107 protein-coding genes, 1 tRNA gene and 1 rRNA gene (1 of these 109 running past the window's edge) are annotated in these 115,343 nt (G+C 54.6%); 72 read left to right on the top strand and 37 right to left on the bottom strand.

Features of this window, described 5'->3' with window-relative positions; all coding sequences use genetic code 11:
• Positions 1–107 (top strand): 5S ribosomal RNA (rrf, locus tag F7R27_RS00005); the annotation flags it as partial.
• 153 nt (positions 108–260) lie between these two features.
• The gene (locus F7R27_RS00010) at positions 261–917 is read left to right on the top strand and encodes a tRNA-uridine aminocarboxypropyltransferase (protein WP_151702175.1); all 657 of its coding nucleotides are present in this window, start codon (positions 261–263) and stop codon (positions 915–917) included.
• A gap of 85 nt (positions 918–1,002) precedes the next feature.
• Here the strand turns inward: F7R27_RS00010 and secB are convergent, their stop codons facing one another.
• Genes secB through F7R27_RS00025 form a run of 3 tightly spaced genes read right to left on the bottom strand, consistent with a single transcriptional unit; the run spans position 1,003 to position 2,173 of the window.
• A complete protein-coding gene (gene secB, locus F7R27_RS00015; protein ID WP_151702176.1) occupies positions 1,003–1,470 on the bottom strand; it encodes a protein-export chaperone SecB in 468 nt (155 codons plus the stop codon).
• A gap of 22 nt (positions 1,471–1,492) precedes the next feature.
• Positions 1,493–1,753 (bottom strand): glutaredoxin 3, encoded by a 261-nt coding sequence (gene grxC, locus F7R27_RS00020; protein WP_151702177.1) that lies wholly within the window; start codon positions 1,751–1,753, stop codon positions 1,493–1,495.
• Positions 1,754–1,756: 3 nt separating this feature from the next.
• Positions 1,757–2,173, bottom strand: coding sequence for a rhodanese-like domain-containing protein (locus F7R27_RS00025; RefSeq protein WP_151702178.1), 417 nt, complete (start codon positions 2,171–2,173; stop codon positions 1,757–1,759).
• A gap of 159 nt (positions 2,174–2,332) precedes the next feature.
• On the opposite strand from F7R27_RS00025, the gene gpmI reads away from it, so the two are divergent.
• Genes gpmI through F7R27_RS00045 form a run of 4 tightly spaced genes read left to right on the top strand, consistent with a single transcriptional unit; the run spans position 2,333 to position 7,199 of the window.
• The gene (gene gpmI / locus F7R27_RS00030) at positions 2,333–3,883 is read left to right on the top strand and encodes a 2,3-bisphosphoglycerate-independent phosphoglycerate mutase (RefSeq protein ID WP_151702179.1); all 1,551 of its coding nucleotides are present in this window, start codon (positions 2,333–2,335) and stop codon (positions 3,881–3,883) included.
• 15 nt (positions 3,884–3,898) lie between these two features.
• Complete coding sequence (locus F7R27_RS00035; protein WP_151702180.1) at positions 3,899–5,032, top strand: murein hydrolase activator EnvC family protein; 1,134 nt, start codon at positions 3,899–3,901, stop codon at positions 5,030–5,032.
• A gap of 20 nt (positions 5,033–5,052) precedes the next feature.
• Positions 5,053–6,348 carry a S41 family peptidase gene (locus tag F7R27_RS00040; RefSeq protein ID WP_151702181.1) on the top strand — a complete coding sequence of 432 codons (1,296 nt, stop codon included), beginning with the start codon at positions 5,053–5,055 and terminating at the stop codon, positions 6,346–6,348.
• A gap of 2 nt (positions 6,349–6,350) precedes the next feature.
• Positions 6,351–7,199 carry a divergent polysaccharide deacetylase family protein gene (locus F7R27_RS00045; RefSeq protein ID WP_151702182.1) on the top strand — a complete coding sequence of 283 codons (849 nt, stop codon included), beginning with the start codon at positions 6,351–6,353 and terminating at the stop codon, positions 7,197–7,199.
• A 10-nt stretch (positions 7,200–7,209) separates the two neighbouring features.
• On the opposite strand, the gene slmA is transcribed toward F7R27_RS00045, so the two are convergent.
• From slmA to coaBC, 5 genes are read right to left on the bottom strand one after another with little or no spacing between them, the layout of a single operon-like run.
• Positions 7,210–7,821 (bottom strand): nucleoid occlusion factor SlmA, encoded by a 612-nt coding sequence (gene slmA / locus F7R27_RS00050; RefSeq protein WP_151702183.1) that lies wholly within the window; start codon positions 7,819–7,821, stop codon positions 7,210–7,212.
• A gap of 38 nt (positions 7,822–7,859) precedes the next feature.
• Positions 7,860–8,768, bottom strand: coding sequence for an acetylglutamate kinase (gene argB / locus F7R27_RS00055; protein ID WP_151702184.1), 909 nt, complete (start codon positions 8,766–8,768; stop codon positions 7,860–7,862).
• Between the two features lie 25 nt (positions 8,769–8,793).
• A complete protein-coding gene (locus F7R27_RS00060) occupies positions 8,794–10,188 on the bottom strand; it encodes a phosphomannomutase/phosphoglucomutase (RefSeq protein ID WP_151702185.1) in 1,395 nt (464 codons plus the stop codon).
• Positions 10,189–10,222: 34 nt separating this feature from the next.
• Positions 10,223–10,681 carry a dUTP diphosphatase gene (gene dut, locus F7R27_RS00065; protein WP_151702186.1) on the bottom strand — a complete coding sequence of 153 codons (459 nt, stop codon included), beginning with the start codon at positions 10,679–10,681 and terminating at the stop codon, positions 10,223–10,225.
• Between the two features lie 2 nt (positions 10,682–10,683).
• Entirely contained in the window at positions 10,684–11,898 is a 1,215-nt protein-coding gene (gene coaBC, locus F7R27_RS00070) for a bifunctional phosphopantothenoylcysteine decarboxylase/phosphopantothenate--cysteine ligase CoaBC (RefSeq protein WP_151702187.1), read from the bottom strand.
• Between the two features lie 97 nt (positions 11,899–11,995).
• Here coaBC and radC point away from each other — a divergent pair, with 97 nt between their 5' ends.
• From radC to ppk1, 9 genes are all read left to right on the top strand, one after another.
• A complete protein-coding gene (radC, locus tag F7R27_RS00075) occupies positions 11,996–12,670 on the top strand; it encodes a RadC family protein (protein ID WP_151702188.1) in 675 nt (224 codons plus the stop codon).
• A gap of 191 nt (positions 12,671–12,861) precedes the next feature.
• Positions 12,862–13,098 carry a 50S ribosomal protein L28 gene (gene rpmB / locus F7R27_RS00080; protein ID WP_151702189.1) on the top strand — a complete coding sequence of 79 codons (237 nt, stop codon included), beginning with the start codon at positions 12,862–12,864 and terminating at the stop codon, positions 13,096–13,098.
• Positions 13,099–13,109: 11 nt separating this feature from the next.
• The gene (rpmG, locus tag F7R27_RS00085; RefSeq protein ID WP_151702190.1) at positions 13,110–13,280 is read left to right on the top strand and encodes a 50S ribosomal protein L33; all 171 of its coding nucleotides are present in this window, start codon (positions 13,110–13,112) and stop codon (positions 13,278–13,280) included.
• Between the two features lie 228 nt (positions 13,281–13,508).
• Positions 13,509–14,381: a DMT family transporter gene (locus F7R27_RS00090; protein WP_151702191.1), complete on the top strand. Its 873-nt coding sequence runs from the start codon at positions 13,509–13,511 to the stop codon at positions 14,379–14,381.
• Between the two features lie 21 nt (positions 14,382–14,402).
• On the top strand, positions 14,403–15,215 hold the full coding sequence (gene mutM / locus F7R27_RS00095) for a bifunctional DNA-formamidopyrimidine glycosylase/DNA-(apurinic or apyrimidinic site) lyase (RefSeq protein ID WP_151702192.1): 813 nt from the start codon (positions 14,403–14,405) through the stop codon (positions 15,213–15,215).
• Between the two features lie 28 nt (positions 15,216–15,243).
• Positions 15,244–16,164 (top strand): alpha/beta hydrolase, encoded by a 921-nt coding sequence (locus F7R27_RS00100; protein ID WP_151702193.1) that lies wholly within the window; start codon positions 15,244–15,246, stop codon positions 16,162–16,164.
• A gap of 139 nt (positions 16,165–16,303) precedes the next feature.
• The gene (locus F7R27_RS00105; RefSeq protein ID WP_151702194.1) at positions 16,304–17,326 is read left to right on the top strand and encodes an MJ1255/VC2487 family glycosyltransferase; all 1,023 of its coding nucleotides are present in this window, start codon (positions 16,304–16,306) and stop codon (positions 17,324–17,326) included.
• 520 nt (positions 17,327–17,846) lie between these two features.
• Positions 17,847–18,857, top strand: a complete 1,011-nt coding sequence (hemB, locus tag F7R27_RS00110; RefSeq protein WP_206060327.1) for a porphobilinogen synthase — start codon at positions 17,847–17,849, stop codon at positions 18,855–18,857.
• A 28-nt stretch (positions 18,858–18,885) separates the two neighbouring features.
• Entirely contained in the window at positions 18,886–21,069 is a 2,184-nt protein-coding gene (ppk1, locus tag F7R27_RS00115) for a polyphosphate kinase 1 (RefSeq protein ID WP_151702195.1), read from the top strand.
• Between the two features lie 13 nt (positions 21,070–21,082).
• Here ppk1 and F7R27_RS00120 read toward each other — a convergent pair whose 3' ends face one another.
• Positions 21,083–21,925, bottom strand: coding sequence for an SDR family oxidoreductase (locus tag F7R27_RS00120; RefSeq protein WP_151702196.1), 843 nt, complete (start codon positions 21,923–21,925; stop codon positions 21,083–21,085).
• A gap of 47 nt (positions 21,926–21,972) precedes the next feature.
• Here F7R27_RS00120 and F7R27_RS00125 point away from each other — a divergent pair, with 47 nt between their 5' ends.
• The 3 genes from F7R27_RS00125 to F7R27_RS00135 are packed head-to-tail and all read left to right on the top strand — an operon-like array spanning position 21,973 to position 25,530.
• Positions 21,973–22,884, top strand: a complete 912-nt coding sequence (locus F7R27_RS00125; protein ID WP_151702197.1) for a hydrogen peroxide-inducible genes activator — start codon at positions 21,973–21,975, stop codon at positions 22,882–22,884.
• The gene (gene recG / locus F7R27_RS00130; RefSeq protein ID WP_151702198.1) at positions 22,884–24,962 is read left to right on the top strand and encodes an ATP-dependent DNA helicase RecG; all 2,079 of its coding nucleotides are present in this window, start codon (positions 22,884–22,886) and stop codon (positions 24,960–24,962) included. The genes F7R27_RS00125 and recG overlap by 1 nt, the downstream gene beginning before the upstream one ends.
• A 58-nt stretch (positions 24,963–25,020) precedes the next feature.
• Positions 25,021–25,530, top strand: coding sequence for a DUF501 domain-containing protein (locus F7R27_RS00135; RefSeq protein WP_151702199.1), 510 nt, complete (start codon positions 25,021–25,023; stop codon positions 25,528–25,530).
• 122 nt (positions 25,531–25,652) lie between these two features.
• Here F7R27_RS00135 and F7R27_RS00140 read toward each other — a convergent pair whose 3' ends face one another.
• Positions 25,653–25,904, bottom strand: coding sequence for a YfhL family 4Fe-4S dicluster ferredoxin (locus F7R27_RS00140; RefSeq protein WP_151702200.1), 252 nt, complete (start codon positions 25,902–25,904; stop codon positions 25,653–25,655).
• A 27-nt stretch (positions 25,905–25,931) separates the two neighbouring features.
• A complete protein-coding gene (coaD, locus tag F7R27_RS00145) occupies positions 25,932–26,417 on the bottom strand; it encodes a pantetheine-phosphate adenylyltransferase (RefSeq protein ID WP_151702201.1) in 486 nt (161 codons plus the stop codon).
• A gap of 318 nt (positions 26,418–26,735) precedes the next feature.
• On the opposite strand from coaD, the gene F7R27_RS00150 reads away from it, so the two are divergent.
• A complete protein-coding gene (locus F7R27_RS00150; RefSeq protein ID WP_151702202.1) occupies positions 26,736–27,362 on the top strand; it encodes a TetR family transcriptional regulator in 627 nt (208 codons plus the stop codon).
• Between the two features lie 4 nt (positions 27,363–27,366).
• On the opposite strand, the gene rsmD is transcribed toward F7R27_RS00150, so the two are convergent.
• Positions 27,367–28,005 (bottom strand): 16S rRNA (guanine(966)-N(2))-methyltransferase RsmD, encoded by a 639-nt coding sequence (gene rsmD, locus F7R27_RS00155; protein ID WP_151702203.1) that lies wholly within the window; start codon positions 28,003–28,005, stop codon positions 27,367–27,369.
• Positions 28,006–28,017: 12 nt separating this feature from the next.
• A complete protein-coding gene (locus F7R27_RS00160; protein WP_151702204.1) occupies positions 28,018–29,229 on the bottom strand; it encodes a hypothetical protein in 1,212 nt (403 codons plus the stop codon).
• A gap of 122 nt (positions 29,230–29,351) precedes the next feature.
• Between F7R27_RS00160 and ftsY the strand changes: the two genes are divergently transcribed.
• Genes ftsY through ftsX form a run of 3 tightly spaced genes read left to right on the top strand, consistent with a single transcriptional unit; the run spans position 29,352 to position 32,569 of the window.
• Positions 29,352–30,887: a signal recognition particle-docking protein FtsY gene (ftsY, locus tag F7R27_RS00165; protein ID WP_240776149.1), complete on the top strand. Its 1,536-nt coding sequence runs from the start codon at positions 29,352–29,354 to the stop codon at positions 30,885–30,887.
• Between the two features lie 34 nt (positions 30,888–30,921).
• Positions 30,922–31,587, top strand: a complete 666-nt coding sequence (gene ftsE / locus F7R27_RS00170; protein ID WP_151702205.1) for a cell division ATP-binding protein FtsE — start codon at positions 30,922–30,924, stop codon at positions 31,585–31,587.
• Complete coding sequence (ftsX, locus tag F7R27_RS00175; RefSeq protein WP_151702206.1) at positions 31,580–32,569, top strand: permease-like cell division protein FtsX; 990 nt, start codon at positions 31,580–31,582, stop codon at positions 32,567–32,569. Before ftsE ends, ftsX begins: the two co-directional genes overlap by 8 nt.
• A gap of 16 nt (positions 32,570–32,585) precedes the next feature.
• On the opposite strand, the gene F7R27_RS00180 is transcribed toward ftsX, so the two are convergent.
• On the bottom strand, positions 32,586–33,197 hold the full coding sequence (locus F7R27_RS00180) for a methyltransferase family protein (RefSeq protein ID WP_151702207.1): 612 nt from the start codon (positions 33,195–33,197) through the stop codon (positions 32,586–32,588).
• Positions 33,198–33,372: 175 nt separating this feature from the next.
• Between F7R27_RS00180 and F7R27_RS00185 the strand changes: the two genes are divergently transcribed.
• The 6 genes from F7R27_RS00185 to trmB all read left to right on the top strand — a co-directional run bounded on the left by F7R27_RS00185 (position 33,373) and on the right by trmB (position 37,957).
• Complete coding sequence (locus tag F7R27_RS00185; protein ID WP_151702208.1) at positions 33,373–34,551, top strand: hypothetical protein; 1,179 nt, start codon at positions 33,373–33,375, stop codon at positions 34,549–34,551.
• 240 nt (positions 34,552–34,791) lie between these two features.
• Entirely contained in the window at positions 34,792–35,652 is an 861-nt protein-coding gene (gene rpoH / locus F7R27_RS00190; protein WP_151702209.1) for an RNA polymerase sigma factor RpoH, read from the top strand.
• Between the two features lie 92 nt (positions 35,653–35,744).
• Positions 35,745–36,167: a DUF423 domain-containing protein gene (locus tag F7R27_RS00195; RefSeq protein ID WP_151702210.1), complete on the top strand. Its 423-nt coding sequence runs from the start codon at positions 35,745–35,747 to the stop codon at positions 36,165–36,167.
• 2 nt (positions 36,168–36,169) lie between these two features.
• Complete coding sequence (gene thiS / locus F7R27_RS00200; RefSeq protein WP_151702211.1) at positions 36,170–36,370, top strand: sulfur carrier protein ThiS; 201 nt, start codon at positions 36,170–36,172, stop codon at positions 36,368–36,370.
• A 68-nt stretch (positions 36,371–36,438) separates the two neighbouring features.
• Positions 36,439–37,242, top strand: a complete 804-nt coding sequence (locus tag F7R27_RS00205) for a thiazole synthase (protein ID WP_151702212.1) — start codon at positions 36,439–36,441, stop codon at positions 37,240–37,242.
• Positions 37,243–37,258: 16 nt separating this feature from the next.
• Positions 37,259–37,957, top strand: coding sequence for a tRNA (guanosine(46)-N7)-methyltransferase TrmB (gene trmB / locus F7R27_RS00210; protein ID WP_151702213.1), 699 nt, complete (start codon positions 37,259–37,261; stop codon positions 37,955–37,957).
• A gap of 85 nt (positions 37,958–38,042) precedes the next feature.
• On the opposite strand, the gene F7R27_RS00215 is transcribed toward trmB, so the two are convergent.
• Positions 38,043–38,396 (bottom strand): hypothetical protein, encoded by a 354-nt coding sequence (locus F7R27_RS00215; RefSeq protein WP_151702214.1) that lies wholly within the window; start codon positions 38,394–38,396, stop codon positions 38,043–38,045.
• 142 nt (positions 38,397–38,538) lie between these two features.
• Between F7R27_RS00215 and F7R27_RS00220 the strand changes: the two genes are divergently transcribed.
• Together F7R27_RS00220 and F7R27_RS00225 are read left to right on the top strand one after the other, a co-directional pair.
• Positions 38,539–39,243 carry a response regulator transcription factor gene (locus F7R27_RS00220; protein ID WP_151702215.1) on the top strand — a complete coding sequence of 235 codons (705 nt, stop codon included), beginning with the start codon at positions 38,539–38,541 and terminating at the stop codon, positions 39,241–39,243.
• The gene (locus F7R27_RS00225; protein ID WP_151702216.1) at positions 39,240–40,529 is read left to right on the top strand and encodes a sensor histidine kinase; all 1,290 of its coding nucleotides are present in this window, start codon (positions 39,240–39,242) and stop codon (positions 40,527–40,529) included. The genes F7R27_RS00220 and F7R27_RS00225 overlap by 4 nt, the downstream gene beginning before the upstream one ends.
• 121 nt (positions 40,530–40,650) lie before the next feature.
• Here F7R27_RS00225 and glnK (F7R27_RS00230) read toward each other — a convergent pair whose 3' ends face one another.
• The 3 genes from glnK (F7R27_RS00230) to glnK (F7R27_RS00240) form a co-directional block, all read right to left on the bottom strand.
• Positions 40,651–40,989 (bottom strand): P-II family nitrogen regulator, encoded by a 339-nt coding sequence (gene glnK / locus F7R27_RS00230; RefSeq protein WP_151702217.1) that lies wholly within the window; start codon positions 40,987–40,989, stop codon positions 40,651–40,653.
• A gap of 169 nt (positions 40,990–41,158) precedes the next feature.
• A complete protein-coding gene (locus F7R27_RS00235; RefSeq protein WP_151702218.1) occupies positions 41,159–42,433 on the bottom strand; it encodes an ammonium transporter in 1,275 nt (424 codons plus the stop codon).
• Between the two features lie 41 nt (positions 42,434–42,474).
• Positions 42,475–42,813, bottom strand: a complete 339-nt coding sequence (gene glnK, locus F7R27_RS00240; protein ID WP_151702219.1) for a P-II family nitrogen regulator — start codon at positions 42,811–42,813, stop codon at positions 42,475–42,477.
• Between the two features lie 640 nt (positions 42,814–43,453).
• Here glnK (F7R27_RS00240) and F7R27_RS00245 point away from each other — a divergent pair.
• From F7R27_RS00245 to F7R27_RS00255, 3 genes are all read left to right on the top strand, one after another.
• The gene (locus tag F7R27_RS00245) at positions 43,454–43,714 is read left to right on the top strand and encodes a hypothetical protein (protein WP_151702220.1); all 261 of its coding nucleotides are present in this window, start codon (positions 43,454–43,456) and stop codon (positions 43,712–43,714) included.
• Positions 43,715–43,835: 121 nt separating this feature from the next.
• Positions 43,836–44,147 (top strand): accessory factor UbiK family protein, encoded by a 312-nt coding sequence (locus F7R27_RS00250; protein ID WP_151702221.1) that lies wholly within the window; start codon positions 43,836–43,838, stop codon positions 44,145–44,147.
• Between the two features lie 61 nt (positions 44,148–44,208).
• Complete coding sequence (locus F7R27_RS00255) at positions 44,209–45,714, top strand: YifB family Mg chelatase-like AAA ATPase (protein ID WP_151702222.1); 1,506 nt, start codon at positions 44,209–44,211, stop codon at positions 45,712–45,714.
• 81 nt (positions 45,715–45,795) lie between these two features.
• On the opposite strand, the gene F7R27_RS00260 is transcribed toward F7R27_RS00255, so the two are convergent.
• The gene (locus F7R27_RS00260) at positions 45,796–47,523 is read right to left on the bottom strand and encodes a putative bifunctional diguanylate cyclase/phosphodiesterase (protein ID WP_151702223.1); all 1,728 of its coding nucleotides are present in this window, start codon (positions 47,521–47,523) and stop codon (positions 45,796–45,798) included.
• A 248-nt stretch (positions 47,524–47,771) separates the two neighbouring features.
• Between F7R27_RS00260 and rep the strand changes: the two genes are divergently transcribed.
• On the top strand, positions 47,772–49,787 hold the full coding sequence (gene rep, locus F7R27_RS00265; protein ID WP_151702224.1) for a DNA helicase Rep: 2,016 nt from the start codon (positions 47,772–47,774) through the stop codon (positions 49,785–49,787).
• An 81-nt stretch (positions 49,788–49,868) separates the two neighbouring features.
• Here rep and F7R27_RS00270 read toward each other — a convergent pair whose 3' ends face one another.
• Positions 49,869–50,306, bottom strand: a complete 438-nt coding sequence (locus F7R27_RS00270) for a c-type cytochrome (protein ID WP_151702225.1) — start codon at positions 50,304–50,306, stop codon at positions 49,869–49,871.
• A 223-nt stretch (positions 50,307–50,529) separates the two neighbouring features.
• Between F7R27_RS00270 and F7R27_RS00275 the strand changes: the two genes are divergently transcribed.
• Positions 50,530–50,606 (top strand) — tRNA-Arg (locus F7R27_RS00275).
• Between the two features lie 291 nt (positions 50,607–50,897).
• Here the strand turns inward: F7R27_RS00275 and F7R27_RS00280 are convergent.
• Together F7R27_RS00280 and F7R27_RS00285 are read right to left on the bottom strand one after the other, a co-directional pair.
• On the bottom strand, positions 50,898–52,097 hold the full coding sequence (locus tag F7R27_RS00280) for a DUF4236 domain-containing protein (protein WP_151702226.1): 1,200 nt from the start codon (positions 52,095–52,097) through the stop codon (positions 50,898–50,900).
• Between the two features lie 15 nt (positions 52,098–52,112).
• Positions 52,113–52,892 carry an ion transporter gene (locus F7R27_RS00285; protein WP_151702227.1) on the bottom strand — a complete coding sequence of 260 codons (780 nt, stop codon included), beginning with the start codon at positions 52,890–52,892 and terminating at the stop codon, positions 52,113–52,115.
• Between the two features lie 255 nt (positions 52,893–53,147).
• On the opposite strand from F7R27_RS00285, the gene F7R27_RS18885 reads away from it, so the two are divergent.
• Together F7R27_RS18885 and F7R27_RS00290 are read left to right on the top strand one after the other, a co-directional pair.
• On the top strand, positions 53,148–53,276 hold the full coding sequence (locus F7R27_RS18885; protein WP_276612550.1) for a hypothetical protein: 129 nt from the start codon (positions 53,148–53,150) through the stop codon (positions 53,274–53,276).
• A gap of 459 nt (positions 53,277–53,735) precedes the next feature.
• Positions 53,736–55,343: a sensor histidine kinase gene (locus F7R27_RS00290; protein ID WP_151702228.1), complete on the top strand. Its 1,608-nt coding sequence runs from the start codon at positions 53,736–53,738 to the stop codon at positions 55,341–55,343.
• A gap of 157 nt (positions 55,344–55,500) precedes the next feature.
• Here F7R27_RS00290 and F7R27_RS00295 read toward each other — a convergent pair whose 3' ends face one another.
• Positions 55,501–56,475: a GlxA family transcriptional regulator gene (locus tag F7R27_RS00295; protein WP_240776150.1), complete on the bottom strand. Its 975-nt coding sequence runs from the start codon at positions 56,473–56,475 to the stop codon at positions 55,501–55,503.
• 103 nt (positions 56,476–56,578) lie between these two features.
• Here F7R27_RS00295 and F7R27_RS00300 point away from each other — a divergent pair, with 103 nt between their 5' ends.
• Entirely contained in the window at positions 56,579–57,190 is a 612-nt protein-coding gene (locus F7R27_RS00300) for a LysE family translocator (RefSeq protein ID WP_151702230.1), read from the top strand.
• Positions 57,191–57,338: 148 nt separating this feature from the next.
• A complete protein-coding gene (locus F7R27_RS00305; RefSeq protein ID WP_168927387.1) occupies positions 57,339–58,559 on the top strand; it encodes an MFS transporter in 1,221 nt (406 codons plus the stop codon).
• A gap of 5 nt (positions 58,560–58,564) precedes the next feature.
• Here F7R27_RS00305 and F7R27_RS00310 read toward each other — a convergent pair whose 3' ends face one another.
• Positions 58,565–61,153, bottom strand: a complete 2,589-nt coding sequence (locus F7R27_RS00310; protein ID WP_240776151.1) for an EAL domain-containing protein — start codon at positions 61,151–61,153, stop codon at positions 58,565–58,567.
• A 236-nt stretch (positions 61,154–61,389) separates the two neighbouring features.
• Here F7R27_RS00310 and F7R27_RS00315 point away from each other — a divergent pair, with 236 nt between their 5' ends.
• Positions 61,390–63,015 carry a methyl-accepting chemotaxis protein gene (locus F7R27_RS00315; RefSeq protein ID WP_168927388.1) on the top strand — a complete coding sequence of 542 codons (1,626 nt, stop codon included), beginning with the start codon at positions 61,390–61,392 and terminating at the stop codon, positions 63,013–63,015.
• Here F7R27_RS00315 and F7R27_RS00320 read toward each other — a convergent pair whose 3' ends face one another.
• Positions 63,016–63,333: a hypothetical protein gene (locus F7R27_RS00320; protein ID WP_151702233.1), complete on the bottom strand. Its 318-nt coding sequence runs from the start codon at positions 63,331–63,333 to the stop codon at positions 63,016–63,018.
• Positions 63,334–63,390: 57 nt separating this feature from the next.
• Positions 63,391–64,353 (bottom strand): NADPH:quinone reductase, encoded by a 963-nt coding sequence (locus F7R27_RS00325; protein ID WP_151702234.1) that lies wholly within the window; start codon positions 64,351–64,353, stop codon positions 63,391–63,393.
• A gap of 254 nt (positions 64,354–64,607) precedes the next feature.
• On the opposite strand from F7R27_RS00325, the gene F7R27_RS00330 reads away from it, so the two are divergent.
• Complete coding sequence (locus F7R27_RS00330; RefSeq protein WP_151702235.1) at positions 64,608–65,606, top strand: GGDEF domain-containing protein; 999 nt, start codon at positions 64,608–64,610, stop codon at positions 65,604–65,606.
• On the opposite strand, the gene F7R27_RS00335 is transcribed toward F7R27_RS00330, so the two are convergent.
• Positions 65,579–66,064, bottom strand: a complete 486-nt coding sequence (locus F7R27_RS00335) for a PACE efflux transporter (RefSeq protein ID WP_151702236.1) — start codon at positions 66,062–66,064, stop codon at positions 65,579–65,581. The two genes, F7R27_RS00330 and F7R27_RS00335, sit on opposite strands and share 28 nt — an antisense overlap.
• A gap of 99 nt (positions 66,065–66,163) precedes the next feature.
• On the opposite strand from F7R27_RS00335, the gene F7R27_RS00340 reads away from it, so the two are divergent.
• Positions 66,164–67,039 carry a LysR family transcriptional regulator gene (locus tag F7R27_RS00340; protein WP_151702237.1) on the top strand — a complete coding sequence of 292 codons (876 nt, stop codon included), beginning with the start codon at positions 66,164–66,166 and terminating at the stop codon, positions 67,037–67,039.
• Between the two features lie 7 nt (positions 67,040–67,046).
• Here the strand turns inward: F7R27_RS00340 and F7R27_RS00345 are convergent, their stop codons facing one another.
• Both F7R27_RS00345 and F7R27_RS00350 read right to left on the bottom strand, forming a co-directional pair.
• A complete protein-coding gene (locus tag F7R27_RS00345) occupies positions 67,047–67,532 on the bottom strand; it encodes an FKBP-type peptidyl-prolyl cis-trans isomerase (protein ID WP_151702238.1) in 486 nt (161 codons plus the stop codon).
• Between the two features lie 69 nt (positions 67,533–67,601).
• Positions 67,602–69,059, bottom strand: a complete 1,458-nt coding sequence (locus tag F7R27_RS00350; RefSeq protein ID WP_151702239.1) for a sigma-54 interaction domain-containing protein — start codon at positions 69,057–69,059, stop codon at positions 67,602–67,604.
• Between the two features lie 298 nt (positions 69,060–69,357).
• Here F7R27_RS00350 and F7R27_RS00355 point away from each other — a divergent pair, with 298 nt between their 5' ends.
• From F7R27_RS00355 to F7R27_RS00380, 6 genes are all read left to right on the top strand, one after another.
• Positions 69,358–70,137, top strand: a complete 780-nt coding sequence (locus tag F7R27_RS00355) for a 3-hydroxybutyrate dehydrogenase (protein WP_151702240.1) — start codon at positions 69,358–69,360, stop codon at positions 70,135–70,137.
• Between the two features lie 270 nt (positions 70,138–70,407).
• Positions 70,408–71,472 carry a TRAP transporter substrate-binding protein gene (locus tag F7R27_RS00360; protein ID WP_151702241.1) on the top strand — a complete coding sequence of 355 codons (1,065 nt, stop codon included), beginning with the start codon at positions 70,408–70,410 and terminating at the stop codon, positions 71,470–71,472.
• Positions 71,473–71,512: 40 nt separating this feature from the next.
• Entirely contained in the window at positions 71,513–72,106 is a 594-nt protein-coding gene (locus tag F7R27_RS00365) for a TRAP transporter small permease subunit (RefSeq protein WP_151702242.1), read from the top strand.
• Positions 72,107–72,141: 35 nt separating this feature from the next.
• Complete coding sequence (locus tag F7R27_RS00370) at positions 72,142–73,503, top strand: TRAP transporter large permease (protein ID WP_240776152.1); 1,362 nt, start codon at positions 72,142–72,144, stop codon at positions 73,501–73,503.
• Between the two features lie 161 nt (positions 73,504–73,664).
• On the top strand, positions 73,665–75,554 hold the full coding sequence (locus F7R27_RS00375) for a methyl-accepting chemotaxis protein (RefSeq protein WP_151702243.1): 1,890 nt from the start codon (positions 73,665–73,667) through the stop codon (positions 75,552–75,554).
• Positions 75,555–75,689: 135 nt separating this feature from the next.
• Positions 75,690–76,916 (top strand): EAL and HDOD domain-containing protein, encoded by a 1,227-nt coding sequence (locus tag F7R27_RS00380; RefSeq protein ID WP_240776153.1) that lies wholly within the window; start codon positions 75,690–75,692, stop codon positions 76,914–76,916.
• Between the two features lie 120 nt (positions 76,917–77,036).
• On the opposite strand, the gene ilvD is transcribed toward F7R27_RS00380, so the two are convergent.
• Positions 77,037–78,872: a dihydroxy-acid dehydratase gene (ilvD, locus tag F7R27_RS00385; RefSeq protein ID WP_151702245.1), complete on the bottom strand. Its 1,836-nt coding sequence runs from the start codon at positions 78,870–78,872 to the stop codon at positions 77,037–77,039.
• Between the two features lie 163 nt (positions 78,873–79,035).
• On the opposite strand from ilvD, the gene ald reads away from it, so the two are divergent.
• The 4 genes from ald to F7R27_RS00405 all read left to right on the top strand — a co-directional run bounded on the left by ald (position 79,036) and on the right by F7R27_RS00405 (position 82,723).
• Positions 79,036–80,157, top strand: coding sequence for an alanine dehydrogenase (gene ald, locus F7R27_RS00390; protein WP_151702246.1), 1,122 nt, complete (start codon positions 79,036–79,038; stop codon positions 80,155–80,157).
• A 203-nt stretch (positions 80,158–80,360) separates the two neighbouring features.
• Positions 80,361–80,642, top strand: a complete 282-nt coding sequence (locus F7R27_RS00395) for a PepSY domain-containing protein (protein WP_168927389.1) — start codon at positions 80,361–80,363, stop codon at positions 80,640–80,642.
• Between the two features lie 16 nt (positions 80,643–80,658).
• Positions 80,659–81,345 carry a response regulator transcription factor gene (locus F7R27_RS00400; RefSeq protein ID WP_151702248.1) on the top strand — a complete coding sequence of 229 codons (687 nt, stop codon included), beginning with the start codon at positions 80,659–80,661 and terminating at the stop codon, positions 81,343–81,345.
• Between the two features lies 1 nt (position 81,346).
• A complete protein-coding gene (locus F7R27_RS00405; protein ID WP_151702249.1) occupies positions 81,347–82,723 on the top strand; it encodes an ATP-binding protein in 1,377 nt (458 codons plus the stop codon).
• A 51-nt stretch (positions 82,724–82,774) separates the two neighbouring features.
• On the opposite strand, the gene argA is transcribed toward F7R27_RS00405, so the two are convergent.
• Both argA and argE read right to left on the bottom strand, forming a co-directional pair.
• Positions 82,775–84,121, bottom strand: coding sequence for an amino-acid N-acetyltransferase (gene argA / locus F7R27_RS00410; RefSeq protein ID WP_151702250.1), 1,347 nt, complete (start codon positions 84,119–84,121; stop codon positions 82,775–82,777).
• 10 nt (positions 84,122–84,131) lie between these two features.
• Entirely contained in the window at positions 84,132–85,286 is a 1,155-nt protein-coding gene (argE, locus tag F7R27_RS00415) for an acetylornithine deacetylase (RefSeq protein WP_151702251.1), read from the bottom strand.
• A 276-nt stretch (positions 85,287–85,562) separates the two neighbouring features.
• Between argE and F7R27_RS00420 the strand changes: the two genes are divergently transcribed.
• Positions 85,563–87,302 carry a Na/Pi cotransporter family protein gene (locus F7R27_RS00420; RefSeq protein ID WP_151702252.1) on the top strand — a complete coding sequence of 580 codons (1,740 nt, stop codon included), beginning with the start codon at positions 85,563–85,565 and terminating at the stop codon, positions 87,300–87,302.
• 66 nt (positions 87,303–87,368) lie between these two features.
• Positions 87,369–90,281 carry a bifunctional [glutamate--ammonia ligase]-adenylyl-L-tyrosine phosphorylase/[glutamate--ammonia-ligase] adenylyltransferase gene (glnE, locus tag F7R27_RS00425; RefSeq protein WP_151702253.1) on the top strand — a complete coding sequence of 971 codons (2,913 nt, stop codon included), beginning with the start codon at positions 87,369–87,371 and terminating at the stop codon, positions 90,279–90,281.
• A 74-nt stretch (positions 90,282–90,355) separates the two neighbouring features.
• Here the strand turns inward: glnE and F7R27_RS00430 are convergent, their stop codons facing one another.
• Positions 90,356–91,354: a branched-chain amino acid aminotransferase gene (locus tag F7R27_RS00430; protein WP_151702254.1), complete on the bottom strand. Its 999-nt coding sequence runs from the start codon at positions 91,352–91,354 to the stop codon at positions 90,356–90,358.
• Positions 91,355–91,655: 301 nt separating this feature from the next.
• On the opposite strand from F7R27_RS00430, the gene F7R27_RS00435 reads away from it, so the two are divergent.
• Positions 91,656–92,024 (top strand): cupin domain-containing protein, encoded by a 369-nt coding sequence (locus F7R27_RS00435; protein WP_151702255.1) that lies wholly within the window; start codon positions 91,656–91,658, stop codon positions 92,022–92,024.
• 9 nt (positions 92,025–92,033) lie between these two features.
• Here the strand turns inward: F7R27_RS00435 and F7R27_RS00440 are convergent, their stop codons facing one another.
• A complete protein-coding gene (locus F7R27_RS00440; protein WP_151702256.1) occupies positions 92,034–93,377 on the bottom strand; it encodes an MATE family efflux transporter in 1,344 nt (447 codons plus the stop codon).
• Positions 93,378–93,749: 372 nt separating this feature from the next.
• Here F7R27_RS00440 and F7R27_RS00445 point away from each other — a divergent pair, with 372 nt between their 5' ends.
• The 3 genes from F7R27_RS00445 (at position 93,750) to F7R27_RS00455 (ending at position 96,927) form a co-directional block, all read left to right on the top strand.
• A complete protein-coding gene (locus F7R27_RS00445) occupies positions 93,750–95,318 on the top strand; it encodes an ATP-binding cassette domain-containing protein (protein ID WP_151702257.1) in 1,569 nt (522 codons plus the stop codon).
• Between the two features lie 80 nt (positions 95,319–95,398).
• Complete coding sequence (locus F7R27_RS00450) at positions 95,399–96,460, top strand: hypothetical protein (RefSeq protein ID WP_151702258.1); 1,062 nt, start codon at positions 95,399–95,401, stop codon at positions 96,458–96,460.
• A gap of 47 nt (positions 96,461–96,507) precedes the next feature.
• Positions 96,508–96,927, top strand: a complete 420-nt coding sequence (locus tag F7R27_RS00455; protein ID WP_151702259.1) for a hypothetical protein — start codon at positions 96,508–96,510, stop codon at positions 96,925–96,927.
• A 103-nt stretch (positions 96,928–97,030) separates the two neighbouring features.
• Here the strand turns inward: F7R27_RS00455 and F7R27_RS00460 are convergent, their stop codons facing one another.
• Positions 97,031–97,687, bottom strand: coding sequence for a hypothetical protein (locus F7R27_RS00460; RefSeq protein WP_151702260.1), 657 nt, complete (start codon positions 97,685–97,687; stop codon positions 97,031–97,033).
• Positions 97,688–97,882: 195 nt separating this feature from the next.
• Between F7R27_RS00460 and F7R27_RS00465 the strand changes: the two genes are divergently transcribed.
• The 5 genes from F7R27_RS00465 to F7R27_RS00485 all read left to right on the top strand — a co-directional run bounded on the left by F7R27_RS00465 (position 97,883) and on the right by F7R27_RS00485 (position 103,705).
• Complete coding sequence (locus F7R27_RS00465) at positions 97,883–98,812, top strand: mitochondrial fission ELM1 family protein (RefSeq protein WP_151702261.1); 930 nt, start codon at positions 97,883–97,885, stop codon at positions 98,810–98,812.
• Entirely contained in the window at positions 98,809–99,930 is a 1,122-nt protein-coding gene (locus F7R27_RS00470) for a glycosyltransferase family 4 protein (RefSeq protein ID WP_151702262.1), read from the top strand. The genes F7R27_RS00465 and F7R27_RS00470 overlap by 4 nt, the downstream gene beginning before the upstream one ends.
• Before the next feature lie 68 nt (positions 99,931–99,998).
• Complete coding sequence (locus tag F7R27_RS00475; RefSeq protein WP_151702263.1) at positions 99,999–101,198, top strand: O-antigen ligase family protein; 1,200 nt, start codon at positions 99,999–100,001, stop codon at positions 101,196–101,198.
• Positions 101,198–102,241: a glycosyltransferase family 4 protein gene (locus tag F7R27_RS00480; protein ID WP_151702264.1), complete on the top strand. Its 1,044-nt coding sequence runs from the start codon at positions 101,198–101,200 to the stop codon at positions 102,239–102,241. Before F7R27_RS00475 ends, F7R27_RS00480 begins: the two co-directional genes overlap by 1 nt.
• A 141-nt stretch (positions 102,242–102,382) precedes the next feature.
• Positions 102,383–103,705, top strand: coding sequence for a serine hydroxymethyltransferase (locus F7R27_RS00485; protein WP_151702265.1), 1,323 nt, complete (start codon positions 102,383–102,385; stop codon positions 103,703–103,705).
• 168 nt (positions 103,706–103,873) lie between these two features.
• On the opposite strand, the gene F7R27_RS00490 is transcribed toward F7R27_RS00485, so the two are convergent.
• Entirely contained in the window at positions 103,874–104,656 is a 783-nt protein-coding gene (locus F7R27_RS00490) for a glycosyltransferase family 2 protein (RefSeq protein WP_151702266.1), read from the bottom strand.
• A 190-nt stretch (positions 104,657–104,846) separates the two neighbouring features.
• Here F7R27_RS00490 and F7R27_RS00495 point away from each other — a divergent pair, with 190 nt between their 5' ends.
• The 8 genes from F7R27_RS00495 (at position 104,847) to asnB (ending at position 113,762) form a co-directional block, all read left to right on the top strand.
• Positions 104,847–105,623 (top strand): AraC family transcriptional regulator, encoded by a 777-nt coding sequence (locus F7R27_RS00495; protein WP_151702267.1) that lies wholly within the window; start codon positions 104,847–104,849, stop codon positions 105,621–105,623.
• A 175-nt stretch (positions 105,624–105,798) separates the two neighbouring features.
• Positions 105,799–106,845 (top strand): histone deacetylase family protein, encoded by a 1,047-nt coding sequence (locus F7R27_RS00500; RefSeq protein ID WP_151702268.1) that lies wholly within the window; start codon positions 105,799–105,801, stop codon positions 106,843–106,845.
• Positions 106,846–106,900: 55 nt separating this feature from the next.
• On the top strand, positions 106,901–107,257 hold the full coding sequence (locus F7R27_RS00505) for a RidA family protein (protein ID WP_151702269.1): 357 nt from the start codon (positions 106,901–106,903) through the stop codon (positions 107,255–107,257).
• Positions 107,258–107,259: 2 nt separating this feature from the next.
• Positions 107,260–108,201 (top strand): bifunctional Delta(1)-pyrroline-2-carboxylate/Delta(1)-piperideine-2-carboxylate reductase, encoded by a 942-nt coding sequence (gene lhpI, locus F7R27_RS00510; RefSeq protein ID WP_151702270.1) that lies wholly within the window; start codon positions 107,260–107,262, stop codon positions 108,199–108,201.
• The gene (locus F7R27_RS00515; protein WP_151702271.1) at positions 108,198–109,316 is read left to right on the top strand and encodes a class II histone deacetylase; all 1,119 of its coding nucleotides are present in this window, start codon (positions 108,198–108,200) and stop codon (positions 109,314–109,316) included. Before lhpI ends, F7R27_RS00515 begins: the two co-directional genes overlap by 4 nt.
• On the top strand, positions 109,317–110,597 hold the full coding sequence (locus tag F7R27_RS00520) for a D-amino acid dehydrogenase (RefSeq protein WP_151702272.1): 1,281 nt from the start codon (positions 109,317–109,319) through the stop codon (positions 110,595–110,597).
• A 165-nt stretch (positions 110,598–110,762) separates the two neighbouring features.
• Positions 110,763–111,884 (top strand): glycosyltransferase, encoded by a 1,122-nt coding sequence (locus F7R27_RS00525; protein ID WP_206060329.1) that lies wholly within the window; start codon positions 110,763–110,765, stop codon positions 111,882–111,884.
• Complete coding sequence (gene asnB, locus F7R27_RS00530) at positions 111,885–113,762, top strand: asparagine synthase (glutamine-hydrolyzing) (protein WP_151702273.1); 1,878 nt, start codon at positions 111,885–111,887, stop codon at positions 113,760–113,762.
• Here asnB and lpxL read toward each other — a convergent pair.
• Positions 113,753–114,673 carry an LpxL/LpxP family Kdo(2)-lipid IV(A) lauroyl/palmitoleoyl acyltransferase gene (gene lpxL, locus F7R27_RS00535; protein WP_151702274.1) on the bottom strand — a complete coding sequence of 307 codons (921 nt, stop codon included), beginning with the start codon at positions 114,671–114,673 and terminating at the stop codon, positions 113,753–113,755. The two genes, asnB and lpxL, sit on opposite strands and share 10 nt — an antisense overlap.
• 103 nt (positions 114,674–114,776) lie before the next feature.
• Here lpxL and msbA point away from each other — a divergent pair, with 103 nt between their 5' ends.
• Positions 114,777–115,343, top strand: the 5' end (the start) of a protein-coding gene (msbA, locus tag F7R27_RS00540; RefSeq protein ID WP_151702275.1) for a lipid A export permease/ATP-binding protein MsbA. It continues 1,215 nt past the right edge of the window; only the first 567 of its 1,782 coding nucleotides appear in the window; its start codon is at positions 114,777–114,779; its stop codon lies off the right edge, out of view.

Below are 115,343 nucleotides of genomic sequence, written 5' to 3' on the forward strand. Positions count from 1 at the left end.
CATAGAGACGTGGCACCACCTGATCCCATACCGAACTCAGAAGTGAAACGCGTCATCGCCGATGGTAGTGTGGGGTCTCCCCATGCGAGAGTAGGTCATCGCCAGGCACTTAATACCGCAGCCCCCGGTCTCTTCGAGATCGGGGGTTTTTGCGTTTAGCGGCCTTGTAATGATATGCAGGTTTAACAGCCTGGCGCCTGAAAGCTTCTTAATATGAGAGGCTCATGAACAGTCAACAGTACACTGCAGGTACAAGCACCATGCAATTAGTTGATCCACCACGTAAACCCTTTGTTGCCCGTGGTTCCAAAACCCGACGCTGTGAGCGTTGTCGGCTGCGTGTGGATCTGTGCATCTGTGCCGAATGTCACACTGTCACTGCAGGATCTGCTTTCTGGTTACTGACACACCACAATGAGTTTTATAAACCCAGTAACACGGGGCGCCTGATACTGAACACTATTGCAGGTTCAACATCATCGGAATGGGCACGTCAGGAGCCGGGTGACGCTTTTCAGGGACTCCTGGATGATCCGGCTCTGGCACCCTGCATAGTGTTTCCTTTCGGTGAAGACTATCAGCATCGTATGATCAGTGATCCTGTACCCAGCGATGGGCGAAAACCTGTATTCATCATACTGGATGGCACCTGGCGTCAGGCCAGGCGAATGTTCAGGCATAGCCGATATCTCGATCACTTGCCGGTGATAGAGCCTGAGGCGCGCTTGCACAGTGGCTACAGGCTCAGGCAGGCCATTGAGCCGGGTCAGTTATGTACAGCTGAGGTCGCCATAGCGTTACTGCAGCAGACAGGAGATCAGCTTGCTGCCGAGCATCTGGCATCGGTATTCAGACTATTCAACATTCGGGGGCATATCTCACGACGCAGCAAAATGCCAGAAGATATCTTGCCATAGATGGCTGGATCGGGCGGGGAAAGAGGTTGTACAGCAACCTGGTGGACTCAGGCGCTGTACAACTGCAGAGGCATGACTGAGCTGGTCAGTGTGGTGCTTCTGTAGGCTGAGGAGCTTCTGCCTGTTGACGCTGCTTCTGTTGGGCATAAAGCGCATCGAAGTTGACAGGGGCCAGCATCAGAGGAGGGAAGCTTGCGCGGGTAATGAAATTATCCACAGCTTCTCGTGCATAGGGGAACAGAATGTTCGGGCAGAACGCACCGAGTGTGTGTTCCAGATCATCCTGGCTCAGGCCGCTGATCATGAAGATACCAGCCTGGTGAATTTCAACCAGCAGAGATGGGGTATCTTCATTATTGACGGTAGCGGTGACGGTCAGGACCACTTCGTAGTGTGTTTCGTCCAGTGCCAAGGTCTTGGTGTTCAGGTCCAGCTTGACTTCTGGTTTCCAGGCCTTGGTGAAGACCTGTGGGCCTGCCGGTGTTTCCAGAGATGCATCTTTCAGGTAAACGCGCTGCATGGCGAACTGTGGTTTGATTTCATTCTCGGACATTAGTTATTCCTTTGCTTGATTGTCAGTCGTGCTCGGCGAGCAGCGGGTCGAGCTTGCCTTGATATTCAAGTGCAAACAGGTCATCACAACCACCGACATGATGGTTGTTGATAAAAATCTGAGGGACGGTTCTGCGTCCACTGCGCTCCATCATCTCCTTACGAAGCTCAGGAGCGCTGTTGATGTCCAGTTCTGTATAAGCTGCTTTTTTCTGATCCAGCAGACTCTTTGCGCGAACACAGAAAGGGCACCAGCGTGTTGTATAGAGTGTAATTTCAGGCATAAATCACTTTTTAACCAGGGGCATGCTCTGGGCTTTCCATTCGGTAATACCGCCCGACATGCGCATCACATTGGTGAAGCCGGCAGTTTTCAACTTTTTGCCGGCACTGCCTGCCGCTTGCCCAAGATTACACACGATAATAATGGGTTTGTCCTTGAGGCTATCCAGCTCCGAAAGACGTCTGTCCATGTCCGCAAAGGGGATATGTTTTGCACCGGTGATATGCCCGGTATCCCATTCCTTTTTGCTACGGATATCGACGACCACAGCTGATTCTTTATTGATCATCCGGGTTGCCTCAGCGGGTGTCACAGACCTGCCGGCTTTTCTCTGCTCTGTCCACAGCAGGACGCCAAGGGTGGCGAACCAGGCGAGTACAAGATAGTAGTGTGTTATCGCAAATTCGATCAGTCTTTCCATTATGAGTTCCGCTTGGCAATCTGACTTTTCAACAGGCGCATAAGTATACAATGTACGAGCCTGCGGTATAAGTGCCAGGCGGTAACCGTTAGCTATAATCCGGCGATGTCAGTAAAATAAACAACATTATTAAATTATAAACAGCACTATGGCAGATAAATGAAAACAGCAAGAGCAACCAAGGCATTGTTGATCCTGGATGGCTATGGCGTCGAGTCCACTGCCTCTTCAGCGATTGAAGCAGCCCAGACCCCTGTCTGGGATAGTTTATTGGCACATAACCCCAACTCTCGGATTGCAACTTCCGGTATGGCTGTCGGCCTGCCAGATGGTCAAATGGGTAATTCCGAGGTCGGCCATATGAATATCGGTGCCGGCAGAGTGGTGTATCAGAACTTCACGCGGATATCGAAAGCGATCAGTGATGGTGATTTTTTTGAAAATCCGGCTCTCACAGGCGCGATGGACAAGGCGAAGGATACACGGGGTGCCGTGCATATTTTTGGCCTGTTATCGCCCGGAGGGGTGCACAGCCATGAGGAGCACCTCTTCTCTCTGGTTGAAATGGCGGTCAAACGTGGTCACACCAAGGTATTTCTGCATGCGATTCTGGATGGGCGGGATATGCCTCCGCGCTCGGCTGAGCCGTCAATAGCCGCGGCAGAGGCCGTGTTCAAGCGTCTCGGTACCGGTGCCATAGCCACTGTAGTAGGACGCTACTTTGCGATGGACCGTGATAATCGCTGGGACCGTGTGACCAAGGCCTATGATGCGATGACGTTGGGTGAAGCGCCATTTCGTGCGCAGTCGCCGCAGCAGGCGCTTGCCGAAGCCTATGCCCGTGATGAGAATGATGAGTTTGTTCAGGCAACGGTGATTACCGATATGACCGGTCATCCGAAGGGTGTGATTCAGGATGGTGATGTCATTATCTGTGCCAACTTCCGACCTGACCGGGCGCGCGAGATTACACGTGCTTTTGTCGAAGGTGATGAGTTTGATGGCTTTGAACGACGTGCCAGACCTGCGCTTGCTGATTTTGTGATGCTGACCGAGTATGCAGCCAGCATTCAGGCATCCTGTGCCTTCCCGCCTACGCCACTGAAGAATGATCTGGGTGAGTACCTGTCCGGTCTGGGCAGGACACAGCTGCGTATATCTGAAACCGAGAAATATGCGCACGTCACTTTCTTTTTCAATGGCGGGCAGGAAGCTGTATATCCTGGAGAGGATCGTATTCTGGTACCTTCCCCACAGGTCGCCACCTATGATCTGAAACCTGAAATGAGTGCGCCTGAGGTGACAGACAAGCTGGTTGAGGCGATTCTGAGCCGTGACTATGATCTGATAGTGTGTAACTTTGCCAATGGCGACATGGTTGGGCATACCGGTAAGTTTGATGCGGCAGTGAAGGCTGTGGAGTGTATTGATAAGTGTCTTGAGCGTGTGTTGGCAGCGATGGCTGAAGTGGACGGTGAAACCTTGATCACTGCTGATCATGGCAATGTCGAACTGATGCTGGACCCGGTAACGGGACAGCCTCATACCGCCCACACCAACTGGCCTGTTGCTTTGATTTATGATGGTCCACAAAAGGGCAATATCAGACTCAAGGATGGTTCCCTGTGCGACCTGGCACCGACACTGCTGGATCTGATGGGTCTGACACCACCGTCTGAGATGACAGGACATTCGTTAGTTGAACATTGAGCGAGTCTGTAGCGCGTGAAGTCATTTGCAGTGATATCTCTGCTTGCCTTACTGGTGATGCAGCCAGCTCTGGCTGCTGATCCGGAGGCAACTGCCGCTCAGATCCAGCAGTTGAAAAAGGATATTACCCGTCTGCAGGCATCCATAGGCCAGCAGACGGGTCAGCAGCGTAAAGAGGAAGAGGCTCTGCGTGATGCTGAGCGTGAGGTGGGCCGGGTCACGTCAGAGATCCGATCAATGGATACAGAGCTTGCGCAGCTGGAACAGCGTCTGAGTGGTTTGCAACAGCAAAGAGGTGAGCTGGAGTCCCTGCTCGATCAAAGGCGTGAGCTGATTGCTGATCTGTTGCGCGATCAGTATCGTCAGGGGCGTCAGCCCCGTCTGCAACTCTTGTTGATGCAGCAGGACCCGGAGCAGCTCGATAGAGTCCTGCGCTATTATGATCATGTGAACAGTGCCCTGGTACAGCAACTGCAAGACTATCAGGTGCAACTGCGTACATTAGAGAAGACTCGCCAGGATATTACGGCGGCGGAGCAGGACAGGATCAATCGGCGCGAGTCTCTTAAGGCCAGAGAAGTTGCATTGAATCAGGCCAGAACTCAGCGCAGTACCGCGCTGAAGGAGCTGCAGGCCGCACTGGCTCAGAATCAGCAGCAACTGGTTCGGTTGCAGAGCGATCAGGAGCGGCTGGAACAGGTACTGGTCGAAATTCAGCGTAACCTTGAGCGCTCACGCCTGAGCACCGATAACCAGGCATTCACCGAGCGCAAGGGAAAACTTTCCTGGCCGCTGCAGGGCAGAGTGCTCCGCAGTTATGGTAGTGTACGTAATCAGTTGAGTTACGAAGGGTTGCTGATTTCAGCTGCCGAGAATACTGAGGTCAGAGCGGTGCATCATGGTCGTGTCGTGTTCGCCGACTGGCTCAGAGGGTATGGTTTACTGCTGATTATTGACCATGGGGGCGGCTACATGAGTCTCTATGGCCATAATCAGAGCCTTTTCCGTGAGCCTGGTGACTGGGTTGGCGGTGGCGAAGCGGTTGCTGTGGCTGGAAATAGTGGTGGCCATGAGGAACCCGCACTGTATTTTGCGATCCGTAATAATGGGAAGTCTGTTAATCCGGGCCAGTGGCTGGAGAGCCGCTAGCATAACCAAGGACTATTGATATGAAACTGCAGCCTGTTTTAAAGACCTGGCGACAGGCCTTGACCATATTGTTGCTTGTCATGTTTGTGCCTGTTCCAGCGGTGTCCGAGGAGCGGACTTTGCCCCTGGATGAGTTGCGTCTGTTTGCTGAGGTGTTTGAGCGGATCAAATCGGCTTATGTTGAGCCGGTTGAAGATCGCAAGCTGTTGGAAGATGCAATCAAGGGGATGGTCTCTGGTCTTGATCCTCATTCGGCTTATCTTGATCCCAAGGCCTATGAGAGCTTGCAGGTGAATACCAGTGGTCAGTTCGGCGGCTTGGGCCTTGAAGTGGGGCTGGATGATGGCTTTATACGTGTTATTGCACCGATAGATGATACACCGGCCCAGCGTGCAGGTATTCGGGCAGGGGATCGCATCATCAAGATTGATGATACCTCTGTGCAGGGGTTGGGCTTGAGCCTGGCGGTAGAGCTGATGCGTGGTGAGGTTGGTACTGAGGTGGTGCTGACACTGATTCGACAGGGTGTCGAAATGCCCTTTGAGGTGACGCTGACGCGTGACATCATCCGGGTAGTGAGTGTTCGCTCTCGCATTCTTGAAGAGGGCTATGGCATGATCAGGATCAGCCAGTTTCAGAATAACACCGCCGCTCAGCTACGTCGGGCCTTGACTGATCTGAGCCGAGACAGGCCGCTGCAGGGGCTGATTCTGGATCTGCGCAACAATCCCGGTGGCGTGCTGCAGTCGGCGGTAGAGGTGACAGACGCCTTTATCAGCGAAGGGCTGATTGTCTATACGGAGGGTCGTATCCCCAATTCGGAGCTGCGCTTCAGTGCCCGTCCTGAAACCGCGGGGGGTGAAGTTCCGTTGGTTGTGTTGATCAATGGTGGTTCGGCCTCTGCCTCCGAGATAGTGGCTGGAGCTTTGCAGGATCACCGCCGTGCCGTGATCATGGGTACCGACAGCTTCGGCAAGGGGTCAGTCCAGACCATACTGCCGATCAGTAATGATCGCGCAGTGAAACTCACCACTGCCCGTTATTTTACTCCCCTTGGGCGCTCAATACAGGCGGAAGGTGTACAACCTGATCTGGTGGTGGAAGAGGGTCAGTTGACTGCCACTGATCCAGGTAGACAGGTCAAGGAGCGTGACCTCAGTGGACACCTTGAAGGTGGCACAGCGGGAGGCACCAGCGGGCAGGGGGCTGAGGAAGCTTCACTGGCACAGACTGACTTCCAGATGTACGAAGCGCTGAATCTGTTGAAGGCGCTGAATATTGTTGCCGGACCCAAGCCTGTGATCAGTACCGAATAGTGATGCCTGGACGCTTGCTGGTATTTCTCCTTTTACTCCTTCTACCGGGCCCTGCGGCCTGGTCGGAGGAGGTATCTCCCCGCTTTGTGCTGATCATAGATGATATCGGCGATAACCTTGAGCTGGGCAAGGCCGCAGTCACTCTGCCTGGCCCACTGACCTATGCGGTACTGCCTCACTCCCCTTTTGGTAAGCATCTGGCTGAGCTTGCCAATGAGCAGGGCAAGGGGGTCATGTTGCATGCACCCATGGCGAATACGCAGAACTTTCCCCTGGGCCCAGGTGGCCTCTATTTGACGCAGTCACAGGATGAACTTAAGGATACGCTGAGAGCCGGGCTGGATAGCGTCCCTCATGCTCGCGGGCTGAATAATCATATGGGGAGCCTGTTGACACAAAACCGTCGGCCCATGACCTGGGTGATGGAGGTTATTCAGGAGCGGAATCTGTTCTTTGTCGATAGCAAGACGACCGCCTTGTCCGTTGCCGGACGGGTTGCACGTGAGCATCAGGTACCTTTTCTGATCCGGGATGTGTTTCTGGATCATGAGATTACAGAGGCCTTTATCCATCAGCAGTTTGAGCTGGCGATCCGGGTTGCACAAGAGAAGGGCAGTGTTGTGGTGATTGGTCACCCCTATCGGGAAACCGTCGATTATCTGAGATCCAATCTGTCACGACTGGATGAGCTGGGCATACAGCAACTCACGGTATCGGCAATGCTGCATCAGGAGCAGGTGTTTGAACGGATAATCGAACTGGAAGGTCTGGCAGGCGTGCGCTGCCGGTCTGCATCCGAGTCAGAATGCGGACCGGTGGCGAAGGTATTGCTGAAAGATAAAAAGGACTGACAGCCCCTGATCAGGCCGCCTGTTGGCGTCTGAACAGACCCTCGGCGAGGCGTGGCCATTGCTCTGGCCAGTTTTCAGTTGGCCGGCGCTTGAATTCACTGCGTACAAACTGGTGAATACGCCCCTCAGCGGTTGCCAGCAGCAGGTTGGCGCAGGAGCTTACCGGGATCTGTGTGCGCAGCCCTTCGCGCAGCTCTGCCTCGCGCATGATCTGCTTCAGTTGTGTTTCGAGACGCTCAAACAACTGGTTTACCCTGATACGCAGTCGCTCTGTTTCACCGGCCAGCGCATCGCCAGTCAGTATACGGGCCATGCCCGGGTTCTTTTCCACAAAAGCCAGAAGAAGCGTCAATATCTGCTCACACTGACGCACACCGCTGGCATCCGAGCCAATGATCAGGTTGATGCGAGAGAAGAGGGTATCTTCGATAAAGCCGATCAACCCTTCAAACATGCGAGCCTTGCTCGGGAAATGTCGGTAAAGAGCAGCTTCCGATACGCCCACTTCACGCGCCAGAGCAGCGGTCGTGATGCGTTGGCCCGGATTGCATTCCAGCATCTGAGCCAGCGCCTGGAGTATCTGCTCGCGCCTTGAGATTTTTTCCTGCTGTTTTTCAGTCATTGTTCTTCTCTTTTTTATAATCGTCCCGCGTGATGCGTTTACAGCTGGTTCTGATCGTTGGTGATCAGTGTGCCGACACCCTCATCGGTGAAGATCTCCAGCATGCAGGCGTGAGGGACACGTCCATCTATGATATGGACTGTGTTCACACCGGCGTTGACAGCACTCAGAGCGCAGCCGATCTTCGGCAGCATGCCGCCATGGATGGTGCCATCTTCGATCAGTGCATCAACCTGTGCCGTGCTCAGTCCGGTTAAAACCTTGCCGTCCTTATCCATCAGGCCGGCGATATTGGTCAGCAGTATCAGCTTCTCTGCCTTCAACACCTCGGCCATCTTGCCAGCTACCAGGTCGGCATTGATGTTATAGGCATGACCATCCTTACCCACGCCGATCGGTGCGATCACCGGGATGAAGTCGGAGTTGGTCAGCATGTTCAGAACATCGACATTGACTGACTCCACCTCCCCGACATGACCAATATCGATGATCTCTGGCGCTTCCATTTCCGGAGTTTTATGCTTGACCTTGAGCTTACGGGCGCGCAGCAGCTCGCCATCCTTGCCGGTCAGGCCGATCGCCTTGCCGCCTGCGCTGTTGATCAGGCCCACGATCTCCTTGTTGACCATGCCGCCGAGTACCATCTCAACCACATCCATGGTCTTGGTGTCTGTGACCCGCATGCCGTTGACGAAGTGGGATTCGATATTGAGCTGCTCCAGCAGCTTACCGATCTGTGGGCCACCGCCATGCACGACGATGGGGTTGATGCCGATCAGTTTCATCATCACGATATCGCGGGCAAAGCTGGCCTTGAGCTTCTCATCTGTCATCGCATTGCCACCGTATTTGATGACGATGGTTTTGCCGACGAAGCGCTGAATGTAAGGAATAGCCTCACTCAGCACCATGGTGGTGGTAATGGCCTGTTGACGTGTCAGTGGCATGATTGCTCCTCGGGTTGAATCTCTGCTAATCCAATGGAATATCGAGTGTGGCATCTATCTGATGCAGGCAGGTCTGGAACTGTCGACGAATACGGTTCAGTGCTTCGCTGCTTTCTGCTTCAAAGCGCAGTACCAGTACCGGCGTGGTGTTGGACGCTCTGACCAGCCCCCAGCCATCCGCATAATCGACTCTGACCCCATCGATATGACTGACATTACCGTCAGGGAAGGCGACTTTCTGCAGCTCGTTTATCAGCATGAACTTGTTGTCATCCCGCACCGTGATATTCAGCTCCGGTGTGCTGATATCTTCCGGGTAGCGGCGGAACAGCGTATCGGCACACTCGCTTTCGCGGGCCAGAATTTCCAGCAGGCGTGCTGCGCTGTAGAGTCCATCGTCGAAACCGTACCAGCGCTCCTTGAAGAAAATATGGCCGCTCATCTCGCCAGCCAGCAGCGCACCGGATTCTTTCATTTTGCGCTTGATCAGTGAGTGTCCGGTTTTCCACATGGTGGCCTTGCCGCCAGCCTGGCTGATCACCCGTGGCAGCAGCCGCGAGCATTTGACATCAAAGAGTATCTCGGCATCCGGATTGCGTGACAGTACATCTTCGGCAAACATCATCATCACCCGATCAGGATAGACGACATGTCCCTTGTTGGTGACCACGCCGACACGGTCGCCATCGCCATCGAAGGCCAGGCCGATATCAGCACCATGCTCGGCAACAGCGGCGATCACGTCCTGCAGGTTCTTCAGCTTGCCCGGATCCGGGTGGTGGTTGGGGAAGGTGCCATCGACATCACAGAACAGCGGGATGATCTCGCAGCCAAGACGAGTCAGAAGTTCCGGTGCCAGCTCGCCGGGAATGCCGTTGCCGCAGTCCACTACCACCTTCAGAGGGCGTGTCAGAGTAATGTCCGAGCAGATCCGCTGCAGGTAGTCCTCGGCAACAGATTGTTCGGAGGTGTTGCCACTGCCTTCGGTATAGTTCTGTTGCTCAATCCTGTGGCGCAGTGCCTGAATTTCATCGCCTGAAAGGGTCTGGCCACCCAGCATCATCTTGAAGCCATTGTAGTCAGCTGGGTTGTGGCTGCCGGTGATCATGATGCCTGTCATATCAGCGTGCTGATGCGCAGCGTAATAGAGCACTGGTGTCGGTACATAGCCGATATCGATCACATCACAACCACCAGCCTGCAGACCCGTGGTCAGTATGCGTTTCAGGTCCGGACCAGAGAGGCGTCCATCTGCAGCTACAAGTACGGTTTTGATGTTCTGCACCAGTGCCTCAGCGGCAAACGCGCGCCCGAGATGCCACACCAGTGCATCGCTCAGGTCCACTCCGACGATGCCACGGATATCGTAGGCGCGAAAGACATCGCGGTTGAAGTCGTTCAGTGTGTTGATCAAATCCATGTTCCTTTATCACTGTAAGTAAGAGTGGAGCGATTCAATGACGGCCCGAAGAGCCAAAGCCGCCAGCACCACGGTCGCTGTCGCTGAACTCTTCAACGATCTCAAAATCTGCCTGTACTACCGGAACCAGTACCAACTGCGCGATACGTTCACCCGGCTCCATCTTGAAGGTGGTATGGCCACGGTTCCAGCAGGAAACAAACAGTTGTCCCTGATAATCGGAATCGATCAGCCCGACCAGATTGCCAAGCACGATGCCGTGCTTATGGCCAAGGCCTGAGCGAGGCAGAATCATTGCACACAGAGCGGGGTCTTCTATATGGATAGCCATACCGGTCGGTATCAGCTCGGTCTGCCCCGGCTCCAGAGTCAGTGTCTTGTCCAGGCAGGCGCGCAGGTCCAGACCTGCCGAGCCGGGTGTGGCGTAGCTGGGCAGCGGGAACTGGTCGCCAATACGTGAGTCGAGAATTTTTACCTGGAGCTGCTGTTTCATATTCAAACCTTATCCTGAGCGGCGTTCATGGTGGATGCGATCTTCTCGATCAGTTGCCGAGCCAGTTGCTGCTTGCTGCACTGGGGCAGTGTTTCCTGGGTATCGGTCGTGACCAGAGTGACGAGATTTTCATCACTGTTAAAGCCGATCCCCGGCTGTGATACATCGTTGGCGATGATCATATCGAGTTGTTTGCGGGTCAGTTTACTGCGTGCATAGTTGAGTAGATCACGCGTTTCGGCGGCAAAGCCGACCGTAAAGGGCGGGGCAGCTTGCGCGGCGATGGTGGCAATAATGTCCGGATTCTTGACCAGCCGCAGCTCCATGATCTCTTCATTGCCCTTCTTGATCTTATGTTCGGCGACGGCGACGGGTTTGTAGTCGGCGACGGCGGCTGCACCGATAAACAGGTCGCAGGTTGCTATACCATCCAGTGAGGCGGCCAGCATCTGCTCAGCGGTTTCCACCTTGACCAGCTCTACCCGTGGCGGGGCACTGATATTCACCGGACCGCTGATCAGTTTGACGCGCGCACCGGCATCCACGGCTGCCTGGGCCAGGGCAAAGCCCATCTTGCCGGAGCTGTGGTTGGAGATGAAGCGCACCGGATCAATAGGCTCACGGGTGGGGCCAGCTGTAATGAAAACGGTCTTGCCACTGAGGCTGCGAGTTTCAAACTGTTCTGCTGCCAGTTGTGCCAGCTGCTCGGGCTCCAGCATGCGCCCCGGCCCGGTATCGCCACAGGCCTGTTCGCCCTCTGCCGGACCAAACAGCTTGATACCGCGCTGTACAACGGTTGCGAGATTTGTCTGGGTGGCGGTATCGCGCCACATCGCCTGATTCATGGCCGGTGCCAGACAGATGGGGGCGTCAGTGGCGAGGCACAGTGTTGTCAGCAGGTCGTTGCCCATGCCTGCAGTCATGCGGGCGATGAAATCAGCGCTGGCCGGTGCAATCAGGACCAGGTCGGCCCACTTTGCCAGCTCTATATGGCCCATGCCTGCTTCCGCTTCCGGATCGAGCAGCTCCAGATGCACCTGATGACCCGACAGGGCCTGCAGTGTCAGTGGGGTGATGAACTCGGCGGCTGCCGGTGTCATGACCACGCGCACGTCGGCACCGGCCTTTTTCAGCAGGCGCGTCAGTTCGGCACTTTTATAGGCGGCAATGCCCCCGGTAATGCCCAGCAGTATCTGGCGGTTGGTAAGTCTATGCATACCCTGAGAGTCCAGTTATTCCTTGTTTTTACAGAAGGCGCTAAGATACCACCTGAGCAATGTTTTGCCCAGATTGAGCAATCACAAGGAGGTGATTATGGCGATTACAGACTGGCCGGCTGCAGAGCGGCCAAGAGAAAAATTATTGGCGCAGGGTGCGGCGGCGTTATCGGATGCGGAGCTGCTGGCGATCTTCCTGCGCACAGGGGTCAAGGGCAAGAGTGCTGTCGATCTGGCGCGTGAGTTACTGCATCATTTCGGTGGGTTGAGGCGCCTGCTGGAATGCTCTGAGCAGGCGTTTTGTCAGGCGCATGGGCTGGGCAGTGCCAAGTATGTGCAGTTGCAGGCGGTGCTGGAGATGGCGCGCAGGCACCTTGAGGCGAGTCTGAGCCGTGGTTCGGCACTGGACAGCCCGCAAACGGTCAAGCGCTATCTGACGGCACAGCTTCGACATGAGCCGCGGGAGGTGTTCTCCTGTCTGCTGCTGGATAACCACCATCGTGTAATCCATTACGAAGCGCTGTTTCAGGGCACGATCAATGCGGCATCCGTTTATCCGCGGGAAGTAGTCAAGCTGGCACTGGCCCACAATGCCGCCGCGATGATCCTCGCACACAACCACCCCTCAGGTATTGCCGAGCCCTCGATGGCTGATCGTCAGATCACCGACCGCCTCAAGAGTGCCCTTGAACTGGTCGATATCCGCGTGCTGGATCATATGGTGGTTGGCGACAGCGAGGTGGTTTCGTTTGCTGAACGGGGCTGGATCTGAGAAAGTGGATAAAAAATCAACAATCAGCTGGCTTAATGACAATAGTTCGGATAGTATATGCGCCCTCCTATCCCTTAATGGTACGGGATTCTGTTCGGATCATTGAACGCTCCGCCTGAGAGAGCATTGGTATTCGCTCTCAATAAACATCGGATAGGGTAAACGTAACTTACAATTTCAGGGTTAATGCAATGTCTCGAGTTTGCATGGTAACGGGCAAAGGCCCGATGACCGGGAACAATGTTTCCCACTCCAACCGTAAAACGCGCCGTCGTTTTCTGCCGAACCTGCACTGGCACCGTTTCTGGGTAGAGAATGAAAACCGTTTTATCCGTCTGCGTGTTTCTTCAAAAGGCATGCGTATCATTGATAAGAAAGGCATTGATGTTGTTCTGAACGAACTGCGTGCCCGTGGCGAGAAGGTTTGAGGAGCTAGACGATGGCTAAGAAAGGCGCTCGTGAAAAGATTCGACTGGTTTCCTCTGCAGGAACAGGTCACTTTTACACTACAGACAAGAACAAGCGTAACACTCCGGACAAGTTCGAATTCAAGAAATACGATCCTGTTGTCCGTAAGCACGTGATCTACAAGGAAGCCAAGATCAAGTAATATTGATCTCAGCCGACATGACTGGCAACTGCTCCTGCGTTGCCAGCATACTGCACATTCCTGTGCATCGCTGCCAATTGCTCCTGCATTGTCAGCATACTGCACATCCCTGTGTATAAAAAGCCCGGACTCAGTGTCGGGCTTTTTTCGTTTTGTGCTCTGCGATCTGCTACTGTCAGGATGCGTTTTTAGTTGTGACTTTGTCATTCCCATGTGGAGCTGAATAAGATGGTGCGACTGATCCCTTTTGTGTTTGTGCTGCTCTGGAGTACCGGCTTTATCGGCGCCAGATATGCGCTGCCGTGGATTGAGCCTTTCAACCTTCTGTTTATCCGCATGCTGATGACCCTGGCGGTTTTTCTGCTGCTGATTGTGATTTTCCGGGCCAACTGGCCCTCGCGGCGCAATGCCGGGCACCAGATGGTAGTGGGGTTGCTGGTGCATGCGGCTTACCTCGGGGGCGTCTTTGCGGCGATCCGTTGGCAACTGCCAGCCGGGGTGACGGCCTTGATTGTAGGCTTGCAACCGCTGCTGACCGCTGTGATGTCCTGGTACTGGTTGCATCAGCGTCTGCACTGGCAACAGTGGCTGGGTCTGGCGGCTGGTCTGGTCGGGGTCTGCATGGTGCTGCTCAGTGGCTTGCAGGGACAGCAGTTTGAGGTCAAATTTGTGGCCCTGATTGCGGTACTTGTGGCACTGCTGGGTATTTCGATCGGAACCCTGTATCAGAAACGCTTCGGCGCCGGTGTGGATCTGTTGACCGGCTCCTTCTTTCAGTATCTGTCGACTGTGGTCAGCATGGGGATTCTCACCTGGTTATTTGAGACGGGTGAGATTGTCTGGCATCCCGAACTGATTGGTGCACTGCTGTGGCTGGTGTTCGGCCTGTCGGTAGGGGCGATTCTGCTGCTGATGCTGATGATTCGCCGTGGCGAGGTCTCGCGAGTGGCCAGCTACTTCTACCTGGTGCCTCCCCTGACAGTGCTGGAGGCCTGGTGGCTGTTTGATGAGCAGCTGTCATGGCTGGCACTGTTGGGTATTGCGGTGACCGTGGTCGGTGTATATAAGGTGCTGCGCGCGCCTGCCGTTGCCACATCCTGATGTCGGGGAAGAGAAAAAGTCATGCCTGAGTTACCAGAAGTTGAAACCACCTGCCGAGGGATCGAACCTCATGTTACAGGGCGTCATGTCCGTCGACTGGTGGTGCGCCAGCCGCGGCTGCGCTGGCCGGTCCCTGCAGAGTTGACGGAGCTGCTGCCTCAGAGAAGGGTTCTGCAGGTGTCACGCCGTGGCAAGTACCTGTTGATCGGTTTTGATCAGGGGGATCTGCTGGTGCATCTGGGGATGTCGGGCAGTCTGCGGATATTGCCGCAGGGGGCGCCGGCAGGTAAGCATGATCATGTTGATCTGGAGCTGGATGATGGCCAGTTGCTGCGCCTGACGGATCCGCGTCGCTTTGGTTCTGTGCTATGGCAGCCCAGAGGTACGGAGCACCCGTTGCTGGCCAGGCTGGGGCCTGAGCCACTTGGTGATATGTTTGATGCCGATTACCTGTATGCTTGTTGTAAGGGACGACGCTGTGCGATCAAGCAATTGATCATGGATAGCCATGTTGTAGTGGGTGTTGGCAATATCTACGCCAGCGAAGCGCTGTTTGCCGCAGGAATAGATCCCAGAAGAGCGGCGGGGCGTATATCAGCTGAAAGGCTGGCGCGGTTGGTGATCGAGATCAAACGCATACTTGGTTATGCGATCCAGCGTGGCGGTACAACACTGCGTGATTTTGTCGGAGGCGATGGCAAGCCCGGTTATTTTCAGCAGGAATTATATGTTTATGGCAGGGCGGGCGAGCCCTGTAAAACCTGCGCCGCGCCTCTGAAAGAGATAAAGCTCGGGCAGAGAAGCAGTGTGTTTTGTGGTTATTGTCAGAAGTAGCGCTTTGGCACCAAATTGAGTAATTGTCATGAATAGTGCATTTGGCTGGATCAATACCAGTACCGACGAAGTGAAAGAGAGTGACGAGCAGCGCGAGCGTCTGCGCGATAAGCTGGCCCTGCATCAGTGGTTGGCCCGGCGCGAGGTGTTTCAGGTCGGTGATGGTGCTGTGCATTGTGAGCTTTACGAACATGCACCGGATTCGCCGATTCTGCTGTTTTTACCCGGACTGGGCACTTACTGTGAGCTTTATGCAGAACTGCTGGGGCGTGTATCCGAAGCAGGTTTCAATGTTGTGGGCGTTGATATGCGTGGTCATGGCTACTCGAAAGGGGAGCGCGGTGACTATCGTGTCGAGCAGGTTGTAGAAGATCTGCAGCAGGTGCTTGATCTTCTGCAGCAGCGTTTCTCCGGCCCCATCGGGGTGTATGGTTACTCGATAGGCGGTTTGCTGGCGGCAGCGCTGGCTGAGCGTGATGAGCGAGTGCACTCGGTGCTGTGCGGAACACTTCTGTTGACCGAAGAGCCGCCCGATTTTCTGCATCAGTTAGGTTGGAGCTGGACCTGGGGCAGTGCGATGCTGTTCCCCTCCTGGAAGCTGCCGCTGAAGTCCGTATTGGATTATGACCGGCTGCTGGCGTCTCATCCGGCCAGAGAGGAGATTAAAAACGATCCGCGACTGATCTACGACTATCCTCTGGGAACCCTGGCCAGTCTGTTCACTTATCGCAGTGGCGTGATGAAACAATCCTATGATTTCAAAGCGGCAATCATTCACGGGACTTGCGATGACGTACTGTCGATGGCGTACTCGGAGCGTATCATCCAGGCGATGAAGCATCCCTTCACGCTGATTCCGGTGGAGGGCGGCGGGCATATGCTGCCCTGGGATGAGCCTGAGCGTCTGGCTGCCATGACGGCAGACTGGTTCAAAAACACTCTTGCCTGAATCTCTTTGAGCAGGGCTTGATTCGGGCAGCCTGTCACCAAGGTGTCATGGCGTTGTTATGGTGTTGTTATGATGGTGTCATGGCAGTGTCATCATGACCTGCTCATAATCTCCTGATCTATCCGTATCAGGAGATAACATGCGAATCCTCTATGCGATACAGGGCACGGGCAACGGGCATATCACACGTGCCCGTGTGATGGCTCCAGCCTTGCAGCGAGCCGGTATTCAGACCGATTATCTGTTCAGTGGTCGTCATCCAGATGCCTATTTTGATATGGAGTGCTTCGGGGAGTATCAGACGCGAACCGGCCTTACGCTCGTCACGCATGCCGGCAGGGTGTCAAAGTGGCAGACGTTGCGAAGCAGTCGGCTGGGTGAGTTCTGCCGTGATGTTCGCCGTCTGGATCTGTCGGCATATGAGCTGGTGCTGACCGATTTCGAGCCGGTAGCGGCCTGGGCTGCATGGCGTCAGAAACGTCGCTGCATAGGGCTGGCACATCAATATGCTTTGTGCTTTCCCTTACCCGGCACTGAAAAAACTCCGTTCCTCAAACAGGCGGTTTCACTTTTTGCACCTGCAGATATCCGACTTGGGATCCACTGGCAGGCCTTTGATGCCCCGATACTGCCTCCCATGATTCTGCCTCAGACTTATCCCCTGCATCACGATGCTTCAACAATCCTGGTCTATCTTCCATTTGAGGAGAGGGGTGAGGTTCAACAGTGGCTGCAGCAGTTTCCCGACTATCATTTCAGGATTTACCTGAAAACCGAAGCGCCGAGTTGTGAGGAGAATCTCACCTTTCTGCCCTTGTCGCGTGAAGGGTTTCAGCAGGATCTGGCACGCTGTGGGGGTGTTATCTGTAATGCGGGATTCGGGCTGTGCAGTGAGGCGATGCAAAGTGGCAAGAAGCTGCTGGTGAAGCCGCTGAAAGGCCAGATAGAGCAGTTCTCGAATGCAGTGATACTTCAGCAGATGCAGCGGGCAAGCATTATAAGCAGCTTCGACGCAGACCTGACTGCTTCCTGGCTGGAGCAGGCTGGTGCTGATCTGATGAGGCTTCCTGATGTTGCAGGCAGTGTTGCGCACTGGCTGAAAGAGGGGGCTGTGGGGGCACCGGAGGTATTGGCCAGGCAGTTATGGCAGGTGGCTGAATAGGTTACTCGGAACCCAAAAGGCAAAAGGGGTGTATTATCCATAATACACCCCTTTCATTTGGCGATCCTATCCTTGCGTTCCAAAGCCATCTGGCTTTTGCCATCCAAGCATCCATGGCCGCATGCTCTGCCGTCCTTATGTTTCATCCGTGAACAGGAGATCCATGTGACCTATTATGGATCAGGGAGAAAATCTTGCTATAGGATTTTTTCCTAATTATACGTTCCGTTTAAAATGTATAAATAAATTCTATATTTCATATGCTTGCGTTTATTTTTAATGGCATGATTTTTTATCCCTGTCAGAGTCAGGACTCGACAGGCTAGTCATGACGGGAACTCATGCTGGATCACTTCACTCAATGTCACAGGGGCTGATCTGTATCATCTGTCAACGCCTGGTGATTGGAGTAGAATAGTGTTAACTATCATGAGGGCGGCGTGCTGATGGCAACAGAAGAGTGTCATACAGCTGTCATCTTTGTGTCGTCCAATTAAGCTCTTGCAATAGGAACTGTGCCGTGGGATTTACTAACAGCCAGCGTTTTTTTCCTGAAACCCGCATGCGTCGGATGCGTGCTGATGAGTTCAGCCGTCGCCTGATGCGCGAAAATATCCTGACACCGGATGATCTGATCTATCCGATGTTTGTCATCGAAGGCAAAGGGCAGCGTGAAGTCGTGTCCTCCATGCCCGGGATAGAAAGGATGTCGATAGATCTGCTGGTGGAGGAGGCGAAGCTGCTGGTCAGCCTGGGTATACCGGCGATGGCGCTGTTTCCGGTGGTCGCAGCCGGTGCCAAATCCGAGTTTGCCGAAGCCGCCTATGACCCCGATGGTCTGGCGCAGCGAGCCATCAGGGCGGTCAAGGACGCCTGCCCGGAGCTGGGCGTGATCACCGATGTGGCACTGGACCCTTACACCACGCATGGTCAGGACGGCATTATTGATGACAAAGGCTATGTACTGAACGATCGCACGGTCGAAGCCCTGATGCAGCAAGCCTTGTCACACGCCGAAGCAGGGGCCGATGTGGTGGCGCCGAGCGATATGATGGATGGCCGTATCGGGGCTATTCGTGAAACCCTGGAAACCGAAGGGTTCGTCAATACTCGGATCATGGCCTATTCTGCCAAGTATGCCAGTGCCTATTATGGCCCCTTCCGTGATGCGGTGGGATCTGCGGCGAATCTGGGCAAGAGCAACAAGTTCAGCTACCAGATGGACCCGGCCAACTCGGATGAGGCGCTGCATGAGGTGGCGCTGGATCTGGCCGAGGGTGCCGATATGGTGATGGTCAAACCGGGCATGCCCTATCTGGATGTCGTGCGTCGAGTTAAAACCGAGCTGAAGGTGCCGACTTTCGTGTATCAGGTCAGTGGCGAGTACGCGATGCATATGGCGGCATTTCAGAATGGCTGGCTGGATGAGCGCAGCGTGATGCTGGAGTCGCTGCTGGCGTTTAAACGGGCGGGTGCCGATGGCATCCTGACCTATTTTGCTGTCAGAGCCGCGAAAGCCCTGCAGCAGTAGAACTTATTGTAAACAGGAATCCATGTCGATGAGTGAAGAAGCGCTGTTGCTGAACGAACAGGTTGAGGAGCAGGTGACGGCCGAGGCGGCGGCTGCTCTGCTGGAGAGTCGGGAGATTTTGCCTACCATAGACCCGATAGAGGAGGTGCCGGTTGATCTGAAGGCTTCGGAGCTCTATATCAACCGTGAGCTCAGCCATCTTCAGTTCAACGTGCGGGTGCTCGAGCAGGCGCTGGATGAGAGTTATCCACTGCTGGAACGGCTGATGTTTCTGCTGATCTTCTCCAGCAACCTGGATGAGTTCTTCGAGATACGTGTCGCCGAGCAGATGCGCCAGCTCAAGTATGGCCGTGAGGATGTCGGCCCTGATGCGCTGCATCCGCAGAAGGTGCTGGAGAAGATCCGGGAGATCTGTGAGATCAATGTCGAGCGCCAGTACAAGATTCTGAATGAGATCATGTTCCCGGCACTTGAGTCGCAGGGTATCCGCTTCATGCGCCGAGGCCAGTGGTCCGATGTGCAGCGGGCCTGGGTCAAGGAGTTCTTTGAGGAGAAGGTGTTGCCGGTGATCAGTCCGATCGGGCTGGATCCATCCCACCCTTTCCCACGACTGGTCAACAAAAGTCTCAACTTTATCGTACAGCTTGAGGGGAAGGATGCGTTCGGGCGTGAGACGGGACTGGCGATCATCCCGGCACCACGCTCACTGCCGCGTCTGATCCGCCTGCCGGATGAGCTGTGTGATGGTGGTGATAACCTGATCTTTCTCTCCTCCATGATCCATGAGTTTGCTGCCGAACTCTTCCCCGGCATGAAGGTGCGTGGCTGTTACCAGTTCCGCATCACGCGAAATGCCGACCTGAGTTTCGACCTGGAAGAGATCGAGGATCTGGCGCATACCCTGCGTGGTGAGCTGCATTCGCGCAAGTTCGGTGATGCGGTCAGGCTGGAGGTGGATAACCGCTCACCACAGGAACTGATCGCCTTCCTGCAGGAGGAGTTCCGTCTGGCAGACAGCCATGTCTATCGTGTCGATGGGCCGGTTAACCTGACACGTCTGAATGCCGTACGCGAGCTGGTGGATCGCCCGGCCCTGCACTGGAAGCCCTTCACTCCCGGTATGCCAGGTAAACTGCGTACAGACAAGGATATCTTCACCATTCTGCGCAAGGGAGATATTCTGCTGCATCATCCCTTTCAGTCCTTTTCACCGGTGCTGGACCTGTTGCGGCAGGCGGCCAAGGATCCTGATGTGATTGCGATCAAACAGACGCTCTATCGCACAGGGGTCAAGTCCGACATCGTCAACTCGCTGGTGGATGCGGCGCGTAACGGCAAGGAGGTGACGGTTGTCATTGAGCTGCGTGCACGCTTTGATGAAGAGAGTAACCTGAACCTGGCGAGTCGCCTGCAGGAGGCTGGCTGTCTGGTGGTGTACGGTGTAGTCGGTTACAAGACCCATGCCAAGATGGTGCTGATTGTAAGGCGCGAGGGCAATAACCTGGTGCGTTACTGCCATCTGGGTACCGGCAACTATCACTCAGGCACGGCGCGCCTCTACACGGATTACAGCTACCTGACCGCGGATGCCGATGTGGGTGAGGATGTGCACAAGGTGTTCCAGCAACTGACCGGCATGGGCAAGATCCAGAAGCTGAAAAAACTCTACAACGCCCCCTTTACCCTGCATGCACGCATGCTGGAGCTGATCTATAACGAGATACGGCAGTATCAGGCGGGGCAGAAGGGCCACATCATCATCAAGGTGAATGGCCTGACCGAGCCGAAACTGATCCGTGCGCTTTATGAAGCTTCGCAGGCCGGTGTCCAGATCGATCTGATCATTCGTGGCATGTGCCGCCTTCGTCCGGGGCTGCCGGGTATTTCCGATAATATTCGGGTGCACTCGATAGTCGGTCGCTTTCTGGAACACACTCGCGTCTATTACTTTGCCAACAGTGGTGATCCGCTGGTGTATTGCAGCAGCGCTGACTGGATGGAGCGTAACATGCTGCACCGGGTCGAGACAGGTTTCCAGTTGACCGGCAGAAACGCAGAGCGTATCAAGAATGAGCTGGACTACTACCTGCAGGACAATACCCAGAGCTGGGAGCTGCACTCGGATGGCAGCTATACGCTGTTGCAGCCTGCAGAGGGCGAGGAGCGCTTCTGTGCACAGCAAAAGCTGCTGGAAGAGTTTGCCGTGCTTTGATTTGGCGAGCGCTTCAGCGCCTTATGCTATCCAGCAAGCTGTTGAAACCTGATCGATAATCAGGGTGGATAAAGCGGTAGCCGGTGGCTTTCAGTCTTCGGTTACTGCAACGCTTGCTGCCTCCTCGACGTATGATCCGGTGCTCTTTGATCTCGCTGCCGGTCTGCTCAGCCAGCCACTGCATTACTTCCGAAAGGGGCACCGGCAGGTCGTCGCTGGCCAGATAGCAGTCAGCCAGGGTTGCCCCTTCAAGATGCAGCTTCATCAGATGGTGCAGTACACCGGCACAATCATCACGATGAATCCTGTTGCTGAAATGGACCGGCTGATCGGGTGCTGCAATACCGGCCAGCACCTGATTGACCAGATGGTTTCGGCCTGGCCCATAGATCCCCGTGAAGCGCACAATGCTGCAGGGAATGCCGCAGTGGCGCGCCAGCTCTTCACCCTCCAGCAGCGCCTTGCCACTGAAGCCATCCGGTTCGGTGGGGCTGTCCTCATCGACCCACTCCCCACCTGTCTGATGATAGACGCCACTGCTGCTGGCCAGAAAAAGATGTCTGGGTGATGCCGGAAGTGCTGCCAGTAGATGCTTGAGGTTTTCGATATAGGCTTGCCGGTATCCCTCCTCGGTGTGCTCCGTGGCACTGGCCAGCCAGACCAGATAATCACACTCTGGCAGCGAACTCAGTGTGGCCGGCTGGCTCATATCCGCGGCAATACCCTTTATGCCTGCCGGTAGCTGGTTTATATTACGGCGAATGCCATGGACGCTGGCGCCCTCAGCGATTAACTGAAGGCCGAGTGCCGATCCGACATCTCCGCATCCTGCAATCAGAATGCTGGTCTGGTTCATATGGGTCTCCTTGCGGTATAAGTCGTTATCTTAACAGAGGAAAGCGCATGACGCTGACAGAGCTACGTTACATAGTCACCCTGGCCCAGGAGCAGCACTTTGGCCATGCAGCGGAGCGGTGCTATGTATCGCAACCCACCCTCTCCATTGCCGTCAAAAAGCTGGAAGAGGAGTTGGGTGTTGCCCTGTTTGAGCGCAGCAAAAGCGCTGTCAGAGTCACGCCCATCGGTGAAAAGGTAATTCGCCAGGCACAGATAGTACTGGAGCAGGCCGATGTGGTGCGTGACCTTGCCAAACACGGCAAGGATCAGCTTGCCAGTCCTCTGCGTGTGGGGGCGATCTATACGATTGGCCCCTATCTCTTCCCTCAATTGATCCCCGAAGTACAGCAGCTGGCTCCCCAGATGCCGCTCTATATCGAAGAGAACTTCACGGAAAAACTGCGTATCAAGATACGTAACGGAGAGTTGGATGCGATCATCATCGCGCTGCCTTTCAACGAAGCGGATGTCCTCACGCGGGCGATCTTCGATGAACCTTTTGTCATGGTGATGCCGAAAGACCATCCTCTGACGCAGCAAAAGGAGGTTGATCCTGCCGTGATGGGTGAGGAGAGAATGCTGCTGCTGGGCGAAGGACACTGTTTTCGGGATCAGGTGCTGGAAGCCTGCCCGACACTGAATAACTCTCTGCATGGTCAGCACCTTTTGAATGAAGGCAGTTCACTGGAAACCATTCGCATGATGGTGGCCTCGGGTCTGGGCAGCAGTGTGTTGCCTCTGTCGGCGGTTGAGGGCCATCCTTCCACACCTCTTGTTGCGGTTCGCCCTTTCCGTTCTCCTCCACCAATGCGTACCGTGGCTCTGGCCTGGCGTGCCAGTTTTCCACGGCCACAAGCGATAGAAGTGCTGGTGCAGGCGATCAATCGCTGTCAGGTGAAGCCTGTGGATAACAGCTGATGCCACTGTTACACCCGGCATCCGAAGTCATACAGCTCAAGGGCGTGGGTGCTGCGCTGGCGCTCAAACTCTCGCGCCTGGGCATACACACATTGCAGGATCTGCTGCTGCATCTGCCGTTGCGCTATCAGGATCGTACCCGTATCAGCCCACTTGGAGCACTGAGGCCGGGCGATGAGGTGGTGGTGCAGGGGGAGATCCGTGTCAGTGATGTGGTGATGGGGCGGCGCAGAAGTCTGTTGTGCCGGATACAGGATGGAACAGGTACGCTGAGCCTGCGCTTTTTTCATTTCTCTGCCGCGCAGAAGCTAGCGCTGGCACCGGGTAAAACAATCCGCTGCTTTGGTGAAGTCAGGCCTGGCGCGGGTGGTTTGGAAATTGTTCACCCCGAATACCGTGCCGTCAGCAGCGATATGCCAGTGCCGGTAGAAGAGACGCTGACGCCGGTTTATCCACTGACCGAAGGGCTGCAGCAGGCGCGTATTCGCAGTCTTATACGCCAGGTGCTGACGTTGCTGGGTCAGGACCTGCTTGAAGACCTGTTGCCTGAGCATCTGCGCAAGCAGTGGAAGCTGCCGTTGCTGGCTGAGGCGATCCATTATCTGCATCAGCCACCGGTGGATGCCAATCAGCACCTGCTGCTGGAGGGGATGCATCCGGCCCAGCGCCGCCTCGCCTACGAAGAGTTGCTGGCACATCATCTGTCGCTGTTGAAAATTCGACAGCAGATTCGCAATCAACCTGCTCCTGTTCTCAAGGCAACAGGTATGTTCAGCGAGCCCTTTCTACAACAACTACCCTTTGCACCGACGGGTGCACAGCGGCGAGTGGTGAGTGAGATCGCCGAGGACCTGCTCAAAGGTGTGCCTATGCTGCGTCTGATTCAGGGCGATGTCGGGTCGGGTAAAACGCTGGTGGCCGCTCTGGCCGCCTTGCAGGCGGTGGAGAGCGGTTATCAGGCGGCCATCATGGCACCCACCGAAATACTGGCTGAGCAGCATCTGCTCAACTTTACCCAGTGGCTGCAACCGCTTGGCATACGTGTCGGCTGGCTGGCTGGCAAGGTGAAGGGCAGGCAGCGCCAGGCCCAGCTGGAGGCGATGGCCAGTGGTGAATCCCAGGTGATTGTCGGCACTCATGCTTTGTTTCAGGAGGATGTGGTGTTTCAGCGCCTGGCGCTGGTGGTGATTGATGAGCAGCACCGTTTCGGTGTGCACCAGCGCCTGAGTCTGCGTGAGAAGGGCTGCCATGGAGGCATGGCACCGCATCAACTGATCATGACGGCAACACCGATACCGCGCACGCTGACGATGAGTGCCTATGCTGACCTCGATTGCTCCATCATCGATGAACTGCCTCCAGGACGTACACCTGTGAACACTGTAGTGATTGCCGACAGCCGACGTGACCAGGTGATCGACAGGGTGCGTCAAGCCTGTAATGAGGGGAGGCAGGCTTACTGGGTCGGTACGCTGATTGAGGAGTCGGAAGTGTTGCAGTGTCAGGCGGCAGAGGTGACGGCTGAGATGCTGCAGGAGCAGTTACCGGAGCTGCGAATCGGACTGGTGCACGGGCGGATGAAATCCACCGAGAAGGCTGATGTGATGGCCCGCTTCAAGTCGGCTGAGTTGCAGTTGCTGGTGGCCACTACGGTGATCGAGGTGGGAGTGGATGTGCCCAATGCCAGTCTGATGATCATCGAAAATCCGGAACGCTTGGGGCTGGCTCAACTGCATCAGTTGCGTGGACGCGTAGGGCGTGGTTCGGTGGAGAGTTTTTGCGTACTGATGTATCACGCGCCGCTGTCACGTCAGGGGCGTGAGCGACTGGGGGTGATGCGTGAAACCAATGATGGTTTTCGTATCGCCGAAAAAGACCTTGAGCTGCGTGGGCCGGGTGAGGTGCTGGGTACACGACAGACCGGCATGATGCAGTTCAGGATCGCTGATCTGCAACGCGACAGTGATCTGCTGTTGCGTGTGCGTGAGACGGCGTCACAACTGAATGGTACCCCTGCGCTTGGGGAGGCGCTGATCAGGCGCTGGCTGGGTCGTAGCGAGGCCTATGCTCAGGTATAATCCGGATCATACGCCGCTGATCCGAGAGGCAAAGACGACACGACAGGCCAGGACAAAGATGCAACCCACCGAACAGCAACTCGAGATGATTAAACGGCAACTGGGCAGAACGCCACGTGGCATTGTCAGTGTCGCCTGGGCGACTGAAACCGGTGTGCCGGTGGTGCTGCAGATGCGTTCCCTGGTGGGTGGTAAACCCTTCCCGACGCTTTTCTGGCTCTGCTCAAAGGATCTGGATCGTGAACTGGCGCGCATCGAGAGCACCGGCTGGATCAAGCAGATGGAGCAGGAGTTGCAGGATGATGCCGAGCTGCGTGAAACCTATCGTCAGCAGCAGCAGGCTTATGTGGATCTGCGCTGGCAACTGATGGACCCCGAGGATCGGGCCAGCATAGAGGAGCAGGGTTTTACAGATCTGTTCAATCAACTGGCGATCGGCGGGATTGCGCAGTGGGACAGAGTACGTTGTCTGCATATGCAGTATGCCCATCATCTGGTGGCAGATAATCTGATCGGGCAGCGGCTGGACAGGGAGTTCGGGCTGAATGAGCTGCAGATACATATCTGAGCCCTGAATCCGGGATACTCTCTGAAGTCACAGATTCATGCGAGCGAATCCCAAAGCAGCTCCATAAAAAAAGGCGATCAATGATCGCCTTTTTTTATGGAGCCTATCTTCAGTACTGATAATCAGGCCTGGCCTGTCAGCGCCTTGTACTTGTCCATCAGCATATCGGTTGTTTCAACATGCTCAGGATCTTTCGGGATGCAGTCCACTGGGCAGACTTCGACGCACTGCGGTGTGTCATAGTGGCCGACACACTCAGTACATTTGTTCGGGTCGATCACATAGATCTCTTCACCGGGAGAAATTGCCTCATTAGGGCACTCCGGCTCGCAAACATCGCAATTGATGCATTCATCGGTGATTAACAATGCCATGACGGCTACCTCATTGACTCAAATGACTTATTTTGCCTGACTCAGGTGCTGCTTCAGAGCGGCTGATACCGCTGGCGGCACAAACTGGTCAACATTTCCACCCAGCAGGGCGATCTCTCTTATCAGGGTCGATGAGATGAAAGAGAGATGTTCTGCGGGTGTCAAAAACATGCTTTCAACATGGGGCGTCAGCTTACGATTCATATTGGCCAGCTGAAACTCATACTCAAAGTCCGATACTGCCCGCAATCCTCGCAGGATGATATTCGCGTCTACCTGATGCACCAGATCAGCCAGCAGACAGTCAAATCCGACCACTTCAACATTTGGCAGATGCTTGAAAGTGTCTTCTGCCAGCTTGACCCGCAGGTCCAGCGGCAGCAGCGGATTTTTCTTGGTACTGGCAGCCACTGCCAGAACAACCTTGTCAAACAGCCTGGCTGCACGCTCGACCAGATCGGCATGGCCGTTGGTAATCGGATCAAAAGTGCCAGGATAGACAGCTGTATTCATTTTGTCCCCGCAGCGCATCAACTGGATATTTTCCGCGGATGTTAGCCGAATTACGTTGGGCATACAAATACAAAAGCGGATGATACATTAACCAAATGGCATAAAACAAATTATTTTATAGTTGTTTATGTTATATGAAAATAAATCTATCGAGCCTGAACCTCATCCTTTTATGACACTTTTGTTAAAGTGGCATGCATAAGGTTGAGACTGGCCTTGCCTGTGGTAGATTAAATCCTGTTAATATAAAAACTTACCGTGTAACCGGCAGTTCCTTTGATAAACAGCTAATGACAAGCCGGTAGTCAGGAGGGGGTTGTGGTCAGGAAAACCAAGGCAGAAGCAGAACAGACTCGTGAGTTGCTGCTTGAGGTGGCAATGCGCACCTTTTCTGAAAAAGGGTTGGCTAATACCTCGTTGAAAGAGGTCGCTGCTGAGGCGGGCGTCACTCATGGTGCTCTTTATTGGCACTTCAAAAACCGTGATGAGCTGCTTAGACAGCTTTACTTTCAGGTGGAATCACCCTTCGAGGCCCAGTACATCGAGCAACAGCAGGCAGCCAGGCAGAATGCGCTGAATGCGCTGACACTCTATCTCAAGGGCATACTCGCGGTGATGGCATCCGAGCCCCTGCAGCAGCAGGGGTATCGGTTGTTTCGTCTGCAGGCAGCAAACCGCCCCGAGCTGGCGTTGCTGCAGGAGCAGTTGACTGCAGATGCCGAGGAGTGGCGGGGCTATATCCGCTCTTTTCTGAAGATGGCGCAGAAGAGAAAAGAGCTGAAGAAAAAGGCTGATATTGATCAGCTTGCGGATAATCTGTATCTCGCCATCTTCGGGCTGCTGGATCTGGCGTTGTCGGCACCTGATCGATTCAGTCTGGTGAAAAACGGGTCTGCACTGGTAGATATGTTGATGCTGGGGTTACGTGCGCAGGTGGCCAAATAATCTTTCAGTGCGCTGGCGCTTCAGAGGTCTGCGGCTGACGGCGATACAGCCGCGACACCACCTGCCCGGCGGCCTTTTCCCGCAACAACTCCCAGTGCAAGGGTATCTCCTGCGGGACCCATTCGGCTTCAGTTTCAACATAGATGATTGCGCCATCCCGCAGCATATTACGAGACTCCAGCAACACCGCTACTTTTTCAATCAGTGCCTTACGAAAGGGTGGATCAAGAAACACCAGATCATAGCGGGCCTCTTCATCTGTGACGCGCTGCTCCAGCCAGGTCATCGCTGAGGCGGCTATCACTTCGGCATTCTGTGCCTTCAGCAGTTGCAGATTGCTCTTGAGCTGATTCACCACCTCGGGTGCCTGGTCCACGAAGGTGACATGCTGCGCTCCCCGGGACAGCGCTTCCAGCCCCAGCGCACCACTGCCACAGAAAAGGTCAAGACAGCTGGAGCCTGGCGTATAAGCCTGCAGCCAGTTGAAAAGCGTTTCCCGGACGCGGTCGGGTGTGGGGCGCAGCCCCTCTACCGCTGGAAAAGGGATCTTGCGGCTGCGCCACTCACCTCCAATGATTCGCAGTACCGATTCCTCGATTGGCTGCTTTGGTCTCGGGCGGGCGGCACTGTTGCGACGACTCATGGTAGGCGACTCTCAATAGGGTTCCAGTGTGATATGGATAGCCTCATCCGGCTCCAGAAGACTGCCGAGCGTCTCCTGCATCTGTGCCAGAGTAGCGTTTTCAAGTGTGTTCAGGAACAGCTGATGACTATCTGCAGGCAGTTGATAGCGTGCCAGCAGATCCAGCCAGCGGCGTTGTCCACCAGGGTCATCCAGAATCTGCCGGGTCTGCTGTATCAGAGCGCGGCTGGACTGCTGCAACAGCTCGTCGGTCAGGTGCTGCAGCAGATGTTCGCGCAGCGCTTTCGAGGTCGGCAACGGCCTGGCCTCCTGATGTGACAAGAATATGGCGACATAGCCCGCAGGGCTCATTGGACTCCAGACCAGTCGGTACTCGGGCTCTCCCGGTAAGGGGCGTTGCAGCAGTTGTGTCAGCAGATCGGCACTCAGGCGCTGGCGCGCCAGCATATCTGCTGTATCGGGCTTTTCCAGTGACCATGCATGCAGGTGGTGGTACTCGCTCTGATACCCCTGCAACAACTGCGGCACTGGCTGGCGATCCTGTGCTGGCTGGGGTGTCAGCGGGTCAATATTCCTTTCTGGGGGGGCTGAAGCATCCAACTGCAGTGATGGGCCGCTGAAAGTGATCAGTCGAGGCAACTGTTGCATGAGTGAGGCATAGTCATCTGCATAGGTAACGTCTGACAGGGTTGCCAACTGACTGGTAGCAGCTTGCAACAGCCTTGGCTGAGGGCTCTGGGTCTGAATATAGCGTTCTGCCTGAATGCGCTGTCGCAGCGCATCGCTGTCGATGGCCACAGGCTGTTGCAGTAACTGGACCAGATTCGCCAGCTGTGCTTGTTGCGGCAGCTCCGGGCTGATGATCTCCAGTTGCAGATGATCTGCGGCATCCGTCAGGCTGATCTGCCAGCCCCAGTCCGAGACCTGCTCCAGCAGTGCCGGTGATGCCAGGTGCTGGTTGACTCCCTCGCTGATCAGTTGCTGTCTGTGCAGATCCAGTTCGTTGAGCACTGCTCCGGTCAGCAGCAGCAGGTGAGTATGTACCTGCTCCTGCTTCGGTTGCTCCAGCCAGTAAGCCTGTCGTTCTCCGGAGTAGCCTGTCTGCAGAATCAGCACATCTTCGCGCGTCAGGGTCTGCAGCAGTACGATGGCGATGGCAACTGCCCACATCAGCCAGAACAGGTAGCGGCGGTTAAAAAGGGGCTTGTGTTCAGTGTTGTTCATATTTGCATCTGGCCGGTTAATGAATTCAGGCTCTGTGGTAACATACGTGGCTCTTTATCGACTAATCCAATTTTTGCCTGGTGCAGATGCGCAGGCTTCAACTTTGCGGACAAGACAGATTTATGGAAGCGCTGAAAACCTGGATGCTCAACACTGGCCTGAACCCGGATATTCTGCCCTATATTCTGGGCACTATCATCCTGATTGTGATTTTGCTGGTATATGTTTCTGTCAGAAAAAAATCATCTGAGCCCGATACGGGATCAGCACCTCAGGCGAAGGTCGAGGCTGAAACTGCTCCTGAACCCTTGCCGGAACCAGTTCCAGAGCCAGAGTCTACTGCTGAAACAGCCGCCCAGATAACTGTTGAAACCGCTCCTGTTGAAGTGGCTGAAACAGTTGATGCGCCTGATTCACCGCAGGTCGCCGTTGAGGAGATCAAGCCGGAGGAGCCTCTTAAGGATGCGCCTGGTCAGGTCGCAGAGCTGGCCACAGAACCTCCCGCAGAACAGCCCACAGAGGAACCTGAAGAGGAACCTAAAGAGGAGCCCAAAGAGGAGGTTGTTCAGGCACCGATCGCTGAGGTGGGGTCTGCTCCCGCAGTTGCTGCTGAGCCGATAGCTGAGTCCGAACAACTGCTTGAGCCAGAGCAGCAGGCTGAGCCTGAACCAGAGAGCAAGCCAGAGACTAAGCCAGAACCAGTCGTTGCAGCACAAGAGGTGGCGGAAGCGCCTGAGGTGCGCAAGAAGCGTCTGTTTGAGCGTATCAAAAGTGGTCTGAGCCGAACCAAGGCCAATCTGACTGCGCAGCTCAGTGATCTGTTCAGCGGCAGCAGCGAGATAGATGATGATCTGCTGGAAGAGATCGAAACCCTGCTGCTGATGTCTGATGTCGGGGTGGATGCCACCACCGAGATCATCGGCAAGCTCACGGACCGCGTTGAGCGTAAGCAACTTAAAGACCCTCAGGCACTGCGTGATGCTCTGAAGCAGGAGCTCAAGGCTTTACTTGGTGGAGCACAGCAGGGATTGCCGGTTGTGGATAACAAGCCGATGGTGATCCTGATGGTCGGTGTCAATGGTGTGGGTAAAACCACCACCATCGGCAAACTGACTAAACGCTTTCAGATGGAGGGCAAGTCCGTCATGCTGGCCGCGGGTGATACTTTCCGTGCCGCAGCAGTCGAACAGTTGCAGGTCTGGGGTGAGCGCAACAAGGTGCCTGTGATCGCACAGCATACCGGTGCGGATTCTGCGTCGGTGATTTTCGATGCGCTGCAATCCGCCAAAGCCAAGGGCATAGATGTGTTGATCGCTGACACGGCAGGGCGCCTGCAGAACAAGGATAATCTGATGCAGGAACTGGCCAAGGTGGTGCGCGTGATGCAGAAGCTGGACCCAACCGCCCCGCATGAGGTGATGCTGGTGCTGGATGCCGGTACCGGCCAGAACGCCATCAGCCAGGCTCGTGAGTTCAAGGAGGCTGTAGGTGTGACCGGTATCACCATGACCAAGCTGGATGGCACAGCGAAGGGCGGTATCATCTTTGCGGTTGCGAAGCAGTTTGATCTGCCGATCCGCTTTATCGGAGTAGGTGAGCAACTGGATGATCTGCGCCCGTTTGATGCCGATGAGTTTGTGGATGCGCTGTTCGATTGAGCACAGGTTACGGGTTTAAGGAGTTCGGCTGATCATGGCAGCTATCAGTTTCACCAATGTCAGTAAACGCTACGAAGGTGGCCACGATGCGCTGGTCGGCGTGGACTTCTCGCTTCAGTCTGGCGAAATGGCTTTCTTGACCGGACACTCCGGGGCGGGAAAGAGCACGCTGCTGAAGCTGATCATGCTGATGGAGCGGCCTTCGCGAGGCCAGGTGATGGTGGGTGATCAGGATCTGGCTCAGCTCCAGCGCAACATGATCCCCTGGCATCGCCGTCGGATCGGCGTGGTGTTTCAGAACCACCAACTGCTGTTCGATCGTACGGTATTCGATAATGTCGCTCTGCCGCTGCAGATCTCCGGTTATGACCCGGTGGATGCCGCCAGACGCGTGCGCGCAGCGCTGAGCAAGGTGGGTTTGCTGGAGAAAGAGCAGCAGAACCCGATCAGTCTCTCCAGTGGTGAGCAGCAGCGCATCGGTATTGCGCGTGCCATCGTGCACAAGCCGCAACTGCTGCTGGCGGATGAGCCGACCGGTAACCTCGACCCTGCCCTCTCGGAAGATGTGATGCACCTGTTTGAACAGTTCAATCGTGTCGGCACCACCGTGTTGATTGCCAGCCATGATCTGTCGCTGATCAATCGCATGGGGCATCGTACCATCACCCTCAGTGGTGGAAGGCTGGTGTCCGGTGGATAAGTCAAACCGGCCCGATCAGGGGCAGAACATACCACGTGGTGCGGTTGCGCACCGGGTTAAATTTGGTGACAAGCTGCGCAGTTGGTCGAACCATCATCTTGAAGTATCGGTTCAATCGCTGCAGCGCATGTTGCTGACACCTGTGGCGACGCTGATGACGCTGGCGGTACTGGCTATAGCGCTGGCGCTGCCGGGCTTCATGCTCACGGCATTGCAGAATATTCAGCAACTGGGGAGTGGCTGGGATACCGATCCGCGTATCGCGCTGTATATTAATGATTCTGCCTCTGATGAGCGGGTCGAGCAGTTCAGCCTGGAGTTGATGCTGCATGATGGCCTCCGTAGCGTCGAGCTGATTGAGCGTGCGCGCGCCCTGCAGGATTTCAGTGAGTATTCCGGTTTTGGCGATATCCTGAGCTTTTTCGACAGTAACCCCCTGCCTGCGGTAGTGCTGGTATTGCCGGTAGATCAGTCGGAGCAGGGGCTGCTGACACTGCAGGCCGAGTTGGCTGCACTGCCCGAAGTGGACGAGGCAGTTGTGGATATGCTCTGGATTCAGCGCCTGCAGGCCTATATCAACCTGGCTGAGCGTTTCAGTTGGGTTCTGGCTGGATTACTGGGGCTGACGGTGCTGCTGGTGGTAGGTAATACTATCCGCATGACCCTTGAAAGCCGACGTGATGAGATCATTGTGGCGAAGCTGGTGGGTGCAACCGATGCCTGGGTGCGTCGCCCCTTCCTTTACTCCGGGTTCTGGTATGGCTTGCTGGGTGCGCTGCTGGCCTGGGTGCTGGTACAGGGTGCGCTGTGGCTGATGGCCGACAATGTGAATCAACTGGCACAGCTCTACATGAGTGGTTTCAGTGTGCAGGGATTAGGCGTGAAAGGTAGTCTGCTGTTGCTGTTGACGGGGCTTCTATTGGGTGTGTCCGGTGGCTGGATGGTCACAGGCCGGCACCTGAGAGAGATCGAGCCTACCTGACTTGAGTCAGGCGCGTTTACCGAACCAGCCAGCGGGGTACCTGTTCGCAATAGGCCCGGTAAGCCGGGCCATGCAGTTGCTCCAGTTCCCGCTCCTCAGAGTGGGCCTGACGTATCAATACCACCACACCCACCACCAGACATACCAGCGAAAACAGGCTCGGCAGGGCCATAAAAAAGCCCAGCTGCGCCAGCATGACGGCGATGTAGGTCGGGTTGCGGCTGTAACGGAAAGGGCCCTCGGTAATCAGCGGCGGCGGATGTGAAGTATCTATCCCCGAACGCCAGTCACTGCCCAGAAAACCCTGAATAAAACTGACCAGCCCGAAGGCGATCAGCAGAAGTAATATCCCGGCAGACAGTACCAGCGGCTGATAGAGCCAGCCCAGAATGCCGAGCCATGCGTCTGTCTCTGGCCAGAGTACACGCATGACACAGATGCCCAGAATCGCCGCCCTGAACAGATTGAACAGCTGGCGATGCCACCAGGTGCCGGATCTGCTTGCCCCATAGTGAATCACCGCATAGCCACCGCGCTGCTGCTGACCCAGCACCCGACAGGAGAAGAGTACTCCGATCATCAGAAAGAAGGTCGCCAGAAAGTATCGGCTGAAAAGTTCGATGTCCATCTGTTGTCTGTTTTCCGGAGGTTGTCCATTCAGGAGAACCCATGTGACCATGATCTGATTTGCAACTCAAGATATTGCAGCCGATATGGCATGATAGGGATCAAGGTTTGAGCATTAATCTGATAGATTGATATGAAAAACCTGATGGGAGAATGGAAATCCGGGGGGTAAAGGGATGAGCGCGCGAAATCTATCCACATGGCGCTTCGGTGTCGGAATAGCAGCGCTGATACTGGCGGTTGTGCTGACAGTGATGCTGGTGGGCCTCTGGTGGCTGGGGCTGTTCGGGCTGAAAACCCAGCAGGGATACTTTGGTGCAGTGTTTTCACCTGAGGGCGAGCAGATCTATTTCGTTGAGCGTCGCACCAGTGGCATGCACTGGGGGATGGGCTGGGAGCATTTCTCGCCACCTGCCTGGGCGCGTGTCAGCCGTGACAGCTTCATGCTGCAGCGCCTTGATCTGAACAGTGGTGAGATAACCACACTGGAGCGCTGGCAGGATTCACCGCTGCTCGGTAAGACGCTGCGTCAGTATCGGGGCCGACTCTACAGCTCCCTGCGCGTTGCCCTGGAAGCAGAGGAGGATGGTGTCCGCTATAAAATGGGCATAGCCCTGCCGCGTCAGCCGGTGTCGGAACGTTTCCAACTTCAGGGATACTGGCGTGAAAGCGATAGTTCACGAGGGAGCTGGCAGCCAGCCAGTTCTTCATCACCGGGCCTCGGCACACCGAGAATCCTGGCAGAGCGTGAGCTGTTTGAGTTGCCAGGCGAAGAAAGTTTTCCCGCAGCGATCCTGGCATACGACCACAGCCAGCAGAGCTGGACGCTACTGGCGACAACCCTGAAACAGCCGCCATCCGACGCGGCACTGACAAGCCTGCTGCAATCCTCAGGTAAATCCAGGCATGATCATCAGCAAACCCTGGCCAGGCTGCAACAGCAGCGCCTCGCCATCCATCGCGAACAGGGAATGAGCGAAAGTGATGCTCTGCTTGCTACCTATCGTGATTTGAGTGAAATGGGGTATTTTCCCAAACCCAGGCGTTGGGTCGCCACGCTGGTAACGAAGTCAACGTCAAGTGCCTTGCCTGTTCTGGAAATATCCGAAGCCGAGTTTCAGGTTGGCCTGATGAGCGATATCGCTCAGGCACTGGCTGAGCCAGGTCGTGAGGTGGATAAACTGCCTGGCCTATATGTGCAGCACAGGGACTACGACACCAGTCTGCGGTTGAATGAGTTGATGGCGGCAGGAAACGTTGAGTTCGAGGTCTGGATTGGCGAACGGCACTACCATCTGCAGTTGCTGCCTGCAGAGAGGCCTGCCATCACGCCGGACACAGGGCGAAGAGACTAATCCTGAAACCAGCCCTGGAACCACCCCTGTGACTGATTTCTGCAAATAGCCCTGCGCTGAATATTGACATGCTCACTTACCGCATATCCCTCGCCGTGCTTGCATTTTGCCCGGCATAGCGGTATTTTTTCCTGTCCCTTATCCGGCTCCGGCTGGAGAAAGGGCGGCGGGAACTTTTCCACCCCGCCAGGATCATATGCACGACGAAAAACTGTTGAACTTTAATGAGGTTATTTCTGAATGGGCAAGAGCTTGCAAGTCATTGAACACCTGTCACCGGGTAGCAATGTAAATGCCTATGTACAGACCGTAGGTTCGATCCCGATTCTGACTGCTGACGAAGAGCGCGAACTGGCAGAGCGCCTGTTTTACCAGAACGATCTGGAGGCTGCCCGTCAGCTGGTTCTGTCGCATCTGCGCTTTGTCGTCCACATTGCCAAATCCTACTCCGGTTACGGATTACCGCTGGCTGACCTGATTCAGGAAGGCAACGTTGGCCTGATGAAAGCGGTCAAGCGTTTTGATCCATCCGTAGGTGTGCGCCTGGTATCCTTTGCAGTGCACTGGATCAAGGCTGAGATGCACGAGTTCATTCTGCGTAACTGGCGTATCGTCAAGGTAGCGACGACCAAGGCTCAGCGTAAGTTGTTCTTCAATCTGCGCTCGCAGAAGAAGGGCCTGGGTTGGATGACCAATGATGAAGTGTCTGCCGTTGCCGAAGATCTGGGTGTTGATTCAGCGGTCGTGCGCCAGATGGAAGGTCGTATGGCATCCTCCGATACCGCGTTTGATGGTGCGCCGGATACGGATGACGACGTTGTTGCCTGGTCACCCTCCATGTATCTTGAGGATGTTGATGCAGATCCTGCCATGCAGTTGGAAGAGTCCAACTGGGAAGAACGTTCGCAGCAGAGTCTGCTGGCTGCGATGGGTGATCTGGATGAGCGCAGCCGCGATATTCTGATGCAGCGCTGGCTGAATGAAGAGAAAGCCACTCTGCATGATCTTGCCGCCAAGTACGAAGTGTCGGCTGAGCGTATTCGCCAGCTGGAGAAAAATGCCATGAAAAAAATTCGTGGAGCCATGACACTGGAGGCCTGACAGGCTTCCTCTACTCATGCCGATAAAGCCGCCCAGTGCGGCTTTATCTTTGTCGGTCCGGCGCTTGCCGGCCGATCTTCCAATGATTACCAATGACTGACTCCGTCAGCAATCCGGAGGGCAATGTGGCATCACGTCAGACCCTGCTGTGTGCTGCTTTACTGGGTATGCTGGCAGTGATGCTGGGCGCATTCGGGGCACACGCATTAAGCGCTGTGCTTGAACCGCGTATGCAGCAGGCGTATCAGACTGCGGTACAATACCAGTTCTGGCATGCGCTGGCGCTGCTGGCAACCGGTATACTGCAGCGTAGCTGCGATGCAAGGTTGCTGAAAATAACGGCACTGCTGTTTCTGGCCGGTGTGCTGCTGTTCAGTGGCAGCCTGTATCTGATGGCGCTGACCGGTATCAGACAGTTGGGCATGATCACGCCGCTGGGTGGCATCTTATTCATTCTGGGCTGGGCCTTGCTCGCCTGGAGTGCTTTCAGATTGGATAAACAACAGGATAGATAACCATGCAGATTCTGGTGAATGGTGAAGCGTTTGAAGCCGATGACGCCATAACCCTCGCGCAGCTGACCGAACAGCTCGGCCTGGGAGGAAAGCGTATCGCCATAGAGCTGAACCTGGATATTATTCCACGCAGCGAACATGCCGCGACCCGCCTCAAGGCGGATGATCGCGTCGAGATAGTGCATGCGATCGGCGGTGGCTGAGTAGCTGGAATCAGTTGCACACCTGCCGTCAGAGAAAGAGATTCAGTAATCAAAACCAGGAAAATAACATGTCAGCCATCGATCTTCAGAAGGATTCACTTGTCATTGCCGGTAAAACCTATCAGTCACGTTTGCTGGTGGGTACAGGCAAGTATCGCGACATGGATGAGACCCGCGAAGCGATAGAAGCCAGTGGTGCCGAGATTGTCACCGTTGCGGTACGTCGCACCAATATTGGTCAGAACCCGAATGAGCCTAATCTGCTGGATGTGATTTCGCCGGATCGTTATACGATTCTGCCCAACACGGCTGGATGTTACACGGCACAGGATGCGGTGCGTACCTGTAAACTGGCGCGCGAGCTGATGGATGGCCATGACCTGGTCAAGCTGGAAGTGCTGGGCGATGAGAAAACCCTGTACCCGAATATCGTCGAAACCCTGAAAGCCGCCGAAACTCTGATCAAGGATGGCTTCAAGGTAATGGTGTACACCAGTGATGATCCGATAGTGGCAAAAGAGCTCGAAGCGATGGGCTGCGTCGCGGTCATGCCGCTGGGCTCCCTGATCGGCTCTGGGCTTGGCATTCTGAATCCGCACAATCTGCGCATCATCATGGAAGAGGCCAGAGTGCCGATCATTGTCGATGCCGGTGTCGGCACTGCATCCGATGCTGCGATCGCCATGGAGATGGGCTGTGCCGGTGTCCTGATGAATACGGCGATTGCCGCCGCCGGTAAGCCGGTACTGATGGCTTCGGCGATGCGCATGGCGGTGGAAGCGGGCCGTGCGGCCTATATTGCTGGTCGCATGCCGCGTAAGGCCTATGCAAGTGCATCCTCACCTCTGGATGCAACCCTGATTAATCGTTAAGGCGATATTGTCTGATATGAGTGAAGAGATAGAGCAGAAGAACCTGCGTTCGGTACGCAGTTTTGTTATCCGTGCCGGTCGCATGACCGAGGGTCAGGAACGCGCGATGCAGGAAAACTGGCCAGCGTTCGGACTGGAGTTGACTGCCGGAATGCAGGACTTCAGCCAGGTGTTCGGGCGTGAAGCCGATATCGTGTTGGAAATAGGCTTTGGTATGGGGGCTTCATTGGCCGAAATGGCCCGCCTCATGCCGCAGAAGAGCTTTATCGGTATCGAAGTGCATCCACCGGGTGTTGGCCGCCTGCTGTCGCATGTACGTGATGAAGGCATCGACAACATCCGCGTCTATCGCGAGGATGCGCTGGAGGTGCTGGAGAAGTGTGTACCGGATGCCTCGCTGGAAACGGTTCAGCTGTTCTTTCCTGATCCCTGGCCGAAGAAACGCCATAACAAGCGTCGTATCGTGCAGCCGGCGTTTGCCGACCTGATCAGGCGCAAGCTCAAACTTGGCGGTCAGTTCCATATGGCAACCGATTGGGGGCCTTACGCTGAGCATATGATGGAAGTGATGAGTGCCGCTGAGGGCTATGAGAATCAGGCCGGCGAAGGGCAGTACTCACCTCAGCCGGAATGGCGCCCGGTGACCAAGTTCCAGAAGCGTGGTGAAGATCTCGGCCATGGCGTCTGGGATCTGATCTTTGTCCGGACCGCCTGATTCTGTTTTTTCGAATATGAACATCTGAAACCAGAAGCAGAACCCTGGGTTCCGCTTCTGGTTTGTACCTGACTATCCGCTTTTCTTAACTCTTGCCACGCTCAGCGCAATCGCCTTTCATACCTCTTTTGCCGTCACGATCACCACCCTTGTGCCATCGGCTGCGCTGCTCATCCATCTTTTCCAGCTGCTCTGGTGTCAGAATATCGGCCAGCTGCGCGCGCATCTCTTCGCGCTTCTCCATGCGTGATTCACGCTGTACTTTCCAGGATTCACGCAGCTGTTCGACCTGTGCATCGCTCAGATCAAGACGTTCCTGCATCTTCTGCAGATGACGCTCGCCGTGTTCACCGCGTTTACCCTCATTCGCCAGTGCGATACCAGAGAACATCATGCCTGCGACCAGTAGCGCAATACCTGTTTTGAATGACTTTTTCATGCTGTTGTTCCTTATGTGTTGCTGTTGATGTGTCCAGTATTGCTCAGCGCAATGCAAAGTAGGGTTATCAACAGGTAAAGTTAGGTAAAGTCGGATCAACAGGGTCGAAATGGCGCTATCATGCAGCGTAATGGAGGATGCGATGAATCAAGAGCGTTTACTGTTGGTGGATGATGACCGGCAACTGTCAGCCATGCTGTCAGACTATCTGGCGCACGAGGGCTATCAGGTGACGACAGCCGCAGATGCGGATGAAGCCACTGCACTGCTGAGTCAGCCTGGGCAGTTTGATCTGCTGGTGCTGGATATCATGATGCCCGGTCGCAGTGGTCTTGAGCTGCTGCAGAGCCTGCGTCCGGCGCTGCAGTTACCGGTGATCATGTTGACGGGCCGAGGTGATGAGATAGACAGAATTCTCGGGTTGGAGATGGGGGCCGATGACTATCTGGCCAAACCCTGCAATCCCAGAGAGTTGCTGGCGCGGATAAGGGCTGTGTTGAGGCGTGCGCAGTACGCCGAGCAGGCCAGTCAGCCGCAGGTACTGGAGATGCAGGGCATACGGCTGGACCCGGGTCGGCGCGAAGTCCGGGTGAATGATGCGCTGGTGGAGCTGACCAGTGTCGAGTTCAATGTCCTGGCTGAGTTGATGCGTAAGGCCGGTGAAGTGCTGAGCAAGGAGCAACTGACGGAGCGGGTGCTGCATCGCAAGCTGACCGCCTATGATCGCGCATTGGATGTGCATGTCAGCCGTTTACGACAGAAACTGGCACAGCAGCATGAGAGCGCGCCGGAGCTGATCAAGACAGTGCGCGGCCAGGGTTATCAGTTTATCCGGGGTGAGTCATGAGATGGTACCAGCATCTGTTCTGGAGGATCTTCATCACCACCTGGCTCTTCAGCTCACTTACCATGGGGCTGCTGATCTATGGCCTGATGACGGTCACTGAGCGCAGGCATGGCCGGGATCTGTACGAGGAGCGACTGCTGAGCCAGGCGCAAACCATTATTGAGCGGCATGAGTCGGGTGAATCATCCGCTCGCTTTCCGCGCGAAGAGGGGCACAGGCGCTGGCGCTTTCCACTGCAGATTCTGGATCTTGACACGGGGCAGAATCTGGTTGAGCTGAGACGACCCTTGCCCGAGGGCCCACGGGTTCGCCTGACATACGAATCTGATACCGGTCGGCAGTATCAGATACTGGCTCCGATGCCACAGGAACAGTTTCGGCTGCAGCGCCTGTATCAATTTGGCGCATCGCTGCAGATGATCATGGTGGCGGTCGTGGCTGCGCTGGTGGCGTTGCTGACCAGCCTGCTGGTGGTGCGTCCGGTGAATCAGCTACGACAGTATGCGCGTGCCCTGCATGATCAGCAGAACCTCAGTACCCGTGCAGAGGGCCATCTCAGCGCACGCAGGGATGAGATAGGCGAGCTGGCGCGTGAGTTCAACCTCATGGCTGCCTTTGTGGAAAAGACGCTGACAGGACAGCAGAGGCTGCTGCAGGATGTGTCACACGAGCTCAGAGCACCCCTGGCGCGCCTGCAAGTGGCTGCTGGTCTGATTGAGCAGCAACTGGGAGAGCGTAATCGCAGTGTGGATCAGATCAATCGCGAGTGTGAACAGCTCAGCCATCTGATTGAGGAACTGCTGTCTCTGTCACGACTGGAGCAGCAGTCGGGCAAGGTGGAACCCTGTCACCTGATCTCGCTGCTGGAGTCTCTGGTCACGGATGCGCAGCTGACCAGTCCTGAGCATGAGGTGGTGCTGAGCGTTGAGCCTGTGGATCTCAGATGTGATCTTAACGGCGACCTGCTGAGGCGGGCTGTGGGCAATGCACTGGGCAATGCCTTGAAACATACTCCTGGCGGGTCACGTATCGAGGTGCAGGCGCACCATGATGGCAGTAATCTCTGGCTGAGTGTTGTGGATAACGGCCCGGGCGTGGATAACTCCTTGTTGAAAACACTGTTTAATCCTTTCGTTCGTGGTCATCACAGTCCAAGTGATGGCTATGGGCTGGGCCTGAGTATTCTGCAGCGTGCTGTTCAGCATATGGATGGCAGAGTCAGTGCGGCGAATCGTAGCGAGGGAGGGTTTGAGTTGGTGATGAAAATACCGGCAAAGCTTGCCTGATGCTGGCAGGCTGATGGATTACGAGGCTCGGATGATTCGAGCCTCGCTGTGAATATTTAAACCCTGAACACTTGAAGCTGTGAATAACTTGGGTTTGTGAATAGCTTGGATTTGTAAATGCTTAGAGTGCGTCAGGACCGGTTTCGCCGGTACGGATACGGATAACCTGTTCCAGCGGGGTGACAAAGATCTTGCCGTCGCCGATCTTCGAGGTGTTGGCAGTCTTGCTGATCGCCTCAATCACAGCGTCGAGCATATCATCATCAACAGCCACTTCGATTTTGACCTTGGGCAGGAAGTCGACGACATACTCTGCGCCACGATACAGCTCTGTATGGCCTTTCTGCCGTCCGAAGCCTTTAACCTCGGTAACGGTGACACCCTGGATGCCGATATCGGACAAGGCTTCACGGACATCATCGAGCTTGAATGGTTTGATTATCGCAGTGATCAACTTCATGGTTTTCTCCTCAAAACCTGCAGCCATGGATAATGCCACGTCTGATTAAAAAATGCCCGAACTCTGCGGGATATGAGTTCAAGTATACCTGTAACCTGTAGACAACGCATAGCATAGCTACAACGCAAAAAAGGAGCCCGAAGGCTCCTTTCAATTCAAGATCAGTAAGTTACTTCTTAGCTGTGGCGAATTCAGGATAGGCTTCCATACCGCATTCTGCCAGATCCACACCGTCGTACTCTTCCTCTTCGGTGACACGGATACCCATCACGGCTTTCAGCACGACCCAGACGATCAGGCTGGCAATGAAGACCCAGGCAAAGATGGCAACGATACCCAGAATCTGTGCACCGAAGGTGGCATCAGAGTTGGACAGTGGTACTGCCAGCAGACCCCAGATACCGACCACGCCGTGCACAGAGATGGCACCAACAGGATCATCGATTTTCAGTTTATCCAATGTCACGATGGCACCGACCACAATCAGACCACCAATCGCACCGATCACGGCAGCGCCCAATGCTGTTGGAGCCAGAGGCTCAGCGGTGATCGCTACCAGGCCTGCCAATGCACCGTTGAGTGCCATGGTCAGATCCGCTTTCTTGAACCAGACGCGAGCAAAGATCAGGGCCGCAATGACACCACCGGCAGCAGCAGCATTGGTGTTGACGAACACCTGAGCGACGTTGTTGGCAGAGTCGATATCCGACATTTTCAGTTCAGAGCCGCCGTTGAAGCCGAACCAGCCCAGCCACAGGATGAAGGTACCCAGAGTCGCCAGTGGCATGTTGGCACCGGGAATCGCATTGATCTGGCCATCTTTACCGTACTTGCCCTTACGAGCACCCAGCACGATGACACCGGCCAGCGCTGCCGCTGCACCTGCCATGTGAACGATGCCGGAGCCTGCAAAGTCAGAGAAGCCTGCTTCGCTCAGGAAACCGCCACCCCAGGTCCAGTAGCCACTGACGGGATAGATAAATCCAGTCATGACGACAGCAAAGGCAAGGAAAGCCCAGAGCTTCATTCGTTCGGCAACAGCACCGGATACGATCGACATACAGGTGGCAACGAATACAACCTGGAAGAAGAAGTCAGAACGCATGGCGTAGTATGGGCCATCTTCGTCACCTGCCAGTACCGCATCGACACTGTTCTCATCACCGATCAGACCACCCAGGCTCGGCAGAATACCGCCGGCGTCGGAGCTGTACATGATGTAGTAACCACAGAGCAGATACATGGTGCAGGCAATCGCATAAAGTGCGACGTTTTTGGTCAGGATCTCGGTGGTGTTCTTGGCGCGGACCAGGCCGGCTTCCAGCATCGCAAAGCCTGCCGCCATCCACATGACCAGCGCCCCGCAGATCAGGAAATAAAAGGTATCGATTGCATAGGCGAGATGTGCAACATCAGCTGCCGTTGCATAGATGAGTTCTTCCATTGTTCAGCCCTCCAGCAGGCGAAAAATCGTCATAAGGGTTATTAAAGTGCGTCGTGTCCGGATTCACCGGTACGGATGCGGATAACCTGCTCAAGTGGCGTGACAAAGATCTTGCCATCACCGATCTTGCCGGTCTGGGCCGCTTTGCTGACCGCTTCGACGACCTGATCAACCACGTCGTCAGTCACGGCAGCATCGATGCGAACCTTTGGAAGGAAATCAACGACATATTCCGCACCACGGTAGAGTTCTGTATGGCCTTTCTGACGACCGAAGCCTTTGACTTCTGTGACAGTAATACCCTGAATGCCTATCTCGGAGAGCGCTTCGCGCACGTCATCGAGCTTGAATGGCTTTATGATTGCTGAAACCAGTTTCATCGTTCAGTCCCTCTTTGAAGTAAAAGACCGAAACCAGTGGACGGGTGAGCACCAGCTGATTTCGCTTACCTGGTCTAAGCGAAAGACGTGCCAGAAAAATATAATCCTTATAAAACAATGCTATAAATGATTCCATCCTGGGTGAATGATTGATAATGGTGCAGATAGACCGCCTGAGTGGTTAAAAACTGTGCACTACCTGCGGCGGTGCACCCAATTGGTGCGTCGTGATCGCTGTTGTCTATTCCAGCACGCGATGTTCCGCAGCTACTTGTTGGCAGTGGCAGGCTGCAAACCTCTATCAGAGCTGCCTGACCGGGGATTATCAGTGCTCAAAGCTGTAAGGATAAATCAAAATTAATTAATGATTAGTTAATAATAATTTTTGCTTTATCTAATTTATAAAAAATAAGTTCAATATCACAAATCGATATATTGAGCGTTTCAGAATTATTCCTTTAAAAACAAATATTTAGTTTTTCATTCTTTCCTCTCAGTCTGCCTCTGAAATTTATTATTTTCTTCTTTATTTTCAATGGTTTATAGGTCTATTTTTATTGCTTTTTTGTTGTGATTTATCGTTATCTATTTTATAATAATCACATTTAGATAAATGATAACTCAAATAAGGATTAAGACGATGCAGGAAAGAGAAATAAGGCTGCTTTTTAAAGCGGGCGTGTTCGAATCGTGCCAGGCGATCCCTATCTCAATGTCACGGGGCTGGACGTTGAAATTCATCACGAGGGACCAGGAGGTGGTCACCCTGAATCTGCAGCGCTCAAACAGTGAACGAGAGTTCAAGAGTCTGGATGGTGCTGCGGCAGTGGCGCGCCGAGTCGGGTTTGACTGGTTGAATGTGCAGATAGGCGATCTGAAGTGGCGTGAAAAGGTCTCTTGAGCGGAGAGGCCTGAACAGCGGTCCTGAATAGATAGACCTGAACAGAAAACTCTGATCAGAAAGTGTTGCCTGTCATGGAAGTGGTTTATAGTAATCAGCTCATACAGGCAGGAGGACAATGATGATTCAGAACAAGCTCGTCGAAGGGCTGTCAGAGCAGATGACGCAGCTGCTCAAGGGTGTGCGGGGTTTACCCGGGCAGGAGCAGGTCGAGCAGCAGATGCAGTTCATGTTGCAAAGTGCATTCAGCCGCCTGGACCTGGTCACACGGGAAGAGTTTGATGCCCAGAGTGCGGTGCTGGCCAGAACGCGCGCACGTCTGGAGGCACTGGAAGACAAGGTTTCTCAGTTGGAGCAGTTACTGGCTCCGGGTAATGCGGAAACTTTTCAGCCAGACCCAGCTCAGCCAGAGCAGCAGAGCAGTGCAGAATAACTCAGCACGCATCCATTAGGCTGAGTCGCTTTATTCAGTTTGGATCACCAGGGAAGGTGTCATGTCATTATCAGTTATTCTTACTCGTGCCCAGGTGGGCATACAGTCTCCATCCGTGGCGGTGGAAGTTCATCTGTCCGGTGGCCTGCCGTCACTGGCGATAGTCGGTCTGCCCGAAACAGCCGTGAAAGAGAGTCGGGAAAGGGTTCGCAGTGCCATCATTACAGCGGGGTTCGAGTTTCCTCAACGCCGTATCACCATTAACCTTGCACCCGCTGACCTGCCCAAAGAGGGTGGGCGCTATGATCTTGCCATTGCACTCGGTATTCTGCAGGCGTCCGGCCAGCTCAAGAACGATAAACTGCATCAGTATGAGGTGTTGGGCGAGCTGGCGCTGTCTGGAGAGATCCGCTCGGTACGTGGTGCACTGCCGGCGTCAATCGCGTGTGGTCAGGCGCGACGGGCGCTGATACTGCCTGCCTGTAATGCAGATGAAGCGACGCTGATGGGGGATACCCCGGTGCTGGGTGTCGATCATCTGCTGCAACTGCATCAGTATCTCAGTGGCAAGTCGAAACTGGAGTTTGCCTGTCGACAGGAGGCTGAGCCACCAGTTCATGCCTGTCCGGACATGTCGGATGTCAAAGGGCAGTTACAGGCCAGGCGAGCACTGGAGGTGGCTGCGGCCGGACAGCATAATCTGCTTTTTACCGGTCCTCCTGGCAGTGGTAAAAGCATGCTGGCCTCCCGGCTTCCGGGGCTGCTGCCCGAACTGACACCAGAGCAGTGCCTTGAGGTGGCTGCGATTCACTCTGTTGCCGGTATGTCGGTACTGGATGCCTGTCAGGGAGTGCGCCCTTTTCGTGCACCGCATCATACGGCCTCGGCTGCGGCACTGGTTGGCGGCGGATCGCACCCCCGTCCGGGTGAGATCTCTCTGGCGCATCAGGGGGTACTGTTTCTGGATGAGCTGCCAGAGTTTCCGCGCCGTGTGCTGGATGTGCTGCGTGAGCCTATGGAAACCGGAGAGATTCTGATCTCGCGTGCGGCCCGACAAACTTTATTTCCGGCTTGCTTCCAACTGGTTGCCGCGATGAATCCCTGTGCCTGCGGCTACTATGGCGATGGAACGGATCGCTGCATCTGTACACCGGATCAGATACGGCGCTATCAGAGTCGGGTGTCGGGTCCCTTGCTGGATCGTATCGATATTCAGCTCTGGGTGGCGGCCCTGCCCGCCGATGCACTGCTACGCCCGGGCCAGCAGGCGGAGAGCAGTGCTGATATACGGGCGCGGGTGCTGCGGGCTCGTGAGATTCAGCTTCAGCGGCAAGGGGCGAGTAACCGTCATCTCAGTGGGCGATCACTGGAGCAGTATTGCCAACTGGATAGTGATTCGCGCCGCTTGCTGACTCAGGCGATGGACAATCTGGGTATATCGGCACGCGCCTGTCATCGCTTGCTGCGAGTGGCGCGAACGCTGGCAGATCTGGAAGGGCATGATCGGGTTGAGCAGTCTCACCTGCTGGAGGCACTGGCGTTTCGGGGTAATGGCTTGAGGCGCTAGAAGTTTGTCTGACTTGGCTGTGCTTTCTGCTGGCAAGTGTTGGCTCGGGCTCGGGCTCTGAGCATCTGGAGCTCTTGCTGTTTATTGCTCCAGCATGGCATCTTGCTCCGGCTGAGCGGGGATAAGCATGGCGAGGAATTTTTCGAGGCTGACAGGACGGCTGAACAGATAACCCTGGGCAAGATCACAACCATGCAGGAGCAGAAACTCCAGTTGGTCCTGGGTTTCAACGCCTTCGGCGATCACCTTGCGCTGCAGGTTTTTGGCCAGGTTGATGATCGTTCGGACTATCTCTTCATCATCCTTGTTGCCGGGTATGCCTGAGATGAAAGATTTGTCGATTTTAAGTGTCGAGATCGGCAGTTTCTGCAGCAGTGAGAAGGAGGAATAACCGGTCCCGAAATCATCCAGAGAAAACTCGACGCCAAGCGCGCTGAGTGACTCCATGCACTGACGGACATGCACCTCATCACTGAACAGAGCGGTTTCGGTCAGCTCAAACTCCAGCATGGTGGTGTCGATATTGTATTTGTGAATCAGACGCTCGATCGTGTTGGCCAGATAGCCATCCTGAAACTGGCGGAAGGAGAGGTTGACGCCGACATAACCGCGCAGGCCAGCATCACGCATCAGTTTCATATCCTTGCCGGCACGCTGGATGACCCAGTAACCGATCGGCACAATCAGGCCCGACTGCTCACAGACCGGGATAAACGTATCGGGTGTAATCAGGCCGCGAGTGGGATGGTGCCAGCGAATCAACGCTTCGGCGCCGACTATATCGCCCGTGTTGAGGTTGATGCGTGGCTGGTAATAGAGGCGGAACTCCTCCTGCTGCAAGGCCCGCCAAAGCTCGGGTTCCAGCGCGATGCTTGTACCGCCCTCCTTGTCCTGCTGTGGATCATAGATGGCGTAGCTGTGGCCGCGGAGCTTCTTGGCACGCAATCGCGCAAGTCCGGAAAAGCGGATCAGCGCATCAAACTCATGATGATGCACCGGAGCCTGTGCGATACCGATACTGCAACTGATGGTCGCTTCACGCTCATCGATCTGATAGCCGGGTATCATCGCTTCTATCAGTTGCTCGGTCATCTGCTGCGTGGCTTCCTGCAGAGAATCCTCCGGGCGAACAATCAGTATGATCGTGAATTCGTCACTGCCGATACGTGCCAGGTGTGAACCGCCCTGGCAACGGCGCAGACGTCGACTCAGCTCCAGTACAACGCGGTCACCGGCATCATGGCCCATATTGTTGTTGAAGGCGCTGAAGTTATCGATATCGATGGCAAACAGGGCAACCTTGAATCCCTGATCAAGCCGCTTCAGTGCGCTCTGCAACTGACTATAGAAATACTGTCGATTGCCGGTGCCTGTCAGTGGATCTGTCGTCTGAATCTCAAACAGCGCCTTGTGATTGCGCAGGTTTGCAGAGGCATAGCGCAGCACGCGGAAGAGTGTGGCAGCATCCAGTTGATCAAGGTTGAGATAATCATTCAGAGGGTGTTGCAGCAGGTACTCAAGACGCTCTGGCGTGTTCTGTTCCAGTAAAACTATCAGCGGAATTCCGTTATACTGCTCGCTGTGGTCAAGAGGTGTCTGGTCGGCCTTGTCTATGGCATTTTCATGCAGCAGCAGAATAGTTGGCTCTTGTTCTCTCAGGGTTGCGTCGGCGATATCAAGGGATGGAAACAACAGCAGATTACATGCAGGTGGCAGTAGTGCAGTCAGGCGCTGTATCGCCATGGCATCCGGGTCGATCAGCACGAGTCTGCAACCAGGATGTAAAAGGGCCTGCTCTACTGCTAGCATCTTGCCGGTTACCTCTGTAGGTTTGTCTGACCCGCTGTCGGATGGCGACCGGCAGGCTACAAGCTTAACGATAACTGAGTTTTAATGTCAGTGTATATTACCCTAGCCTAACATGTCACATATCTAATTCAAACAAACGTTTAAAAGCTGTTTGATGATCAATGCGGTGACGAATCTTGTTTGAGTGATGCATGATCTTTCCAAGCTTATCGGCTGATATCCAAAATTATTTAGGCCTGTAATAATTTATGAGTAAACTGAACCCACGGCAGAAAGATGCAGTGCATTATATCGGCGGCCCACTGCTGGTACTGGCAGGTGCCGGTTCGGGTAAAACCAGCGTGATCACCCGCAAGATTGCCTACCTTGTCAAAGAGTGTGATATCAGTGCCCGGCATATAGCGGCGGTTACCTTTACCAATAAAGCTGCCCGTGAAATGAAGGAGCGTGTCATGCAACTGTTGCAGGGGTGTGACAGCCGCGGTTTGACCGTATCTACTTTCCACAACCTTGGCCTCAACATTATCCGGCGCGAGCACAAAACGCTGGGCCTCAAGCCTGGATTCTCCATCTTCGATGACCAGGACAGCAAGGCGCTGTTGCGCGACCTGCTGCTGCACCATGATGAAGATGCTGAGCAGGTGGGTATGGTGCAGCACCAGATCTCCAGTTGGAAGAACGACATGCTGGAGCCGCATCAGGCGCTGGCCAAGGCGGCGCTTCCGGATGAGATACTGGCCGCCCGTGCCTACGAATCCTATGCGAAGTCCCTGCGCGCCTATAATGCCGTGGATTTTGATGACCTGATTCTGGTGCCGGTACGACTCTTTTCACAACATCCGGATGTGCTGACGCGTTGGCAGGGGCGGATACGTTACCTGCTGGTGGATGAGTATCAGGATACAAACCTGTCGCAGTATCGACTGGTCAGGCAGCTGGTCGGGCATCGCAATGCCCTTACGGTGGTGGGTGATGACGATCAGTCGATCTATGCCTGGCGTGGTGCACGGCCCGAGAATCTGGGGCAGTTGCAGGAGGACTTCCCCAGCCTCAAGGTGATCAAACTGGAGCAGAACTATCGTTCGACCGGTTGCATCCTCAAGGCAGCCAACACCCTGATCGATAACAACCCGCACGTGTTCGACAAAAAGCTCTGGAGCGACAAGGGCTTTGGCGAGCCGATCCGCATCATCTATAACCGCAATGATGAGACAGAGTCGGAGCGTATTGCCACCGAGATCATGGATCGTCATCTGCGTGAGAGGATCCCTTTTCGAGACTTTGCCGTGCTCTATCGGGGCAACCATCAGGCGCGTCTGCTGGAGATGAAGCTGCAGCATTTTCAGGTGCCTTACAAGATCAGCGGCGGTACCTCCTTCTTTGCCCGAGCTGAGATCAAGGATCTGATGGCCTATCTGCGGCTGCTGGTCAATCCTGCGGATGACAACGCGTTTCTGCGCATTGTGAACCTTCCACGCAGAGAGATAGGGCCCACCACGCTGCAGCATCTGGGTGAGTACGCCAGCTCACGCCTGATCAGTCTGTTCGACGCCTGTGACGAGATGGGGCTGGAGCAGGTGCTGCCGGCACAGGCGATTACCCGACTGCAACGCTTCTGTCGCTGGATGCAGCATCTGCTGAGACTGTGCCATGAGGGTGACCCGATCGCAGCGGTGCGCGAGATGATTCTGGATATGGACTACGAAGGCTGGATTCGACAGGGCAGCTCCAGTGACGTAGTGGCTGAGAAGCGGATGCAGAATGTCTGGTTTCTGGTTGAGTCACTCAAGGCGACACTGGAGCGGCTGCAGGAAGAAGACCCGGATGCCGGTATTCAGGAAGCGATAGCCCGTCTGCTGCTGCTTGATCTGCTGGATCGTCAGGAGGAAGAGGATGACTCGGACAGGGTACAACTGATGACGCTGCATGCTTCCAAGGGGTTGGAGTTTCCGCATGTGTTTCTGATGGGCATGGAGGAGGAGTTGCTGCCGCATCGAAACAGTATTGAGGGCGATACCATCGAGGAGGAGCGGCGCCTGGCCTATGTGGGTATCACCAGAGCCAGAGAAACACTGACCATGACGCTGGCCAAGAAGCGTAAGCAGTTTGGTGAATGGATAGACTGCGCGCCGAGTCGATTCCTTGATGAGCTACCGGCAGAAGATCTGGTCACGGAAGGCCTGGGGGAAAGCTCCCCAGAGATAAACAAGGCCCGTGGTCGGGCGACCATCAGTAGCCTCAAGGGCCTGCTGGACGACTTCTGAACTCTGTAATTTTTAAATTATGTAACAGAAAAAGGTCAGGCGATCGTATGACCGTCTGACCTTCGCAGTAACTGAAAAGGATCAGTCGTTAGCCAGCATGTACTCGACGGTGGCTTCGATCTCTTCATCAGAGCAGTCAGCGCAAGTGCCGCGTGCAGGCATGGCATTAATACCGTTGATGGCATTGGCCAGCAGGGTTTCCATGCCTTTTTCATTTTTCAGTGCAGACAACTGGCCGTCACCGAACTTGGGTGCACCCAGTACACCAGAACCATGGCAGGCAGCACAGCTGCGTGTGTAGATAGACTCACCGGTACGGCCAGCCGTTGCAGCGGCTGGGGCAGCAGCGGCAGCAGCAGTGCCGCAGGTTTCATCACCCTGCAGACAGATATTGCCATGAGGCTTGATGCGCTCAATGATCGCATCACGATCAGTAGCAGCATGAATCGAGCCGGCCAACACCAGACCCAGTCCCAGTGTGCACAGTGCGGATGCAGCTTTTGCAGCAAATTTGTTCACAGTCACGACCTCATCAATCATAAGAAAACCGGTAGCAGATTTACCTGTCCCGCTACCTGCGTCAGCCCAAGGCTTCAGGTGCAGACAAGGCTGCTCATATTTTGACTGGCGATTATACCGATTTAATAGCCATACGGAAATGCGGCATTTCAGATCTTATTCGCCAGGACTTGGCAAAATGATCATACCTGCGTAAGATTAGCGCCCTGTAACACCAGCCTACGCGCCCGTAGCTCAGCTGGATAGAGTAGCAGGTTCCGATCCTGTTGGTCGGGGGTTCGAATCCCTCCGGGCGCGCCATCTTGCTTATCCCCTCTTTTGTCTTTTTACTTCAGCCTTGTTTCTGAAGCTTAGTGCAGGGCGTGATCAGTTGTCAGTTAGTGGCAATGAACTACACCTGTGCTGTTATCCATATGGCAGCACTGTCCAGGTGGAGAGCTTTTGCGACAACCACCCCCATGTGCAAATGCAAGGCTGCTGCTGAAAAGCAGAATTAACGCTAAAGCTAGTAACTTTTTCACGTGTTTTCCTTCGTGATGATTTTCATCAAAACCCATTAAAGTTAGGGCATTTATTCAATGTTCCAGTGCTTTAACTTAAGCTATCAATATTTAGTGGTGTTACTGGCTTGAAAATACCTGTCTTGGTCATGTTACGAGCAAACGTAAAGTGATCAAATAACGTGACAGGTTCAGACTCATTCCATGAACCAAAATCCAGCTTCTCCCATTCGTCTCGATGAACTATAACGCTATAGAGATAAACGTCGTCTTCGTCACTTTGAGTATAGGCTGAAATCACACATGCATTGACTGGAGGTAAATGATTGAAGATCAAACCTGCAATGCGAAGAGCAACACCATGAGCATAATCACGATACATTCCTCGTCGCTTGGTTGTATTGCTCCGTGAGCGTGAGATTTTTAATTGTCGTCCAGGTACTTTGTATTCAATATCAGGAAATTGATCTTCAGTGGGCAGGTCTATGTCTATAGCAACGGTGCTTGAATCATCGCCAAAGTCAAAATCTATCAGCGTTTCTATAGGCCATTCAATATCAGATAGATAATACTCAAGTACCGCAGCTAGTGCGTCTTGGCTTTCAAAAATATCTTCTGTTTCAAGCTTTTTGCGCTTTTCTTCTAACTCAAAGTGTTTCTTTTTTTCAGAGTTCCAGCGCTTGAGTGCCGCTATGTTTTCTTTCTCAATTAATTGATTTAACTCAGTTATACGGCGTTTTTGAGGCGGCCAAATGAATCCTAAAAGCCCATAACTTAGCGGTTTTGACTGAGAAGGCTTAGGGTTTTCAAATGGTCTAGGTTCATAGTTTGGATGGTTAGAGGCAGGTAACGTACCTTTGTGGATATTTTTAAGCTCTTCTAGGCTGCTATTCATCACTTCACAATGGGATACAAGGGCATTTCTTATTGTGTCACCAAGGTACTTTCTGATGACGCTTAGCTCACTATCATTGAAGGCCTCTCCATGCATTCCTTGAATCGTGACGTCACCGTCAGACTCTACAAATACTCTGACAGCAAGTTCATTACCAGCTTCAAGATAGTTCTTCAAATGTGTGGCAGGGGTTGGCTGCCGGCGACTTTCATGTTTGTTCAATTTACTACGATAGGACAAGCCTGTTCCGGGTAGGCCAAGATTTCCATAAAGGCCTCGTTTTCCTGCGCTGACAGTCGCACCTTTGACTCCAGCAGATAAGCCCACACCAGACTTGCTGAGGTTTAGGTTTAAACCTGGTGCAATACGTATTCGGCGTTGAAATCTGAATGACATAATGTTCCCTGTCGATTACTGTGTTTTTGAGTTGCCGTTACATTTTTGAATAGCATCGCTAAACGCCGAGGCCAAAATACCAGTTGGAATAGCTATCATGCCTATACCAGTGAGCGCCGTCAGACCTGCAAAAAATTTACCTGTGGCTGTAATGGGTGTGACATCGCCGTACCCTACTGTTGTTAAGGTAGCAATGCTCCACCAGAGAGCGCGTGGAATGCTGCCAAAATCATCAGGTTGAGATGATCCTTCCAGGAGATATAGACAGGTTCCGGAAAATAACAACAAAAAAATTGCTGCACATAAGCTGATCGTGAGTTCATATGACCTTGAACGCATCGCTTCAATAATCGCATCGACAGCTCTTGTGAATCTTCCAATACGTGCGAGCCTCAGTAGTCGAAGAATTCTGAAAAGCCTTAGTAAAAATCCATTATAAGAACCGAGCGTCAGGATAAAGGGTAGTATCGCCAATAGATCAATTATTGACCAAATGCTAAAGATGTAGCGGATTCGACCAGTAAAACCCCTGTACACCTCTCGTTCACCAGCAGCATAAACACGAAAAATGTACTCAACTGAAAACAGCGCTGCAAAGAACCACTCAGCATAGATAAACAAGCTGGGACTTAGGCTTCGAACAGTGGATTCAGTTTCAAGGATGGCAACGATGACAGCCACAAATATGATGGCAATAATGACCTTGTTAAGCATAGAAAGGCCATTCGTTTTAGCTGTAGGGTCTAATTGCTCATATACTTGGTAGCGAAATGATTTTTTGATTATCTGATCCATGATTAGCCTTCATGCTGAGCGTGGTGCCTGGAGTGTCTAACCTACTCAGTTTAGCAAGATAGAACATCAGGAGCGCTCAGTGAAGCCCTTCGTTAGTGGTCATCCCATCTGCACTACCAGCGCCAGCACTGCTGTAATTACTGTACCGGTCACAATCTGATCACACTGGGCGGCATTTTCACCCGACACCGCGTGACCGCTCTCCTAGAATCGTCATCATCTTAACAACTTGATTATGATTTGTCGGAGCAGGCGATGACAACAGTCAGAAAGTTACGCAGCAAGTGGTGGGCGCAGGTTCGGGTTAAAGGACATAAGCCGCAAGCCAAGTCCTTCACGCTCAAGTCTGATGCACTGGCATGGGCACGTCTGGTTGATGCTTAGATTCAGCCTGGTGTGTTTATCGAAACGGCTATGGTTGATGCGCTTCACTGGTGAAGTGGCGGTCCAGGTAATTGAAACTAAGAGGGTAGAATCAGGGGGGCAGCTGGGCGCTTGACACCAAAGTGAAATGGTAGCTTATACTTCTTGTGGTCTCGTCCTATTGGCAAGATAGCCTCGCTATCAAGGGTGGTTTTACAGGTGTTAATGACTAGTAAAACTGATTATTGAATATGCTCTACTGGACTGCTTGAAGCGTTACTGTTTCAGTCCAATACATCGGTGAGGATTAGCTGAAAGCCTTGATTGCGAGCATGTGTAAATAGAATTAAGGGTCTTATTACAATATTACAATCGATTACATCTGAACATTGCAGGAGTGACGTTATAAAACGCTGGATAACAGAGCAGTTTAAGCACATAAAACCAAGAGCGCTTTCACCTAAGCAAGATGTTGATGCGTTGCGGGAAGCGCTGCTCGATAATATTGTGTTGCTGATAGCCTGGTCGATGCTGATTGGTATCGGTCTGTCGTCATTGCGTGCTGTTACTATGGGTTGGCAGCCGTTCATGTGGTTGCACCTGTTTTTAGTGGCAGGCGTTTGGGGACTGGTGTTCGTGAGGCGCTTCATAGCCTACCGTGTCCGCTGTCTTTTGTTATTGGGTTTCATTTTTTCCGGTGGACTAGCTGGTTATATCGGATTGGGTCCTGCGGCTGATGCGAAGGTTGCGTTTGTGTTCGTTACCTTTATTGCCGCCTTGCTTCTTCCCTTGCGTTGGATGTTGATGATTTGGGGATTACAGGGCATATGCTTGATACTGATTGGCATCGCGTGGGTATCGGGCACACTGACATTCAAACTCAGCTTTCATGACTATGCAGCAGATCCGTTAGTCTGGGCCACCGGAGTCTGGACGATTCTGGTGTACAGCTGTGTGATCGCCTATGTCGCCTTTTCCACCATAGACTTACTGAAACGTAAAACGATTCAGGTTGAGGAGCAAGCTGAGCATACTCAAACTATTCTGGACACCTTGTTAGACGGCATCATGACCATTGACGCTGCTGGTATAATTCAATATTCCAACCCCGCAGCACAGCGCTGCTTCGGCTACCAGCCCGAAGAGTTAATTGGGCAGAATGTCAGCATGTTAATGCCCAGCCCGCATAGCGAAGCTGACAACAGTGACTTGTTCAACTATCAGACCACCGAAGTAGGGCCGATCATAGGCAGAGAGGTAGAAGGCTTACGATCTGATGGACACCTGTTTCCGCTGGAGTTGACTGTGACTGAAATAACCCATATCGGAAAGCTTGAGTATCTTTGCATCCTAAGAGATATCAGTGAGAGAAAGCGCATTGAGCGCATGAAAAACGAATTTATCGCCACAGTAAGTCATGAATTACGAACCCCCATGACGGCTATTTCTGGTGCGTTAGGTTTGATTAGCGGTGGCATCTTTGGCATCTTGCCGGACAAAGCTGCCGAGATGATAAACATTGCCAACCAAAACAGTAAGCGCCTGACGTATCTAATCAATGACTTGCTCGATTTCGAGAAAATGGCCGCCGGGCAAATGCAATACCAGTTCGAGCAGCAGCCTTTAACACCCTTGCTCGAACAAGCTATTGCCGCGCACAGCACGTATGAGAAAAAGCAAACCATACATCTGAGGCTTCTCTCGCTAAATCAGCCAATCGAAGTCAATGTAGATGGACAGCGATTGATGCAGGTACTCGCCAACTTGCTGTCTAATGCGATTAAATTTTCGCCCCCCGATGGCATCGTCACTTTGGCTGCAGAGCTGACCGGTCAGACGGTTCGAGTTAGCGTTAGCGATCAAGGACCGGGCGTTTCCAGAGCATTCCAGACTCGGCTTTTTGAACGATTCAGTCAAGCTGATGGTTCTAATACTCGCCCAAAAGGCGGTACCGGTTTAGGATTGGCCATTTCCCGCGAATTGATATTGGCAATGGGCGGCAGTATCGGATACCAGGATGCGCCAGGCCAAGGTGCGTGTTTTTGGTTTGAATTGCCTATTATCATCGTGCCCTTGTCTAGATCCTGATTTACGCATTTAGCCATGGATTGTTTAGTTCGTGTCAGATTTGGTGACTGCTTTGGGCAAAGTGTCCAGATGGTAGAGGAGTTGCAACTGCCCTTACTGGGGCGCATCTTTCTGGATGGCTCAACGTTCCAGGAAAATACTTCCGGATTACATCCAGTTAACTGCTCCGTCGCCGATGCACCGTTGGCGTCACCCCAAACCGTCTCTTGAAGCATTTACTCAGATATCCCACATCCGGCATACCCACCTCTTCGGCCAGTTGTGCCAGATGATGATGGGTATGCTGCAGGCGCCAGGCCAGATGTTGCAGGCGCATCTCCTGCCAGTGAGCACGGGCTGTGCAGTTGAAGCGGCTCATGAAGAGTCGATCCAGCTGGCGTCTGCCGACGCCGACCTGTGCCGCCAGTTTATCCATATTCATGGGAGTACCCAGATATTGCCGCATCAGGGCCAGTGCCCTGATCAGATGGCGGTTGGCATCCGGTTCTGGTTGCAGAGATTTGAGACGGTGCCCTGTGTCCCGGGTTTCATCTACCAGCATATCGGCCAGCCCTTTCAGGGCGCGCTCGCGGCCACAGTGGCGGCTGATCAGTTCGGTGGCGAGGTCGATGGCGGCGCTGCCCCCTGCGCAACTGATGCGCTGGCCATCCAGCAGGTAGAGGTGCTCGGTGGTCATACTGATGCTGGAGAAGTGGGTGGCAAATTCGTGTGCGTGGCGCCAATGCACGGCCACGCGATGTCTGTGCAGGAGTCCGGCTTCGGCCAGCATGAAGCAGGCATTATCGATACTGACCAGGCTCAGCCCATGGGCGCTGGCCCTGCGCAGCAGTGGATGATAGCTGGGTGTCAGGTGGCGAGTCTGCTCGGCCTCGCGTGCTCCGAAGATAACCAGATACTGGTAGTCTGACCAGTTCAGATCAGAGGGGACAGTCTGAACCCGGATCTCGGCACCACAACTGGCGATGATGGTTTCATCGGCTTCACGGCCGAGTATCTGCCAACGGCAGTAACGCTGGCGGCTGAGGTCCTCATCGTCGGCCGAGAAGCGCAGCTTATCGAGAAAGCCGCCGAAGGGCAGCAGGGCAAATCCCGGCAGGGGGAGCAGCAGAAAACCGACATCCGGTGTGTGCATCATGACTCCTTATGTCCAGATATTACTCTATAATGTCTTGTTTTTATCAATACGGATACCCGTCAGAGGATCATAATGCGCTCATTACCTTCAGGAGCGTGACATGACTCTGGAAATCTGGCTTATCTATCTGGTGGCCACACTTGGCTTATCTCTTACCCCCGGCCCCAATGGGCTGCTGGCACTGACTCATGGTGCGATGCATGGCCCGACCCGAACGCTGGCCACCATCGCCGGTGGCGCTCTGGGCTTTGCGGCTGTCATCGGCCTGTCGATGTTCGGTATCGCGTCGCTGTTGAGCCTTGCAAGTGAGTTGTTGCTGGTGATGAAGATTGTCGGTGGGCTTTATCTGGTCTGGTTGGGCATTCAGGTGTGGCGCGCACCAGCGCCGGGCGGTGGCATTGATACACAGATGGTCAGGGTGAGTGGCTGGAGCATGGCGCGACAGGGGTTTCTGGCTGCACTGGCGAACCCCAAGGCGATTCTGTTTTTTGCCGCCTTCCTGCCGCAGTTTATCAACCCTGAGGCAGATCTCCTGTTGCAGTTTGTCATCATGGCGGCCACCTTCGTGGTGGTGGAGTGCCTGACCGAGCTGCTGATCGCTGGCTCTGCCAGCCGGGTATCGGGCTGGCTGGGGCGCTGTGGCAAGGGTTTCAACCGTGTCTGCGGCAGCCTTTTCATGCTGATTGGTGCGTGGTTACCTCTGAGCAGCTGAAGTGCTGCGAAGAGGGGCGTGGAGGCTACAGTTAACTGCGCACAAGCCGGGTGAAAATTGTGTGGGTGACGAAATTCCGGTTGTTGAAATGCACGGCTTCGGTGATCATTGCGTTTTATCAGCAATCACTGATTAACGGCTTACGATGATGACAACAAAGCTCAACCCTTGGTGGATCGTAATGGCTGCGGCCGTCGTGCTGGCCTACAGTATGGGGGTCAGGCTGGCGCTGGGCTTGCTGGTGCCGGATATCAGCCAGGGGTTGGGTGTCACTGTTTCTGAGCTGTCATTGGGTTTTGCGATCCAGAACCTGCTCTGGGGGGCGGTATCGCCTGTAGCCGGTGCGCTGGCAGAGCGCTATGGCACGGCAAAGGTGCTGCTGTTCGGGGCGTTTCTCTATTTTGCCGGGTTGGTAGCAGCGGCTGTTTCACAAAGTGGTACTCTGTTCTTTATCGGTAATGCCTTGCTGATCGGCGTGGGCGTAGGGGCTACCACCTTTCCGATAGTGCTGGCTGCTGTGGGTAAGCGCTTTCCGGCCAACAAGCGCACGCTGGCACTCGGTGTGGCCAGCGCAGGTGGCTCACTGGGGCAGTTCCTGTATGCCATTGTGCTTGGTTACTATGCGCCGTCTCAGGGCTGGGCCAATACCTTCATGCTGTTTGCTTCCACCACGGTGCTGATCCTTGCGATGATCTGGTTGTTAAGGGATCAGGAAAAGCCGGCACCGGAGAAGGATGCTCCCCCATTGCGTATTTTTGACTGGCAGGCGATAGGCCAGGCGATGAGGCTCCGTGAGTACCAGTTGTTGAATATCGGGTTCTTCGTGTGCGGCTTTCATATTGCGTTTATTTCGGTGCATATGGCGGGTCTGGTTGCCTATTGCGGGTTGCTGCCCGGTGTGGCCGCCGACTCGCTGGCGCTGATCGGTCTGATGAATATTGTCGGCGTGATCGTGGTCGGTTGGGCGGGTGATCGCTGGCATAAGCCCTGGTTGCTGGTATGGATCTATGGGCTGCGTGGGTGTCTGATTCTGATGCTGTTGATGGTGCCGATCACGGATCAGGTGCTGTATCTCTTTGCGGGGATCATGGGGATGCTGTGGCTATCCACCGTACCGCTGACCAGTGGTGCGATTGCGCAGTTGTTCGGTACCAGAAATCTCGCATCGCTATTCGGCATTGTGATGTTCAGTCATCAGATAGGTGCTTTTTTCGGTAGCTGGTGGGCGGGGCTGACATTTGAATGGTACGGCTCTTATGATGTGGCGCTGATTGCCAGTGCTCTGCTGGCCTTGTTGGCGGCGGTTGTGCATCTGCCGATGACGCCGCGGCGTATGGCTAAGCTGGCTTATCAGGAACAGGCGGTCTGAGCGTATTATGGCGTATTGGTTGTTGATGGCATGTACTGAAATCCGGTACTCAGGCGTGAGTCAAGGTCGGCCCGTGACAGGGGACGGCTGAACAGATAGCCTTGAAACGCTTCACAACCCAGTTCAATAAGGGCGATGCGCTGCTCTTCAGTCTCGACGCCTTCGGCGATAACTTTTACATCAAGACTCTGACCCAATGCTACGACTGTACGTACGATCGCAGCATCGTTGGGGTCGGTCAACAGATCGCGGACAAAGCCCTGGTCGATCTTGAGCTGATCCAGGGGCAGTCTTTTCAGTGCACTCAAAGAGGAGTAACCGGTGCCGAAGTCATCCAGCGAAAAGTGCACACCACGTTCTTTTAGGTGGTTCATCTTGGCAATCGCCTGCTCAACATCCTGTATCAGCAGGCTTTCGGTCAGCTCCAGCTCCAGGAGGTTGGCATCGGCTCCGGTCTGATCCAGTATATTCAGTACATCTTCGACAAAACCGGGGTCATGCATCTGTCGGGCGCTGACATTGACCGCCACGCGAAGGTGGGCAGTATGCTCCTGCCTGGACCAGTGCACCAGTTGCTCGCAGGCGGTCCGCAGTATCCAGCGCCCGAGAGGTATAATCAGCCCGGTGGCTTCTGCGGTGGGTATGAAGGCTGCCGGTGAGATCATCCCCTGTTGCGAGTGGTTCCAGCGTATCAGCGCTTCCACTCCCAACAGCCTGCCCTGACGATTCAACTGAGGCTGGTAATGCAGCTCAAACTGGTGCTCTGCCAGCGCCTGCCTGAGGCCATTCTCCATCTCTGATCGTTGCTCCAGCTGTTCACGCATGACAGGGTCGAAAAGTCGCAACTGGTTGCGCCCGGCACTCTTGGCTTCATACATTGCCAGTTCGGCGCATTTGAGCACCTCATTGCTGTTATTCCAGGCGTCGGAGAAGAGTGTAGCCCCAATGCTGGCTGTGCCACTGTAGAGTTTTTGCTGCAGCATGAAAGGCTCTTGCAGGTCTTGCAGGATCTGAGCTGCAATATGTTCGACCTGAAGGTGAGCACGTTCGCGGCGGTCATCCAACCCCTCCAGCAGCAGTGCAAACTCATCGCCGCCGATACGGGCGAGCGTATCACCCTCTCGCAGATGCTTTGACAGGCGCTGCGCAACAGTATTGAGAAAAATATCGCCAGAGTGATGGCCCAGGGTGTCGTTCAGGTTGCGGAAGTTATCCAGGTCGATAAACAGGATGGCGCCATCCTGGCTTTTGCGGATGCAGGTCGCCATGGAGTGCAGCATTCGCTCCTGCAGCAGTCGTCTGTTGGGGAGTCCGGTCAGGTTGTCAAAGAATGCCAGTTGGTGAATTTCCTGCTCTTGCTGCCTTTTCTCGGTGATGTCTGTCGAAACACCACATAAAGCATAAATAGTGCCATCAGGATGGCGTAGCGGGAGTTTTACCGACAGGAAGAATCTAGGTGAGCTTTCTCCCGGCAACTGGTTTCGTTCCTCTTCCACAACACGCTCACCCTCCTCAATAACCAGGCGATCGTTTTCCCGTAATTGGCTGGCTGTGTCGGCATCGAAAAAATCCGTATCCTGTTTACCCAGCACCTCCTCCTCACTGACGCCAAACAGCGCACATACTTTGGGGCTGGCATATTGATAGCTGTAATCCAGCCCCTTGATATAGATATAGGCCTCGACATTGCCAAGGATCGCTGCAAGGCGTTGCTCGCTAGACTGCAGTGCATGTGTTTTCTGGCGCACCTGAAATCGCAACAGAAGTGTGAATCCCATTGCCATCAACAGCAGAAGGGTTAATAGCGCAATGCCTGCCAGAATCCACTGAGGCAGTGTTGAGTCACTCATGCCAGCGTTCCAGCGTTTTATGACCTGATAGTAGGGGGAGGCAGTATCGACACGCCACGCATCAAGATACCGATCAATCCGATCCAGTACCTGTTGGTGCTGCCCCAGTGGGGCAACATAGAAGAGCCGTGCCGGCTGGAACATGATGCTGGTCGGCAGCAGATTGTAGTCAGGGGCGTGATAGTCGCCGAACTGATGATTGGCCACCATGACATCGGCATCACCACGGGCAATGCTGGCCAGCACCTCCTGATTGCTGGAGATGGTCACGAAGCTCAGGTCGATATCGAAGCCAGTAACCAGTGACTGCAGATACTCAAGCTGGATGGAGCCATCCAGTACCGCGATGCGCTTCCCATCCAGATCCAGCACCGACTCGATAACAACATCGCCACGGCGATAGATCTGTGACCAGCTATGCAATGAAGGGATTGTATGAAAAGCCATCTCCTGACGCCGACTTTCGTTCTCGGCAACATCGGGTAGCAGATCCAATCGACCCTCTTGTATTGCCTCAAGACAGGCTTCCCACTCACAGGGCACTGCTGTGAGCTGCCAGTTTTCGCGCTGTGCAATCTCGACCAGCAGATCCCCTAGAATACCGGAGGGTTGCCCGGACTGACCAAGCAGGACTTTGGGCTCATTTTCATAGATACCCACCTTCAGTTCGATTGGCTCTGAGTGAACTGAAGGTGCAGTAAATAGCGTAACAGCCAGCAGCATCCTGCTGAGAGACCGGATCATGCACCAATTGCTCCTGCTATCTGAGCTTCGTTATTTAATTTAATAACATACCCCCAAGGAGGCTGCATCTGATTTTTCCTCTCAGGGAACAGTAATTATCCATCAGGAAAACGTAATGAGAATTAGTTTTACCGTGCATAAAATATAAGCAGCTTCTAATGAAACTGATCTTTACACTATAATGTCCCTGCAAAAAGTGTATGAAAAAAATTCAACTAAGCCAATGGGGAAGTCTCATGCTTTCAAATCTGTCTGTTTTTACACGCTTGATGATGTTGAGCGTTATCCCATTGCTCGCACTTATATTGAGTATTGTCGTCGCTCTTGGTGATATGAAAGTACTCAGCAACAACACGGATGCCTTGTTTGTGGACAGAGTTGTTCCGTTACGTGATCTTAAAGTGACAGCCGATTCCTACTCAATCGTAGCGGTGGATGCTTTTCAGAAATACCGGGCGGGTACGATAGATCTGCCCGCCTTGAATGCTGAGCTCAGTCGAGCCAGCGAGCAGGGTGATCCTGCCTGGCAGCGCTTTTTGACGACCCAGATGGATCATCGTGAGCGGCAGCTAGCGGATGAGGTAGAGCGTATTCGAGTCGCTGTTTTGCGTGTTCAGGAGAGTTTGCAGCGCCGCGCATCCAGTGGAGAGTTACAACTGATGGATCTATCGGCCTTCAATAATGAACTCTTTGGTGCGTATGAGCCACTGGCTGAGGCGATTAATGAATTGATAGAGCTGCAGTTGGAGGAGGCAGAAAATCTGAGGGCCTTTGCTGAGCGACAGTATCAGAAGGATCAGCTGCTGTTTACGGTTGTCGGAGTAGTGGTGACGCTTGCAATTGCTTTGCTGGCGCTGATGATCTTGCGCTCGATTCAGCAGCCCATCAATCAGCTTGCAGCGTCCATGCAGCAGATCGCAACATACTCGGATCTTACAGAGCGTGTACCGGTCAAGGGTAAAGATGAAATAGCACGGCTCAGCGGACAGTTTAATCAGATGATGGATCACTTTCAGTCATTGATAAAGAATATGTCTGGTGCGACTCATCAGTTGGCTGCTGCTGCCGAGGAGATGAGTGCCATCAGCCATCAGGTCAGTGGTACGGCTCAGGAGCAGGAGCAGCAGACGACCATGATAGCAACTGCGATTAACGAAATGACTGCGGCAATCTCAGAGGTGGCAGCGAATGCTCAGAATGCCTCTTTCAGTGCCGAGCAGGCCAATGAGCAGAGCCGCCAGGGTCTTGAGCGCTCGCGTAACTCGGTCAGATCAATAGAGGCGCTGGCAGGCAGCATTGATGAGTCTGCTGGCCATATTCAGGATCTTGGTGATCAGATTCAGAAGATCACAGAGGTTCTGGAAGTGATTGAGACTATTGCCGGGCAAACCAATCTGCTGGCGCTGAATGCGGCCATTGAGGCGGCCAGGGCTGGTGATGCAGGACGCGGATTCAGCGTGGTGGCAGATGAGGTAAGGCATCTGGCGGCTAATACCCAGCAGGCAACCGAACGTATTCAGAATACGATAGTGTCGCTGCAGGCATTAGCACATAAAGTGATTGAAGAGATGCAGCAGTCAATTCAGCGTGCTCAGGCAGGTGTGGCTTCGGCCAGAGAGAATGGTGATGCTTTTGAGGTCGTTGGAGCATCGGTGGGCGCTATCGCGGATATGAATGTTCAGATCTCAACTGCAACCGAGGAGCAAACTGCGGTTGCCAATGAGATAAACGAGAACGTCACATCTGTTTCTCGCAGTGTCAGTGAGGTTGTCAGTGGCGCGGAGCAGACGTCACAGGCCAGCCAGCAGCTGGCTGAACTGGCTCAGCAACTGCAGCGTGAGGTTGAGCGTTTTAAAACCTGATCAGTCGTTTTCCCAGACTTCACGAAGGGGCTCGCCAAAGTCATCATAAAGAATCTTCTTGCGAGGCTTCTTGACGGGTGGCTTGAGTTTTTTCGTGCCGGCCTGGCGTCTCGCATCCAGTGCGGCCATCACTTCGGGAATGGGGGTGCGAGGCTGAGGTGGTTGCGGGCTGAAAACCGGTGCCGGCAGTGGTGCGCCATCGGCGAGGCCAGTACAGCCTGATTGCACGGACAGAATCCGGCCTCCCTCCGACAGGTATCGCTGCATATCACGCTCAAGCTCGCGTCTTATTTCGGCTTTTGTGGGACGTTTTGCCATGGTGTTCAATCAGTATCAAAGCCGGCATCTGTTGTCAGATGCCGGGCGAGGGTTGCATCAATCTGCAATGTGGATGACCAGATTACCCAGAGCACCGGGTTTGAGTACATCCTGATGTGCTTTGGGCAGTTCGGTCAGCGCGTAGGTGGTGCGTATCACAGGTTCCAGCATCCGGCTGGCCAGCAGTGGATACAGAGACTGACCTATCTGTCGCAGTTCTGGCGCGCTGACATTGAATAACGCCATACCCATGACAGAAGCATCTCGTGCCATCAGATCACGCGGATTGATCTCGATGGTGCCACGATTACCAACCACGACGACACGTCCCTTGGGTGCCAGCGCCTTGAGGTCTCTGTCCAGATTGACATTTGCCAGCATCTCGATGATCAGGTTAAAGCCGTTACCGGGCTGCTGCCACTGGGCAAGATGTTCCGCATCATTGTGATTGATCACCTGTGCAACCCCTTGCTGTTTCAGCAGTGCCTCGCCTTCAACCGTGCCGGCACTGGCAATCACTTTCAGGCCCGATGCTGCTGCCAGTTGCACACAGGCGATGCCAACAGCGCCGGTTGCGCCATGAATCAGTACGGTTTCACCCGCCTGTGCCTGACCACGGCCGAACAGTGCACGATGGGCCGTTGTATAGGGCACACCCAGACATGCGCCTTCGTCATAACTGATGGCATCCGGCAGGGCAAAGGTGGTTGCCGGGTCCAGCAGGGCATACTCGGCAGATGAACCTGTCAGAGTGCGGCTGAAGTAGACGCGGTCACCAGGCTTGAAGTCCTTGACCAGCTTGCCGACAGCAACCACCTCTCCGGCACCGTCCATGCCGGGTGTATGAGGAAAGTTAGCGGTATAGTTATTGATGCCGGCACGAATATAGGTGTCCACCGGGTTGACCCCTGCGGCCTTGACGGCAACCAGTATCTGTTCATCTGCGGCAACTGGCTGCTCAACCTCTTCCAGATTCAATAGATCCACATCACCATGCTGGTGGCTACGCATCGCTTTCATGTCTTAACGCTCTCGTCAGGGTTGAATGTCAGGGTTAAACACTACAGGGTAGTCTTCCGGCAGGCGGCTGGCAACAGCCGGATATTAGCAATGAAATATTTGAATAGCGCCGCTTCGCTGATCTCGGTATGCTATAAGACCAAGGGATAAGTAGGGTATACCTTGTTCGATTTAAATCTGTTCGAACAACGTGCAGTTACCGGAAACCGTGGGTAGTAAGACAAACTGATTGATACGAATCATGAAGGTAGCGTTTGACTTCCATACATTCGGAAAACTTTCCGCGTAGAATTTCGATTCTGTTTCATATCGTGGCAATGTTGCCACTGGCTGGCTTCGCAGTCGGGCACCTCATCTGGGGAGACCTTTTGCTGGGCCTGATACTGCTGATGGCATTCGTCACAGTGACGCTGTCATTGCGCCAGGAGCTGCGCTTTCGCGACAGTCTGTTGTATCGCCAGTGGTTTGTGCTGGTAGTGTCTGTGGCGATTGTCTATGCCTGCTACTCCGTGGGGCTGCGAGGACTGATCTATACCTTTCCGATGGCATCCGTATTTTTTTTCACCTTCAGGCTTTCCCATGGCCTGATTACCGGCATTATTTTTTCCATCAGTTGCCTGCTGGCAGCTTTGAATGTTGAAGAGCCGTTGCTGGTGGTGCGCTTTTCCGTCGGTATCACCATCTGTATGGTGTTTGCGAGCATTTTTGCCTTTATCGTCGGGCGGCAGAAGGCGGAGCTGGAGCGTCAGGCAGGGCTGGATGAGTTGACCGGTGTGTTGAATCGGCGCCGCCTTCAGGAAACACTCGATACGGCACTGCAGCTCAAACAGCGACATCAGACACCGGCCAGTCTGATTCTGGTAGATCTGGACCATTTCAAATCGATCAATGATACCCATGGACATCTGGTGGGTGATCAGGTGCTGATCGACTTTGCTCGTCTGGTGTCTGGACGGATTAGAAGCTGTGACAAGCTGTTTCGCTTCGGGGGCGAGGAGTTCATGATTCTGCTGCCGGAGACATCTGAGCAGCAGGCGAGTCAGTTGGCTGAATCACTGCGTGAGCGCATCGCGCAGAAAATATTTGGTGGCTCTATTCATCTCACCTGCAGCTTCGGGGTTGCGGAGCTGCAGGCCGATGAAACACTGGAGGCCTGGCTGCAAGCCTGTGACATGGCACTTTACCAGGCCAAAAACAAAGGGCGTAATCGAACTGTCAGGCGATTTCAGGTTACCTCCGATGCACTGGCCTGAATGCTTTCCTGTGTCCGCGTTGAGTGCCCCTGAGCAACCGGCAGCGGGAAAAGCCAGTCATAACTCAGGTTATAGATAAACGCATAGACAACATAGAAGAGCGCAACGCTGATATCCAGAATCAGTGCCTCGATCAGTCCGATCTGCAGATACCAGGCCACAATCGGCAGAAACAGTACCAGTAGCCCTGCCTCAAATGCGAGTGCGTGCAGCACCCGGATGCGCCAGGTCTTGATCACACTGCCGCGGCATCTGATCATGGCATGATCAAACATCAGGTTGTAGGCATAGTTCCAGATGGTGGCCAGAGTGGCGCCAGCAGCCGCGAGGACACCCATCTGCGCCAATTCGTAGCCGAATACCATGCTGGCCAGCGGTGCCAGCATCAGAATACCGACCAGCTCAAACCCCAGCGCATGCCGTATCCTGTCTTTTGTGCTTCTTAAAACCTGACTCATGCTGCAATGCTCCCCATTACGTCGCAATCACTTCAATCCGGTCAATTCTATCTGTTAATATTCAGAGATAAAGTTAGATAGTATCGGAAAAATAGATAGATGAGCTTTACACTGGATCAACTAAAGGTGTTTGTGGCCGCGGCTGAAGCGGGATCCTTCTCCGCCGCAGCGCGTCGGTTGGGAAAGGCGCAGTCGGTTGTCAGTGCCAGTATCGGTAGTTTCGAAATAGATCTGGGCAATCAACTGTTTGACCGTTCGGGGCGTTTTCCGCAACTGACTCCTGCCGGAGAGCGGCTGCTGCTGGAGGCGCGTGTGATTCTGGAGCGCTGCGAGCACTTCAAGGGGATAGCGATCAGTCTGGGCGAGGGGGTAGAGAGTCGTCTGGTTTTGGCGGTGGATGAGCTGTTCTCTTCGGCGCGTCTGGGGGCGCTGCTGGATGAGTTTTCACGCACCTTTCCTCAGGTGGAGCTGGAGTTGCTGTTTCCACTGCTTGAGGATGTCAGCAATATGGTGCTGGAGAAAAGGGTTGATCTCGGCATCATGTGGCGTCAGGAGATATTGCCGACTGAGCTGGGTTTTCATGCACTGGGCTGGGTGCCGATGAAGGTGGTATGTGCTGCACAGCATCCACTGGCCGATCAGCTTGTTGGCTGGGAGGACCTGAAACGCTATCGGCAGTTGATGGTGGCTACCCGACATGACAGCGAGGAGAAGGTGCGTTTGAGGGTCGCCTCTGATGTCTGGTGGGTGGAAAGCCATTGGGTTATCGTGGAGCTGGTACAGCGCAATCTGGGCTGGGCTTTTGTGCCGGCACCTATTGCCGAGGAGGGGTTGCGCTCTGGACGACTGATATCACCCAGACTTGAGTTTGACGATCAGGACTGGCCGGTTGCGCTGGAGCTGGTCTGGCATAAACAGCGTCCACTGGGCAAGGCCGCTGCCTGGCTCAGGCAGCGGTTGATGCAGCAGACGTAAAGGCCTGTCAGTGGTGGTGATGGCCGCCGGGACCATGTGCATGGCCGTGTGCAATCTCATCCTGCGAGGCTTCGCGTACATCGACAATACTGATTTTGAAGGTCAGACTCTTGCCAGCCAGTGGATGGTTGGTATCGACCTGAGCCTGGGAATGCCCGACCTTGACGATAGTAACGTCGCGGTAATCGTTTTCACCTACTTCAAGCAGCGCCGGCATACCAGGGCTCCACTTCTTTGCACCGTGCAGGCGTTTCAACTGTACCTTTTCGATGGCACCTTCCTGGCGCAGGCCATAGGCCTTTTCCGGTGGCAGGGTTACATCGAATTCATCCCCTGCACTGTGGCCTTCGAGCGCTTCAACCAGTCCGGGGAGCAGTCCGGGGCTGCCTTGCAGATAAAGTACCGGCTCCTGCCCGTGAGAGCTGCCCAGCTCTTCGTTTTCGTCCGTCAGGGTGTAGTGGAACTGAACAACGGTGTTTTTCGTGATCTGCATCATATGCCTCATGGTTCTGTTTAAGCGGTTATTATCCTCGGTGAGCACTTAAAGGTCGAGACACGATGCTTAATTGTCTGCATCAGCCCCCTTCTGGTAACGCCCGTGCTTGAGCTTTTCGTACAGTGCCGCGCGCGATATACCCAGCAGGCGTGCCGCTTCTGAACGGTTGCCACGAGTATGGCACAGGGCTTCGTCGATGGCTGCTGCCTCGGCTTCCTGAAGCTGCGTCTTGAGCGGACGGGGTGGCTGTGACGGAGTCGGCATAACAGGCTTTTCCGGTACCTTTTCTACCGGGGGGCGGGGCTTGCTGAGACGTGGTCCCAGCAGATCCTGTATTTTGGTGATATCAATCAGGTTATCGTTCTCGCTGAGAATACAGGCCCGCTCCAGCACGTTATAGAGTTCGCGGACATTGCCGGGCCAGTCATGATGGCACAGCAGGTCGAGTGCACCGCTGGTCAGCTCCTTGGGCAGCAGCCCCAGCCTTCCTGCACACTCATCCAGAATGCGTTCACTGAGCATTTCGATATCGGAGATACGTTCGCGCAGTGGCGGCAGATGGATCGGCATGCCATTCAGGCGATAGTAAAGATCGGCCCGGAATTCGCCTTCATCGACCATTTCGCCGAGATCACGACTGGTTGCCGCGACGATGCGAACATCCGCCTTCTGAACCTTGTTCGAACCTATCCGTTCAAACTCGCGTTCCTGCAGGGCTCGCAGCAGTTTGGCCTGCAGTACCAGAGGCATATCGCCTATCTCATCCAGAAACAGGGTGCCGCCTTCTGCGATTTCGAACTTGCCGGGGCGTCCCTCTTTCTGCGCACCGGTGTAGGCACCGGGGGCGACGCCGAAAAACTCGGCTTCTATCAGGCTTTCCGGAATGGCTGCAACATTGATGGAGATGAAGGGTTTGCCTGAGCGCTCCGACAGGTCGTGCAGGGCATGGGCAAACAGCTCCTTGCCGGTTCCGGTTTCGCCAGTGAGCAGCACTGAGATGTCATAGCGGGCAGCCTGGCGGATCTGATGCTTGATGGTACGTAGCGCTTCACTGCGCCCTGCAATCTGTGACAGCTGGTAGCGCACATTGCGTGTCGGCACCTGGCGGCTGACATCGCGGATCTGACTCTGCAGAACATTGTATTTGGCCAGCAGCGGCTTCATGTGGGAGGCGCTTTCTATGGCAACAAATGCAAAGCCACCGACAATATTGCCCCGTTCATCCTGCAGCGGGATGGCACTGACCACCACCCACTGGCTGCGGATGTAAAGCAGATCCAGAAACACAGGTTTACCGCTGGTGACAACATGGGGCAGGTAGCTGTTGGGGATGATATCGGTGATATGGTGTCCGACCGGCGACATCTCCAGGCCGAGAAAGTCCATGTAGCCATCACTGATCCAGGAGATAACGCCCTGTTGATCCACCGCAATTGCGTATTCATAGAAGGCTTCGAAGGACTCGGCGAGAAAGGTAAGTGCCTTTTTTCTGACCTCATGCAAGGTGCTTTTTGTTATAGGCATGACGATTATCCAGACTGAGGGGGTGTCTGAATATATAGACAACTTCTGTCTGGAATGCCAGACATTAGTGTCTTGAATAATAGACACCTTCTGGCATTGCTAATAAGGCAATACGGTTAAGTTTATGATATATAATGTTTTTTTATTTATGGCACGGTCCCTGCTCTATTAGAAGGAAACAATAAATAAAATACAGGAACATCCTCATGATACGCGCCAACCTTCTTTATGCCTGCTGTTCCAGCACTTTGATCACTTCTGCATCGTGAAATCAACGTAAGCACACAGGAACTCTGGCATGAAAAATTCCAAAAGAGCACTTGTCACCGGCTCCACCAGCGGCATTGGACTGGCAACGGCCCGCGTTCTGGCCAGCCACGGTATTGATATTGTCCTCAATGGCCTGGAGCCTCAGCAGGAAGGTGATGAGCTGGCCCGTGAACTGGCCGGGCAATATGCCGTGAACACTCTTTACTGCCCTGCAGACCTCAGCCGCCCGGAAAAAATCCGCCAGATGATGTCGGATATCGGCCAGGCAGGTGGCATCAATATTCTGGTCAATAATGCAGGTATTCAGTTTACCTCACCCCTTCTGGATTTTCCCGCTGAGAAGTGGGATCAGATCATGGCGGTTAATCTCAGCGCAGCCTTTCATACCACACAACAGGCCCTGCCCATGATGCTGGACGATGGCTGGGGGCGCATTATCAATGTCGCGTCAGTGCATGGACTGGTGGCCTCGGTACATAAGTCGGCTTACTGCGCAGCCAAGCATGGGTTGATTGGTCTGACCAAAGTGGTTGCTTTGGAGCAGGCTGCAAACAATATCACTGCCAACGCCATCTGCCCGGGGTGGACGGATACGCCACTGCTGAACGACCAGTTCAAGGCCTACAGTAAACAGCATGGCGTTACGTTTGATGAGGCCAAACTGGGCCTTATTCAGAGCAAGGCGCCTTATCCAAGGCTCGTTGCGCCCAGTGAAATAGGCGAACTGGCTTATTTTTTGTGCACGGATGCTGCCCGGGCTATCACCGGAACATCCATGCCGATTGATGGTGCCTGGACGGCACACTGAGAATTGAAAGGGAGGTAAAAGAAAATGCTGGAAATGGGAGTGTCTGTTTTTTTGTTCTCCCTCATTGGACAAAGAATCAGACTATTTCTACCTTGACATACGATACGTAAGGAAATAATGTTGGGGAGCTTTTTCTGGCTAATTGGTAATACCAATTTGGTTGGGGTTGGAAAACATGACCTGAGCCATTTTAACTAAGCAGAATGTAATCTATCTGGTGCTTGATCGCTCAGTGGTTGCAGGTAAAACAAAAATAAGAGGAAGAACTTGATGAAACATGCTCTGAAAGCGGTGGCACTGTCCACCACGCTGGTAGTCTCTACAGCAGCTATGGCCGATTTTGACCGTGTCCGTTGGCAGGTCCCCATGTCCTTCTCCTCCACCTTGACAGCACTGGGCGACACTATGCCAGAAGTGTCCAGAATGCTGGATCAGATGAGTGGTGGCAGAGTCACGCTTCAGGTTTTCGAACCAGGTGCGCTGGTGCCAGCCCTCAGTATTTTTGAAAACGTCAGTTCTGGAAATATCCCGGCTGGTTACTCTTGGATGGGCTACGAGTGGGGACAGCTACCTGTCTCTGCACTTTTCGGGGCGACGCCTTTTGGTCTTGAGTCTCAGGAGTTTCTGGCATGGATGTACTTCCATGGTGGTGATGAACTGCTGAAAGAAGCCTTTGCACCGCATAACGTTTATCCGATACTTTGCGGCACTATCAGTCCTGAGGCTGCTGGCTGGTTCCGTGAAGAGATTAATTCTGTTGATCAATTGAGTGGCTTGAAATTCCGGGCAGCGGGTGTCGGTGGCGAGATCATGGCCGAGTTCGGCATGTCTGTTACCATGCTGCCGGGTGGTGAGCTGTATCAGGCACTTGAAACCGGTGTTCTGGATGGTACCGAGTTCTCTCTGCCAACCGTTGATGAGCAGTTGGGTTTCTATCAGGTTGCAAAATATTACTATCTGCCAGGCTGGCATCAGCCATCCACCAACCAGTTCCTCTATGTGAACATGGATGAGTGGAACAAGCTGAATGATCAGACTAAAGGCTTGATCGAAAATACCTGTATGGCTGGCAACGCTTATGCCTTGGCACGTGCCGAAGCACTTCAGGGTGCCGTTTTGAAGCGCTTTGCTGAAAAAGGCGTGAACATGCGCCAGTACAATGACGAAATTCTCGCAGCTTTCGAAGAAGCTACTGATCGTGTCATGGCGCGTCGTTCAGAAACTGACCCGATGTTTGCCAAGGTCTACAGCTCAATGAAAGAGTTTCAGGCTGAGCATAGCTCATGGAAGCATCTGGGTTACTTGCCGCGTGACTGGGGTGTGGATAAAGACTAATACTTTATCGACTTCCTTGTAAGCGAGGTGGAATTTTTCCATGGCTGAATACAAACTTGATTTGCAGAAAATCGAGGAGGCGGTCGCTCACAAAGCGGCCGCCGTTACTTACCCTCGTACTCTTATCTCAGATCTGCTGGAGGGGATTGTTGACTTCTTTGGCAAGGTCTTCTCCTGGCTCTGGATAGCACTGATGCTGCTGGTAGTCAGCAATGTCATCATGCGCTATGTTCTGGGTACCAACTTCATCGCTCTTGAAGAGCTTCAGTGGCACCTCTATGCCGCTGGTTTCATGATCGGTTTATCCTACTGTTTTGTGCATGATGGCCATGTTCGGGTGGATGTTCTGGCTGAGCACCTGGCACTGCGTAAGCGTGCGGTGATCGAAATCCTTGGCATCCTGATCCTGTTCCTGCCTTTTTGTTATCTGATTCTGACCTATGCCTATCCCTTTGTGGAGCGCTCATACCGGATCAATGAGGTTTCAGCGGCTCCGGGTGGACTACCCATGCGCTGGATTATCAAGTCCGTGATTCTGGTTGCCTTCGGGTTGTTGATGATGGCGGGTGTGGCACGTCTGTTGCGGGCGCTGTCCCTGTTGACCGGGTTCCCCCGGGCACGGCGATTGCCTTGATGTCATTGCACACAAGAGTGTAGAAGGGGAAGCCTGTGTTTGAAGTGAATGAATATATTGTCATTGCCATGCTCAGCAGTTTTATTCTGCTGATTTTTACCGGTTATCCGGTAGCATGGATTCTGGCCGGCATATCCGTGCTGTTCAGTGTTGGCTCGATACTGGCCTATCAGTATTTTGATGTGGATACCTATTTTCTGACCGACTGGCGCATCTTTGGTGTGATGGTCCAGCGCATTTTTGCGCAGATGAGTAACTGGGTACTGGTAGCCTTGCCCATGTTCATATTCATGGGGCTGATGCTGGAGCGATCGGGTGTAGCAGAGCGGTTGATGAATAACTTCGTTAATCTGTTCGGCCGTTTCCGTGGCGGTCTGGGTGTTGCGGTCATCACCATCGGTATTCTGCTGGCAGCGTCTACCGGTATTGTTGGTGCCTCTGTCGTGTTGCTGGCGATGCTGTCAATTCCGGCCATGCTGGAGCAGAAGTATTCACCGGCATTTGCCAGCGGTATCGTGGCTTCGGCCGGTACCCTGGGGATTCTGATTCCACCCAGCATCATGCTGATCATCATGGCCGATCAGTTGTCACTGGCCGTAGGCGATCTGTTCATGGGTGCGCTGATCCCCGGTGTCATGCTGGGCCTGATGTATATCGCTTATGTGATCATCGTGTCGATCTTTGTGCCCGGTATGTCCAAACCTCGGGATGATCTGCCGCCTATCACCTGGTCGATGATTGCTGCAACGCTCTGGGCGGTGGTGCCACCACTGGGACTGATTCTCGCTGTATTGGGAACCATCTTCCTCGGCATTGCCACACCGACTGAGGCCGCGGGTGTTGGCGCACTGGGTGCGACCCTTCTGGCCTGGATGAATGGCAAACTCAATTATGAAGTGTTGAAGGATGTCAGCCGCAAGACAACCCTGACAACTGCATTTGTATTCGGGATTTTCCTGGGTGCAACTGCGTTTGCCGTGGTGATGCGCTCACTCGGTGGAGATGAGTTCATCGGTGGTCTGCTGAAAGGTATTCCATTGTCGCCTGAAGGGATAGTCGTGGTGATTCTGCTGATCACCTTTGTGGCAGGGTTTTTCCTCGACTGGCTGGAAATCAGCCTGATACTCTTGCCATTGGTGGGTCCTGTTGTGGCTGCACTGGGCTTCGATCTTACCTGGTTCGTTGTGCTCTTTGCGCTGGCGCTACAGACATCCTTCCTGACCCCTCCGGTTGGTTTCTCGCTCTTCTACCTGAAGGGTGTAGTGCCGCCACAGATCAAGACAACGGACATCTACAAGGGTGTTATTCCGTTCATCATGATCCAGTTGCTGGCGGTGACGCTGGTGTTCTACTGGAAGGATCTTGTGCTCTGGTTACCGGGTGTGCGTTACGGTTGATTGAGCTTTGATCTTTATAATTGGATAACCGCAGTAGCAGGGATGCATGCTGCGGTGACAGGACGTTTCCGGCTGCCGCCCCTCGGCAGTACGATGTTTGCTGTCTGCAATGAGTGCGCGGCAATCATGCAATCTCAAATATAATCATAAGAAGAGTTGCGATGATTACGAATCTTAGCTTTCGTGCCAAGCTTATTATTCTGTTGGCATCTGTGATCACTGGCTTCTTGCTCCTGGCTGGTGTGGCATTCAATGGCCTGCAAACCCAGGCAACAGCCAACTACCAGCTGCAGCAGTTATCCGGTATCAAATCCAATATCGACGCGCTGGCGCTTTCCATGCTCGAAACGTCCGATCATTTGAGACAGGTGACGGATGCGACCTACCCCGAGTTTACCCGTAGCTTGCAACAGAGCCGCAATACCTTCAGCGCACAGCTGCTCAGGGATGCCGAGCTGGCAACTGAAACGGGTGCCGTTCAGGCACTGCAGACGACCAGTCAACTGCTGGTGCGATACTTTGATGCACTGGAGCAGGTGGCGGCAGTTCAGGCGCAGGTGGGTTTTGATGCCGGCTCAGGTCAGAAGGGTCAGGTGGCTGCGTCAGGCGAGTCGGTACTGGAGCAGGTGTCCTTCCTTTCAGTGATTCAGCAGGCTTTTCTCAGCGTCAGAGACGCTGAGCGCCAATACATATTTGCAGCCAGTGCCGATAACCTGGCGCTGTTTCAGCAACAGTATGATGGTTTCATGGAACGTGTGTCTGCTCTCGGTGGGCTTGAAGAGCGCTTTGGCAGCGTCATAGAGGACTATCGCGAAGAGGTGGCCAGATTCACCCAGATGCATACCGGTCTGGTGCAGGTACAGGAAACACTGAGGGAGGTAAGGGTAGCGTTCAACCAAAACCACCAACAGACTTCGGCCCTGCTGACCAGCCTGGTGTCTCAGGCTCAGGAGAATGCCCAGCGCAGCTCTGGTCAGGCGATTTTCACCCTGGCACTGGTCAGTCTCATCGTGGCTGTCGGTGTGATCGTTATGTTGCTGCTGATCGGCTACAGCGTTAAAAGAACCCTGTCAGACACGATCAGTGATCTGGGCAAAGTAAGGGATGGTGACCTCACCGTCAGACTGGCCGTCAACAATAAGCGAAATGATGAATTTGATGCCTTGTGTCATTCGGTAAATGAAATGTCGGATGGGCTGGGTGCGGTGATCGGGGATGTTGTCACCATCAGCGCCGCAGTTGATCAAAGGGTCTCCGAACTGAACAGTGAGCTGGATAACATTGCTGGCAGCAACCGTTCGCTCAGCCAGCAGACAAACTCACTGGCAGCATCCACAGAGGAGATCTCCGCTACTATCTCCACTATTTCTGACACGACAGCCGAGCTGAGTGGGCAGTCCAGAAACACTTTTGAGTCAGCCAAATCCGGTATGGGTATCCTCAGGCAGTTGCTGAGCAATCTGAATGAGTCCAATCGGATGGTGAATCAGACTGGTGAGCAACTCAATGCTCTGGGGCAGTTGTCACTGGATATTGATAATGTGATCGGGATGATCAATGATCTGGCAAACCAGACCAACCTGCTGGCGCTGAACGCAGCGATTGAAGCCGCTCGGGCAGGAGATGCCGGTCGCGGTTTCTCGGTGGTGGCGGATGAGGTACGTTCGCTGGCAGAGCGCACCGTTGATGCAACATCGCGCATTACAGATATAGTCAATTCGATACAAGGCTCGACCAGCAGTACCATTTCTCTGATGCAATCCAGCCAGGAAAAGCTCGGTGCGATAGAGCAACTGGGTAGTCAGGCGGAACAGGCGATGAGTGAAATAGAAGCAAATGCGAGTACAGGGTCTGCATCGTCGGCAGAGATGGCCCATGCGGTGCAGGAGGTGGCCAAGACCGCTTTGCATATGAGTCAGGAGATGGATTTTATCGCTCAACAACTGCGCAGTGATACAGAGTCCATAGAGACCATCTCCGGAAATAGCCGCAGGATTCATGAGATGGCTGCTGACCTGAGCCACAAATCATCGCGCTTTCGGGTTGCCTGAAGTTTAATCATCTGCTGTCGAAGATTCCCTTGCACAAGGGTGGGAATATTTGGGTATACTATTTGCCTGATTGTTACTGGCCTGTAACCCGATAACGGAGTGGCAATGGTTACCAAGGAAACGCAGCAGGACTCAATGAGTCAAGGTTTACCGGTGTTGATGGCGCGTCAGCCGATTTTCACCAAAAGTCAGGATGTCGCGGCCTTCGAACTGCTGTTTCGCGATGAGCAGGGCAACTTTGTACAAGGGCTGAAAGACGATGAAGTCACCCTTGAGGTACTGCTCAGCAGCTATGCGGGTATCTCGGTGGATGGGGATATTCAGAATCTGCCATTTTTCCTGAAGGTAACGGATAAAATTCTGCTGGGGGATCAGTTGCCTGATCTGCCACGCCAGAGCTTTGTGCTGGAGCTGCTGGGGCATTCCGAGATCACCCCAGCCTTGATTGAAAAGCTCAAAGAGCTGGCCAAGAAGGGGTTTCGTCTTGCTCTGGCGGACTATGACCCCTCTGATGCACGCTTTGAACCTCTGCTTAATATCATCCATGTACTGAAACTGGATATCCAGTTGCTGGGTCTGGATCGACTGCCGACACTGCTGCAGAAACTGCGACCCTATCAGCTGGAACTGTTGGCAGACAAAGTGGAGACACAGGATGAGTTCCGTCAGTGTCTGGAGATGGGTTTCGCGCTCTATATGGGCTATTTTCTCAGTCGTCCGAAGCTGATTCGTGGCAAGAAACTGTCCGGCAACAAGGTTGTGCTGATCCAGTTGCTGGCAGAATTGCAAAAAACCAGTGCCACGGCTGCGTCGGTTGAAGAGATCGCTCTGAAAGATCCCGCCCTGACCTATAAGATTCTGCGCGTTGTCAATTCGGCGGCGTTTAACCTTCGTCGCGAGATCAGCTCTCTGTCGCATGCCATCGCGATGTTGGGTATGGAGCAGATCAAGCGCTGGGTGATGCTGTTTCTGGCCAAGAGCGATGAAGGCAAGCCGGATGAGCTGACACGTAACATGCTGGTCAGAGGCAGGATGTGTGAACTGCTGGCCGAGATGACCGGCAGAGCGGAGCCGATGAACTACTTCATCACCGGCCTGCTGTCGCAGCTGGATGTGATGATGGATATGCCGATGGATGACCTGATGCAGCAGGTGCCCCTGCTGGCAGAAATCAAGGAAGCCCTGCTCAAACGCGAGGGGGCGCTCGGTGAGGTTCTGACCGAAGTCGAGACCTATGAGCGTGGTGACTTCGGTTCACTGAAGAAGATGCTGGAGCTTCCCTACTATGAGGTGGCTTATCGCCACAGCCTGAACTGGTCACAGTCGATCATGCAGGCGCTGCAGGATTCCGGTAAGCGCTGAACAGTTGAGTTCGCACATGAAGCACCCAGCATAAAAAAGGGGCTCGGTTTAGACCGGCCCCTTTTTTTTACACTTTGATCATGACACTTGCCTGCGTGACCTGGTTGATCACTTCAACGATCAGTCAAGCTGACTCAGATCCCTGACAGCACCTGTATCGGCAGATGTCACCAGCTTTGCATAGGCCTTCAGAGCCGCGGATACCTTGCGTGGTCGCTCTTTGGCTGGTTTCCAGCCAAGTGCATCACGTTCGGCACGGCGCTTGGCCAGCTCCTCATCAGACAGCAACACATTGATGCTGCGGTTCGGAATGTCGATACGGATGATGTCGCCATCCTGAATCAGGCCTATCGCACCACCGGCAGCAGCTTCAGGGGAGGCGTGGCCGATTGACAGGCCAGATGTGCCACCGGAGAAGCGACCATCGGTGAGTAGCGCACAGTGTTTACCCAGACCTTTGGACTTGAGATAGGAGGTCGGGTAAAGCATCTCCTGCATGCCTGGGCCACCTTTGGGGCCTTCGTAACGCACGATCACGACGTCGCCGGGCTTGACCTTGTCTTCCAGAATGTTCTGTACCGCTTCATCCTGAGATTCTGTGATATGCGCAGGACCTTCAAAGACATGGATCGACTCATCCACACCTGCCGTTTTCAGAACGCAGCCATCCTCCGCAATGTTACCGTAGAGTACGGCCAGACCACCCTCTTGAGAGAAGGCATTTTCATAGTTGCGGATACAGCCGGCAGCGCGATCACCATCCAGTGATGTCCAGCGTGTAGACTGACTGAATGCGGTCTGAGTTGGAATGCCGGCAGGACCTGCCTTGTAGAACTCCTTCACCTCAGGTGTCGGATTACGCATGATGTCCCAGGTTTCCAGGGCTTCGGCCATGCTGCTGCTGTGAACAGTCGGTAGATCACTGTGCAACTTTCCGGCACGATCCAGTTCACCGAGTATGCCGAAAATGCCGCCGGCACGATGGACATCCTCAATATGGTATTTCTGCGTGTTGGGTGCCACTTTACATAGCTGGGGTACATTGCGGGACAGGCGATCTATGTCACGCAATGTAAAGTCAATCTCGCCCTCCTGGGCCATTGCCAGCAGGTGCAGAATGGTATTGGTCGATCCACCCATGGCGATATCCAGGGTGATGGCGTTCTCGAAGGCTTTTACATTCGCAATGGAACGTGGCAGCACGGATGCATCATCCTGCTCATAATAGCGCTTGGCCAGCTCAACGATACGATGGCCGGCTTCTTCAAACAGGCGGCGGCGGTCGCTGTGGGTCGCCAGCGTTGTGCCGTTACCTGGCAGTGACAGACCCAGCGCTTCGGTCAGACAGTTCATCGAGTTGGCGGTGAACATGCCGGAGCAGGAGCCGCAGGTCGGGCAGGCGGAGCGCTCATACTCAGCAACGACTTCATCCGAGACAGAGTCATCCGCTGCGATCACCATCGCGTCAACCAGATCCAGCTTGTGTTCAGACAGCTTGGTTTTGCCGGCTTCCATCGGGCCGCCGGACACAAAAATCACTGGAATATTCAGGCGCAGTGCAGCCATCAGCATTCCCGGTGTGATCTTGTCACAGTTGGAGATGCAAACCAGGGCATCCGCGCAGTGAGCATTGACCATGTACTCGACCGAATCAGCAATGATGTCACGTGAGGGCAGCGAGTAGAGCATGCCATCATGACCCATGGCGATACCATCATCCACAGCAATGGTGTTGAACTCTTTCGCGACGCCGCCTGCTTTTTCGATCTCGCGTGCGACCAGCTGTCCCATATCTTTCAGGTGGACATGGCCCGGTACAAACTGCGTAAAGGAGTTGGCAACTGCGACGATGGGTTTGTGAAAGTCATCATCTTTCATACCAGTGGCGCGCCAGAGTGCGCGGGCACCGGCCATATTGCGACCGGCGGTGGATGTGCGGGAACGATACTCAGGCATTGAGGCTGTCCTTCGGTTACATATTCATCAATGGGTCGAGTATATCAGCACATGCCCACCGCCGAGTACCCTTCAAACTGAGTTTAATCGACTACACTTATGCAACTGAATAATATGAAAGCAGAATAACAATAATGATCAAATGCCCCAGTTAGGAGGTTGTATGAAGATAGGAGTACCTGCCGAAATCAAGACGCATGAATATCGAGTCGGCATGACACCGGTCGGCGTCAGAGAGTTGTGTATGCAGGGTCATGAGGTGTTGATTCAACAGGGTGCGGGTCTGGGGGCCGGGTTTTCCGATGAGGATTATGTAGCAGCGGGTGCCACGCTGGAGGAAAGCGCCGAAGCGCTGTTCAAAAGTGTCGAGATGGTGGTCAAGGTCAAGGAGCCCCAGTTGCATGAGTGTGGCTGGCTGAGCAGGGGGCAGGTTCTGTTTACCTATCTGCATCTGGCCGCTGACAGGCCGCAGACAGATGCACTGCTTGCCAGTGGTTGTACCGCCATAGCTTATGAAACGATCACCGATGCTCAGGGGCAGCTGCCACTGCTGGCACCGATGAGCGAGGTGGCTGGGCGCATGTCCGTACAGGCAGGTGCCCACTGCCTTGAAAAGGCTCAGCAGGGGCGAGGGGTTTTGTTGTCGGGGGTTCCCGGTGTTGAGTCTGGGCAGGTGCTGATCATCGGTGGCGGTGTGGTAGGGCAGAGTGCTGCCAGGGTTGCGCTGGGAATGGGCGCACGCGTGGCGATCATGGATCGCTCAATTGCCAGGTTGCGTCAACTGGATGATATTTTCGGTGGTCAGGTCGAGACACTTTTTTCCTCCCGCCAGTTGATCGAGGCCAGAATCAGTTCGGCAGATATGGTGATCGGTGCGGTGCTTCTGCCGGGCGCGGCAGCGCCGAAACTGATCACACGCGAGATGCTGGATCTGATGCAGCCGGGAGCGGTGCTGGTGGATGTCGCGATAGATCAGGGTGGATGCTTTGAGACCAGCCGTCCGACCACCCATGCGGACCCGACTTTTATTGTTGATGGTATCGTGCACTATTGTGTGGCAAATATGCCGGGTGCCGTTGCGCGCACTTCCACGCAGGCTTTGACCAACGCGACGCTTCCCTATGTGTTGCATCTGGCTCAACTGGGCTGGCAGGCAGCGCTGCGCAGTAATAAGGGGTTTGCGCCGGGGCTCAATGTGCATGACGGTGAGCTGTACTGTCAGGGCGTGGCTGAGGCTTTTGATCTTTCATTGGGAGACCTGCCGGCGTTGCTGCAAGGGCATTAAGGCCAGAGCATTGCAAGGCTGCAGGTGTGTCTATTCACTTTCTGGATCTGGACAGGGGTAGTAGAATGCTTCGTTTGAAACACCCTGTCCCTGATTGTTCAGAACCGGTTAATCTGGTACACGCTAGACTCAGGGCATATATTCTTCATTTCATCTTTGATCGACTTCCGCCAGCCAGACGCAGTGGAAGTGGAGGAGTCCTGATGTTGGTTAAACGTTTTGCGTTATGCTGGCGAAAAGTGGCCATCACCTGCTTGGCCTTGCTTGGTCTGTCGCTGTCTGCTCCAGCCCTCTCTCAGGAAGCCGATGTGATCGACCTCAAACGCGCTGCCGAGATCGCCCTTGAAACGTATGGTGGCCAGATCCTCAAGGCCGAAGAGGTTGAAGAGGAAGGCCAGCAACTTTTCCATATTCGTTTAGTGAACGAAGGACGTGTCAGGGATGTCAAGATAGAAGCAGATACCGGGCGCGTTGTGACGCCCTGATGTTAAGGAGTAAGTGATGAAGCTGCTGGTTGTTGAGGACGATCCGGATCTGCGCAGGCAACTGTCGGTTATCCTGTCCCAGAAGGGGTACACGGTTGAGGAGTGTGCGGACGGCAAGGAGGCGGTTTACCTGGGGTGTGAGTATGAGTTTGATATTGCCATCGTCGATCTCGGGCTGCCGGAGATGTCAGGACTGGATGTGATCAAACAGTGGCGTGCGGATCAGCGGCGCTTTCCCATTCTGATACTGACAGCGCGGGGCAACTGGCAGGATAAGGTCGAAGGACTGGAGGCGGGTGCCGATGACTATCTGGTAAAACCCTTTCAGCCAGAAGAGTTGATTGCACGCTTGAATGCACTGATTCGTCGTTCGGCCGGGCATGCCCAGCCACAATTACAATTTGGCCCCCTGAAGCTGGATACCACTGCTCGACTGCTGTATCTGTCGGATGAAGAGGTGAGGCTGACCAGTTATGAGTACCGCACCATCGAATATCTGATGATGAATGCCGGTAAAACCATTTCCAAAACAGAACTGACGGAGCACCTCTATCATCAGGATTTTGATCGTGACAGCAACGTGCTTGAGGTGTTTATTCGCCGACTGCGGCAGAAGCTGGACCCCGATCAGACACTGCAGCCGATCCTGACCGTCAGAGGGCTGGGTTACCGTATCAACCCGGAACTGGGTACCGGAGTCTGATTTGCTGCAGCGGCTGGTTCCTCGCTCGTTAAAGGCCCGTCTGCTCTGGGGTTCATTCATACTGCTGCCACTGGTGGTGGTATTTGCGGTGATTGCCCTTCAGAGAGCTTTCTATGAAAGCCTGGTGGCTTCTGAGGAGTCCCAGGCCCAGTTGCAAGTGTATCTGTTACTGGGATCTGCTGAGCTGAATAATGGTGAGCTACGCTTGCCTGATCTCCCCTCTGAATCGCGCTTTCGCCAGACGGACTCGGGCGTGTATGGATTTATCCACAGCCAGGATGCCCTGCTCTGGCGCTCTCCCTCCAGCTATCTTCTGTCGGACTCTCTTGTTGAGCATCTGCCCGAGCAGCAACTGCAGCCGGGTGATATCTGGTTTGAACACTACTGGCAGGAGGGGCATTTTCTGCTGCAATACCCGGTTGTCTGGGAGGCTGATGGACGTGATCGCCACTTCATGGTGTCGGTCCTGCGCTCAGATACCGCAGTTAAGAAGCAGATGAATGCTTTCAAGACCCAGCTCTGGGGCTGGCTCAGTGTTGTTTTCATCCTGGCTCTTCTGGTGCAGTATCTGATCATGCGTTGGGGGCTGCAACCGCTGGATCGGCTGGCCAGGGATCTGCAACGTATCGAGCAGGGCAGCGCGGATTTTCTTGAGGGCGATTATCCGCTTGAAGTACAGACAGTGACCGATAATCTCAACCGTCTGATCCAGAGTGAAAGACAGCAGCGTGAGCGCTATCGCAATACACTGGGTGATCTGGCCCACAGCCTGAAAACGCCTCTGGCCGTTATCATGGGCGCCAGAAATGAAGAGTTGAACGAGGATGAGTACCAGCATCTGATCGATGATCAGGTGCAGCGCATGGATCAGATAGTGCAGTATCAATTGACGCGTGCGGTGAAGTCAGCGCATCAGGTACTGGCCAGGCCTGTACCACTGGAGCCGGTTGCGCATCGTATGGCAGCAGCGCTGCAGAAGGTGTATGCCGAAAAAGGGATAAGGCATGAGTTGCTGATCGATCCTGAGGCTCATTTTCATGGTGATGAGCGGGATCTTATGGAGCTGCTTGGAACCTTGATGGAAAACGCCTTCAAGTATGGGCGCAGTCAGGTCAGGGTCAGTGCACTCATTCGTGAGGCGGAGTTGCAGATCGATATCGAGGATGATGGCCCTGGCGTTTCGCCGGAGCAGCGGCAGATGATACTGAAACGAGGCGCACGGCTGGACTCGTCCGCACCAGGACAGGGCATCGGACTGTCTATTGCTGTGGATATTCTCAGCAGTTACGACGGTGCGCTGGAGGTGTCTCACTCTGAACTGGGTGGGGCGGCCTTCCGGGCATCCCTGCCCGGTGGTGCGCACCCCCGAGAGCCATGACGGCATCTCACACATCCACTGCACGGCTCATGATAATCGTTGCACAGCCTTCTAGAGTGGTTTGAAAAAGACTTTCGAGTTGCGCTGGAAGTTATACAACGCTTTTTTCTCCTGTGGCAGTGCATCCAGCGAAGCCTCCCGGAAGCCGCGCTCGACAAACCAGTGTGCGGTGCGGGTGGTCAGCACGAACAGGGATTTTAGTCCCAGTTCGCGTGCCTGTTCCTCCAGCTTTTGAAGCAGCATATCGCCACGCTGCCCTCCCTGGTAGTTGCTGTCGATCGCCACGCAGGCCAGTTCACCGACCTGCTCTTCCAGAAATGGATAGAGCGCCGCACATCCGATAATGGCTCCATCGCGTTCGACGATGGTGAAGCGTTCAATCTCTGCCTCCAGCCGCTCACGCGAGCGTCTGACCAGTACACCCTTAGCCTCCAGGGGCGCGATCAGTTCCAGAATACCACCGACATCTTCTATGCCCGCTACACGGACCTGCTCATAGGACTCGCGAATCACCATGGTACCCGAGCCGTCACGGGTGAACAGCTCCTCAATCAGGGCGCCATCCTGCTGGAAGTTGATCAGATGACAGCGCGGAACGCCACTCTGACAGGCTTCGGCAGCTGCCTGCAGCAGGCGTGATGTCTCCGTATGCGGGGCAGAAGGGTCATCCAGTTTCGCCAGATACTGACTGACCATGCGCATGGCTGTAGCAACGAGCAATTCACTGCGTAGATCACCACGGCTGTCACGTATGCCATCTTCACTGCCGAAGAGGATCAGTTTATCGGCCTTCAGCGCTATGGCGGTGCGTGTGGCAACCTCCTCCACCGAGAGGTTGAACAGCTCTCCTGTCGGGGAGTAGCCCAGATTGGACAGCAGCACGATATGGTTCAGATTCAGCAACTGACGGATCGCTTCATGATCAACCCGGCGCAGCTCGCCAGTATGTCTTAGGTCAACGCCATCCACCACGCCGGCTGGTCGTGCGGTGATGAAGTTGCCACTGCTGACACGGATGCGTGCGCCATGCATCGGTGTGTTCGACAGCCCCATGGAAAAGCGTGCTTCCAGTTCACAGCGCAAACTGCCAACGGCTTCAACAACACACTGCAGCGTCTGTGAGTCGGTAACGCGCTGATGATGGTGCAGACGTGTCTTGATACCCTGCTTTTCCAGTCGTGCCTCTATCTGTGGTCGAGAACCGAATACAAGCACCAGGCGCACACCCAGGCTGTTCAGCAGCGCTATGTCATGCACGATACTATCGAAAATGGGTTCAGCCAGCGCCTCTCCACCGAGCATCAGCACAAAGGTTTTGCCTCTGTGTGCATTGATGTAGGGTGATGAGTGGCGAAACCAGCTGACATGTTGTTGAGTGTTGTCGGTCACAGCAGTCATTTAGCTCCGGTTACAGGCAGTAGCGCCCGATTAAGGTTTTCAGCAGCTCGATGGTGGGCTGGATCTGATCCAGAGCCAGAAACTCATCAGGCTGGTGGGCCTGGTCTATGGAGCCCGGCCCCATCACTATTGTATCCATACCCAGCGCCTGCAGGAATGGGGCTTCGGTAGCGAATGCCACGGCCTGAGCAGTATGGCCTGTCAGTTTTTCCACCATCTGAACCAGTTCTGAGTCTTTGGCTGTTTCAAAAGGCGGAACGCCCAGAAACAGGGGGTATGATTTCAGCTCCACGCCATATTTGGCACCAATAGGATGTAAGCGCTCACTGATCATATTGCGCAGTCCATCCAGCGACATACCCGGCAGTGGGCGCAAGTCAAACTCCAGTTCACAGCGGCCACAGATACGATTGGGGTTATCTCCGCCGTGGATACAGCCCAGGTTCAGGGTTGGAATACTGACGCTGAAGTCGCTGTTCTGGTACTGCTGAGCCAGCTCCTGACGCAGTCCGATCAGCTCACTGAGCACACCATGCATCGCATCCAGCGCGTTGTGTCCCAGTGCCGGGTCGGAGGAGTGGCCGGAGCGACCTTCAATCCTGACCGCTTCCACCATTATGCCCTTGTGCATACGGATCGGGCGCAGGCTGGTCGGCTCTCCGATAATGGCTGCCCGAGCCAGCGGGCGTCCAGCTTCCACCAGTGCTCTGGCGCCGCTCATGGAGCACTCTTCATCGGCCGTTGCCAGAATGATCAGGGGTTGTTTGAACTGGGTGGGATGGAAGCTTCGGGCGGCCTCGATCGCGAGGGCGAAAAAGCCCTTCATATCGCAGGTACCCAGCCCATAAAAACGATTATCCCGCTCGGTCAGAGTAAAGGGGTCGCTTTGCCATAGTTCAGTATTGCAGGGAACGGTATCCGTATGGCCAGAGAGCACCAGCCCTCCGGGACCTTGCCCGAGTGTGGCGATCAGATTGGCTTTGCGACCCTCTTCGCCGGGCACCATCATCACCTCACACTCAAATCCCAGGTCACTCAGCCAGCCCTGCAGGCGGTTGATCACGTCGAGATTACTTTGATCCCAGGCCGCCGAAGTCGAACTGACGGACGGGCTGGCGATCAGCTCTTTCAGCATTGTGAGTGTATCAGGCGGTTGCTGGTTCATGACTCCTCTCCGGCATGTTGGTGCTCTGGCAGCCTGTCTGTCCTTTCCGTAACGGATTCAGTCAGGCTCGGCTGGCTCTTGAGGACTATAATGCTATCTTTGCCGTCGCGGGTCTATCCCGGTCTGGTTGTTTCCGAGTAGCGGCAGGGGGCACTTGGCTGGCAGTTGAACTAGATTACTCCAGGTCTATATGTGGCCAGTAAGTTACGGCTATAATAGCGCCTGTAATAAATACGTCATTATTCTGTAACAGCCGATAACACAAAGTGGTGATTCATGACTTACTCGCTGTTTGATTTTCTCCAGCTCATCGGTGCGCTGGGGATATTCATCTTCGGCATGAAAATTTTCAGTGAAGGCTTGCAGAAGATTGCCGGCAATCGCCTGAAAAGCATCCTCGGCGGTATGACTCGGAACCGCTTGACAGGTGTGATCACAGGTTTTGGTGCAACAGCCATCACCCAGTCATCCACCACTACTACCGTTATGGCGGTGAGTTTTGTAAATGCCGGGCTGCTGACATTTGTCCAGTCTACGGGGGTCATCATGGGTGCCAATATCGGCACTACGATCACTGCCTGGCTGGTGGCGTTGTTTGGTTTCAAATTTCAGATCACCCCCATAGCACTGGCGGTGATCGGTATATTTTTTGCGTTCCTGTTTTCCAAAAATGCCCGCTGGCGCAATATTGCCGAGGCGATGGTGGGATTTGGTATTCTGTTTATCGGTCTGGAGTTCATCAAGGGTTCAGTGCCCGAGATCAGCAGTAATCCGGCGATGCTGGCTTTTCTCGACAGCTTTACCGAGTATGGCTACCTGTCACTGATTTTCTTCATTTTTATCGGTACTCTGCTGACGTTGCTGACTCAATCGTCTTCGGCAGCGACCGCCATCACCCTGGTGATGCTGTTTGAGGGCTGGATCTCATTCCCGGTTGCTGCGGCGATGATCCTGGGTGAAAACATCGGTACTACGGTGACGGCCAATCTCGCGGCGCTGGTGGGGAATGTGCATGCCAAACGTGCTGCACGCTTCCACTTCTTCTTCAACATCATCGGGGTGACCTGGATGATGCTGGTGATCTTTCCGGTTCTGCATCTGCTTGATTCAGTGGTGCAGTTTTTCACCGAAATGCCAGTGTCTGTCATGAGCGGTGATCCAGCTTCCCGTGCCAATGCCACTCTGGCGCTATCACTCTTTCATACCACCTTCAACGTGCTGAACGTGGTACTGCTGTTTGCCTTTGTACCCTTCATCGTGCGCTTTGTTGAGTATATCCAGCCGGATCGCGGCGGAGAGGAGGATGAGTTTCATCTGCGCCATATCAGCTCCGGCATGATGACCTCGCCGCTGATCTCGGTGGAGCAGGCGCAGAAGGAGATCCAGCACTTTGCCGGTGTCATCGAAAAAATGCATGCCAGTGTCAGTGAGCTGCTGTTCGACCCTGGGGCCGATCGGGAAAAGCTGGCCGAGAAGATTCATCAGTATGAGAAAACCACGGATCAGTTGGAGATTGAGATCTCCGATTATCTGGTTCGCATCAGTGAGCGCTCCAACCTCGAGCACGAGCTGACCGATCGTATCCGTAACATGCAAACCATGATCAACGATCTGGAGCGGATTGCGGATATCTATTACCAGATCACCAAACTGGCCGATCGCATGCAGGATTCCAAGTCCAGCTGGCCGGATGAGGCTTTCGAGGAGATTCGGGTGATGATGGATGCCTTGCATCAGGCCATTCACAACATGGCTCTGAATGTCTCGCGGGAGCCGCGCGATATCAAGCTGGAAGAGGCCATTGCGATGGAAAAGCAGGTTAACAAGCTGCGCAACCGTTTCCGCGAGAACCATTATTCACGGCTGGAAAATGGCAACTACTCACCGCGTGCCGGAGTGGTCTTTATTGATGCCCTGAATCGTCTGGAACGGATTGGTGACCATGTCATTAATGTGAATGAGTTTGCCTCTGGCCATCGCCTGAAAGACAAGCGTGTCGCCAGCAGCAAACGCTGAACCTGACACTCCTTTTTTCAGCCGATCTGGTAATCTAGGGCGACTGTTCTGATGCATGGGAGATAGATGGTGTTGATACAGCCTGTCCTGGAAAATATACCTGCACAGTTGCACCCGCACCTGCTGGAGAGCTGGGAGAAGATCTCTCCGGCGCTTGTGTTACTTGATCAGGCGCCACAATGGCTGGCATCCGAGCTGAGCACCGTGCTGATCGGCAGTGACTTTGCGCGCGACCAGTTGATGCGTCATCCTGAATGGCTGCAGCGGTTGCAGCAATCAGGAGATCTGGAGCAGGCCTGCAGTGAGCAGCAGTATCGTGATCTGCTGCATGCACTGGTTCAGCCAGAGCAGGAGGAGGCAGATCTGCATCGGGTGTTGCGCCAGTTTCGGCAGTATCAGATGGTCCGTTTGATCTGGCGTGATCTGACCCGGCGCAGTGACATGATCGGCACTACGCATGAGCTGTCCTGGCTGGCCGATGTGTGCATCGATGAAACGCTCAACTGGCTGTATGACAAGGCCTGTGAGCGCTGGGGGACCCCCTGGTCACGACCGGATGCACAGGGGCGGCGGCAACAGCAGCGGATGGTGGTGCTGGGCATGGGCAAGCTGGGCGCGCATGAGCTGAACCTCTCCTCCGATATCGACCTGATGTTTACCTACCCCTCCAATGGCGAAACAGACCATGAGCGCAAAAATCTGGAGAACCAGGACTTCTTTATTCGCCTTGGGCAGAAGCTGATTCAGGCGCTGGATAACCTGACAATGGATGGTTTTGTGTTCCGGGTCGATATGCGCCTGCGCCCTTTCGGCACCTCCGGCACGCTGGCCTGCAGCTTTGATGCAATGGAGGGGTATTACCAGGATCAGGGCCGCGACTGGGAACGCTATGCGATGATCAAGTCGCGGGTGGTAGCCGGCGACAAAGCTCAGGGTGAGCGTTTGCAATCTTTGTTGCGTCCCTTTGTGTATCGCAAATATATCGACTTCAGTGCCTTTGAATCCCTGCGCGATATGAAGCTGATGATCAGCCGTGAGGTCAGGCGCAAAGGGTTGGAGGACAATGTAAAGCTGGGCTCGGGCGGTATTCGCGAAGTGGAGTTTATCGCTCAGGCGTTTCAGCTGATTCGCGGCGGACGAGATCTGGAATTGCGCCAGCGTGAGCTGATGAACATTCTGCCCTTGCTGCCAGAAAGAGTCGGTATGCCGCAGCAGGCGGTTGATGAACTGATTGCAGCTTATACTTTTTTACGCAACACCGAGCACGCCATTCAGGCACTGGCGGACCAGCAGACACAGGAGCTACCGGCAGATGACTTGGGGCGTGCACGTATAGCCCACAGCATGGGCTTTGCCGACTGGCAGAGTTTCCATGAACAGTTGATGAGTTACCGTGCAACGGTCTCGCGCCATTTTGCCGATGTGATTGCGCCTGAAGAGTCAGAGGATGATCTGGCCGATTCTACAACTGAGACTGATTGGCAGGCTCTCTGGCACGGCGAGATGGATGATGCTGAAGCGCATGGGCTGCTGGCAGAGCGCGGTTTTAAGGATGCCGACAAGGCGTTCAGGCTGATACAGGATCTGCGCAATCTGAAAGCGGTGCAGGTGTTGCAGCAGGTGGCTCAGCAACGATTGCTGAATGTGTTGCCGAATCTGCTGGAGGCGATCGCCCAATGCGATAACCCTGAGGTTACGCTGGAGCGCGTGTTGCTGTTGATTCAGGCGATTCTGCGCCGCTCCGCTTATCTGGTGCTATTGGCCGAAAACCCAGCCGCGCTGCAACAACTGGTGCGCCTGTGCTCCGCCAGTGCCTGGTTCGCCAATCTGCTGGCCAAGCAGCCGGTACTGATGGATGAGCTGATCGATCCACGCACCCTGTATGATCCACCGGATAAGGCGCGTCTGCAGGCAGAGTTGCGCCAGCAGTTGCTGCGCATCCCGCAGGAGGATACGGAGCAGTTGATGGAAGCATTGCGTTACTTCAAACATGCCCATGTGTTGCGGGTGGCGGCCTCAGAAGTGACCGGTGTGCTGCCCTTGATGAAAGTCAGCGACTACCTGACCTGGCTGGCCGAGGCGGTGCTGGAGGTGGTGCTGGATATCGCCTGGCATGATCTGATCAGCAAGTATGGACGGCCACTACGCGAGCCCGGGATTCCCTGTGATCCCGATTTTGTCGTACTCGGCTATGGCAAGGTGGGTGGAATAGAGCTTTCCTATGGTTCGGATCTGGATCTGGTGTTTCTCTATGATGCCGACTCCAATCTGAACACAGATGGTGAGAAGCAGGTACCCAACCCGGTGTTCTTCAATCGGTTGGGTCAGAAGATGATCCATATCCTGAATACCTTCACGCCATCGGGACAACTGTATGAAGTGGATATGCGGCTGCGTCCGTCAGGCAACTCCGGGCTGCTGGTCAGCACGCTGAAAGCCTTTGGCGAGTATCAGCAGCGCGAAGCCTGGACGTGGGAGCATCAGGCACTGGTGCGTGCGCGTGTGGTGGCGGGGTGCCCCAGAGTGAAAGAGCGCTTCGAACAGACACGTGCCGAGATTCTGGGTGCCGATCGCGAACTGGAAAAGCTGCGCACCGATGTTGTGGAGATGCGAGAAAAGATGCGTCAGCATCTGGGCAGTGGCGTTAAAGAGGAGGACGCCTTCCACCTGAAGCAGGATCGCGGTGGCATAGTGGATATCGAGTTTCTGGTGCAGTTTCATGTGCTGGCTTACGCTACGCGCCACCCGGATCTGCTCGAATTTACTGATAATATCCGTATTCTGGATGCAATCGAGCGCAACGCTCTGTTGTCGGCAGAGGAGGCGGATTTTCTGCGTGAAACCTATAAAACCTATCGCGCAATGGGCCATCGGCTGGCGCTGCAGGAGCAATCCAGCACCATAGCGGACGATCAGTTTGCACAGTTGCGCACGCGAGTGGGAGAGATCTGGGACCGAGTGATGACTGCCCGGCCATAACCGGGCAGTTTTTTGTATTCAGGGTGTACTGACTGAGGGCGGACTGACTGAGAGTGTACTCAGAAAGAGAGTACTCAGATGCTGGTCAGCCAGCCGTGGATATCTTCGGCCTGGCCCCACTGAATGGCATTCAGGGCCTTGCGCAGTTTGACCGTGGTCGGGCCAACACCGCCAGTGCCGACCTGATACTCCTTACCGTGATGGATCAGCGTACCCACCGGTGTCAGTACCGCTGCGGTGCCAGACAGCGCCGCTTCACAGCCAGGTTTGGCCGCACGCTCAAGCAGCTCAGCTACGGTCAGCTCACGCTCTGATACCTGCATGCCCATATCGCGTGCCAGTGTCAGGATTGAGTCACGCGTCACCCCATGCAGGAAGCTCTCATCCAGCGCCTTGGTGATGATCTCATTGCCATCGATCAGCAGGAAGTTGGCCGCGCCTGTCTCCTGAACATCGCCATTCGGGCAGAAAAGGACCTGATCTGCCTGACACTCTTCGCGCGCTTCCATGATCGGACGCAGCGCGCTGGCGTAGTTGCCCCCACTCTTGATCATGCCGTTATGCGGCGCACAGCGCATGCCCTGATCTTCGAGCTTCAGGCGCAGGCATTTGTCGCCACCGGAGAAGTAATCACCGACCGGTGAGGCCAGGACGTAAAGGCAGGAGGTCAGAGACGGTGCTGCCGCCTTACCGATAGCTGCTTCGGTGCCGAAATGGGTCGGGCGGATATACAGCGATCCCGGAGGGGCCGGTACATCAGCCGCAAAACGGGAAACCGTATCAAGAATCATCTTGCTCAGCTCTGCTTCATCAATAGCAGGCAGTGCCAGAAGGCGGCTGCTCTGAGCCATACGTGCAATATTACGGTCCATGCGGAAAATTTTCACCGAGCCATCTTCATGGCGAAACGCCTTCAGTCCCTCAAAGCAGGTGCTGGCATAGTGCAGCACATGAGCGCCAGGGTGAAGCTGAATGCTGTCACTGGCCACCATCTCCGGCTGGCTCCAGCGAGTGCCATCAAACCAGGAGATTGCCATTTCAGGCATGAAAACGGTACCAAATGCAGCAGCCATGTGAACGTCCTCAAAAAGTATCAATGCGAATTAGTAGTCGGAAGGTAAACACCTTGCAGCATCTGATTGTAATCATCAACAACCTGAAAGGGAATTCTATTGGCAGGAGAAGACCGAGAGAGTGTAAGAATATTTGTATGGGCGCATTCAAAAGGCGTATCTGGAGAGGACACAATAAACGTCAGCGCCTGCACTGGCAGTTCGGGTGTAATGAGATAGACTGTCTCTTGTCATCGTTTGGGTGATGGACGAACCATGCTGTTTATAGTATCCAGATAGTAGCCAGATAAGGAGAGCTGATGTGGAGTTTTTAACCGAGGCCAATTTCAGGGATTTCGTGAATCCCGGTGTGGTCTCCAGACAGCTGCTCTCGCCACATAACTCCCGATCGAGCCGGGTCACCATCACGCATGTCACGGTTGAGCCCGGTGGCAGTCAGCCTCGCCACGCACACCCTGCATCGGAACAGATCTGGATCGCCCTGTCCGGCGAGGGGATGCTGTTGCTGGATCAGGATGAGACCCTGCCTTTTCGAGCCGGGCAGGTGGTGCGCTTTGAGGAGGGCGATGTGCATGGCTTGCAGGTCACGGGTGCAATGCCTTTCATCTATATGTCTGTGACATCACCGCCACTGGATTTTTCGGATATTTATGAGAGCGAGCAGCAGTAATATCTGACCTTACTCATGCTGCGAAGGATACTTATTCCGAAAAGATTTGAACTCACGCCTGAGCAGATAGATTGCAAATAGCGACAGGCAGATATTCGAGAAGGGCACGGCCAGCCAGACGCCATTGAGGCCGATCAGCCAGGGCAGGAGTGCCAGAAAAGGTAGCTGAATCAGCATATTACCCATGGTGATGAAGGTCGCTTTGCGCCCCATCCCCAGAGACTGAAACCAACTGGCGGTCATCACCAGAAATCCATCAATAAACAGCGCAAACAGATGCAGGCGTATCGCCCACTGAGCGACATCCAGCAGTGCCTCATCATCGCCGATAAATACCGATGCGAAAAACCCCGGCACCAGCAGCAGGCTGATAACCAGAAGGATACCGCTGCCCAGAATGATCTTGCAGGCCAGTACAAAGGTATCTTTGAGGCGTTTGATCTGACCTGATCCGTAGTAGAAGCTGACCAGTGGTTGCATGCCGCCAGATACCCCCTCTGCCGCCATGTAGTAAAAGGCCATCAGATAACCCGCGATACTGTAGGCAGCAACATGCAGGGCGGTGCCATATTTCAGCAGCAGAATATTATGCAGCACGACCGAAAAGCTGATGTACAGATACATCAACATGCTGGAGAAACCGGTGCCCAGCAGTCTGAGCATGGCACGAGGTTTCAGGGCAAAGGTCGCAATGGCTAGTGGCGCCCGGCTACGATGGCTGAAGAGAAAAACCAGACAGATAATGACCGACAGACTTTCAGCCAGCACCGTTGCCAGAGCTGCACCGCTGAGGCCCCAGCCTAGCCAGGCGATGAACAGAGCGTCCAGCAGGATATTGCTGATGGCCCCTGCCAGCATGGCATAGGTTGCGAGCCTGGGTGCGCCGAGATTGCGTGCCAGAAAGGGCAGGGCGATGCTGGCCAGAATCAGCGGTGAGGCTGGAGCCATGATATTGAGATAGTCCTGAGCGTTGGCGGCTGCGTCGCCACTGGCCCCCTGAAAGGCCAGAAATCCCGCGCTGGTATGATTCAGCAACCAGCCCAGCGGCATGCCGATCAGCAGTAACAGCCATAAGCCTTGCGCAATATAGCGGCTCGCCGTCTGCTGCTCGCGTCCACCCAGCGAAATGGAAGCCTGTGCCCCTGCTCCAATGCCGATCATCATCCCGATGGCGAGCAAAACCCCGACCCAGGGCCAGGCCAGATTGATCCCTGCCAGCCCGTCACCGCCAATGAAATGACCGACAAATATTCCATCCACAATCTGATAGGTGCCACTGACCAGCAAGGCCGCCATGGAGGGCAGAGTATAGTGCCAGAAGGCGCGGTGCAGCGGTGTAGTGTTCAGATCCATTGAGATGACAACTTCTTGAGGGAACAGGGTCTTATGATTGGGCAGCTTCATGCTGCTATAAACAGGCGCTATTAGATCACAAAAAATGTTACAAGGCCTGTACCGGCGGTCTGTATAAGCCCGTAATTGCACAGGGGCTGGAGCTTGGTTAAACTGCTAGCTTTATGACCTTCACTGTGGCTTTAGCAGAAGCATTCACAGAAGCCTTACAGGATCCTTTACGCCAATGAAGTAAGCACCTCACACATCGACTCATCTTCACCCTGAATACTTCGGGTGACTGACTTCGTGTGCAGGTGGCTATCAGACGGCTGATCCAACCAATCTTTTTCATTCCGATGGCTGCCTGCCCTGTATTCAAGGGAGGTTTCCATGTCTGCATTCTGTCATTTTTCGGGTCTTACCCTGCATTTCGGTGCCGATACCCTGTTCAGTAATTTATCCGGCACACTCACGCGCGCGGCTACTACAACCGGTTTGATCGGCCCGAATGGCCGTGGCAAATCGGTGCTGCTTAAACTCCTGGCCGGACGCATGACGCCTTCCGCCGGTAAAATCAGTTGGGATGTGCCGATATTCAGTGTCGATCAAGTGACACGGCTATCTGGACCGCGCTTGGCAGATGCCCTGGCTGTCGCGCTGGAGCATGATCGCCTGTGCCGGATTGAGCAGGGGCAGGGTAGCCTGCAAGATCTGGAGCAGGCGGCGGATCAGTGGCATTTACCGGCCAGTTGGAAAGCACTGCTGACCGAAGCAGGGCTGCCTCAGGATCTGGATGCGCCCATCTCCAGACTCAGTGGCGGGGAACAGACACGCCTCGCGCTCTGCGCTGCATTCATGAAGCGGGACCATTTTCTACTGCTGGATGAACCGAGTAACCATCTGGATGCACAGGGGCGTAGCTGGTTGATGCAGTGTCTGGCCGCACATCCTGGCGGGGCGCTGGTGGCCAGCCATGACCGGACTTTGCTCCGGCAGTGCTCCGAACTGCTCGAACTGACAGGGGAAGAGCTGCGCCGATATGGTGGTAACTATGACCTCTATCGCTCAGTTCGCCAGGCTGAAACAGATGCGCTGGAGCAGCAGATAGAACATCAGACCCGACAGTTACACAGAGATGTTCAACAGCATCTGTTTGCCCGCCAGAGTGCGGACACGCGTCGGCGACAGGGTGAACGCCAGCGCGCCTCGGGGTCACAGGGCAAGATGCTACTGGATGCCAGGGCCCAGCGGGCGCAACACACAGAAGGGTGTCAGCAGAGTCTGCATCAGCAACGACAGCGTCAGATGCAGGAAGAGCTGGGCCAGTTAAAGGCTCGTCGGGAGCTACTGACAGCGCAGCGCCTTGAACTGCCGATACAAGGGGTGCGAGGAGGTGTCAGGCTGCATCTCGACGCGCTACAACTACCCTGGGTCAAGCAAGCGCCCCTCTCGTTGACAGTCTACGGAGGTGAGCGTTGGCGAGTGCAGGGTGCCAATGGCTCGGGTAAGTCGACTTTGTTGCGGATCATCGCTGGCCAGATCGAAGCCCCGGCTGGGGAGTGTCGGGTATCCGGCCGGTGTCTCTATCTGGATCAGGAGTGTAGCTTTCTACAGCCAGATCTATCAGCTGTGGATAACCTGCAGCGACTCAACCCGCACCTGAGCGAAGCTGAACTGCGCACTCAACTCGGACGTGTTCGGCTACGACGCGATAAAGCATTGCTCCCGACCGCTTTGCTCAGCGGTGGGGAGCGGATGAAAGTCGCACTGCTGGCGATCAGCGGCTTGAACCAGGCACCAGATCTCTTGCTGTTGGATGAGCCGGATAACCATCTGGATCTTGATTCCCGCGAACTGCTGGAAAGTGTGCTGCGTGATTACCCCGGCATGCTGATGGTGGTCTCGCATGATGAATTGTTTATTGAGGCGGTTGGTGTAGGGCAGTATTTGCAGCTGTGACAAAAGAGGGCGAACGTTGATTGCAGTGGCAAAAAGCAGTAATCTCTTGCCTAAAGTAAGGGGCCGGATTGCCCAAAAGGATGATTTTTAATAAGGACATTGCCATGCCTACCGTCTATTTCAACTCTCACTCTTGCCACATTTCTGACTTGATTGATGCCGACGACGAGCTCATTGCGGAGTTTTCCCGAGTCAATGGCATAAGTTCAGATGGTCGTGTTTATCAAGGGCAGGCCTTCACGCTGGACTTGTCTGAAACCTATGCACCCTCGATTATCCGTACTCTTAATCAACAGGCTATTTATGAGCGTAGCTGGCTAATGGAAGCGGCAGGAGTAGAAGGTGAGGAGTTGCATCGAGAAGCTGAGTTCTGGGAAAAATACCTGACTGAGGAGGAGCTCTCTGGCGTTCTCAGTCTGATAGGTGGATCTGGTCCTGCCTTTAAGGCCAAATTTGAAAATCTCTCTAATTTTCATAAAGCTTTGGTCAATTATGAAAATGCCCTCATCGCTGTTCAAAAACCTGCCGCGGCCGGTATGCCGGGTGCAGGCGCCAGGGACGCCATCGCGCGCCGCAATGCCATTCAAGCCTACGATGTACTGATCAGCGAACACAGAAGCGCAATGACCCAGCTCTCCCCTGTTATCATGCGTACTAAAAACCGTGGCAGCGCCATCAATAATGCTCACCGTGGTATCACTCTGGCCAGTCGCAGCCGTGGCCGTCTTCACGCAGATACTCGCATTTTCGTTGCTGACCTGTTCCAGGCCCACAGGCTGAAAAGCTTCTCGCAGTTTATGTCTAAAGCAGCCACCCCTTTGTCCTTGGCTGCTGACGCTTCAATCAGAGCTGGCAAGGTAAGAAGTGTGAGTAATGCTGATGGAAACTGGCATCGTGAAAGCGTAAGGCAAATTGCGGGGTTTGGTGGCGGTGCACTTGGAGGGGGGTTGGCGGGTAATGCAACATTGATTGCCCTCGGCGGCGCAACAAAAATTTCAGCTTTGGCACTTGCTGGTCCTATTGGCTGGGCACTCATTGGCTGTATTGTGGTTGTGATAGCCGGTGCAAGTTATTACGGAGCCAAGGTTGGTGGAAATATGGGTGAGAATTTTGGTAGTACGTTATATGACGGCTTGCAATAGCATTTTATTCATTAAAGGATTCAGTTTTTTTGGCTGTTTAATTATTTATGAGTGATTTTTTATTAAATTTACCTGATTTTTTGCGCCTCTATTTATCTAAAGAATTTATCGTTTTAACAAGCGGTTTTTTTATGACCATAGGGGTTTTTTTAATGATTTTTTCATTATTCTTCTCGATTTTACGTATAAATAGAGCCATGCGACGTGATGGATTGGAGCCTCCTGCGTTGCATATGATAAACATTTACGCTTATTGGCATGTTTTCTCGGCTACGCGTAAATCCATTGCAAATATGGTGAAATCTGAGCAGGAAATAGGTACTGTTAAGAATTCATTTTTCTTTAATGTAATACCTGTTTTACCGTACATTAAGCCCATTGATCGATATATATCTAGAGGGTTTATTGTTTCCGGTATCATTTTTTTTGCTTTTGGCTTTGTTGCTTTATTTCTTTATCCCGAGTGATGTTTCTACCTGTACTACGGCTATGCAGGTGCAGATAGTATGTGCATAGCGGTCAAGCTGCGCTGTTGTTGACAGCTCTATTGTTTGGGTGTTCTCTCATATCTCACAATAAAGCACTTCTAAGCTCTGAGTAGTGGGTATGTATTTTATTCAGCTTTTTTGGTAGACGTTCTTCCACTATTATATTAATGTGCGATATTATATCAGTGCGCGGATCATTTCCAAATGGATTTGAGTCGAAGAAGGAATCTTCTATACCTGCAAGTCTATAAGTTTTCATAAAATGTATGAATTGTGTATACCAGCTCGGAGATCCAATATTATCTGATGCTTCAAAATACTCAACGATTGCTTCGCAGAACGCTTTGAACGATATCCACGCTCCATTGCGCACCATCCGTCTTTCAGCACGTTCTAATTCTGCAGCGAGCGTCTTTACTATATTGCGTTTTGCAGCAAGTTCGTGTCTACGATCTTCTAGAAAATCAAGTAGCTCGTTATTTGGCACTTTTTTATCTTTTAACGAGCTTCTAATTTTAATGAAGGCTGTAATATAGTCGGTATGAATTTCTTCTATATCTCTCATTAAAGGCTCAATATGAGATTTAAATAGCTGATTTTTGCCCTTGTCGTATTCCCTAAGGAATCCAAAAATTGGTACAAATGAAAATTCAATTTTCATATTATTATAGACCCCAAGAGCTAATATTTGTATTTGCTTAAGTATTGTATTAATTCGATTATGAGGTGCTGGCACCACACACGCTACCAGCCCGGCTGGTGCTTCATCAGAGCAAGTGCGTGCTTCCAGATTGTTTAGTCGAAATTACCCCATCCTTCTTGTGGTTGCAATGTGTCGGGACGTATTGAGGAGAGTCATAACAGCCCACTATAGACTCAGCCAAAGCCCCCTTAGTATCATGGCGCGGTGTTAAATGCTGCCAATGGAACCTCTGTGCCTCAGATCTGGATCGTCAGCGATGGTAAACCCGGACACCGGAATCAGTCGCTGGGGCTTTATGCTGCCCTGAAACAGCAGCGCCCTGAGCTGGAACTGCAGGAGATAGCGCCGCTGAGCACGACTCACTCTCTGCTGGCGCTTCTGTTCCGACAGCGTCCTCAGCCACTGCTTCAACCTCTTACTCAGACACCTCCGGCACTGCTGATCGGGGCTGGTCATGCGACCCATCTGACGCTGCTGGCACTGAAGCGGCTGACCGGTGTGCCTGCTGTGGTGCTGATGAAGCCCAGCCTGCCTTTGCGCTGGTTCGATCTCTGTCTGATTCCTGAGCATGATAATCCGGCCCCGGCTGCGAATATTCTGACTACCCGAGGGGCGCTGAATCTGATGCGCTCCGGCACCAAGCAACCCGGTAGCGGTATGATCCTGATTGGTGGGCCATCAAAGCATTTTGGCTGGGATGAGACCGCGCTGTTGGCTCAGTTGCAGCAACTGCTGAGTCTGGATGCGAGGCGCTGGTGCATGACCACATCGCGACGCACACCTGAATCAACCTTGAGCCTGTTGCGAACGCTACCGGGAGTTGAGCTGGTGCCGGCTGAGGAAACGCCAACAGGATGGTTGCCAGAAAAACTGGCCAGTGCCGAGTGCTGCTGGGTAACCGAGGACAGTGTCTCGATGGTGTATGAAGCACTGACTGCCGGCTGCGCGGTGGGCACGCTGGAGCTGCCGGCAGGTCGTGGCGGTCGTCTGGCGGGAGGATTGAAGCGGCTTGCTGATGATGGCTTGATCCAGCCTTTTTCCCGCTGGCGCGAGGGCTCCGACAGGACATTACCCACGCCTGCTTCAACATCAGCATCAACACACACCTTTAATGAAGCGCAACGTTGCGCCGGATGGCTGCTTGAGCGAGGCTGGTTATGAAAGTGGTTCAGGTGCTGCCCGATCTGGATGGCGGTGGGGTTGAGCGTGGTACGCTGGAGGTGGCTCGCGGTCTGGTAGCTGCCGGGCATGAGTCGCTGGTGATCTCGGCGGGTGGCAAGCTGGTGTCTCAGCTAGAGCGGGAGGGCAGCCGTCATCTGACTTGGGATATCGGCCGTAAATCCTTGTTTACCTTGCGTCATATCTGGTCGCTGCGTCGTTGGATGCGTGATTATCAGCCGGATATTATCCACCTGCGCTCACGTCTACCTGCCTGGATTGTCTGGCTGGCATGGAAAGGGTTGCCGGTGGGGCAGCGACCTCATCTGGTTACCACAGTGCATGGTTTGTACTCCGTGTCTGGCTACAGTGCGATCATGTGTCGTGGCGAACGGGTGATCGCCGTGTCTCAGACGGTGATGGACTATATCCAGAGCAACTATCCTGAAACTGACGCAGCGAAATTGCGCCTGATCAATCGCGGTATCGATCCCGAAGAGTTCCCCTATGGCTTTCAGCCCACGGCACAGTGGCGTGATGCCTGGTATCAGCAATATCCACAGTTGGTGGGTAAAAAGGTGCTGACACTGCCGGGGCGTATCACTCGTCTGAAAGGGCATCAGGACCTGATCACATTGGTTGTTGCACTCAAACAGGCCGGTATACCCGTTCATGCGTTGATCGTCGGTGGTGAAGATCCCCGGCGTCAGGCTTATGCCGATGAGTTGCGTACGCGTATTCGGGAGGAGGGGTTGGGTGATTGGATCACTTTTACCGGCGCGCGCAGTGATATCCGCGAGATCTATGCCGCGTCGGATGTGGTGCTCTCCTTGTCGAACAAACCGGAGTCCTTTGGTCGTACTGTCGTTGAGTGCTTGTCGTTGGGTGTGCCGGTCGCTGGGTTCGGACATGGTGGCGTGGCGGAAACCCTGGCTGAGCTTTATCCTGAGGGGCTGGTGGAGAAAGGTGATCTGAATGAACTGCAGCAGCGACTACAGAGCTGGTTTCGCAGTGGTGCCCCCAAACCTAGTGGCAATACGATCTATACATTGGACCGGATGATCGGTGATACGCTGGCGGTATATGAAGAATTGATTCACAGGAGTGATAAACAGGCGTGACGGATATTCATGACAAGCCTCAGCCAAGGGGTTCAACATCGCTTCCCGGATGGTCGAGATCGGCCTCGATGTTGTTTTTTATCCTGCTGCTGGCGACCTTCTTTCTTTACTCGCGTGGCAATAAAGTTGTTCCTTATCTGCTGACCTTTTATGCGATCGGTTATCTGGTTCTTTATCAGGTGCGCTTTGATCGCGGCACTGCCTGGCTGTTTGTCAGCCTGACACTATTCCCTCTGCTGGGTGATATGGCGAATATCCTGATGCAGCGAACGGTGCCATCCAGTCTTGAGGTGATGGTGCGCAACCTGCCACTGGTCCTGCCGCTGATGGCATTGCTGCACTATCGTCGGATCGGACCTGAGTTGCTGCTGAATAGCATCAGTCTGCTGCTGGTGATGGCGTTGCTACTTATTCTGGTGCAGTACACGGGCCTGATCGAGTTCGGGACTATCCTGATGTATCAGTGGCGCCCTTCACTCTGGTTTAACCCGGTGCCCTTCTCCAATGCGATAGTATTCTTTGCCGTTTTTCTATTGGGTCTGTCGCTGCAGTGCAATCTGCAGCGGATCTGGCCGGCTCTGCTGGCGGGTATTGGTGCGTCGTTATTAATGGTGCTGTTGAGTGAAACCCGTGGCTCGCTCTTGGCGCTGTCGCTGGTGGCGCTTTGTTATCTGCTGTTCCTGTTTCGGCGCCATCGGATCTCTCCCGCCATGCTGGTGATGTTGATAGCGTTGATCAGTATCAGTCTGATGCTTGTTTTCGGGTTGCAGGCGGAACGGCTGCAACTGGGGTTGGATGAGTTCAGGTCCTATTTTACTGGGGGTGCCCAGGAAACCTCTGTGGGGATCCGTCTGCAGGTATGGCAACTTGCCTGGCAGTTATTCCTGGATCAACCGCTGCTGGGTGCGGGTGTGGAGGCGGCAATCGAAATCAAACAGCAGATGGTATTGGTCGGTGAGATCCCGGCGTATGTCGCGATGCATCATGCGCACTCAGACATACTGGACAGTCTTGAACGTGCTGGTCTGGTGGGACTGGCAGGGCTGTTCTGGCTGTATTGCATACCGGTGATTTTCCTGCGCCGTCGTGGCTGTACCTGGCTGGAGATTGCCCCGCTGCTGATGCTGATCGTGGCTGCTTTTCTCTGTGGTCTGACCGATACGCCGCTGCGCAATGGCGTGTCGGGGAATGCCTTTTACCTGTGTCTGATGTTTGGTCTGGCGCTGGCTCTGAATCTGCGTGCCGCTCGGCTGGGAGAGGCAGGTTGATGAGCCGGTCACTGCGTATCGTGCACGCGCTCTGTTCCGACCGCAAAGGTGGTCTGGAACAGGCCTATGTGCATATGACGCAGGCGCTGTTGCAGCTCGGGCATGAGGTGCATGCATGGATTCCCGGACAGGCTCCTTATACGGCACAGTTGCCCGGCGAAGCTCTGCTGCAGCCGTTCGACCCGAGAGGTTTCTATGATCCAGTTGAAATGCTCCGCAGTTGGCTGCGACTCAAGCGGCTGCAGCCGGACCTGATCATGACTCACAACGCCCGTGCTACCTCACTGCTGTGCCGTGCACGTACAGGTTTGGGCATACCGGTCATGGGCGTTGCACACAGTTACAAGCATCAGCGCATGCGTGGTGTGGATCATCTGTTGGTGCTGACGGAGCATATGCGACAGCACCATCTGCAGCAGGGGTTCCGCGATGCACAGGTGCATCTCTTTCCCAATATGTTGCCCCATTTTCCCGAGGCTCCTCTGCCGCTTAAGAGCAGCGAGCCGGTTCAACTGGGCTTTATCGGACGTCTCGACCCGGAGAAAGGGTTGGCGGATCTGTTGCAGGCGCTTTCGATGCTTAAGCAACGGGGCAAGGAGCCGAGGCTGCGCGTCGCCGGCAGCGGTGCAGAGCAGGCACGACTGATTCAGCAGTTGCAGCAGCTTGGCCTGCAGGATCAGGTAGTGTTCGATGGCTGGATCACGGATATCCGAGGCTGGCTGCAGAGTATTGATCTACTGGTGGTGCCCTCACGCGAAGAGACCTTCGGGCTGGTCGTACTGGAGGGGATGGCGCATGGGCGACCGGTACTGGCTACAAGCACTCCGGGACCTGCCAGTCTGATACAGGATGGTGCTGATGGCTGGCTGACTCCGCCGACCGATCCCACCTCACTGGCGAAGGCTCTGGAGCTGGCTTTGCAGTCCCGATCAGCCTGGCCGATGATCACCGAAAGTGCCTATCAGAAGGCGCAGACCTACCGGATGGAAGCGCTGTTGCCGTCTCTGCAAACCTTGCTGATCCGCGCCACCGGGTCTCGATAACACCTCATCTGGCTTAGGCAGTGGTTATGCCTGACTCATCGTTTTTGCGACAATTCTGATTATTTGGCTACGCTTCTGCCAACTCTCTGCTACTTTGATGCATGAGTTACATGCCAATCAGCCATGCGTCAGGAGATGATCATGAGTGCACTCGTTCACCGTTCATGGGTACCCGAAGGTTGCGAAACGCTTATCCAGCAACTGGCCGAGCAAACGGCACTATCCGACATTCCTGATATTGCGGCGCGGATTAATGCGCTGGTGGAGCAGAATCGCCAGATCCACGAGCGTGATTGTTTCAACCTCAACCCCGCCACTAATGTGATGAATCCGCGTGCAGAGGCGGTTCTGTCGGCTGGGCTGGGTTCCAGGCCTTCGCTCGGCTATCCCGGTGACAAGTATGAGATGGGGTTGGAAGCGATCGAAGAGATAGAGGTCATCGCGGCTGAACTCTGTGCTGAGGTGTTTCGGGCACCCTATGCTGAGATCCGTGTGGCATCCGGTGCGCTGGCCAATCTCTATGGCTTTATGGCGATCTGCCAGCCGGGCGATGCGATTATTGTTCCTCCAGCCAACATCGGTGGGCATGTTACGCACCATGGCCCGGGTTGTGCCGGGCTCTATGGATTGCAGATCCATCAGGCACCGGTTGATAGTGATGGTTATACGCTGGATGTCGAGGGGTTGCGTCAACTGGCGCAACGGGTGAAGCCGAAGCTGATCACCGTGGGTGGCAGCCTCAATCTGTTTCCTCATCCAGTCAAGGCGGTGCGCCAGATCGCGGACGAAGTGGGCGCCAAAGTGCTGTTCGATGCTGCGCACCAGTGCGGCATTATCGCTGGTGGCAGTTGGCCCAATCCGCTGCACGAAGGCGCACATCTGATGACGATGAGTACCTACAAGAGCCTGGGTGGTCCGGCGGGAGGCCTGATCGTAACCGTTGATGCCGAGCTGGCGCAGCGTCTGGACAGTATCGCCTTCCCGGGGCTGACAGCGAATTTTGACGCGGCAAAATCAGCAGCACTGGCGCTGACAATGCTGGACTGGAAAGCCTATGGCGCCGACTACAGCCATACCATGATCGAGCTGGCGCAGACTTTTGCCTGTGAGCTGCATGATCAAGGAGTACCGGTGTTTGCGCACGCACGCGGCTTTACCCAATCCCATCAATTCGCCATCGAGGCAGCTGCTTATGGCGGCGGACAGGCTGCGTCGAAACATCTGCGCAAGGCTGGATTTCTCGCCTGTGGTATCGGATTGCCGATCGCACCGGTCGAAGGGGATATGAATGGGCTACGCATAGGCACGCCGGAACTGGCGCGCTGGGGTGTACGAGTGGAGGATATTCCACAACTGGCTAATCTGGTCGCAGCTGCACTGACATCCTCAGCACCCGAGCAGTTGGCTGCTGAGGTCGCACAGCTGCGTGCCCGTTTTAATCGGCTGCACTTTGTTTGTGAATAAAGGGCTGTGAATGAATAGGCTGTGATGCGTTGAACTCTAAGTTAAAATAACGAACCCTGTTAATTTAACTTAGGGGTGAAAATAAAATAAGTGCATAGATTATTTTGTTTTCACATTTTGGCATTGTGCAAAGCGGGATATCAGGCCTCTTGCGTTGAAGATAGCTGTTTATCCATCCTTGTCAGTTTTGATACAACTCTGTTCATACAACTTGATCTGACGCAGAAAGCGGCTGTAGGCGAAGTTCATCGCGTAGATGTAGCCCATCAGGCCACCTCGCCAGTAGCCGCGGAAGAAGTAGCCGCTGATGAAGCCGCTCCAGAAATCGACGATGATGCGGAAGGTGCTGGGTTTGCGGCCACGGGCACGCATATCGCTGGCCTGGGCTTCGGTGTAACCGTTCATCTTTGCTACACGATGATGGAAGGAGAGCAGTGAGTCGTGCGCCATACGTCCCTTGAGCTTGGCTGTACGCGCATCCGGGTTCATCTGCACACGATCATGCACCGGGCTTTCGCTGTAGCGCCCCTTGCTCAGCTTATAGAGGCGGACCGGTTTGTAGGGTGTGTAGGCGCTGAGGCGGTCGGTGCCGTAGAGGCGGTCGTGGATGGCGATGAAGTAGCCATCGGCCAGCGCTTCTCCTGAAGCAAACAGCTGCTCAATCTCCTCGCGCAACTCCGGCAGAATGCGCTCATCAGCATCAATATTGAGTATCCAGTCGTTACGAGCCTGCTCTTCGGCAAAGCGCTTCTGCTGACCATATCCCGGCCATGGGTTGTACAGCGTGCGTGCGCCGGCTTGTGCAGAGACTGCGACCGTCTCATCCTTGCTGCCGGAGTCGATCACGATCACCTCGTCGCACCAGTCGATGACGCTCTCGATGGCAGCGGCGATGCGGTCCGCTTCGTTTACGGCGATGATGGTAACGGAGATGGGTAGTCTGGCAGGCATGTGGAGTCCGGTTTGATGGCCGAGGTCTGAGGTGTTCGCGCCTGCAGAGTACAGCTTCTGACGGGTACGATCACATGAGCTGTTATGGTACCTGCTTGCGTGAAGCAGGTGAATAGTCTGGGTGGGTTGACATTAAACGTGGCTGGCCTATCTTGGTAACTTGACCACTAATGGGGAGATCCCGCGCGCCATGTCGCATTTCAGTCTCAGAACCTGCACGCTGACACAGCATCCTGTGGCTCACGAGCATACCTATCATCAGTTGATTCTGGCGACTTCCGGTGCAACAGAGCTTAGTGTGGAGGGGCGGGGCGCGCGCATTACACGTGAACTGGGTTGTCTGATCCCCTCGCATTATCATCATGCCTATCAGGGGGATGGTGATAATCGTACGCTGGTGCTGGATATCCCGCTGAGTAGCATGGCGATGTTTCCCTGTGCGGATGAGCTGGAGCGGATCTTTGCCCGGCCTGATTTTTTTCGTGTCTCGCCCGAACTGAACCGCCTGGCATCTGCTTTGATGCAACAGTTGGAGCTGTTTCCCGAGTTGCGCAAGGATATCGCTACCCTGCTGCTGCGCAGTCTCTATCTGAGTATTTACCGACGGCATCTGCCTAATTCAGAGCCCGAAACGACATCCAGACATTATCGAGCCCGACTGGATATTGATCTGATCAATGCCCATATCGATGCCCATCTGGGTGATGAGATACAGGTGGAGCAACTGGCTGCGTTGTGTGCGCTGAGCCCCGGTCATTTTCATGCCAGTTTTCGCCATGCAACCGGCCAGACTCCGATCAGCTATGTGCAGCAAAGGCGGTTGGAGCATGCGCGGGCTCTGGTGCGTCACAGTGAGTTGTCGCTGGGACAGATCGCGTCACTGATCGGCTTCAGTGATCAGGGCAGCTTCACGCGTGCTTATCGCCGGGTGTTTCATATCACTCCTACGGCGCATCGGCGCGCCTGATCAGCACTTACTGCTGACTTCAGCTTGTCTGTAACCTTCCTGCTTTCTGCCTCTGCTTTCTGTCTCTAATATCTGCCATTGATATATGAGTCTCGGGCAAATATGTCTTAGCCAAGGGCAAGCAGAAATGCTGTTGCTGCCCTATCCTGATACTTAGACTCTTGGGTGAATGATTATGAAATTTTACTATTCCGATCGTCAAAACCTCCATGCTCCGGCGACTTTTCTGCTCAGAGGCAAGCCTGCGCCCTCACCGGAAGGCCCTGTGCGTGCCGAGATACTGCTGGCCGAAATGGCGCAGCTGGGTATCACGCTGAGTGAGCCGGATGGGCTGACATCTACCGAAAACGAAGCCCGCCTGCGCGAGCGTCTGGCGCGGATTCATACCCCGCGTTACCTGAATTTTCTGGAAACGATTCATGCCCGCTGGCGTGAGATGCCGGGCGCGTCCGAGGTGGTGGCGCCCAATGTGCACCCCTGTGCAGGCGGAAGGCAATACCCGGATCATCCCATCGGCCAGGCAGGCTGGCATCTGCACGATATGGCCTGCCCGATCGGGCCAGACAGTTTTGCCGGGATACTCGCCAGTGCTGCCACGGCGGAAGCGGCTGCGCTCAGTGTTGTACAGGGCGAAGCGTCGGCTTATGCACTGTGTCGGCCACCGGGGCATCATGCGGGGCCTGAGCAGATCGGTGGTTTCTGCTACCTGAACAACTCGGCGCTGGCCGCCACGGTGTTGCGAGAAAAGTATGATCGGGTGGCGATCGTGGATGTTGATCTGCACCACGGCAATGGCACTCAGGATATTTTCTATCGGCGTTCCGATGTCTGGACCGGCTCCCTGCATGCCGATACACGCGAGTTCTACCCCTTCTTCTGGGGGCAGGACAATGAGACAGGTGAAGGCGAAGGCAAGGGCTTTAACGTCAATATCCCGCTGCCATTGGGCAGTGACGGGGCAGTCTTCTGTCAGGCCCTTGAGCAACTGCTGGAAAGACTGGATCAGTTTCGTCCGCAGGCGGTGGTTGTGGCGCTGGGTCTGGATGCCCACAAGGATGATCCGCTGGCGGGCCTGATGCTGGAAACCAGCGATTTCCAGCGCATCGGTGAGCGTCTGGCAAAACTGCAACTGCCCACAGTGCTGGTTCAGGAGGGCGGTTATCCCACTGAGGCGCTGGGGAACAATCTGGCGGCGTTTTTGAACGGCTTCAGGGGGACCTGAGCTGAATCAGGCGTAGTTGTATCAAACCAAATTTAACCAATGAAGGAAGAGAGCCATGAGTATTACTTATCAAGGAAGCAACAACCGCATGAGTCAGGTAACCATCCACAGGGATACGGTCTATCTGGCTGGTCAGGTGGCAGTGGATGCCAGCGCTGGTATGCGGGGGCAAACTGAACAGATTCTGGCGGGGATCGATGCATTGCTGGCCGAAGCCGGCACAGCAAAGGATCATCTGCTGTCTGCGACCATCTGGGTCACCGATATGAGCGAGTTCAATGAGATGAATGCCGCCTGGGATGCCTGGGTTGCGCCGGGTCGTCCACCGGTTCGTGCCTGTGTTGAAGCCAAGCTGGCCAAGCCGGAATGGAAGGTTGAGATCATGGTCGTGGCTGCACTGCCGGGAGCTTGATCATGCGGATGATAACGGCACAGGAGGTGGCTGCGGCGCTGCCCTGGGATGCGCTGGTGAGTCGGCTGGAGAGGGTGTTCCGCGAGGGTGTTGAAGCTCCGCCGCGCCATCATCACACCATGCATCGTGAGGATGGTGATGCAACGATGCTGCTGATGCCAGCCTGGGAAGCGCGTGGTTATATCGGTATGAAAATGGTCAATGTGTTCCCCCAGAATGCGGCGCAGGGGTTGCCTGCGATCTCCGGTGCCTATCTGCTCAGCGATGGCCGACATGGCATGATGCTGGCCTGTATGGATGGCAGCGAGCTGACCAAGCGTCGCACGGCTGCGGCGTCGGCACTGGCGGCTCGGGCGCTGGCGCGGGAAGATGCCAGTTCGCTGCTGATTGTGGGAACCGGCAAGCTGGCGCCGATGCTGATCGAGGCGCATGCGGCTGTGCGGCCCATCACGCGCGTGCGTATCTGGGGCCGTCAGCTCAGCAAGTCTCGGGCGATTGCCGCTGATTATGCCGACCGTTTCGATTGCGAGGCCGTAGAGGATCTGGAGGCGGCAGCGCGTGAAGCCGATATCATCAGCTGCGCCACTCTGTCGACCGACGCACTGATCAAGGGAGCATGGCTCAAACCGGGTGCGCATCTGGATCTGGTCGGGGCCTTCCGCCCTGATATGCGTGAATCCGATGCGCAGTGTATGGCGCGGGCCGAGGTGTTTGTGGATACCTATGCCGGTGCCAGAGGCGAGGCGGGTGATCTGCTGCAGGCGATTAAGGAAGGCGAGTTTGCATTGGATCGGATACAGGCTGATCTGGCCGAGCTTATGCGTGGCGAGCATGCCGGGCGCAGCAGTGCTGATGCGATTACGCTGTTCAAATCGGTCGGTGCTTCGCTGGAGGATCTGGCTGCCGCCATAGAGGTTTGGGAGCAACTGGAGCACGCAGAATGAGCAGGCCTGCGTCAGGGACTGGCTTTTTCTGGCATGAGCGCTGCTTCTGGCACGATCAGGGAGCGATCGGTGTTTTCTCTGAGCCGGGCTGGTTCATGCAGCCGCAACCGGCTTCGGAAAGTCCTGAGAGCAAGCGGCGGTTGAAAAACCTGCTGGAGATATCCGGTCTGATCGATGAGTTGGAGGTGCGTAAACCCGCACCGGCCAGTCGTGAAGATCTGCTCACATTCCATACCCCTCAATATCTGGATCGGCTGGAAGCGGGTGACCAGCTCGGCAGAGGCAATGCCGGTGAGGCGGCACCTTTCACCCGTGGCAGTCTGGCGGCCGCACAGCAGTCAGCTGGCTTGGCTGTGGCGGCTGTTGAAGCGGTGCTGCGAGGGGAGCTGCGCAATGCCTATGCGCTGTGCCGCCCGCCTGGACATCATGCCGAGGCGGATCGCGGGCGTGGCTTCTGTCTGCTCGGCAATATTCCGATTGCAGTGAATCGTGCGCGCCAGTTGGGGTTACTGGAACGGGTAGCGATACTCGACTGGGATGTACACCATGGCAACGGACAGCAGGATGCGTTCTATACCGACCCTCAGGTGCTGACCATTTCCATACATCAGGCCGCCAACTATCCACTGGAGAGCGGCGGCTTTGAGGAGCAGGGCGATGGAGCTGGGCTGGGATGTAACCTTAATCTTCCGATGCCACCGGGAAGCGGAATCGGTGCTTATGATTATGCGATGGAAAAACTCATCCTGCCGGCAATTGAGGCCTTTGCACCGGAGCTGATTATTGTTGCCTGTGGCTATGATGCCTGTGCCAAGGACCCGCTGGGCAAGATGATGCTGAACAGTGAAGCCTTCGGGCGGATGACGCAACAGGTGCAGGCGGTGGCGGATCGTTGCTGCCAGGGGCGGCTAGTGATGACGCATGAAGGGGGCTATTCCGAGGGCTATGTGCCTTTCTGTGGACATGCCGTGATCGCGGCGCTGGCCGACAGCGATATCCAGGCAACGGATCCGCAGAATGAGGAGATCGCAGCCTGGGGTTATCAGTCGTTGCAGCCGCACCAGCAGGCGTTGATTGATAGTTGGGTTGAGGCGTTTTTCAAGCAGAGGTATTGAATGCATATCGTCATTATCGGCGCCGGTGTGGTGGGTGTGACCACGGCATATGCCTTGAGTCAGCGCGGTCACAGGGTGACGGTTATCGAGCAGTTATCCAGTGCCGGTCAGGAGACCAGTCGGGCCAATGCCGGGCAGCGCAGCTATGGCTATGTCTATCCCTGGGCGTCCCCGGCGATGATCAAAAAGGCGCTTCCGTGGCTGTTGCAGAAAGATGGCCCATTGAAGATGCAGGTGCCTCCGAGTCTTGAGGCACTGCGCTTTCTGTTTGCCACCTGGCGCTATGCTAAGCCGGGTATCTTTGAGGCCAACAAGCGTGCCATGCTGCAACTCGCTGCCTACAGTCGTGAGTGCTTTCATACACTGGAAACTGAACTGCCGCTGGCATTTGATGGCGAGCAGGGCGGCGTGATGGAACTGGCCAGCGATGCAGCCAGCGCAGCGAGTCTGCAGTCAGCGCTGCCACTGCTGCGCGAAGTCGGCGTGCCCCATCGCTTCCTGAATGCAGAGGAGACTCTGGCGCAGGAACCGGCCCTGGCAGACAATGGTCCTCTGCTGGGTGCGCTGTGGTTACCGGAGGATGGGACTGGTGACTGCTGCCACTTCAGTCAGGCGCTGGCGATGGCCTGTGAGGCTCAGGGCGTAGAGTTTCGTTATAACACTCGAGTTGATTCGGTAGCGCTGGATCGTGAACAGGTGGCCGGACTGCTGCTCAAGCCTGCTGACCAGGCACATTCAGAATCAGAAAAAGAGCACCTTGAGGCGGATGCCTTTGTCCTCTGCGCTGGAACAGCATCCAGCCGTCTCGGATGGATGTTTGGTAGTCGGCTGATGATCTATCCAGTCAAGGGCTACTCGCTGACCGCTCCACTGATAGACCCTGATAAGGCTCCGCGCTTTTCGGTGATTGATGATCGTTTCAAGGTAGTGACGACTCGCCTGGGATCGCGCATGCGTGCGACCGGCTTTGTCGAATTGACGGGTATGAATCGTGACATACCTGAGGCGCGGCTGGATACGATCCGTCGTGCTGTCGCGTCGCGTTTTCCGGGCGCAGCCGATATGACTCAGGCAGAACCCTGGGCAGGGTTTCGGCCGATGACGCCGGATGGCCCGCCGCTGATCGGGCGCGGCCGTTATCACAACCTCTATCTGAATACCGGGCATGGTACCTTTGGCTGGACCCTGTCAGCGGCCAGTGCGCAGTTGATTGCGCAGTTGGTTGATGGTGAAACCCCGGCAGTGTCATTGGATGCCTTCCGGCCGGATCGATTTGATTAAGAGGCTGACCGAGAGTAACGACCAAGAACGGCATGTCCGCAGCAGGTCAGTCTATTCTCGGACAGCCTCCTGCTCAGGGCTGAACCTTTTGCTATAATGCAGCGCCTGCCGGGATCTGTTCGCCTGGCGTTTCATGCGAATGGATTCATCCAGGAGAGACCGGTAATGGCCCAGTTCAATATGGCCCAGTCCACAATAGCCCAGTCTACAACAGCCCAGTTCAGAACCCTGCAGATCATCGGCAGTAAGAAACTGGGCGGTGCCGAGAGTTTTTTCGTGCGCCTGCATCAGGCACTGAACAGCAGTGGTATTCCCTCAACGGCCGTAACACCAGCGGCAAGTGAGCTTAATGCCGCGCTGATTCCGCCCTTGCAGCATGCCCCGATGCGCAGTGTGTTCGATCCCTTCTCCCATCTGGCGCTGCGCTCGCTGATCCGGCGCGAAAAACCCGATATCGTGCAGACCTGGATGGGGCGCGCCACCCGTCTGGTGCATCTGCCCCCTGGCAAAGGGCCGGTTCATGTTGCCCGTCTGGGCGGCTTTTATGATCCGGCTCAGTATCGTCATGCCCATGCCCTGGTGGGCAATACTCGTGGCATCTGTGATTATCTGATCCGTAAGGGGGTGGCGGCGGATAAGGTGCACTTCATCAGTAACTTTGTGCCCGAGCCGCGTGACGCTGAACAGGCTGAAGTGGATGCTTTGCGTCAAAGTCTGGGACTGCCTGCTGAGGCACGGGTGATTTTTGCACTCGGACGACTGCATGAGAATAAAGGGTTCGATACCTTGATCTACGCATTTGAAAAGCTTCCGGCTGAGCTGGATGGTCGTCCGCTGCATCTGCTGATCGCCGGTGAGGGGCCGCTGCGTTCCGAACTGGATGCGCAGGTGGCGCAGTCTGCGGCGGCATCACGTATTCATCTGCCCGGTTGGCAGCGGGATGCGATCCCCTCGTTTGCTCTGGCTGATATTTTTGTCTGCCCCTCGCGTCATGAACCGCTGGGCAATGTGATTTTGGAAGCCTGGGCAAACCGTGTGCCGGTAGTCAGTACCCGCTCCAATGGTGCACTGGAGCTGATTGAGGAGGGTCGTAGTGGCCTGCTGGTCGATATAGATCAGGCACAGGAGATGGCCGATGCGATGCAGGTCCTGCTGATGTCGACACCGGCAGAGCGGGAAGCGCTGATCGATGCCGGGCAACAGGTACTTAAGACGAGCTTCAGCCAGGAGGTGATCGTCGGTGCCTACCGCGAGCTGTATCAGCAACTGCTGGCAGGTCAGCGCTGAATGTGTGGTATTGCGGGAATCTATACACCGGGGCGGGCGGTTGATACCTCTCGTACCCGTGCGATTCTGGACGCGCTGCAGCATCGCGGGCCGGATGGAGAGGGGCAGTTTATCGACCGCGATCTGGCGTTGCTGCATACCCGTCTGTCGATCATCGATCTCGAACATGGCCGTCAGCCGCTGCATGCTGCAGATCAGCAGGCGGTGCTGGTGGCCAATGGTGAGATCTACAACCACCCTGAGTTGCGCGCCGGCCTGATCGCTCAGGGGGCCCGTTTTCTGACAGGCTCCGACTGCGAAGTGGTGCTGCCACTCTATCAGTCTCATGCGAATGCATTTGAGTATCCGGAGCGCTTCTGCTCACAACTGAACGGCATGTTTGCCTTTGCTCTGTTTGACCGCCAGCAGCGCAGCCTGCTGCTGGTGCGTGATCGCTTTGGTATCAAGCCACTCTATTACAGCCTGATCAATGGCGGCGTGGCTTTTGCGTCCGAGATCAAGGCGCTGTTGCCGATGCTGGACAGATCGCCTCAGGCCAATGGCGATGCGCTGGCGCGCTTTCTGCAGATCAATTTCAGTTCAGGTGATGATACTGCGATCGAGGGGATCCGGCGCCTGCCGCCCGGTGGCTTTCTGCGCCTGGATGCACAGGGGCGGTTCAGCGAAGGGCGCTGGTGGGATATGGCGCAGGCGCTGGAAGCTCAGCCAGATTTCACCGGCTCCGAGACAGATGCAGTGGAAACCTTTGATCACCTGCTGCAGCAGTCGATGTGCGAGCACTTGCGCTCGGATGTGCCGGTAGGCCTGTTTCTGTCAGGCGGTGTGGATTCCAGCATTCTGGCCAGAAGTCTGCAACGGGCTGGGGCTAGGCTGGGGGCAGGTGAAAAGGGCTCGCGTGCCTGGAGCCTCGGCTTCGAGACTCAGTCGGTGCATGATGAAGCCAGTCAGGCACAGTTGATTGCTCAGGCGACCGGAGTGGAGCTTGAACTGATCCGCAGTGATCCGGTGCGACTGTTTGACCGGCTGGTGTTCTCCATCTGGGCTGGCGATGAGCTGATGGGCGATTTTGCCAATCTGCCGACACTGGCGCTGGCACAGCAGGCGTCTGCCTCGCACAAGGTGGTGCTGAGTGGTGAGGGAGGGGATGAGGTGTTTGCCGGTTATGGCCGCTATCGCATGCCGCGTCTGCAGCGCTGGTTGCTGGCGGCCAGAGCGCCGGGCAGCGGAGGCTTTCGTACCCGTGGTCGTTTCAGTAAGGGGGCCAATGCTGGCCTGTTGCAGTCAGCCTGGCGTCAGCAGCATATGACACCCTGGCGCGACCCCTTCATTCTGCACTGGCAGCAGCAGGGCGCCCAGAACAGTATGACGCGGATGCAGGCGGTGGATATGCAGACCTGGCTGGTTGATGATCTGCTGGTCAAGGCGGATCGAATGCTGATGGCCTATGGCGTTGAGGGACGTGTGCCGTTTCTGGATCATCGGCTGGTGCTGTTCGGTCTGTCGTTACCGGATCAGCTGAAACGTCAGGGCAGGATCGGCAAGATCATTCCGCGCCGCTGGCTGGAGCAGAATCTGCAGAGCGCCGCGCAACAGGGGCGTAAAAAAGGATTCACTGTGCCTGTGCGTGATTGGTTGCAGGCACTGCCGGCGGATGCACTGCTCAGCGCGCTGACAGGTTCGGCTTTGCTGATGCAGATCACCACCCCTGCAGCAGTCAAAAAGCTGATTGCGCGCCAACAGCAGGGGGACAAACGGGCGGTCGAACCGCTGGCGGCCTTTATCCAACTGGCGATCTGGTCACGTCTGTATATCGAAGGCACACCTCAACGGCCACCAGAGATCGTCGAACCGATCAGCTGGTTGCTGGATCACTTTTGATATAAATAGTTCTTACCCTTAGGGTGGGTCTTGAAGCGCCGATGCACCCACATGTACTGGGCAGGGTCCTTGCGGATCGCTCGCTCTATCTCCTGATTGATACGGGTCGCATCGGCAACATCGTCACCAGTCGGGAAGGGCTCAATAAGGGGAAAGATCTCCACCTCGTAACGGTTATCCGGCAGACGATGCTGTGAAGCCATCAGAATCGGTGATTGATTCAGCTTTGCCAGACGACTGGTGGCGGTAATCGTGGCAGCCTGAACACCAAAAAAGGGTGCATAGACCGACTGATGCGCCCCGAAATCCTGATCCGGCGCATACCAGATGATCTCGTTGGCTCTCAGCGCGCGCAGCACCTGACGCAGGTTGGAGCGCTCGATTGTGTTGGAGGTGCGGCTCCGGCCCTTGTCGATCACAGCTTCCAGCACGGGGTTGTTGTGGCGCCGGTACATGGTGTTGAACGGATAGTAGAAGCCGAGCAGCACGCCACCCAGATCCAGTGCGGTGAAGTGCGCACCGAGCAGAATCACCCCGCGTCCCTGTTTCAGGGCCGCATCCAGATGTTCACAACCCTTGATCTGTGTCCGCTCGCGAAACCACTCTTTCGGTGCCCACCAGGCCATCCCGGCCTCCATCACACCGATGGCGTTGTGGATAAACACCTCACGGGCCATTTTGTCGCGGGCGGCCTGATCCAGCTCAGGGAAGCACAGGCGCAGATTCACCTCGGTGATATGACGCCTACGCCGCGCCAGATGGTAGAGCAGGACTCCCAGTGATCGGCCAGTTTTGAGCTGAACACCATAGGGCAACAGGGCTATCAGGCGCAGCAAGCCGATCCAGATCCAGGTCGGCCAGTGGCGGGGTGCATAGAGAGAAGCGGGTTTGTTTTGACTCACAAGCGACATCAGCTTTCGGATACAGGATAATGTTGCGTTATTCTAACCTGATATCCTGCCAAGGTGCAGGTATAATGGCCAGCCCGTATGTGGATGAATACTGAGGAGTTGCATGCAAAAAGATCAGGCTCAGAGCGCCGTCGACAGCAGTAGCTGGGCAGTTTATCGCCGTCTGCTGACATACATTAAGCGCGAATGGCTGATGTTCAGCCTTAGTATTGTGGGGTTTATCATTTATGCCGCTTCACAGACAGCGGCCGCGAAATGGCTGGAATACTTTGTTGATGCCATCGAGAGTGGACAACTGGATCATCGTGCAAACCTGGCGATCGGGATCATTCTGATCTTTGCCGTGCGTGGTATCGGCACTTTTCTCGGCAACTATGGTATCGCCTATGTGGCGCGTGCACTGGTCAATCGTCTGCGCTGTCAGATGTTTGATCATCTGCTGGTGCTGCCCTGTGCCTTTTATCAGAAGCACTCCTCCGGTGAACTGCTGTCACGTCTGACCTACAACGTTGAACAGGTCACCGGCGCTGCTACAGATGCATTGAAAGTGGGTATCCGTGAAGGCTTCACCGTGATCGGCCTGTTCAGCTACATGATGTATCTGAACTGGAAGCTGACCCTGCTGTTTGTGCTGATCGCACCGCTGGTCGGTGGCGTGGTTGCGCTGGCC

Source organism: Nitrincola alkalilacustris, assembly GCF_008973755.1.
Lineage (GTDB): Bacteria > Pseudomonadota > Gammaproteobacteria > Pseudomonadales > Balneatricaceae > Nitrincola > Nitrincola alkalilacustris.

Coding starts and splice junctions, on each gene's coding strand:
- F7R27_RS00140 (WP_151702200.1), bottom strand. CDS start 25,904: ATGGCATTGTTAATCACCGATGAATGCATCAATTGCGATGTTTGCGAG.
- F7R27_RS00495 (WP_151702267.1), top strand. CDS start 104,847: ATGTCGCATTTCAGTCTCAGAACCTGCACGCTGACACAGCATCCTGTG.
- F7R27_RS00375 (WP_151702243.1), top strand. CDS start 73,665: ATGATTACGAATCTTAGCTTTCGTGCCAAGCTTATTATTCTGTTGGCA.
- F7R27_RS00160 (WP_151702204.1), bottom strand. CDS start 29,229: ATGAACAACACTGAACACAAGCCCCTTTTTAACCGCCGCTACCTGTTC.
- F7R27_RS00520 (WP_151702272.1), top strand. CDS start 109,317: ATGCATATCGTCATTATCGGCGCCGGTGTGGTGGGTGTGACCACGGCA.
- gpmI (WP_151702179.1), top strand. CDS start 2,333: ATGAAAACAGCAAGAGCAACCAAGGCATTGTTGATCCTGGATGGCTAT.
- F7R27_RS00525 (WP_206060329.1), top strand. CDS start 110,763: ATGGCCCAGTTCAATATGGCCCAGTCCACAATAGCCCAGTCTACAACA.
- F7R27_RS00350 (WP_151702239.1), bottom strand. CDS start 69,059: ATGCCTATAACAAAAAGCACCTTGCATGAGGTCAGAAAAAAGGCACTT.
- F7R27_RS00345 (WP_151702238.1), bottom strand. CDS start 67,532: ATGCAGATCACGAAAAACACCGTTGTTCAGTTCCACTACACCCTGACG.
- rpoH (WP_151702209.1), top strand. CDS start 34,792: ATGGGCAAGAGCTTGCAAGTCATTGAACACCTGTCACCGGGTAGCAAT.
- secB (WP_151702176.1), bottom strand. CDS start 1,470: ATGTCCGAGAATGAAATCAAACCACAGTTCGCCATGCAGCGCGTTTAC.
- F7R27_RS00400 (WP_151702248.1), top strand. CDS start 80,659: ATGAAGCTGCTGGTTGTTGAGGACGATCCGGATCTGCGCAGGCAACTG.
- lpxL (WP_151702274.1), bottom strand. CDS start 114,673: ATGTCGCTTGTGAGTCAAAACAAACCCGCTTCTCTCTATGCACCCCGC.
- F7R27_RS00090 (WP_151702191.1), top strand. CDS start 13,509: ATGGTGCGACTGATCCCTTTTGTGTTTGTGCTGCTCTGGAGTACCGGC.
- F7R27_RS00300 (WP_151702230.1), top strand. CDS start 56,579: ATGACTCTGGAAATCTGGCTTATCTATCTGGTGGCCACACTTGGCTTA.
- dut (WP_151702186.1), bottom strand. CDS start 10,681: ATGAAACAGCAGCTCCAGGTAAAAATTCTCGACTCACGTATTGGCGAC.
- F7R27_RS00430 (WP_151702254.1), bottom strand. CDS start 91,354: ATGGCTGCTGCATTTGGTACCGTTTTCATGCCTGAAATGGCAATCTCC.
- ppk1 (WP_151702195.1), top strand. CDS start 18,886: ATGAGTGAAGAAGCGCTGTTGCTGAACGAACAGGTTGAGGAGCAGGTG.
- F7R27_RS18885 (WP_276612550.1), top strand. CDS start 53,148: ATGACAACAGTCAGAAAGTTACGCAGCAAGTGGTGGGCGCAGGTTCGG.
- F7R27_RS00490 (WP_151702266.1), bottom strand. CDS start 104,656: ATGCCTGCCAGACTACCCATCTCCGTTACCATCATCGCCGTAAACGAA.
- F7R27_RS00120 (WP_151702196.1), bottom strand. CDS start 21,925: ATGAACCAGACCAGCATTCTGATTGCAGGATGCGGAGATGTCGGATCG.
- F7R27_RS00445 (WP_151702257.1), top strand. CDS start 93,750: ATGTCTGCATTCTGTCATTTTTCGGGTCTTACCCTGCATTTCGGTGCC.
- F7R27_RS00295 (WP_240776150.1), bottom strand. CDS start 56,475: ATGCACACACCGGATGTCGGTTTTCTGCTGCTCCCCCTGCCGGGATTT.
- F7R27_RS00285 (WP_151702227.1), bottom strand. CDS start 52,892: ATGGATCAGATAATCAAAAAATCATTTCGCTACCAAGTATATGAGCAA.
- trmB (WP_151702213.1), top strand. CDS start 37,259: ATGAGTGAAGAGATAGAGCAGAAGAACCTGCGTTCGGTACGCAGTTTT.
- F7R27_RS00315 (WP_168927388.1), top strand. CDS start 61,390: ATGCTTTCAAATCTGTCTGTTTTTACACGCTTGATGATGTTGAGCGTT.
- slmA (WP_151702183.1), bottom strand. CDS start 7,821: ATGACTGAAAAACAGCAGGAAAAAATCTCAAGGCGCGAGCAGATACTC.
- argB (WP_151702184.1), bottom strand. CDS start 8,768: ATGCCACTGACACGTCAACAGGCCATTACCACCACCATGGTGCTGAGT.
- F7R27_RS00500 (WP_151702268.1), top strand. CDS start 105,799: ATGAAATTTTACTATTCCGATCGTCAAAACCTCCATGCTCCGGCGACT.
- ftsY (WP_240776149.1), top strand. CDS start 29,352: ATGGAAGCGCTGAAAACCTGGATGCTCAACACTGGCCTGAACCCGGAT.
- F7R27_RS00310 (WP_240776151.1), bottom strand. CDS start 61,153: ATGATCCGGTCTCTCAGCAGGATGCTGCTGGCTGTTACGCTATTTACT.
- F7R27_RS00320 (WP_151702233.1), bottom strand. CDS start 63,333: ATGGCAAAACGTCCCACAAAAGCCGAAATAAGACGCGAGCTTGAGCGT.
- lhpI (WP_151702270.1), top strand. CDS start 107,260: ATGCGGATGATAACGGCACAGGAGGTGGCTGCGGCGCTGCCCTGGGAT.
- F7R27_RS00365 (WP_151702242.1), top strand. CDS start 71,513: ATGGCTGAATACAAACTTGATTTGCAGAAAATCGAGGAGGCGGTCGCT.
- F7R27_RS00440 (WP_151702256.1), bottom strand. CDS start 93,377: ATGGATCTGAACACTACACCGCTGCACCGCGCCTTCTGGCACTATACT.
- F7R27_RS00515 (WP_151702271.1), top strand. CDS start 108,198: ATGAGCAGGCCTGCGTCAGGGACTGGCTTTTTCTGGCATGAGCGCTGC.
- recG (WP_151702198.1), top strand. CDS start 22,884: ATGCCACTGTTACACCCGGCATCCGAAGTCATACAGCTCAAGGGCGTG.
- F7R27_RS00480 (WP_151702264.1), top strand. CDS start 101,198: ATGAGCCGGTCACTGCGTATCGTGCACGCGCTCTGTTCCGACCGCAAA.
- F7R27_RS00125 (WP_151702197.1), top strand. CDS start 21,973: ATGACGCTGACAGAGCTACGTTACATAGTCACCCTGGCCCAGGAGCAG.
- F7R27_RS00220 (WP_151702215.1), top strand. CDS start 38,539: ATGAATCAAGAGCGTTTACTGTTGGTGGATGATGACCGGCAACTGTCA.
- grxC (WP_151702177.1), bottom strand. CDS start 1,753: ATGCCTGAAATTACACTCTATACAACACGCTGGTGCCCTTTCTGTGTT.
- F7R27_RS00455 (WP_151702259.1), top strand. CDS start 96,508: ATGAGTGATTTTTTATTAAATTTACCTGATTTTTTGCGCCTCTATTTA.
- rpmB (WP_151702189.1), top strand. CDS start 12,862: ATGTCTCGAGTTTGCATGGTAACGGGCAAAGGCCCGATGACCGGGAAC.
- F7R27_RS00205 (WP_151702212.1), top strand. CDS start 36,439: ATGTCAGCCATCGATCTTCAGAAGGATTCACTTGTCATTGCCGGTAAA.
- glnK (WP_151702219.1), bottom strand. CDS start 42,813: ATGAAACTGGTTTCAGCAATCATAAAGCCATTCAAGCTCGATGACGTG.
- F7R27_RS00185 (WP_151702208.1), top strand. CDS start 33,373: ATGAGCGCGCGAAATCTATCCACATGGCGCTTCGGTGTCGGAATAGCA.
- rpmG (WP_151702190.1), top strand. CDS start 13,110: ATGGCTAAGAAAGGCGCTCGTGAAAAGATTCGACTGGTTTCCTCTGCA.
- F7R27_RS00105 (WP_151702194.1), top strand. CDS start 16,304: ATGCGAATCCTCTATGCGATACAGGGCACGGGCAACGGGCATATCACA.
- F7R27_RS00475 (WP_151702263.1), top strand. CDS start 99,999: ATGTTGTTTTTTATCCTGCTGCTGGCGACCTTCTTTCTTTACTCGCGT.
- F7R27_RS00255 (WP_151702222.1), top strand. CDS start 44,209: ATGTCATTATCAGTTATTCTTACTCGTGCCCAGGTGGGCATACAGTCT.
- F7R27_RS00360 (WP_151702241.1), top strand. CDS start 70,408: ATGAAACATGCTCTGAAAGCGGTGGCACTGTCCACCACGCTGGTAGTC.
- glnE (WP_151702253.1), top strand. CDS start 87,369: ATGGTGTTGATACAGCCTGTCCTGGAAAATATACCTGCACAGTTGCAC.
- F7R27_RS00340 (WP_151702237.1), top strand. CDS start 66,164: ATGAGCTTTACACTGGATCAACTAAAGGTGTTTGTGGCCGCGGCTGAA.
- ilvD (WP_151702245.1), bottom strand. CDS start 78,872: ATGCCTGAGTATCGTTCCCGCACATCCACCGCCGGTCGCAATATGGCC.
- rsmD (WP_151702203.1), bottom strand. CDS start 28,005: ATGAGTCGTCGCAACAGTGCCGCCCGCCCGAGACCAAAGCAGCCAATC.
- argE (WP_151702251.1), bottom strand. CDS start 85,286: ATGAACCAGCAACCGCCTGATACACTCACAATGCTGAAAGAGCTGATC.
- mutM (WP_151702192.1), top strand. CDS start 14,403: ATGCCTGAGTTACCAGAAGTTGAAACCACCTGCCGAGGGATCGAACCT.
- F7R27_RS00180 (WP_151702207.1), bottom strand. CDS start 33,197: ATGGACATCGAACTTTTCAGCCGATACTTTCTGGCGACCTTCTTTCTG.
- F7R27_RS00260 (WP_151702223.1), bottom strand. CDS start 47,523: ATGCTAGCAGTAGAGCAGGCCCTTTTACATCCTGGTTGCAGACTCGTG.
- coaD (WP_151702201.1), bottom strand. CDS start 26,417: ATGAATACAGCTGTCTATCCTGGCACTTTTGATCCGATTACCAACGGC.
- thiS (WP_151702211.1), top strand. CDS start 36,170: ATGCAGATTCTGGTGAATGGTGAAGCGTTTGAAGCCGATGACGCCATA.
- argA (WP_151702250.1), bottom strand. CDS start 84,121: ATGACTGCTGTGACCGACAACACTCAACAACATGTCAGCTGGTTTCGC.
- F7R27_RS00045 (WP_151702182.1), top strand. CDS start 6,351: ATGCCTGGACGCTTGCTGGTATTTCTCCTTTTACTCCTTCTACCGGGC.
- asnB (WP_151702273.1), top strand. CDS start 111,885: ATGTGTGGTATTGCGGGAATCTATACACCGGGGCGGGCGGTTGATACC.
- ftsE (WP_151702205.1), top strand. CDS start 30,922: ATGGCAGCTATCAGTTTCACCAATGTCAGTAAACGCTACGAAGGTGGC.
- F7R27_RS00235 (WP_151702218.1), bottom strand. CDS start 42,433: ATGGAAGAACTCATCTATGCAACGGCAGCTGATGTTGCACATCTCGCC.
- F7R27_RS00060 (WP_151702185.1), bottom strand. CDS start 10,188: ATGGATTTGATCAACACACTGAACGACTTCAACCGCGATGTCTTTCGC.
- F7R27_RS00250 (WP_151702221.1), top strand. CDS start 43,836: ATGATTCAGAACAAGCTCGTCGAAGGGCTGTCAGAGCAGATGACGCAG.
- F7R27_RS00450 (WP_151702258.1), top strand. CDS start 95,399: ATGATTTTTAATAAGGACATTGCCATGCCTACCGTCTATTTCAACTCT.
- F7R27_RS00225 (WP_151702216.1), top strand. CDS start 39,240: ATGAGATGGTACCAGCATCTGTTCTGGAGGATCTTCATCACCACCTGG.
- glnK (WP_151702217.1), bottom strand. CDS start 40,989: ATGAAGTTGATCACTGCGATAATCAAACCATTCAAGCTCGATGATGTC.
- F7R27_RS00325 (WP_151702234.1), bottom strand. CDS start 64,353: ATGAAAGCGATGCGTAGCCACCAGCATGGTGATGTGGATCTATTGAAT.
- F7R27_RS00215 (WP_151702214.1), bottom strand. CDS start 38,396: ATGAAAAAGTCATTCAAAACAGGTATTGCGCTACTGGTCGCAGGCATG.
- F7R27_RS00420 (WP_151702252.1), top strand. CDS start 85,563: ATGACTTACTCGCTGTTTGATTTTCTCCAGCTCATCGGTGCGCTGGGG.
- F7R27_RS00395 (WP_168927389.1), top strand. CDS start 80,361: ATGTTGGTTAAACGTTTTGCGTTATGCTGGCGAAAAGTGGCCATCACC.
- F7R27_RS00485 (WP_151702265.1), top strand. CDS start 102,383: ATGAGTGCACTCGTTCACCGTTCATGGGTACCCGAAGGTTGCGAAACG.
- coaBC (WP_151702187.1), bottom strand. CDS start 11,898: ATGCATAGACTTACCAACCGCCAGATACTGCTGGGCATTACCGGGGGC.
- F7R27_RS00010 (WP_151702175.1), top strand. CDS start 261: ATGCAATTAGTTGATCCACCACGTAAACCCTTTGTTGCCCGTGGTTCC.
- F7R27_RS00305 (WP_168927387.1), top strand. CDS start 57,339: ATGACAACAAAGCTCAACCCTTGGTGGATCGTAATGGCTGCGGCCGTC.
- F7R27_RS00195 (WP_151702210.1), top strand. CDS start 35,745: ATGACTGACTCCGTCAGCAATCCGGAGGGCAATGTGGCATCACGTCAG.
- F7R27_RS00505 (WP_151702269.1), top strand. CDS start 106,901: ATGAGTATTACTTATCAAGGAAGCAACAACCGCATGAGTCAGGTAACC.
- F7R27_RS00025 (WP_151702178.1), bottom strand. CDS start 2,173: ATGGAAAGACTGATCGAATTTGCGATAACACACTACTATCTTGTACTC.
- ald (WP_151702246.1), top strand. CDS start 79,036: ATGAAGATAGGAGTACCTGCCGAAATCAAGACGCATGAATATCGAGTC.
- F7R27_RS00245 (WP_151702220.1), top strand. CDS start 43,454: ATGCAGGAAAGAGAAATAAGGCTGCTTTTTAAAGCGGGCGTGTTCGAA.
- F7R27_RS00135 (WP_151702199.1), top strand. CDS start 25,021: ATGCAACCCACCGAACAGCAACTCGAGATGATTAAACGGCAACTGGGC.
- radC (WP_151702188.1), top strand. CDS start 11,996: ATGGCGATTACAGACTGGCCGGCTGCAGAGCGGCCAAGAGAAAAATTA.
- F7R27_RS00040 (WP_151702181.1), top strand. CDS start 5,053: ATGAAACTGCAGCCTGTTTTAAAGACCTGGCGACAGGCCTTGACCATA.
- F7R27_RS00335 (WP_151702236.1), bottom strand. CDS start 66,064: ATGAGTCAGGTTTTAAGAAGCACAAAAGACAGGATACGGCATGCGCTG.
- rep (WP_151702224.1), top strand. CDS start 47,772: ATGAGTAAACTGAACCCACGGCAGAAAGATGCAGTGCATTATATCGGC.
- F7R27_RS00470 (WP_151702262.1), top strand. CDS start 98,809: ATGAAAGTGGTTCAGGTGCTGCCCGATCTGGATGGCGGTGGGGTTGAG.
- F7R27_RS00355 (WP_151702240.1), top strand. CDS start 69,358: ATGAAAAATTCCAAAAGAGCACTTGTCACCGGCTCCACCAGCGGCATT.
- F7R27_RS00100 (WP_151702193.1), top strand. CDS start 15,244: ATGAATAGTGCATTTGGCTGGATCAATACCAGTACCGACGAAGTGAAA.
- F7R27_RS00380 (WP_240776153.1), top strand. CDS start 75,690: ATGAGTCAAGGTTTACCGGTGTTGATGGCGCGTCAGCCGATTTTCACC.
- F7R27_RS00280 (WP_151702226.1), bottom strand. CDS start 52,097: ATGTCATTCAGATTTCAACGCCGAATACGTATTGCACCAGGTTTAAAC.